We start from the raw sequence: 111,345 nt of genomic DNA on the forward strand, positions 1-111,345 counted from the left end.
GCTCGGCGCCCCGGTGGTCTTCACCAGCGCGCTCAGCCTGGGCGAACTCTTCGACGCCTCGGTACGGGAGTGCTTCGGCACGCCCGGCTGGACCATGTCGCAGACGCCGCAGGTCTGGCTGGACCACCAGATCACCGAGCGGGAACAGGGCCTCTACCTGCACTGGGACGTGGTCGCCGAGCTCTTCCCGGACGGCCTGGTCGCCGACATGTTCGCCGCCTACCTGCACCTCGTGGACTGGCTGCTGGACCCCGCCACCGACTGGTCCGCCCCGGCGCCGATCGTCCTGCCGGAGCGCACCCGCGCCGTGCGGGCCGCCGCCAACGCCACCACCGGCCCGGTGACCGACCGGCCGCTGCACGCCGACTTCTTCACCCGGGCGGTGGCCGAGCCCGACCGGCCGGCGGTGCGTACCGGCGACCGCACACTCACCTACGGCGAGGTCGCCGGGCGGGCCCAGGCGCTGGCCGACGAGCTGACCGCCGGGGGCCTGCGGCCCGGCGAACCGGTCGTGATCACCCTGCCCAAGGGGCCGGAACAGGTGATCGCCGTGCTCGGCGTGCTGCGCGCCGGCGGCGTCTACGTGCCGGTCGGCGTCGACCAGCCGCCCGCCCGCCGCGACCTGATCCTCGCCGCCGCCGGAGCCCGGCGCACCGTCACGGCGGTGCCGCGGACCCCGGTCGCGCTGCGCGACGACGCGCCCGAGGTGGACCCGGCGCAGCCGGCGTACCTGCTGTTCACCTCCGGCTCCACCGGCGTGCCCAAGGGCGTCCGGGTGCCCCACCGCGCCGCCCGCAACACCCTCGACGACCTGGTCGAACGCTTCGGGATCGGCCCCGGCGACGGGGTGCTGGCGGTCTCCGCGCTCGACTTCGACCTGTCGGTGTTCGACATCTTCGCCCTGCTCTCCTCGGGCGGGTTCGTCGTCACCATCACCGAGGACACCCGCCGCGACCCCGCCGCCTGGGCCGACCTGGTCCGCCGCTGCGACGTCACCGTCTGGCAGTCCGTACCCGCGCTGCTGGACCGGCTGCTCACCGCGGCCGACGGTCCGCTGCCGCTGCGCATCGCGCTGCTCGGCGGCGACTGGGTGGGCCTCGACCTGGCCGGCCGGCTCGCCACCGCGGCACCCGGCAGCCGGCTCGTCGCGCTCGGCGGCACCACCGAGACGTCCATCCACTCCACCGTCGTGGAGGTGCCGGTGCCGCCGCCCGCGCACTGGCGGTCCGTGCCGTACGGGGTGCCGCTGCGCAACCAGCGGATGCGGGTGACCGACGAGCAGGGCCGGGACCGGCCCGACTGGGTGCCCGGCGAACTGTGGATCGGCGGCCGCTCGGTGGCCGACGGCTACCACGGCGACCCCGAGCGCACCGCCCGGCACTTCGTCGAGCACGACGGCGTGCGCTGGTACCGCACCGGCGACCTGGCCCGGTACTGGCCGGACGGCACCGTGGAGTTCCTCGGCCGCCGCGACTTCCAGGTGAAGGTCAACGGCCACCGGATCGAGCTGGGGGAGATCGAGGCGGCGCTGGAGAGCGACCCCCGGGTCACCCGCGCGGTCGCCACCGCCCTGCCCACCCCGGCGGGCACCGTGCTCGGCGCGGCGGTCACCTGCACCGGCACCCCGCCCGACGCCGCGGACCTGCGCCGGGCCCTCGCCGAGCGGCTACCCACCTACATGGTCCCGCCGGTGCTGGTGGTGCTGGACGACCTCCCGCTGTCGGCGAACGGCAAGATCGACCGGCGGCGGCTGCCCGAGCTGATGACCGCGGCCACGCCCGACGCGACGGAGGAGCCGGCGGGCGAGATCGAGACCACGGTCGCGGCGCTCTGGGCCCGGCTGCTGAACGTGTCGACCGTCGGGCGCGGCGACAACTTCTTCTCCCTCGGCGGCGACAGCCTGACCGCCACCCGCCTGCTCGCCGCGCTCGACGCCGCGGGACTCGCCGGCGCCCAGCTGCGGCACCTGTTCAGCGCCCCCACCCTGAGCGGCTTCGCCGCCCGGCTGACCCGGGTCGCCGCGCCACCGGCCACCACGCTGGTCGCCGACCCGGCGCACCGGCACGACGAGTTCCCGCCCACCGACGTGCAACGGGCGTACTGGCTGGGCCGCACCGACGACTTCGCGCTCGGCGGCGTCGGCTCGCACTGGTACTGGGAGTTCGACGGCACCGACGTCGACCTGCCCCGGCTGGAGCAGGCGGTCAACACCCTCGTCGGCCGGCACGAGATGCTGCGCGCGGTGTTCACCGCCGACGGCAACCAGCGGATCCTGCCGTCCGTGCCGCCGATGCGGATCACCGTCCACGACGGCGCCCACGAGCTGGCGCCGATGCGCGACCGGCTCTCCCACCGGGTGCCGGCCCCCGACCGGTGGCCGCTGGTCGAGATCGAGGCGGTACGCCACGGCGACGGCCAGGTCCGGCTGGCGTTCAGCTTCGACTACATCGTGCTCGACGCGCTGAGCATCGTGATCTTCTTCAGCGAACTGTCCACCCTGTACCGCGAGCCGACCGCCGCGCTGCCCCCGCTCGGCGTGTCGTTCCGCGACTACGTGCTCACCGCCGGCCCGAGCGAGACCGAGCAGGAGAAGGCCGCCGCCTACTGGCACGGCCGCCTGGACGACCTGGCCCCGGCCGCGCAGCTGCCGCTGGCCGTCGACCCCGCCACCGTGGTGTCGCCGACCTTCCGCCGCCGCGAGCGCCACCTGTCCCCGGACCGGTGGGCGGCGATCACCGCCACCGCCCGGGCCCACCGGCTCACCCCGGCGGCGGTGCTGGCCACCGCGTACGCGGAGGTGCTGTCGGCGTACAGCGGGCAGGACCGGCTCACCCTGAACCTGACCATGTTCCAGCGCCGGGACGTCCACCCGGACATCACCGCGATCCTCGGCGACTTCACCTCGCTGCTGCTCACCGGATACCGGGCCGCCGACGGCTGGCTGGAAACCGTACGGGCCCTGCAGCAGGACCTGTGGGACGGCCTGGAGCACAACGCGGTCTCCGCGCTCTGGGTGCTGCGGGAACTGGCCCGCCGGCGCGCCGACGGCGCGGTCACCATGCCGATCGTGTTCACCAGCGCGCTCGGGGTGGCCGCCGAGCTCACCGACATGCGGTTCCCGTTCGGGGAACTGACCTGGGGAGTCTCCCAGACGCCGCAGGTCTGGCTGGACAACCAGGTGATGGAACGCGACGGCGGCCTGGCCTACAACTGGGACAGCGTCGACGAGCTGTTCCCGGCCGGGCTGGTCGACGACATGTTCGACGCGTACACCACCATGCTGGACTGGCTCGCCGAGGGCGCCTGGGACCGGCCGCTGCCGGACCTGCTGCCGGCCGCGCAGCGCGGTCCGGGCGGCGGTCAACGACACCGCGGGCCCGCTGCCGGCGCACACCCTGCACGCGCCGTTCTTCGCCCGGGCCGCCGCGGAGCCCGACCGGCTCGCGGTGGCCGGCGACGGCACCTCGGTGAGCTACGGGGAACTGGCCGACCGGGCGCTGCGGATCGCCGGCGCGCTGCGCCGACACGGGGTGACGCCCGGCGACGCGGTCGCCGTCACCGTGCCGCGCGGGGTGACCCAGATCGCCGCGGTGCTCGGGGTTCTGGCGGCCGGCGCGTCGTACGTACCGGTCAGCGTGGACCAACCCGCCGCCCGCCGGGACCGGATCCACGGCATCGCGGGCGTCACGGCCGTGGTGGGCGTCGGCGGCATCGACCCGGACGGGGACGCGGAGCCGCTGGACGCGCCCGTGCCGGTCGACCCGGACAGCCTCGCCTACACCATCTTCACCTCCGGCTCCACGGGCGAGCCGAAGGGCGTGGAGCTCACCCACCGGGCCGCGGTGAACACCGTCACCGACATCAACGACCGCTACCGGATCGGGCCGGACGACCGCGTCCTGGCCGTCTCCGCGCTCGACTTCGACCTCTCCGTGTACGACATCTTCGGCCTGCTCGCCGTGGGCGGCGCGGTGGTGGTGCTGGCCGACGAGGACCGCCGCGAGGCCCGGCACTGGGCGCGCCTGGTCGCCGACCGGCAGGTGACCGTGTGGAACTCCGTGCCGGCGCTGCTGGACATGCTGCTGGTCGCGGCCGGCGACGCGCCGCCGCGCAGCCTGCGGCTGGTGCTGGTCTCCGGCGACTGGGTCGGCCTCGACCTGCCCGGCCGGCTGGCCGACGTGGCCCCCTCGGCCCGGTTCGTCGCGCTCGGCGGCGCCACCGAGGCGGCGATCTGGTCGAACGCCCACGAGGTCGGTGCCGTCCCGCCGCACTGGCGTTCCGTCCCGTACGGCACGCCGCTGCGCAACCAGCGCTACCGGGTCACCGACGGGCGCGGCCGGGACTGCCCCGACTGGGTGCCCGGCGAGCTGCGGATCGGCGGGGCCGGCCTGGCCCGTGGCTATCGCGGGGCGCCGGAGGAGACCGCCCGGCGGTTCGTCACCGACGAGCACGGCGACCGCTGGTACCGCACCGGCGACCTGGGCCGCTACTGGCCGGACGGCACGCTGGAGTTCCTCGGCCGGACCGACTTCCAGGTCAAGGTGCGCGGCCACCGGATCGAGCTGGGCGAGATCGAGGCCGCCGCGCTGGCCGACCCGGGCGTCACCGCCGCCGTCGCGGCGGTGGTCGGCGAGGGACCGGCCCGGCGCATCGCGCTCGCCGTGCTCGGCACGGCGCCCACGGACCTCGCCGACCGGCTGCCCGGCTACATGGTGCCCGAGCACGTGGTGGAGCTGGAACAGCTGCCGCTGAGCGCCAACGGCAAGGTCGACCGCCGCGAGGTCGGCCGGCTGCTCGCCGCGACCGGACCGGTCGACCCGGCGGCGGACGAACCACCCCGGGGACCGACCGAGGAGACCATCGCCGCGCTCTGGGCGCAACTGCTCGGCTGCCCGGTGACGCACCGCCGGCACAGCTTCTTCGCCCTGGGCGGCGACAGCCTGCTCGCCACCCGCCTGCTGGAGCTGCTGCGGCAGCGGCTCGGGGTGGAACTGACCCTGCGGCAGTTGTTCGCCGCGCCGGCCCTGGCCCAACTCGGCGCGGTCGTGGACGAGCAGACCGAGGACGCGGCCACCGTGAACGTCGAGGAGGGTGTCATATGACCGAGCACGCCAACGCCTCGGCCGGGCAACTGGTCGCCGACCTGGAACGGGCCGGCATCCGGGTCTGGGCCGAGGACGGACAGTTGCGGTTCCGGGCACCCGCCGGCCTGATGACCGAGGAACGCCGGGACCTGCTGCGGTCCCGCAAGGCGGAACTCCTCGACCACTTCGCCGACGCCGCGGCGCCCGTGCTGACCGCCGACCCCGAACACCGCCACGACCCGTTCCCCATCACCGACGTGCAGTCGGCCTACCTGCTGGGCCGGGGCCGCACCTTCGCGTACGGCGGGGTGGCCTGCCACGGCTACGGCGAACTGCACTACCCGAGTCTCGACCCGGACCGGATGACCGCCGCCTGGCGGGCGTTGATCGCCCGGCACGACATGCTGCGCGCGGTGGTCGAGGTGGACGGGTCGCAGCGGGTGCTGCCCGCCGTCGACGACTACGTGGTCGAGGTCTCCGACGCCCGGGGCCGGGGACCGGCGGACTTCCGCACCGCCGTGGAACGGGTCCGCTCCACCATGGACCACCGGGTCTTCGACGCGAGTGTGTGGCCGCTGTTCGAGGCCCGGATCACCCGGGGCGACGACGAGACCGTGCTGCACGTGTCGGTGGACTTCCTGATCGCCGACTTCGTCAGCATCCAGATCCTGCTGAACGAGCTGCACCACCTCTACCACCGCCCGGACGAGCCGCTACCGCCCCTGGACGTGACGTTCCGCGACTACCTGCTGGCCGAGCGCCGTTACGTCGGCACCCGCCGGGACGCCGACCGCGACTACTGGCTGAGCCGGATCGACACCCTGCCCGCCGGCCCCGACCTGCCGGTGACCAGCACCGCCGCGACCAGCTCCGGCCGCTTCCGGCGGCTCGCCACCGAACTCGACGCCGAGACCTGGGCACGGCTGCGCAAGCTCGCCGGACAGTACGACGTGAGCCCCTCCGGCGCGGTGCTGGCCGCGTACGCGCACACCGTCGCCGCCTGGACCCGCCGGCCCGCCTTCACCCTCAACGTCACGCTGCTCAACCGGCTCCCGCTGCACCCGCAGGTGCCGGCGGTGATCGGCGACTTCACCGGGGTGGAACTGCTCGAGGTGAACGCCGGCCGGGACGACTCGTTCGCCGCGTTCGCCCGGGGTGTGCAGGCGCAGCTGTGGCAGGACATGGACCACCGCACCTTCTCCGGCGTCGAGGTGATGCGCGAGATCACCCGCCGCCGGGGCGCCGAGGCGGCCCTGTTCCCGGTGGTCTTCACCAGCGCCATCGGCCTGGCCGGCACCGACCGCGACGCCGCGCCGGCCGGCACCTTCGGCTACGGCATCAGCCAGACCCCGCAGGTCATCGTCGACTGCCAGAACGCCGAACGCGACGGCGGCCTGGCCACCAACTGGGACATCCGGGAGGACGTGCTGCCCGCCGGGGTGGCCGAGGACATGTTCGCCGCGTTCGAGGCGCTGCTGCACCGGCTGGCCGCCGACGAGCGGGTGTGGCAGGACGCGCCGCCGTCCGTCCTGCCCGCCGCCCAGCGGGAACGCCGGGACCGGGCCAACGCGACCGGGCGCCCCGGCCGGCCGGGCGGCTGCACGACGCCTTCTTCGCCCAGGCCGGCAGCCGGCCGGCGGCCCGGCCGTGCTGCACGGCGACCGCGCGATCTCCTACGGCGACCTGGCCGCCCGCCGCCACCGGCGTCGCCGACCGGCTGCGCCAGCACGGCTGCGCCACCGGCGAGCTGGTCGGCATCACCCTGGACCGGGGGATCGACCAGGTGGCGGCGGTGCTCGGCACCCTGCTGGCCGGCGCGGCGTACGTGCCGGTCGACACCGGGCAACCGGCCGCCCGCCGGTCCGAGATCCTGACCAACGCCGGGGTCCGGCTGGTGCTCACCTCCGCCGCGCTGACCGAGGGGGAGTGGCCGGCCGGCGTGACCACGATCGCCGCCGACCGGGTGCCACCGGCGACCCCCGCCGCCGAGGTGACCGGGGCGGACCCCGGGGACCTCGCGTACGTCATCCACACGTCCGGCTCCACCGGCGTGCCCAAGGGGGTGATGATCACCCACGAGGCGGCGCTGAACACCGTGCACGACATCAACGCCCGGTTCGCCGTCACCCCGACGGACCGGATGATCGGCCTGTCCCAGCTCGGCTTCGACCTGTCCGTCTACGACATCTTCGGCCCGCTCTCGGTCGGCGGCGCGCTCGTGGTGCCCGAGCCGGAGCAGCGCGCCGACCCGTCGCACTGGGCCGCCCTGGTGGCCCGGCACGGCGTCACCGTGTGGAACTCGGTGCCCGCCCAGCTGCAGATGCTCGCCGGCTACCTGGCCCTGCCCGACGCGCCGACGCTGACCGGGCTGCGGCTGGCGATGCTGTCGGGCGACTGGATCCCGGTGACCCTGCCGGACCGGATCCGGGCGCAGGTGCCGGGGCTGCGGGTGGTCAGCCTGGGCGGCGCCACCGAGGCGTCGATCTGGTCCATCCACTACCCGATCGGCGAGGTCGACCCGACCTGGGCCAGCATCCCGTACGGCCGGCCGCTGGCGAACCAGACCTTCCACGTGCTCGACCCGCAGCTGCGGGACTGCCCCGACTGGGTCACCGGCGAGCTGTACATCGGCGGTGCCGGGGTGGCCGCCGGATACCTCAACGACCCGGCCCGCACGGCCGAGCGCTTCGTCACCCACCCGGTCACCGGCGAGCGGCTCTACCGCACCGGCGACCTGGGTCGCTACCGCGACGACGGGGACATCGAGTTCCTCGGCCGGGAGGACCAGCAGGTGAAGATCCGGGGCTACCGGATCGAGCTGGCCGAGGTCGAGACCGCGCTGCAGGCGCACCCCGGGGTGGCGGCGGCCGCGGTGCTGGCCGACGGCGACCAGCCGCTGGAGCGCCGCCTCGTCGGCTTCGCGCAGCCCGCCCCGACCGACGCCCCCGACGACACCCGCCTGGTAGCGGCCCTCACCACCGCCGCCGTCGACGCCGGCGACGCCACCACCGCCGGCGTGGACCAGCAGGGCTACCTGACGTACGCGCACCTGCTGGACCGGGTCGCGCTGCCCGCGATGCTGGACACGCTGCGCGGGGCCGGGCTCTTCACCGACGTCGACGCGGCGCACACCTGGGCGGAGATCGCCGCCGCGACCGGCGCCGCGTCCCGCCACCACCGGCTGCTGCGCCGCTGGCTCGGCGCCCTGGTGACCGAGGGCGTGCTGAGCGCCGACGGGGACGCGTACCGGCTCGCCGGACCGCCCGCGCCGGACGCCACGGCGGCGGCCTGGGCCGCGGTGGAGGCGGCGGCCCCGCCCGGCGAGGCCGGACTGCTGGAGTACTTCCGGCGCAGCATCGCCAACCTGCCCGCCCTGCTGCGCGGCGAGGACGACCCGCTGGAGCTGCTCTTCCCGGACGGTCGGCTGGACGTCTCCCGGCAACTGTACGAGGACGCGCTGTTCAACCGGTGGGCGAACGCGGCGGCCGGCGCCGTCGCCGCCCGGCTCGCCGCCGAGCTGCCCGCCGACCGCCCACTACGGATCCTCGAGGTCGGCGCGGGTGGCGGCGGCACCACCGCGGCGATCCTGGGGGCGCTGGCCGGCCGGTCCCTGGACTACCTGTGCACCGACCTGTCGCCCTACTTCACCGGCCAGGCCCAGCGCCGGTTCGACGGCGTGCCGGGACTGCGGTTCCAGGTGTACGACCTCGACGCGCCCGCCGCCGACCAGGGTCTGCTGCCGAACTCGTACGACCTGGTGATCGCCGGGGACGTGCTGCACGCCACCGGTGACGTGGACCGGGTGCTGGCCGAGCTGCGCGGCCTGACCGCCCCGGGTGGCTGGCTGATCGCGCTGGAGATGACCCGCGACCACTACCAGATCATGACTTCGCTGGAGCTGCTGGTCCGGCTGGACGCCGCCACCGGCGACTTCGCCGACGAGCGGCGCGGCACCGACCTGGTCTTCCTCGGCCGGGACCGGTGGGCGGCGGCGCTGCACCGGGCCGGCGCGGCCACCAGCGTCTGCCTGCCCGAGCCGGACACCTTCATCGGGTCGATGGGCATGTGCGTGCTCGCCGCCCGGGTCAAGGCCGACCGCGCCGCCCTGCACCCGGCGGACCTCACCGCGCACCTGCGCGGCCGGCTGCCGGAGTACATGGTCCCGACGGTGCTGCGGATCCTCGACGAGATCCCGGTGACCGACAACGCCAAGGTGGACCGCCGGGCGCTGGCGGCCGGGCTGGCCCGGCAGACCAGCACCGCGCCCGCGTCGGGCGCGGCACCGGAGACCGACCTGGAACGGCGGCTGGCCGCCATGTGGACCGAGGCGCTGGGCGTGCCGGTGGGCCGCGACGGCAACCTGTTCCAGCTGGGCGGCGACTCCCTGGTCGCGGCGCAACTCGCCGGCCGGATGATCGAACAGCTGCCCGAGGCGTCGGCGCTCTTCTTCGACGAGGTGCTGCGCAACCTGCTGGAACGCGCGACCGTGGGTGGGCTGGCGGAGTGGCTCGTCGTCGCCGCGGCCGAGGCCGGCACCGGCCCGGAACGCCCCGACGACGCCCCGACCGAGCTGCTGGTGCCGCTACGCGCCGACGGGCCCGGCGTACCCGGGTGTTCCTGCCGGACGCGGCGGGCGGGCTCGACGCGGCCGGCGCGCTGGCCGGTGCGCTGCCGCCGGCGCCGGCCTGGGGCCTGAGCGGCGCGGACCTCGCGTCGTCGTCGCGGGCCGCGGCCGCCTACGCCCAGGCGGTGCTGGACGCCGACCTGGCCCAGGTCGAGGTGTACGGGGCCGGGACCAACGCCGCGCTGGCGGTGGAGGTGGCCCGCGTCCTCGTCGAACGGGGTGTCCTGGTGGACACGGTGGTGCTGGTGGCCGGCGTGCGCCCGCCGACCGGCGACGGACATCTACGCCGGGGACATCGTGGTGGTCCGGCCCACCGACGCGCAGCCGGCGGACCTGGAGCTGTGGGAGGACATCTGCCTCGGCGACCTGACCGTGGTCGACGTCGACGCCACCACCGCCGAGCTGTCCCCGGACGCGGTGGCGGCCGCGCTGCGCCGATGATCGGCCTGCTCGGCCCCACCGGGGCGGTCGGCACCGCGGCCGCCGCCCACCTGGCCGGCTGGACCACCTCGCCGGTCCGGCTCGGCGCGCGCCGGCCACGAGCCGGGATGGTGCCGGTCGACGTGGACGACCCGGCCGCGCTGGCCGCGTTCTGCCGGGGCTGCACGGTGGTGCTGAACTGCGCCGGACCGGCGTTCCGGATCGAGCGCCCAGGTGGCCGAGGCCGCCTTCGCCGCAGGCGCGGACTACGTGGACGCGGCCGGCGACGACGACCTGGCCGCGCAGCTGGCCGGAGCTGGCGCCGGACCGGGTCATGGTGATCTCGGCGGGCCTGATGCAGGGGCTCAGCGCTGCTGCCCGGCTGCTGGCGGCGGCCGGCCCGGTCCGCCGGCTCGCCGGACACGTCGGCGGTCGGGACCGCTTCACCACCACCGCCGCCGAGGACTACCTGCGCAGCGGCTTCGGTCAGGCCGGTGTCGCGCTGGCCGGTGGGGTGGTCGTCGACCGTCCGGTGCGGACCGACGCCGAGCTGCCGTTCTGCCCGGAGCCGGGCACCGCGGTGCCTACCTGAGCACCGAACTGCGCCGGGTCGCGGACACCCTCGGCGCGCCCGACGTGGATGGTGCTCGCTGTTCACCAGGCCCGCACCTGGGGGCGGCGCTGCGCCAGCCGTCGGACGCGGCGGCCCTGGTACGGGCGGCCGACCTCGACATGTTCGGCCACCAGCCGTACCAGATGATCGTCGTCGAGGCCGACGGCGCGCGCCGCGCTGCTGCGCGGGTGCGGCGCCAGCGACTGACCGGCGCGTTCGCGGCGCTGACCGCGACCGCGGTGGCCGTGGCGAGGTGCCGACCGGCGTGCACCACGCCGGCGAGGTGCTGGACCCCGTGGCGTCCGCCCGCCGGCTGGCCGAGGCCCCGGCGGTGACCGAACTGACCGTGCTGAACGCTGGTGCGTACGCGTCCGGCGGTTACCTGGAGGAGACGCTGTGACCGCACGTCCGAAGGTCGTGGTCTGTGGCACCCGGTTCGGCCAGGTGTACCTCGAGGCCTTCCGCAACCCCGAACTGCCGTTCGAGCTGGCGGGGGTGCTCGCCCAGGGCAGCGAGAGGTCCCGGGCCTGCGCCCGCCGCTACGACGCCCCGCTGTACACCGACCCGGCGCAGCTGCCCGACGACATCGAGCTGGCCTGCGTGGTGATCCGCGGCGGCCTGCTCGGCGGGCACGGCTCGGCGCTGGCCCGGACGCTGATGGGTCGGGGCATCCACGTGCTGCAGGAACACCCGGTGCACCACGACGAGCTGGCCGAGAACCTGCGGACCGCCCGGCGGGCCAAGGTCGTCTACCAGCTGAACCCGTTCTACACCAACACCGCGCCGGTCCGCCGGTTCGTCGCCGCCGCCCAGGAGCTGCTGCGCCGGCAGAAGCCGCTCTACATCGACGCGGCCTGCGGGTTCCAGCTCGCGTACTCACTGCTGGACATCCTCGGCCAGGCGCTCGGCGGGGTCCGGCCCTGGAGCTTCGGGGAACTGCCCCCACTCGCCCCCGAGGTGCGCGACGGCACCGAACTGGACTTCCCGTTCCGCAGCCTGGACGGCACCCTGGCGGGCGTGCCGATCACGCTGCGGGTGCAGAACCAGATGGACCCGGCCGACCCGGACAACTACGCACACCTGATGCACCGGATCAGCATCGGCACCGAGGCCGGCAACCTCACCCTGGTCAGCACGCACGGGCCGACGGTCTGGTCGGCGCGGCCGGACTTCCCGCGCGAGGTGGCCGACCCGGCGGCCAGCCCGCACTACGCCTGCGCCGTGGACGACGCCGACGCGCCCAGCGCGGTGGTCCTCGGCCCGGCGGAGGTGCCCTCCTACCGGCACGTGTTCCGCAGCATCTGGCCGGCCGGCATCGCGTACGCGGTGGCCGGCCTGCACCGGGCGGCGCAGGAGGGGCAGGACCCGCTGCGCCGCGGGCAGTACCATCTGTCCCTGTGCAAGCTGTGGCAGGACCTGACCCTGCGGCTGGGCCCACCGGAGCTGCTCACCTCGCAGCCGCCGCAGGCGTTCACCGGCGCGGACCTGAAGGCGCTGGCGGCGGCGGGGGACGAGGCGGCGGACCGGTGAGCGTCACCAGCGTCACCGGGGACAGCTGGTTGCGCCGCTACCGGCCGCGCCCGTCGGCCCGGCGGCGGCTCTTCTGCTTCCCGTACGCCAGCGGGAACGCCACCTTCTACCGGGACTGGGCGCTCACCCTGCCGGCCGACGTCGAGGTGGTCGCGGTGCAGTACCCGGGCCGGCTGGACCGGATCGGGGAGCCGTGCGTGCGGGACATGGACACCATGGTGGACGGTGTGGTGGCGGCGCTGCGCCCGCTGCTGGGCACCGACTTCGCCCTGTTCGGGCACAGCATGGGCGCCGCCGTGGCCCACGAGGTGACGTCCCGCCTGGAGCACGGCCACGGGGTGCGTCCGCGGCGGCTGTTCGTCTCCGGCCGCCCGGCGCCCCGGCACCACCGGCCCGGACAGACGAAGCACCGGCTGCCGGACGACGCGCTCTGGGACGAGCTGCGCCGCCTCGGCGGCACCACCGACGCCGCCCTGGACCACCCCGAGCTGCGCGCCGCCGTGCTGCCGACGCTGCGCGCCGACTACCAGCTCGTCGAGTCGTACCGGCCGACCGGCGGGCCGCCGCTGGCCACGCCGATCACCGCGCTCACCGGTGACGTCGACCCGGAGGCGCCGGTCAGGCAGGTGGCGGACTGGGCGGCGTACACGACCGGTGGGTTCGCGCTGCGGGTGCTGCCCGGACACCACTTCTATCTCATCGACCAGCAGGCCCGGGTGCTGGACGAGCTGCGGGCGGGACTGGCGCTGTGACGTGGGTGGCCCACATCTGCCGGCGGCGCGGCTTGCCGCTGCTGGTGCGGGGGATCGCACCGGCCGGCACCACCACGCTGCGGACCGGCACACCCTCGGCGACCTCGCGCGCCGCCGCCTCGGCCAGCGCCGGCCACTCCGGCCGCGGGTGGGCCAGGACCAGCACCACCTGCGGCTCGTCGCCGACCTGACCGAGCAGGGCGGCGATCCGCCCGGCCGGGGCGGCGCAGGCGGCGTGCACGGCGGTCTCCACGTCCTCGGCGAACACGGTCCGGCCGCGCACCTTCACGCTGTCGCCCCAACGGCCCAGCACGAACAGCTCGCCGTCGCGGAGGAACCCGGCGTCCCCGGTGTGCAGTTCCCCGTCGCGGAACGTCTCCCGGCCGGCCGGCCCGGCGTACCCGGCGGCCACCGACGTGCCACCCACCACGATCTCGCCCACCTGACCGTCAGGCACCGGTCCGCCCGCCTCGTCCACCACGCGGACCCGGACGCCGCTCAGCGGCCGGCCACAGCCCACCACGGGGAGGCCGGCATGTTCCACCGCCCGCCAGCCGGTGCCCAGCGGCAGACCGGTGACCGACAGCGTGTTCTCCGCCAGCCCGTACGCCGGCAGCAGCGCCTCGCGGCGTAACCCGGCCGGTCCGCACAGCCGCAGGAAGGCGTCCAGGGCCGGCACCGGGATCCGTTCCGCCCCCAGGATCAGCGCCCGCCACGCCGAGAAGTCCAGCCCCCCGAGCCGGTCCGCCGGCACCCGCCGGACGATGTGGTCCAGGCCGAACGCCGGCATCGCGCTGAGCCGCGCGCCGTCGCGGCCGAAGCACTCGAGGTAGCGCAGCGGTCGCCGGACGAAGTCGCCGGGCGACATCAGCCACAGGTCGGAGCCGGTCGCCACCGGGGCGAGCAGGCACCCGATGAGGCCCATGTCGTGGTGCACCGGCAACCAGGACGCGGTGGCGTCGTCCGGGGTCATCCGCAGCCACTTCGCGATCGCGGCGACGTTCGCGGCGAGCGTGGCGGGCGGCACCCGCACCCCGCGTACCCGGCCGCTGGTGCCGGAGGTGAACTGCAGCAGCGCGATCCCGCCGGGCTCCGCCGGGCCGGTGCCGGACGCCGGATCCAGCAACGCCCGGCTGTCCACCGCGTCGACCCCGGCGGCCCGGCAGCGCTCGCCCACCTCCGGCAGGGCGGCGTCGTGCACCACCAGCCGGGGCGCGGCGGTGGCCAGCACGCCGCGCAGGTGCTCGTCGTAGCGGTCCCGGTCACCGAAGGCGGGTGGCGGCGCCAGCGGGGACGCCGCCGCGCCGGCCAGCATGCTGCCGAAGAGCAGGCCGACGAAGCGCGGACCGGTCGGCTCGACGATGGTCACCACGTCGCCGGGGCGTACCCCGGCGTCGCGGAGTGCGGCGGCGCTGCGCCGGACCAGGTCCGCCAGCCGGGGGTACGTCCACCGGTCCCACCCGCCGTCCGGCGTGGCGAACCGGATCCCGTGCCCGCCGTCCGGCCGGTCCAGCCAGCCCAGCAGGTCGGTCACGCGGGCTGCGCCTCGATGATCGGGAACATCGGGGTGGAGACGCTGCGCACCAGTCGCAGCCCGGCCCGCTCCAGCAGGGCGCTCTGCTCGGCCAGGGTGCGGGCCCCGCCGGCGGTCAGCGTGTGCATCAGCAGGTCCATCCGGCGGGCCAGCACGGGCGGTTCGTCACCGTGCCGGCCGGCCTCCATGATGAACAGCCGGCTCTGCGGGTGCATGGCGGTCCGGACCCGGGTGAGGATGTCGACCACCTCGTCGTCGGTCCAGCTGTAGAGGATCCGCTTGAGCACGTACGCGTCGGCGCCGGCCGGGATCGGTCCGGCCAGGAAGCTGCCCGGTACCACCTCGGCCCGGTCGCTCACGCCCGCGGCGGCGAACTGCTCCGGCGCGTGCGCCACCACGCCGGGCAGGTCGAACAGCACGCCGCGGGCGTGCTTGACCCGCCGGAGCAGGCTGGCCAGGAAGCCGCCGTTGCCGCCGCCGACGTCGACGATGCTGCCGAAGCGCTGCCAGTCGCAGGCGCGCAGGATCGCCACCAGTTCCATCCCGGTCACGCCGCTCATCACCCGGTCGAAGGCCACGCCGTCGTCGGGGTGGTCGCTCAGGTGGTCCCACATGGACTTCCCGTGCACCACGTCGAAGGCCGGCCCGCCGGTGCGGATCGCCTCGTCCAGGCCCTCCATCGCGCGGGTGCAGGCCACCGGGGACAGGAAGATGTCCCGGGCCGAGTAGGGGTGGTCGGCCCGCAGCAGGTCCGACAGCGGGGTCAGCGCGACCGCGCCGTCCGCGTCGACGGTGAACAGCTCCCGGGTGGCGAGGTATTCCACCGCCTTGCGCAGGGTCGGCTCGTGGCTGCCGGTCGCCTCGGCCAGGGCGGCCATCGGCAGCGGCCCGGCGGCCAGCGCGTCCGCCACCCCGAGCAGGCAGACCGCCCGGATGGTGTACGGCAGCAGGTAGTCGCCGAGCTCCAGCAGCTTGAAGATCGAACCGGCGTCGATCGTGGCGCGTCTCGTGGTCACGGTCACCGTGGTGCCTCCCTGTCGAACTCGGCCTGCAGTTTGCGGGAGGCGAGCCGGCGCCACGCCTCGGTGATCAGTTCGCGCAGCTGGTCCGGGTCGACCGTCGCCAACCGCACGAAGGTCCAGCCGTTCTGCCCGTACCTGTTCTCCGGCCGGGAGAACGTCTCCGGGTCCTCGTCGAGCAGGGCGGCCTGCTCGTCCACGCCGATCCGCATGCCCATCACGCCCGGCTTGGGCAGGGTGCAGAAGATCTTGTTGCCGACCCGGAAGTCGGTGACGTCGAAGTGCGCCGAGCGGGTCGCGCCGGGCAGCGCCAGGGCGATCTCGGCGACGGTCTCAGGGCTGGGCATGGTGGCCTCCTCGCGACGGTACGTTCGGGGAGACCGTAGCGGCCGGCTCGGCCAGCAGCCGGTTCGCCACGGTGGCGTACGGGTCCGGATCCAGTCCCGCGAAGGCCTCCGACCACAGCGCCCGGCGCAGCCAGCGGTGCAGCGGGTACTCCCAGGTGACGCCGGTGCCGCCGAGGGTCTGCACGGCCGCCTCGCAGGAGTGCACGGCGGCGTGACGGGCGGCGATGACCGCCTCCGCCACCGCCGAGGCCGCCTCGTCCTTGCGGGCCACCAGGCACGCCGCCCGGTAGGTCAGCGACCGCGCCGGTTCGATGGCGGCGTACACGTCGGCCAGTTGGTGCGCCACCGCCTGGAACCCGCCGATCGGCCGGCCGAACTGTTCCCTGGTCCGGGCGTGCCCGACGGCCAGGTCCAGCGCCCGGGTGGCCACCCCGACGGCCTCGGCGGCCAGCAGCGTCCCGCCGACGTCCCGGGCGGCGGCGGTCGCCTCGGCGGCCTGGTCCCCCGACCAGCAGCCAGGCCGGCACGCCGGCGAACGACACCGGGCCATCGGCCGCAGCGTGTCCAGGGTGTCCGGGGTGGTCACGGTCAGCCCGGGCGCGTCGGACGGCACGGTGAACACCGCCGGCCCCTCCGGGGTGTCCGCCCGGACCACCACCTGCCGGGCCGGGCCGGCGTCCGGCACCGCGGGCGCGACACCGTAGAGCAGCCAACCGGCCCGGCTGCGGTCGGCGCGCACGTCACCGGCCGCGTACGTGGCCGGCACGGTCACCGCCTCGCCCTGCCCGCGCAGGTACGGCGCCGCCAGCGCGACCGTGCTCCACCACGGCGCCGGGTGCAGGGCGTACCCGCTCTCCTCGGCGAGCAGGGCGAGCTCCACCGTGGTCAGGTCCGCATCCAGCCAGCCCTGCCGGATCAGCTCCGGCCAGGTCGACGCCTCACTGCCGTGCGGGCCGTCGGCCAGCGCGCCGATGCGCTGCGCCGGGTACCGCCCGGCCAGGTACCGCCGGGCCGTCGCCCGCAGGTCCTGCTGCTCGTCGGTGAGCGCGAAGTCCATGGCTACCTCCTTGTCGTGCCGGTCACCGGGACCGGGGCAGGCCCAGGACCCGCTCGGCGACGATGCCGCGGAGGATCTCCGACGTGCCGCCCTCGATGGTGTTGGCCCGGCTGCGCAGGCGCTGGTGCTGCCAGTAGCCGTCCAGCACGGCGTCACCGCCCTGCACCCGCACGGCCAGCGCGCACACCCGCTGGTGCACCAGCGACCATTCGAGCTTGAGCAGCGACGACTCCGGACCGGGTTCGCCGGAGCGGCGCTGGGCGGCGAGCGAGCGGTAGCCGGTGTAGCGCAGCCCCTGCAGCCGGGTGTGCAGCTCGGCCACCTCCCGCCGCACCAGCGGGTCGTGCTGGGCGCCGTACTGGCGCACGGTCCGCAGCAGGCGGGCGAACTGGACGGTGAGCCGGGCGGTCAGGGTGATGCCGAAGGTGCCGCGTTCGTGCGCGAGGGTGGACAGCGCCACCGACCAGCCCTGACCCGGTTCGCCGACCACGTCCTCGTCGCGCACCCGCGCGCCGGTCAGCACGATCTGGTTGAAGTCGCTGTCGCCGTTGAGCTGGCGCAGCGGGGAGACGGCCACGCCGGGCGCGCGCATGTCCAGCAGGAAGCAGGTGAGGCCCTGGTGCTTGGAACCCGTCGGGTCGGTCCGCGCCAGCAGCAGGCAGTGATCGGCCAGGTGCGCGTACGACGACCAGACCTTCTCGCCGTGCAGCTCGTACCCGCCGTCCACCCGCACCGCCCGGGTCCGCACCGCGGCCAGGTCGGACCCGGCGTCGGGTTCGGAGAAGCCCTGGCAGAACAGGATCTCCCCAGACAGGATGCCCGGCAGGTAGCGGGCCTGCTGGGCGGTCGACCCGCGGGAGATCAGGGTGGGGCCGACCATGTTCATGCCGATAACGTTCAGGTGGTCGGGGGCGCCGGCCAGGGCGCTCTCCTCGGCGAAGATGGCCTGGTGACCGGCGGGCAGGCCCCGCCCGCCGTGCGCGGCCGGCCAGGTCAGGCCGGCGTACCCGGCCCGGTGCAGGTCGCGGCTCCACTGCCGCAGCTCGTCGCCGCTCCACTGGCGTGGCTCGGCGGGCAGCCGCTCGCGCAGCCAGTCGCGCAGCCCGGCGCGGAACGCCGCCTCGTCCGGCGCGTCGTGCAGGTCCATCTGACCCTCCTCAGGCCGGCCGTACGTGCAGCGGGACGCGGTCGTAGGTGCGGAAGTTGAAGCGCGGCCGGCGGACCGGCTCGCCCGCGAACCCGATGTCGCGGGTGGTGGCCAGCAGCCGGTCGAACACCGCCACCCCCTCCGCCCGCGCGAGGGCCGCGCCCACGCACCGGTAGACGCCGGCGCCGAAGCTCAGGTGCGGGTTGGGCGTACGTCCGATGTCGAACCGGTCCGGGTCGGTGAACTGCTCCGGGTCGCGGTTGGCCGACCCGACGAGCAGGTAGAGCACCCGGCCGGGGCGGATGTTCCGCCCGCCCACCTGGATCGGCTCCAGCGGGCTGCGCATGGTGACCTGGATCGGCGCCTCGTAGCGCAGCATCTCCTCGACGGCCGGGGCGGTGAGGTCCGGCCGCTCCCGCAGCCGGGCCAGCTGGTCCGGGTTGCGCAGCAGCGCCACCATGCCGTTGGAGATCATTCCCATGGACGTCTCGAAGCCCGCGTAGAAGACCGTGATCGCGTTGTCGACGATCTCCTGCGGGGTGAGGCGTTCCCCGCCCGCCTCGGTCGCCGCCATCCGGGTGAGCAGGTCGTCGCCGCCGGTGCCGCGACGCAGCAGGTCGGTCAGGTAGCCGCGCAGCCAGCGCAGCGCGGCGACCGCCTCGCCCACGTCCTGGTCGGACAGGAACGCGATGTCGCTGAACGCCCGGACCAGCTGCGCCGCGTACGGCCACAGCTCGGCGCGCTCCGCCGGCGGCACGCCGAGCAGTTCACAGATCACCGCGAGGGGGAACGGCAGGGCCACGTCCGCCACCAGGTCGAGTTCGCCGCCGGCCAGCGCCGGGGCGAGCAGGTCGTCCACCTGTTGCCGCATCGTCGCGTCCAGGCGGCGCACCAGCGCCGGGCTGAACGCGCCGGCGAGCACCTTGGCGGCGAGCGCGTTGCGCCGGCCCAGGTTCTGCCCGGACAGGAACCCGCTCAGCTCGGGATCGCCGACGGTGTACCGGTAGTAGGCCTCCGGCAGGGTCTTGGTGAGCCGCTGGTCCTTGAGCAGCTCGGCCACCTCGCGGTACCGGGGCACCACCCACTGGCCGGGCCCGTTGGGCAGCACCGCGCCGGCGGCGCGGAGGCGGGCGTACGCCGGCACCGGGTCGTCGAGCACCTCCGGTGCCCGTACGTCGAACTGCGGCGTCCGCACGGTGGTCACGCCAGCTATTGTTCGAAGCCTTCCCGCGTGTGTCAAGGAGTCTCCGTCTGATACGCGTAAACGCTAGGAAAGGCTTGTTCGGGGCGGTAGCGTCGCGGCATGAACGAGCTTCCGGCATCGGTGGGGCAGCGGTTGCTGTGGTTGATGGACCACTACCGCGGTCACCGCAACTCCCTCAACGAACAGGTGGTCTGGCACCTGCGCGGACCGCTGGACCGCGCCGCGCTGGACACCGCCGTACGGCGGCTGCACGAACGGCACGACGCGCTGCGCACCACCTTCGTCAGTCGCCGACGGCAGTTCCTCCAGATCGTCAACGACCCCCGGCCCGTGCCGGTCACCGAGCACGACGTCTCCGGCCACGAACAGCCTCGGCTGGCCGCCCGCGACCTGGTCACCGCCGAACTCACCACACCGATCGACGTGTCGGTCTGGCCCACCCGCGTCACGCTGGTCCGGCTGGCCCCCGAGCACCACGTGGTCGTGCTGACCATGCACCACTACGTCAGCGACGACTGGTCCAACGCGCTGCTGTCCCGCGACATCCGGGCCCTGTACGCCGGCGAGCCGCTGCCCGAGGTGCAGTGGCAGTACCCGCGCTGGGCGGCCTGGCACCGGGACCAGGTCGAGGGGGAGCGCGGCCCGGTCCTGGTCGACTACTGGCGTCGGCAGCTGGACGGCGCGCGGCTGCTCGCGCTGCCGGAGGCGGCCGAGGTCCCCCGGGGGGCGGACGAGCCCGCCTCGGTCTGCGTCGAGCTGACCCTGGGCCCGCAGGTGACCGCCGGCCTGCGGGCGCTGGCCCGCAAGCACCGCACCACGCTCTTCCCGGTGATGCTGTCGCTGTTCTACCTGGCGCTGCGGCGCGCCACGGGCCAGTCGGACCTCACGGTGGCGACGCTGTTGGCCAACCGGGCCCGACCCGAGGTCGCCGAGACCGTCGGCTTCTTCGTCACGATGGCGCTGCTGCGCGGCCGGGTGGAGCCGGGCGAACCGTTCGGTGAGCTGGTGCGCCGGACCCGGTCGGTGGTGATGGACGGCCTGCGGCACCAGGAGCTGCCGTCGCAGCTGCTGCCGCCGGGCACGGTGGCCGGCGCGGGCCGTACCGACGACGTGATGTTCCACCTGCTCGGCTCGATGATGTCCCGCGCGGACATGGCCGGCGACGAGCTCGACGACCTGGAGGCGCAACTGGACCGGAGCCGGTTCGCGCTGGAGTTCGTGGTGGTGCCGCGCGACGACGACCTGACCGCGCTGGTGCTGTGCGACCGCGACCGGTTCGTGCCGGACTGGGCGCAGGCGCTGGTGAAGGACTATGTCGAGCTGGCCGCCGCAGTGGTCGCCGACCCGTCCGGCGCGACGGCCTGAACCCCCGCCGGGGCCCACCAGGGCCCCGGCGGGAGGTCACGCGGACGGCAGCTGGCGCAGCCCGAAGGCCACTCCCTGGCTGTCCCGGCACTCGGCGAAGGCACCGTACTGCGGGCTCGGCGGGCGCAGCGGACCCACTTCACCACCCAGCTCACGGACCTTCTCGACCGCTGCGGCGAGGTCGTCGACCTGGAAGTACACGATGATGCTCGGCGGGTCGGTGTCCGGGTGGGATCCGGCCTCGACGTCACCCGGGATGTCGATGTACGAGCCGTGGGTGAGCATCTGGAACTTCCACCCGAACAGCTTCTCGTAGAAGTCCCTGGTCGCTCCCGGGTCCGGTACCGCGAACTCGATGAAGGACGGTTGCCCGGCCATGACACCTCGCTTCCGTTGATGCTGGATGTACGACGAAGAATACGAGAAGATACGCACACATACGAGCCCAAGGAGTACTGACGTGACTGCCACCGCCGATCAGCCCACCGGTCTCCGACAGGCGCAGGAGATCGCCGACCAGGTGTTCTTCCCGGCCGCCGCGACGGTGGACGCGAGTGACCACCTGCCTGTCTCGCATCTCGACCTGTTGGCGGAGCAAGGCTTCTACGGGCTCGCCGCGCCGCCGCACCTGAGCACGCTGGAGCTGCCGGACTTCCCCGCCGTGTGCCGGGTGATCGAGACCCTCGCCAGCGGGTGCCTGACCACCACCTTCGTCTGGGCGCAGCACCACAACGCCGTGATGGCGGCGGCGAACACCCAGAACGAGCAACTCAAGCAGGAGTTCCTGGAGCCGCTCGCCACCGGCCGCCGCCGGTCCGGGCTGGCCATCGGCGCCGCGGTCCGGCCGGGCCCGGCGGCGGTGACCGCGACCGCCGTCGACGGCGGCTGGCTGCTGACCGGTGACGCCCCCTGGGTCAGCGGCTGGGGCCTGGTGGACACTCTCTACGTCGCCGGCCGCGACGGCGACGACACGCTGGTCTGGGCGCTGGTGGACGCCGTCGAGTCCGACTCGTTGACGGTGGAACCGCTGGCGATGACCGCGGTGAACGCGAGCAGCACGGTGACCGTACGGTTCCGCGAGCACTTCGTCCCGGCGGCGCGGATCAGCGGCCTGATGCCGCTGGAGGCGTGGCGTCAGCGCGACCCGGCCACGCTGCGGTTCAACGGTTCCCTCGCGCTCGGCGTGGCGGCGCGGGCCATCGCCCTGGCCGACTCCGAGGACCTGGCCAAGCAGCTCGACAGCACCCGCGACACCCTCGACATGTCCGGCCCGGACACCATGCCGCAGGCCCGCGCGGCGGCCTCCCACCTGGCCCTGCGGGCCTGCGCGACGCTGGCCGTGGCCGAGGGCAGCCGAGCGGTGCTGCGCGACCAGCACGCGCAGCGGCTCATGCGGGAGGCCACGTTCCTGCTGGTGTTCGGCTCCCGGCCGGGCATCCGCAGCGCCCTGACGACGGCCCTGGCGGGCTGACCCACGGCACGAGGGCCGGTCGCGTCGCGGCCGGCCCTCGTTCTGTTCGCTGTCAGTCGTCGACCAGCTGCGCGACCGTGTCGGCGTTCTCCCCGGCGACCATCGCGAAGTGGTCACCGTCGAGGGTGTGGAAGCGCGCCCCGGGCAGGGTGGGCGCGGCCTGCCGCCAGGGGACCAGATAGCCCCCGGCCGGCCCCAGCGTGGTGCAGGACGCCTCCACCACGGTCACCGGCATCCCGTCCTCCGGCGTCACGGTGTATCTCAGCAGCGCCCGCGTGTTCGCCTCGAACGCGCTGAACATGTCCTGCAGCTCGGCGAAGCCGATGGACCGCAGCACGGACAGCTCCGGCGGCGGCGCCGACCAGGTCCGCCGCAGCGCCTCCGTGGTGTCGGCGGGCAGCTCCGGCACCTGCACCGCGGTGCCGGCGAGATTGTGCAGGAAGGCCCGGACCAGGGTGACGCCGTCCGGGGTCGGGTTCGCCGGGTCCCGCAGCCACGGGTCGAGCAGCACGACCCGGCAGTCCCGGCCGTCCCGACGCAGGCGACGCCCCATCTCGTACGCCACCGTCCCGCCGAACGACCAGCCGGCCAGCCGGACCGGACCGTCGTCGAGGACCGGGGTCAGTTCGGCGAGGTAGCCCGCCGCCATCTCCTCGACGGCCCGGTGCCGCCGGGCACCGGCCGAGGTCAGGCCGTACACCCGGTAGCGGGCCCGCAGCCGGTCCACCAGCGGCCGGTAGCAGAGCAGGTCCCCGCCGACCGGGTGCACCAGGACGATCGGCGGCCCGTCCTGCTCGGCCAGCCGCACCAGCGCGGACTCGGCGGCGGTCACGCCCGTCTCGTCCAGCTGCGCGGCGAGGCGCTCCAGCGTGCCGGAGGTGTACAGGGTGGCCAGCGGCAGTCGGCGGCCCAGCCGCTGCTCGATCCGGTTCATCAGCTGCGCCGCCTGCAGCGAGCTGCCGCCCCGGGCGAAGAAGTCGTCCGTGTACGCCACCGAGGTCAGCCCGAGCAGCTCCGACCACAGCTGCGCCAGGACCTGCTCGGTCGGTGTGCGCGGCGTGGCGTCGACGGCCACCGGCGCCACCGTCGCCGACCGGGCCCGTTCGCCCAGCCGCCGGCGGTCCACCTTGCCGTTGCCGGTCAACGGGAGCCGGTCCAGCACCTCGATCACGTGCGGCGTCATGTACGCCGGCAGGGTCGCGCCGAGGTGTTCCTTGAGCTGCGCGACGAGGTGTTCGGCCGCGGCGGTGGCGGCCACGAAGGCGACCAGCGTCACCCCGCGCCCGTCGTTGCGGGCGACCACCGCCGCGTCGGTGACCCTCGGGTGGCTCAGCAGGGCGGCCTCGACTTCGCCCAGCTCGACCCGGAAGCCGTTCACCTTGACCTGCGGGTCCTCCCGACCGAGGAACTCCAGCGTGCCGTCCGGCCAGTAGCGCGCCCAGTCCCCGCTGCGGTAGATCCGCTCCGCGCTGCGGGGATGGGTGAGGAAGGTGGCCGCGGTCAGCTCCGCGTCCCCCAGGTATCCCTCGGCCAGCCCGTGCCCGGCGATGAACAGCTCACCGGGCACCCAGTCGGGACGGTCCGACATCCGACCGTCGAGGACCTGGAAGCGCTGGTTGCGCAGCGGGTATCCGTAGGGGATGGAGACCCAGTGCTCGGGCACCTCGACGGGCACCGGGAAGTAGTTCGACCAGATCGACGCCTCGGTGGCGCCGCCCAGGCTCACGCAGGCGACGTTCGGCGCGATCGCGGACACCTCCGACCCGAGGTGGACCGGCACCCAGTCGCCGCTGACCATGGCCAGTCGCAGCTCGGGCAGGGGCGGCCGGTCACCGGCGCGGACGAAGTCCGTGAACATCAGCAGGTACGCCGGCACGCTGTTCCAGACCGTGACCCCGTACGTCTGGCACAGGTCGTACAGGTGGGTGACCTCCCGTTCGTGTCCGGCGTCGGGGATCACCAGGGTGCCGCCCGCGGCGAAGGTGCCGAAGGTGTCCCACACCGACAGGTCGAAGGTGAAGTCGGAGACCGCCAGCACCCGGTCCCGGGTGCCGACGCCGAACCGCTCGTTGACGTCCACGATGGTGTTGGCCGCGCTGTCGTGGGCGATCATCACGCCCTTCGGCGTGCCGGTGGTCCCGGAGGTGAAGATGACGTACGCCAGCGCCCGGCTGGGCACCGGCACGGTGACCCGGTCCGCGCCGTCGTGCCGGGCCATCGCGGTGGCGATGTCCACGACGTGCACCCCGTCGGCCTCGGGCTCGGCCTCGTTGGTGCGGTCGGACAGCAGCAGGCGCAGGCCGGCGACGTCGGCCACCTGTTCCCGCCGGTGCCGGGGCCACTCCGGGGAGATCGGCACGTACGCCGCCCCGGCCATCAGCACCCCGAGCAGGGCGGCGGTCTGCCGGGGGCCGCGCACCGCCCGCACGCCGACGAGGTCGCCGGGGCGTACCCCCTCGGCGATCAGGTCGGCCGCGATCGCGTTGGCCTGGTCCTGCAGCCGGCCGTAGCTGATCTCGTCGCCGCCGGCGATCACCGCGGTCCGCTCCGGGTTCCGCTCGGCCTGCTTGCGGAACAGGTCGTGCAGGGTCACCATCGGCACCGGTGCGGCGGTGTCGTTGACGGTGCGGCGGATGGTCAGCTGGCGGGCCGGGGTCAGGTCGAAGACCGTCTCCTGCCAGGCGTCGTCGTCGGTGGCCAGCCGGGTGAGCAGCATCCGGTACGCGGCGAACATCTCGTCGATCATGCCGGCCGGGTAGAGGTCGTCGGCGCTGTCCCAGGTGGTCACCAGGGCGTTGTCCGCCACGTACACCTGGTGGTCCAGGGCCACCTGCGGGGTGCGGACCCGGCCCTCCAGGCGTTGCCATCCGAGGTGTTCGAGGAACACGCCCTCACCGGCGTCGCCGACGCCGAGCATGCTGGTGAACACCACGGGCATCGACGCGTGACGCGAGTTGCCGTGCAGTTGGTTCAGCTCACGGATCACCGACACACCGCTGAACGCGGAGTGTTCCAGGTCCCGCAGCAACTGACGACGCCACGCCTTGGCGCGGGCGACGAAGGTGGACTCGGCTGCGCCGGCTGCGCATTCGACCAGCACCGTGCTGCTGAAATTCCCGATGATCTTGTCGGCGTCGGGATGGAAGGGAGATCGTTCGCCGTACATCATGTTTATCGTGAAATCGGGATTCTTCGACCAGTGCCGCAGCACCTCGCAGAACGCGGTACCGAGCACCATGGTGCCGGTCATCCGGTTCTTCTTGATCCGTTCGGCGAGGCCGCTCCACTCGTTCGCCGGCATCCGGAAGACGCGCCGCACGAGCCGCGGGTCGGGGTTCCCGCTGAGTCGTCGGCGCGGCAGCTCCGGCGCCGCCGGCAACGTCTCGAGCCGGTCCATCCAGTATTTGCGGGCGACCGCGTAACTCTCCTCGTCCTTGCGCCGCTCGAAGTCCCGCCGGTACTGCGGGAAGCTGTAGCGCAGCGGTGGCAGTGTCTCCCCGTCCAGCAGGGCGCGGAGCTCCTGGGCGAAGATCTCACCGGAGAATCCGTCCATGGCCAACAGTCGTCCGCACACCTGCACCACGAAGTGGTTGTCCAGCGCGTAGACCGCGACGTCGAACGGGGCGCGGCGGCCCAGGGGCGGGCCGGACCGGCAGATCCGGTCCCGACCGTCGGTGATCACCCGTCGGCAGGTGGCCTCCGGCAGTCCCCGCAGGATGCGGTAGGTCAGGGGGACCGGGAGGTTGTCCTGGATGTGCAGCAGGCCGGCCTCGTCGAAGGTCGCCCGGAGCATCTCGTGGCGTTGCATCAACTGGTAGAGGGCATTGCTGAAGGCTTGCAGGTCCAGCCCGTGGCACGCGTACTCCTCGTAGAAAAGCGCGGGTCCGCCGAGCTGGAAGTCGCCGATCTCGCCGAGCAGATACGCGTACTGGAGTTCGCTGAGGGGTGCAGTGATGGGGGGCGGCTCGTGTTCTTGCAGATCGGAAAGCAAATCCATCTGTCTGGCTCCCAGTGTTCGTGCCAACGGGCTGGACGCAGCAGGACATATCCGAGCAGGACGGCACGGGCCCTCGTGACCGGAACGGGGTTGTCGCGGGGTGCGACGTCACGCTCACACAGCGGGTGAGGTAGGTCAATCAACCCTTTGGGCGAGGAAGGCAGGGAGGTTAGTGGCTCCAATGTCTACTTGGCCGGGGCGGATCGAACCGTATCGACATAAGCCGTTAGTTCGGCGGGAGTCGGTTGATCGAAGACCTCGACCATCGGAATCTGCACACCGAAGACGATTTTTACCCAATGGACGATGGCGGCGGCCGCCATCGAATCACCTTCAAGGTCGTCGAAGAAGTCCGATTCGGACGTAACGGTGGTTTTGAAAATGTTCTGCCAGATGTCCAGCATTCGTTGCTGGTCGTCCATGGCGCCCCCTCGGTCGACGTCAGAAGCATGCTGTCAAACACTCGCATACACGAGCTACGCTAGCGCAGACACGAGACTTGGCAAGGCATGGTCGGGGAGTCGACGCCCGGCCGAGCCGCACGGAGTTGCGGAGCTGACGATGAGGTATCCCCGTAGTGTCTACCGCCTGTACGACCGGCTGCGCGCCGAGAGACGAGGAGAACGCAGCTGGCCGGCCAGCTTCGCCGACCGGCTCACCCATCCGGTGCCCGGCTCCCGCGCGGTGCGCCGGCTGATGCTCTCCGGCGGCATGCGTCCCGACCTCACCGACGCCGCCCGCATCCCGGTGCGACCGCACGCCGGGTTGCCCGCCGTGCCGCCCACCGAGGTCGACGTCACCTGGGCCGGCCACGCGTCCTGCGTGCTGCGCATCGGCGGTCTGGTGGTGCTCACCGACCCGGTGTGGTCCACCCGGATCCCCGGCGTCCGACCCCGGCTCACCCCTCCCGGCGTGCCGTGGGAGGCCCTGCCGCGCGTCGACGTGGTGGTGATCAGCCACAACCACTTCGACCACCTCGACGCCCCCACCGTACGCCGGTTGCCCCGCGACACCCGGATGCTCGTCCCCGGCGGCCTGGGCTGGTGGTTCCGCCGCCTCGGCTTCAGTCGGGTGTCCGAACTGGACTGGTGGGAGACCGCCGAGGTCGGACAGGTGCGTTTCACGTTCACCCCGTCGCACCACTGGAGCCGCCGGACGCTGTTCGACGGCTGTCGCAGCCTCTGGGGCGGCTGGGTGATGACCGCGCGGCCGGACACTCCCGCGGCCACCACCGTCTACTTCGCCGGCGACTCCGCCTACGGGGGGTACTTCGCCGAGATCGGCGCCCGCTGCCCCGGCATCGACCTGGCGATCATGCCGGTGGGCGCGTACCTGCCCCGGTGGTTCATGAAGCCGCTGCACATGAGCCCGGCCGAGGCGGTCCGGGCCTGCGGCGACCTGGGGGCCCCGCGCATGATGACCATGCACTGGGGCACCTTCGTGCTCTCCGCCGAGACGCCGATGGCCCCCGTCGAGCAGGCGCGGATCGCCTGGCGGGAGGCCGGCCGCGACGAGCACGACCTCTGGGACCTGGCGGTGGGCGAGTCGCGGACCCTGCTGCCGGCGAACACGACCGGCTGAAAGCCCAGGGTGCCCCGGACCTCGGTCCGGGGCACCCTGGGCGCGGCTGGGCGTCAGCGCTAGCGGCTGCCCGGTGCCGGGCGGCGCGCGAAGAACCGCTTCGGCGCCAGCGCCGCCTGGTAGGGCAGCATCAGCGGCAACCGGTCACCGACCCGCTGCCGCCAGATGAAGAACTCCCCGCCCTTGTTGCCGAAGCCGCCGGGCAGGAACTTCGGCTGGTTGACCGTCACGAAGGCGAGGTCGGTGAACTCGGTCTGCCGGCGCAGGACCAGGTCCCGCAGGATCTTGCCGCCGGTGTGGCTGGCCGCGATGCCGCTGCCGGTGTACCCGTGGCCGTACACCATGTCCGACGGGGTGCGACCGAACTGCGGGATGAACGTGTGGCTCCAGCTGATCAGGCCGCCGTTGGCGTGGCTGAACCGCACGTCCCGCCACTGCGGGAAGAACGTCCGGAAGGACTGCTCCAGCTTGGCGTACGCGTCGTCGTTGTGCCGGTGCCGGGGATCGGTGTCACGGTCGCCGAACATGTACCAGAGGCCACCGGCCCAGAGCACCCGGTTGTCCGGGGTGAGCCGCGCCGCGGTGGAGAACGACAGCGAGTTCGCCACCCCCTCGCCACCCGGCCAGGCCACCCGGGCGAGCTGGGCGTCGGTCAGCGGCTCGGTCACCATCAGGTAGTTCCACACCGGCATCTGCCGGGGGTACAGCTCGGGGAACTGCCCCTGCAGCGCGTTGGTGGCCATCACCACCTGGTCGGCGACGATCGTGCCCTTCGGCGTGGTCACCCGCCACTTGCCGTCGACCTTCTCCACCGTCTCGGCCGGGGTGTGCTCGTAGATCGGCACCTGCTGCTCCCGCACCACCCGGGCCAGCCCGAGGACCAGCCGGTACGGGTTGAGCAGCGCGCCGCTCACCTTGAGCGCGCCGAGCACCGTGGGGGAGCCGATCCGCTCCTGCGCCTCCTGGGCGTCCAGCAGCCGGAAGGACGCCACCCCCGCCTTGCGGGCCCGCTTGATCTGCAACTCCAGCCGGGCCAGCTGCTTGGTGTCGGTGGCCACCTGCAGGATGCCGCTGTTCTGGTACTGCGCGTCGATGCCGTTCTGCCGGCAGAACCGGCCGATCTCCAGCACCGACCGGGCCACCGACTTGTAGACCCCGCCGGCCTTCTCCTTGCCGTAGTACCAGAGCAGTCGGCGCAGCACCTTGCCCGCGGTCATCTGCACGAAGCCCGCGTTCATGCCGGAGGCACCGCCGCCGACCGCGCCGGCCTCCACCACCGCGACCGACATGCCGGGCTCGGCCTGCTTGAGGAAGTGCGCGGCCCAGAGGCCGGTGTAGCCGGCGCCGACGATGCAGACGTCGCAGCTGAGGTCACCGTCCAGCGGTTCGCCGGGTTCCGCCGTCGCGGTCTCGTGCCAGTAGATGTCGGTGGACAGCCGGTCCATGGAGTGTCTCCTTCAGCGCAGGTGCGGCATGGGGTCAGGCGGGCCGGAGGACCAGCGGAAGATGCTCGAACGACCGCAGGCTCCCGTGCCGGCGCCGGCGGGCGCCGTGGTCGCGGCCGAGGTCGCGGAACCGGGTGGCCAGCGCGGTGAAGACCAGCTCACCCATCAGCCGGGCGAGCGCGGTGCCGAGGCAGCGGTGCAGGCCACCGCCGAAGCCCAGGTGCGGGTTCGGGGTCCGGCCGATGTCCAGCCGGTCGGGCTCGTGGAACGCCGCCGGGTCGCGGTTCGCCGCGCCCAGCAGCAGCATCACCGACCGGCCGGCCCGGATCTTGTGGCCGTCCTGGACGATCGGTTCGCGGCACACCCGGATCGCGTTCTGGATCGGGGAGTCGAAGCGCAGGAACTCGTCGATCGCGGTGCTCACCAGGCCGGGCTCGGCCCGCAGCCGGTCCAGCTGGTCCGGCTGGTCGAGCAGCGCCGCGCAGCCGTTGGAGAGCAGTCCCATCGTGGTCTCGAACCCGGCGTGGAAGAGGAACAGCAGGTTGTCCACGATCGGTCCCACGCCCACCCGCCGGGCCGCCGGGTCGTCCGCGTACAGGGCGGCGAGGCCGGAGTCGCCGTCGCGCAGCAACGCGGCCACGTACTCCCGCAGCCAGGTCACCGCCACGTCGACCTCGCCGCGCTCCGCCAGGGTCAGGTTCGCCGCGTCGAACACCTTGGCCAGGTCCACCACCCGGGGCAGCACCGCGTCCCGGTCGGCGTCCGGGATGCCGATCAGCCGGCAGATCACCGTCACCGGCAGCGGTACGGCGAGCCCGGTGACCAGGTCCATCCGGCCGGTGTCCAGGGCGGGCACCAGCAACTGGTCGACCAACGCGCGGACGTCGTCGGTCATCGCCCGGACGGCGGCGACGGAGAACGCCCGACCGAGGAACCGGCGCAGCTCGGTGTGCTCCGGCGGGTCCTGGGTGAGCACGATCCGCCCGGGAAAGGCGGCGGCCGGCCCCTCGCCCAGGGTGAGCCGGATGAAGTCCGGCGGGAAGTGGCTGGCCAGGCGGGCGTCCCGCAGCAGCGCGCTGGCCGCGGCGTGCCGCACCACCAGGGACTGGCCGAACTCGCCACGCACCACGGCACCCTGCTCCCGCAACCGCGCGTACTCGGGGTACGGGTCGTCCGAGGAGGCCAGGTCGACCGCCTGGATGCGGGGCCGGGCGTCGGTCACGACGACGCCCGCGCGGCGCGCTTGGCCCGGTGGTGCTCCCGCATCCGGCGCATGAAGTAGTCCGCGTTGAGCCAGTACAGCTCGAGCCAGATGTTGTCCGGGTCGCGCAGCCACACGCCGTACCCGGCCTCCAGGAACAACTCCTGCACCCCGCCGTGCGGGGTCCCGGTGCGGTCCAGATGCGCCACCCACTCCAGCAGCGTCTCCCGCTCGGGTACGTGGAAGGCCAGGTGGTGCAGGCCGACCCGGTGCTCGTCGAACGGCTCGGTGCTGGGCTCGTCGGCCTGGCCGAGCACGATCGAGGTGAGCGCCCGGGAGTGCAGCAGGGTGCGGAAGTGGAAGCCGGACTCCACCGGCCGGGCGTCGCGCACCACCGTGAAGCCGAGCGCCCGGCAGTACCACTCGGTGCTGCGCTCCAGGTCGCGGACGGTGAGGTTGATGTGGGTGCCGCCGTTCAGCGCCGGTACCGCGTCGCCGGTCATCTCGGTTCCTCTCGCAGGTGTCACAGGACGGTCCGCATCACCACGCCGGCCAGCGGCGCGGGGCGGCCGGTACGGTCCTCGTAGCGGTCGGCCAGGGTGGCCAGGGCGCTGACCCCTCGGACGCCGAGGAAGCGCAGCGGTTCGGGCTCCCAGCGGCGGGCCCGGTGCCCGGTCCAGCACAGCCGCGCCTCCGGGCGGTTGACCCCGGCGACCAGACCGGCCAGGGTGCGCCCGGCGAGGTTGCTCAACGCGATGCCCTCGCCGCTGTAGCCGCCGGCGTGGCCGAGCCCGGACGCCGGGTCGTAGACGACGGCCGGCTCGCTGTCCCGGTGCAGGCCGTACGCGCCGGCCCAGCGGTCGGTGATCGGGTGCCCGGCCAGCGCCGGAACATCTCGGCCGCGGCGGCACGGAGCCGGGCGAACGTGCGGTCGCCGTACCGGCCGGCGGCCGAGGTGCCGGAGCCCGCCCGGTGTTGGCGCCCTGCCCGCCGACGACCAGCCGGTCCTCGGCCGTGCGGTGGAAGTAGGCGAACTGGTAGCGGAGTCGGCGACGGTGACCCGGCCGCGCCAGCCGACCTGCGCCCACGCCTCGCCGGCAGCGGTGCGGTGGCGATCGCCCGGGAGATGACCGGCAGCACCCGGCGGGCGTGCCCGGTCAGGCCACCCGTGTACGCCTCGGTGGCGGTCAAAACCGCCGGCGCCCGGATCACCGCGTCCGGGGTGACCACGGTGCCCGGGGTGACCCGCACGGCGCGGGTGTGCTCGGCGATCGTGACCCCGCGCCGCTCCACCGCGACGGCCAGCCCGGCGGCGAGCGCGGCCGGCTGCACCGCCGCGCAGTGCGGCGTGAAGCCGGCGAGCCGGACCCCGTCGACCCGCACGTACGCGTCGGCCTCGGCCGGTCCGAGCAGGGTCAGGTCCCGGATGCCGAGCTTCAGTCGCATGTCCTGCCAGGCGCGCAGCCGGTCCTCCTGCGGCCGGGTACGCGCCACGTAGAGCGAACCGTCCCGGGTGAAGCCCGCGTCGACGGACTCCGCGTCGAGCACCCGTTCGATCTCGTCGAGGGTCTTGCGGGCGGTGCGGAAGAAGCGCATCGCGTCCATCGGCCCGTACCGGCGCACCAGGGACGCCAGCAGCGCCGGCATCTCGGCCGTGCACCAGCCCCCGTTGCGCCCGGACGCGCCGTAGCCCACCGACTCGGCCTCGATCACCAGCACCCGGCGGTCCGGCGCGAGGACGCTGAGGTAGTACGCGGTCCACAGCCCGGTGAACCCGGCGCCGATGATCACCACGTCGGCGGTCACCTCGCCGTGCAGCGCCGGCCGGTCCGGCCGCGGCGGCAGCTCCCGCTGCCAGAGGCTGCCGGGCTCGCGGGTCGCGGCGGTGCTCACGACGACGCCAGGACGGTGTCGCCACCCCGCGCCGCCGGGACGTCCGGTCGCCGACGTACGCCGTCCGCCGCCCGCTGCGCGGCCAGCGCCCGACGGTCCACCTTGCCCACCGAGGTCTGCGGCAGCGCGTCGACCACGTCGAGGCGGTCCGGCAGCTTGTAGTCGGCCAGCCCCCGGTCGCGCAGCAGCGCGCGCACCTCGGCGAGGGTGGGTGCCGCGCCGTCGACGACCACCACCGCGCAGACCTTCTCCCCGAGGCCGGCGTCCGGCACCGGCACCACGGCGGCGGCGCGGATCCGGTCGTGGGCGAGCAGGTGGGACTCCACCTCGTCGGCCACCACCTTCTCGCCGCCCCGGTTGATCACGTCCTTGATCCGGCCGGTGATGACCAGCTCGCCGGTCGGGGTGAGGCGGGCCAGGTCGCCGGTGCGCAGGAAGCCGTCGGCGGTGAACACCGTGCGGTTGTGCTCCGGCACCGCGTAGTAGCCGCGCAGCACGCACGGCCCGCGTACCAGCAGCTCGCCGATCTCACCGGCGGGCACCGGCCGGTCGTCGGCGTCCACCACCACCAGCTCGTCGTCCGGGCACATCGGCGTGCCCTGGGTGGTCGCCGCGAGCTCGTCGCCGTCGCCGGGCCGGGTGAAGCAGAGCAGTCCCTCGGCCATGCCGAACCACTGGGTCAGGGTCGCGCCCAGCACCGGCCGGACCGCCCGTCCGGTCTCCGGGTGCAGGACCGCGCCGCCCACCTCGATGGTCACGCCGGTCAGGTCCGCGCCGAACAGCGGCCCGGTCTCCAGCCAGAGCGACAGCACCGCGGGCATCACCGTGGTGAGCCGGACGCGTTCCTGTCTGATCAGCGGGAACACCTCGTCCGGGCTGGGACTGGCGGCCAGCACGGCCCGACCACCGGCGCGGAGCGCACCCAGCACGCCGGGGCAGCCGAGGGCGGCGTTGTGCGCGACCGGCACGGCGGCCAGGTACGCGTCGTCCGCCCCGAAGCCCATCTCGGCCGCGGTGGCCCGCAGTTGGAACGCGTAGTCGTCGTGGGTGCGGGGGATCAGCTTGGGCAGGCCGGTGGTGCCCCCGGACAGCAGGAAGAACGCCACGTCGGACGGCTGCGGTCCGGCCAGCGGCCGGGGTGTCCCGCGCACCTGCGACCAGGCGGTGAACTCGCCCGGGTCACCGACGACCAGGACGTGCCGCAGCCCGGGGTGCGCGGCGCGTACCTGGGCGGCGAGGTCCCGGTAGTCGACGCCGACCCCGCGGTCCGTGGTGATCAGGGCGACCGCCTCGGCGTAGCCGGCGAGGTAGTCCAGTTCGGCCCGGCGGTGCGCGGGCAGGGCGAGGACCGGCAGCGCGCCGAGTCGGAACAGCGCCACGCAGGTGGTGACGAACTCGGGGCTGTTCGGCAGCTGCACGATCACCCGGTCGCCCCGGGCAATGCCGAGGTCGGCCAGGCCGGCGGCCAGCTCGTCGGCGCGGGTGTCGAGTTCGGCGTAGCTGTGCCGGCCGGTCCTGGTCACCACGGCGGTGCGTTGCGGGTCCCGCGCCTGCGGGCTCCAGTCGGGCCAGGGCCGCAGCAGGTCACCCAGCACCTCGCCGCGCCAGTAACCCTTGGCCCGGTAGCGGGCCGCGAATTCCGGCGGCCAAGCAGTGAAGCCTTCCACACGAACCTCCCGCGGAGCCGGATGTCGGCGCAAACGCTAGACGAGGGTCTGTTCAAGATACAAGACTCTCTTGGCACATACGAGTCTCGTGTTTTCCAGATACGAGTGTTTGACTACGGGACGGATGGAGGGGATCGACGTGCGGGTACGAATCGACTACGACAGCTGCGACAGCAACGGACTCTGCGCCCAGGCGGCGCCGGAGGTGTTCGAGGTCCGCGACGACGACCTGCTGTACGTGCTGCAGGAGCGTCCACCCGAGCCGCTGTGGGACGCCGTGCAGGAGGCGGAACGGGCCTGCCCCAAGTTCGCGATCCGGCTGGAGCGCGAGTGACCGCCGCCCGGGAGCCGGTGGTGGTCGCCGCCCTGCGCACCCCGATCGGCCGGCGCGGCGGCGCGCTGAGCGGACTCAAGGCCGTCGAGTTGCTGCGGCACGTGCTGGCCGGAGTGATCGCCGAGGCGGGGATCGAACCCGGCCAGGTCGACCAGGTGGTCGGCGGCTGCGTGACCCAGGCGGGGGAGCAGAGCCTCAACGTGACCCGCAACGCCTGGCTGAACGCCGGCTGGGATCCCGCGGTGGGCTGCACCACGGTGGACGCCTCGTGCGGGTCGGCGCAGCAGGCCAACCACCTGGTCGCCGCCCTGATCGGCAGCGGGGCGATCGACGTGGGCATCGCCTGCGGGGTCGAGTCGATGAGCCGGGTGCCGATCGGGGTCAACCTCTACCAGGGGCCGGGCCACTACAAGACCGCCGACTACCCCTGGGACGACCCACCGAAGTCCCAGTTCGGCGGGGCGGAACGGATCGCCGCCCGGGAGGGGTTCACCCGCGCCGACGTCGACGCCTACGGCGTGGCATCGCAGCACCGGGCCCGGCAGGCGTGGGACGCCGGCCACTTCACCGCCGAGGTGCTGCCGATCGCCGGCCTGGCCCGGGACGAGGGCCTGCGCGAGACCACCTGCGCGGGCCTGGCCGGGCTGCGCCCGAACGTGCCCGGTGCGGTGCACACCGCCGGCACCACCTCGCAGATCTCCGACGGCGCGGCGGCGCTGCTGTGGATGTCCCGGGACCGCGCCGAGGCGCTGGGACTGCGACCCCGGGCCCGGCTGCTGGGGCAGACGGTCACCGGCGCCGACCCGTACTTCCTGCTGGACGGCCCGGTCGCCGCGACCGCCCGGGTGCTGACGCGCACCGGCATGAAGATCGGCGACCTGGACACCTACGAGGTGAACGAGGCCTTCGCCGCCGTGGTGCTCAACTGGGCCCGCCGGTACGACGTCGACCCGGCCCGGGTGAACACCGGCGGCGGCGCCATCGCGCTCGGCCACCCGCTGGGCTGCAGCGGCAGCCGGCTGCTGGTCACCGCCCTGCACGAGCTGGAACGCCGGGACGCCGAGACCGCCCTGGTGACGATGTGCTGCGGCGGGTCGCTCGGCACCGCGACGATCCTGCAGCGGGTGTGAGCGTGGACCGCGAGGAGTTCTACCGCGCGGCCCGTACCGACGTCACCGGGCCGTTGCACGGGCTGGTCGTGATCGAGGTGGCCAAGGTGTGGTCCGGGCCGCTGGCCACCTGCGTGCTGGCGGACATGGGCGCCGACGTGATCCGGGTCGAGCTGCCGTACGGCCGCGACGGCGACGTGCCCCCGGCGATCCCCGGCACCGGCCTGTCCTGGTTCCGGGAGACGGTCAACCGCAACAAACGCAGCGTGGGGCTGGACCTGCGTACCGATGAGGGGCGCACGGCGTTCCTCGACCTGGTGCGCCGGGCGGACCTGGTGGTGGAGAACTACCGGCCGGGCACCCTCGCCGGCTGGGGCGTCGGCTACGACGACTGCCGCGCGGTCCGCCCGGACCTGGTGATGGTCTCGATCACCGGGTGGGGCCAGTACGGCACGGACATCGACCGGCCCGCCTACGACCCGGTGATCCAGGCCGCGAGCGGCTGGATGGCGCTCAACGGCGAGCCGGGCGGCGGCCCGGTACGCGCGCCCACCTTCCTCGCCGACGAGCTGGCGGGCCTGCACGCGGCGATCGGCGCCCTCGCGGCGCTGGCCCACCGCGACCGCACCGGCGAGGGCCAGCACGTCGACGTGTCCATGCTGGACAGCCTGCTGGCCAGCAGCTGCGGCCTGCTCACCCTGGCCGCGGCCGGCGCCGCCCCGGACCGGTGGGGCAACGCGACCGACTTCGCGGTGCCATCCAACGTCTACCCCTGTGCCGACGGTGCCGCGGTCTACCTGTCGGTGGCGCTGGACAAGCACTGGCGGGCGCTGACCGGCATCCTGGGCTGCCCGGAACTGGCCCGCGCGCCCGGTTACGAGCGGCTGGCCGGGCGGCGGGAGAACCGCGCGGAGATCGACGCCCGGGTGGCGGCGTGGTGCCGCGCCAGACCGGCGGACGAGGTGCTGCGGGAGCTGGGCGCCGCCGGCCTGGTCGCCGAACGGGTCCGGAACCTGACCGAGGTGGCCGCCGACCCGCACGTCCGGGTCCGGGAGATGCTGCAGGACACCACCCTGCACAACGGGACCACGGCCCCGCTGACCGGCCCGGCGGTGAAGTTCTCCCGGACGCCCACCCGGATCCGGCACGCCGCACCGGCCCCCGGCGCGGACACCGGATCCATCGTGTCATGACGAGTGTTGAACTCGCCTCTTCGCTTCTCTCTTGCCTTCCTCGCTCGAATGTTCCACGATGAGAGCCAACATACGAGCTTGTATGTCGAAGTGTTTTCCGCATCCGAGGAGGGCCCCATGGGGGAGTATCCACCGGCGCTCGTGACGGGCGCGTCCCGGGGGATCGGCCGCGCGGTGGCCCTGCGCCTGGCCCGCCAGGGACAGCCCGTGGCCGGCTGCTTCAGCACCCCGGGCGAGGCCGCCGAGAAGACCGCGGCCGAGGTCGCGGAGCTCGGCGCGCCGGCGTACTTCGCGCCCTGCGACGTCACCGACCCCGACGCGGTGGAGGCGTTCGTCGCCGCCGCCGAACGCGAGCTGGGGCCGATCGGCTGCCTGGTGAACAACGCCGGGATCACCCGGGACAGCCCGATGGTGCTGGCCAAGCGGGCGGACTTCACCGCCGTGATGGAGACCAACCTCGGTGGGACGTGGAGCTTCTGCCGGGCCATGGCGTTCCGCTTCATGAAGCGCCGGGCCGGAGTGGTGGTCAACCTCTCCTCGGTGGCCGGCATCTACGGCAACCACGCCCAGACCGCGTACGCCGCGAGCAAAGCGGGGATCATCGGGTTGAGCCGTTCGCTGGCCAAGGAACTCGCCCCGTACGGCGTCCGGGTCAACGTGGTGGCCCCCGGCTTCATCGACACCGACATGACCGGCGCCCTCACCGACAAGACCCGCGACAAGGCGCGCGCCATGATCGGACTGGGCCGTTTCGGACAGCCCGACGACGTCGCCGAGATGGTGGAGTTCCTGCTCTCCGAGCGCGCCTCGTACGTCACCGGTCAGGTGTTCCAGGTCGACGGCGGGATCACCCTGTGACCGTCACCGAGGCAGCGCCCTGGACCACCCATCCGGCCACCGGCCGCGCCGCCCCGCTCGTCGCGCTCAACCGGTGGCGTACCGAGCCGACCGACGCCGGTCTGCGGGTGACCGCCCGGATGCCGGTCGACCCGACCGACCCCAACCTGGCCGGCCACTTCCCGGGCCTGCCGATCTATCCCGGGATCTTCGTCATCGAGACGCTCTGCCAGGCCATGGCCGCAGCGTTCGGCGCGGGCACCCGGCTGGTCACCGTCACCTCGGTGCGGTTCACCGCCGCCCTGCTCGGCGGCGACGAGCTGGAACTCACCGCGGACGTCGGCACCGACGCCGACCGGCTCACCGTGAAGGCGGTCGGCCGCCGCCGGGACGGCACGGTGACCACCGTGCTGCGGGCGACCTTCCGCACCGACGACGGGACCGGCCGATGAACATCGCGCAGATCCGCGCCGTGCTGCCGCAACGGCACCCCCTCCTGCTGGTCGACCGGGTGCTGTCCCGCGGCGACGACCGCATCGAGACGATCAAGGCGATCACCGCCACCGAACCCTGCTACGCCCGGCTCGGCGACGACGCGACCGTCGAGGACCACGCCTATCCGGTGTCCCTGCTGATCGAGTCGTTCGGGCAGAGCGCCGCCCTGCTCTGGCTGCACGACGCGGTCGCCGGCGCCGGGCACGTGCTGCTCTTCGTCGGCGCCCGGGACTACACCGTCGAGGGTCACGCCTACCCCGGCGACACCGTGCGGCACGTCGTACACCTGGAACGCGTCGTCGCGGACACCGCCTTCGCCACCGGCGAGAGCTGGGTCGGCGACCGGCGCATCGCGGTGATCGGCTCGCTGATGGCGGCCCGCCGCCCGGCGGACACGCTCGCCGTGCCCGCCTGACCGTCCCCGCGCGGCCCGCGCCGCCCGGGGTGCACCACCGACTACGAGGAGGTTCGCCCATGTCCGGCTACGAACAGCGGTACGAGCAGCTGCGCGAGATCATCGCCGAGGTCCTGGAGATCGAGCCCGAGGAGCTCACCGACACCGGCGACTTCGCCGAGGAGTACGACGCGGACTCGCTGCGGGCGATCGAGATCGTGGCCCGCATCGACAAGCAGTTCAAGGTGGAGATCCCGCAGTCCGAGCTGCCGGAGCTGCGCAACCTCAAGACCACCTACGACGCCGTCGCGCGGCACGCCGGTTGGCAGGAGTGACATGACGCACCGCGTGGTCGTGACCGGCCTCGGGCCCGTGTCCAGCATCGGCACGGGCGCCGCGGACTTCGCCGCCGCGCTGCGGGCGGGCCGGTCCGGCATCTCCCGGATCACCGGGTTCGACCCGACCGGCTTCCCGCACCAGCACGGCGGCGAGGTCCGCGGCTTCGACCCGGCGGCATGGCTGCAGCGGATCGACATCACCCGGTGGGGGCGGTCGAGCCAGTTCGCCGCGGCGGCCGGCCGCCTCGCCGCCGAGGACGCCAAGCTCGACCTGGACCGGGTCGACCGGGCCCGGGCGCACGCGGTCATGGGCACCACCAGCGGCGAGTCCGTCGTGGTGGAGGCGCTGACCGCACAGATCGTCGCGCGCGGCTTCGACACCATGTCGCCGGAGCTGCTGGCCCAGCTGCCCGCCGGCCGGCTCGCCCACGCGGTCAGCGAGGAACTGGGCCTGCACGGCGAGTCGGTCACCCTGGCGACCGCCTGCTCGGCCAGCAACTACGCCATCGGGTACGCGTACGACCTGCTGGCCACCGGGGACGCCGACGTGGTGTTCGCCGGTGGCGCCGACTCGGTCTGCCGGTGGGCGCACGCGGGCTTCTACCGGCTCGGCGCGCTCACCGCCACCGCCTGTTCGCCGTTCGACCGGGACCGCTCGGGCATCCTCACCGGCGAGGGCGGCGCCGTGCTGGTCCTGGAGACGCTCGAGCACGCCACCGCCCGCGGCGCGTACGCCTACGCCGAGGTGCTCGGGTACGGCGTGAACTGCGACGCCAACCACCCGGTCGCCCCGGACCGCGCCTCGATCGCCGAGTGCATGCGGATCGCGCACCGCAACGCCCGCGTCGACCCGTCCGAGGTGGACTACATCTGCGCGCACGGCACCGGCACCCCGGCCAACGACCTGGTCGAGGCGCAGGCGGTGATGGAGGTGTTCGGCGAGCGGCTGCCCCCGGTCAGCTCGATCAAGTCGATGATCGGGCACACCATGGGCGCGGCCAGCGGGTTCGGGGCGATCGCCTCGGTCCTCGCCATCGAGCAGGGCTTCCTGCCGCCGACCATCAACTGGAGCAACCCGGACCCGCAGATCCCGCAGCTCGACCCGGTGCCCAACCAGGCCCGCCCGGCCACGGTCCGGGTGGTGCAGAACAACGGATTCGCCTTCGGTGGCAACAACGCCATCGTCCTGCTCGGGAGGCCGCGATGAGCCTGCGCATTGTCGGCCACGCCGCCCTCAGCTCGGCCGGGGACCGGCGCGGCGCGCTGGCCGAGCGGCTCGCGGTCACCGGCTCCGGCCGGCATCCCGGTGTCCCCGCCGGCCCGGTCGCCACCGAACCGCTGCCCGACCGGGGTACGCACGCCGTACCGGACTTCGACATCCGGCAGCGGCTGGGCCGGCGCGGCACCAGCTTCTACGACCGGGCCACCGGGCTGGCCGTGGTGGCCTGCGGGGACGCCCTGGCCGACGCGGACCTGACCGTCGACGACACCAACCGGCACCGGATCGGGGTGGCGCTCGCGACCACCCTGGGCAGCTTCAAGTCCACCAGCGACTACACCCGGGACACCCTGGTCAACGAGAAGCCGTATCTGGTCAACCCGGTGCTGTTCCCGAACACGGTGATGAACTGCGCCGCCGGGCAGTCGGCCATCCGGCATCGGCTCAAGGGCGTCAACGCCACCCTCACCGGTGGGCCGCTGGCCTTCTTCAACGCCGTCCGCTACGCCGACAACGCGATCCGCCGGGGCTACGTCGACACCATGCTGGTCGGCGCGGTCGAGGAGTTCTCCGCGCACCGGGCCTGGGCCACCGCCATCGAGACGCCCGACGACCGGATCGGCACCGGCGACGGCGTCGCGGTCTTCGTGCTCACCGGCGGCGACGGCGACCCCGCGATCCGGGCCGTGGCCACGGTACGAGCCGGCCGGCCGCCGACGCGGCGCTGGCCGGCTGCGTACGCCGGGTGCTGGCCGCGGCCGGCGTCCCCGGCACGGCGGTCACCCTGCTCGCCACCACCGAACTGGGCCGCGAGGGCACCGAACGCGACCCGGCCGTGGCGGCGCTCGGTCACCGCCCGGACGAGATCACGATCACCCGGGCCCTCGGCGACTGCGGTGCGGCCACACCGGCGCTGGCCCTGGCCACCGTGCTGGAGCTGCGGCCCGACGGGCTCGTCCTGCTCACCGCCCGCGACGCCGACGGCGGCGTGGGTGCGGCCCTGGTGCAGGGGTGACGGCGTGGCGCTGATCGCGGCGAGCAGCATCCGGTCCTGTCTCGGCGACGGGCCGCGGACCTTCGCCGCGCTGCTGGCCGGCCGCACCGGGGTCGGTCCGCTGCGTCACCCGCTGCCCGGACCGGTCAACGTCACCGCCGGGTACCACGTCGAGGAACCCCCGCCGGGCACGCCGCTGCGGGCGAGCACCTGGCTCGCGGCGTGCGTGGCCGAGGTGCTGGCCACCTCGGGCCTCGACCCGGCGCACCACCGGGTCGCGGTGATCGTCGGCACCGGCCTGCGGGAACTCGGCGCGGTGGAGACCGGGGACCTCACCGATCCCGACCGGCTGCACTTCGGCCCGGCCGTCCGCGCCGTCGCGCCTGAGGTCACCCAGGTGCTCACCGTGGCGAACGCGTGCAGCGCGGGCGGCCACGCGCTGGCCCTCGCCCAGGACCTGGTCGAGGCCGGCGACGCGGACGCCGTGATCGCCGCCGCGGCCGACACGATGACCACCTCGATGCTGGCGATGATCGGGCGGGTGGCCGACCGGCCCACCGAGCGGGTACGCCCGTTCGACGCGGCCCGGACCGGCGTCCTGCTCGGCGAGGGCGCCGGCGCGGTGCTGGTCACCGGCGACGACTGGACCGGCCCGGTCGCCGGGCGGCTGCTCGGCACCGGCCTGTCCTGCGACGCCAGCCACGAGACCGCGCCCGACCCGGACGGGATCGCCCGGGCGATGGCGGACGCCTACAAACGCACCGGCCGGGACCCGGGCGAGGTCGACCTGGTGGCCGCGCACGGCACCGGGACGGCCCTCAACGACCCGGCTGAGTCGGCGGCGCTGCGCCGCTTCCTGCCGGCCGGCGGACCGCCGGTCACCGCGCTCAAGGGGGCGCTGGGGCACATGTCCGGCGCGGCGGCCCTGGCCGGCGTGGACGTGGCCCTGCGCAGCCTGGCGGCGGGCGTGGTCCCGCCGATCGCCGGTCTGCGCACGCCGCTGCCCGAGGGCGACGGGCTCCGCTTCGTCCGGGACGCCCCGCTGTCCACCCCGCTGGCCGTGGCCCAGGTGAACGCCTTCGGGTTCGGTGGCGTGAACGCGGTGACCCTGGTGGCGGCCCGATGAGCCGGCCGGTGGCGGTGACCGGGTGGGCCGTACACCTCGACGCGGCGGACGCGCCGGCAGTGCTCGGCCGCAAGGGCCTGCTCTACAAGGAACCGGCGACCCGGCTCGCGCTCTGCGCGGTGCACCGGGCGCTGGGACTGCCCGACGGTGCCCGCCCGGGCACCGCCCTGGACCCGGACACCGCCGTCGTGGCCAGCAGCAACCTCGGCAACATCGGCACGGTGGTCGACGTCGCGCGGACGGTGGCCCGCGAGGGCGGTCGGGGAGTCAGCCTGATGGCCGCGCCCAACGCGTCCAGCAACGTGGTGGCCGGCACGGTGGCGCTGTGGTTCCGGTTCGGCGGACCGAACCTGATGCTCTGCAACGGCGAGACCTCCGGCTCGACGCCGTGGCCACCGGCGCGCTCCTGATCCGCGCCGGCCGGGCCGCACGGGTCGTCGTGGTCGGCACCGAACCGGCCGACGAGGACGCCGCGGCGATCCGCCCCGGGATCCGCGCGGGCGCGGCCTGCGTGATCCTGGAACCCGCCGGCCCGGCGGCGGCCCGCTGCTGGTGACCGCCGGAGCCGACGTCGCACCGACCGGGGACTGGACCGGGCACTACGGGGCGCGGGGCGTCCTGCAGGTCGCCGAGGCCGCGCGCCGGGTGGCGGCCGGGGCGGCGGTCGTCGGGGTCCGCTGCGGCGACGCCCGGGCGCTGGTCACCGGGAGCGCACCGAGCGTCCGGGAGCTGGTGCCCGGGGCCGCGGACGCGCCGCTGGTGGCGTTCGCGCACGGGCTGGAGGACTCCTGGGAGAGCTGGCTCCCGCTCGCGGCGCACCTGCGCCCCGACTGCCGCGCGGTGGCGTTCGACCTGCCCTGGCGGCCGGGGAACGACTACCGGTGGCGGCGCCGCCCGTCGGCCGCCTGGCTGGGCGACGACCTCGACCGGCTGGAACGCCGGCCCGACCTGCTGGTCGCCCACTCGTACGGCGCGAACGCCCTGCTCGAACTGCTCTGCGCCGGCTACCCGGGGCTGCCGGACCGGGTGGTGCTGATCTGCCCGCTGTACCGCCCACCGGACGTCGGCATCACCTGGCGCGTCTTCGAGCGGGCCCGCAGCGCGTTCGAGCGGCACATCTACGACTCGCTGCGCAGCCGCCTCGGGCCCCGGCTGGCCGTGCTGGACCCCGAAGTGGTCGACCTGATGATCGCCAAGGCGGTGGACCGGATCGGGCCGTCCGGGTTCCTCGCGGTCTTCGACCAGTTCAGTAGCAGCGCCACGCTGGCCCTGTCGCGCATCCGCGCGGAGGTGCTCGTGCTGGCCGGCGGCGCCGACCCGACGCTCTCCCCGGCCGCCGCGAGCACCCTGGTCGCCGGCATCGCCGGCGCCCGGCTGACCGTCGACGACGACTTCGACCACTTCTGTTATGTGCGGCGTCCCGCGGAGGTGGCGGCCACCCTGCACGCCTTCACGGACACCGCTTTCGTCCTCACCCCGTACGCAGAAGGAGCGGCATGACGACCACGCTCGCGGCACCGGCGACCGCCACCCAGGTCGCCCGACCTCGGTACGAGGGCGCCAACATCCGCACCTGGATCGGCTTCAAACACTTCATGTACCTGGTGGAGGAGGCCGTGCTGGACTGGCTGCGCGAGCAGGGCCACGGCGCGCGGGAGCTGTTCCACTCCCACGGGCTGGGCGTGGAGATCGTGGACTGCTCGGTGCAGCTGCCGGCCGTCCTCGAGGTCGACGACGAGGTGCGGGCCCAGGTCACGCACGTGACGGGCCGGCGGTTCACCGTGCAGCTCGTCGTACGGCGCGACGACCGCGACGTGGTCGTGCTGCGCGGCAAGGTGACCGTGGCCCTGCTCGTCGAGGCCGACGCGCCCCACCGCGCGGACGCGCCGGAACGCCTGGCCGGGCTGGCCGCGGCGGACCTGACCGAGGTGACCGGCCCGGTCGAGCCCCGGACCGAGCTGCCGACCGGACCGGCGAGCCTGCTCTGGTCCTGGCGGGCACCGTACTTCTACTGCCACTTCTCCGACCGGGTGCAGCACTCCGGCTTCGTGCGCTGCCTCGAGGAGGTCGTCGACCGGTTCCTCGCCGACCGCGACATCTCCGTCGGCCGGATGCTGCGCGAACGCTCGTGGATCCCGGTGGTCTCCCGGGCCCGCGTACGGCTGCTCGCCCCGGCGCACATGGAGGAGACCGTGCACACCGTCTTCACCGTCACCGACGTCCTGCGCGGCACCATGTTCGACGGCCGGATGGACTGCTTCGTCGAACGCGACGGCGCCTTCTGGCCGGTGGCCACCGCCACCATCCTGCACGGATACGCGATCAGCCGCGGCCCGCAGGCCGGCTCGCTGGCCGAACTCGACCCGGAGGTCTGCGCCATCCTGCTGGGAGCCGACCGATGAGGCGTACCCCCGCCCCACCCAAGCTGTACTTCTCCTTCCGCAGCCCGTACAGCTGGCTGACCGTCCGGCGGCTGCGCCAGGCGGTGCCGGACGCGTTCGAGGCGCTGCAGTGGCTGCCGTACTGGGACCCGGACGAGCGGACCTCAGCCGCCCTGCAGGCGCGGGGCGCGGAGTTCCACTACGTGCAGATGAGCCGCGCGAAGCATCTCTACCTGCTGATGGACACCAAACGGCTGGCCGAGCGGGAGGGCGTGTCGATGGCCTGGCCGATCGACGTCGACCCGCACTGGGAACTGCCGCACCTGGGCTGGCTGGCCGCCCGCCGGGCCGGCCGCGCCGAACAGTTCTACGACGAGGTCACCGCGGCGCGCTGGGAACGCGGCGAGAACATCTGCGACCCGGCGGTGCTCGCCACCTGCGCGGACCGGGCCGGCCTGGACCCGAAGACCGTCGTCGGCGCGGTCGACGACGAGGCCCTGCGCGACGAGGGGACCGGCTGCCTGGAGCGCGCCTACCTCGACGACGTCTTCGGCATCCCCTACCTGAAGTGGGGTGTGCAGCGGTTCTGGGGCCTGGACCGTCTCGACGCCTTCCTGCGGGTGTGGCGGCCGGACGCGACCGCCCCGACGGAAGCGGTGCCGGTCGCGGCGGTGCCCGGCCCGTACGACACGGACACCACGGGAGGCTGCGGATGATCTTCGCACCGGACACCCAGGACCTGCGGCTGCGCCGGCTGCGGCGGCTCGCGGCCACCCTGCGGCTCTTCGCCGAACTCGGTTACGACGAGGGAGCCGGCGGGCACGTCACCGTCCGGGACCCGGAACGACCGGACTGCTTCTGGATCAACCCCTTCGGCATGTACTTCGGCCACGTACGGGTCAGTGACCTGCTGCTGGTGGACGGCGGCGGCACGGTGCTGGCCGGCACGGGCCGGATCAACCCCGCCGGCTTCGTCATCCACTCCGCGGTCCACGCCGCGCGCCCGGACGTCGTCGCCGTGGCGCACACCCACTCGGTGCACGGTCGGGCCTGGTCCACGCTGGGCCGGCCGCTGGACCCGATCACCCAGGACGCCTGCGCGTTCCACGACGACCACGCCGTCTTCGACGACTACACCGGGGTGGTGCTGGACCGCGAGGAGGGCGACCGGATCGCCGCGACCCTGGCAGGTCACAAGGCGGCGATCCTGCGCAACCACGGGCTGCTCACCGTCGGCGGCACCGTCGAGGAGGCGGCCTGGTGGTTCATCGCGATGGACCGCTGCTGCCAGGTGCAACTGCTGGCCGAGGCGGCGGGCGAGCCGGTGCGGATCGACCCGAAGGAGGCCGCCCGGACGCGGGAGGTGATCGGCTCGCCGAGCATCGGCCGGTTCAACTTCAAGCCGATGTACGAAGGCGTCGTCCGCCGCCAGCCGGACCTGCTGGACTGACCGTGGACGACAGCGAGATCCCGGCGATGCTGGCCCGCCAGGTGGCGGCCGTGCCGGACGCGACGGCCATCAGCGACGGCGCGGTGACGCGTACCTGGCGGGAACTGGCCGAACGGGTGGCCCGCTGGGTGGCCGTGTTGCGCGCGGGCGGCATCCAGCCCGGCGACGCCGCGGCGCTGCTGCTGGGCAACCGGGTGGAGACCTTCGAGGCGCTGCTGGCCTGCCTGCACCGGGGGGTCACCGCCGTACCGGTCAACTGGCACCTCACCGCCACCGAGGCGGCGTACCAGCTCACCGACGCCGACTGCCGGGTGCTCGTCGTGGACGAGCAGCGGGCCGCGGTGGGCGCCGAGGCGGCCACCGCCCGCGTCTCGCTGCGGCTGGTCACCGGCGACCGGCCGTACCCGGGCTTCACCCCGGTCGAACCCGCGCTCGCCGGGGTCGACCCGGCGCTGCCACCCGTGCTGCAGGACTGCGGCCAGCTGATGATCTACACGTCCGGCACCACCGGCCGGCCCAAGGGAGTGCTGAACGGCCTCTTCGCCGGGGGCGCCCCCTTCCGGCGGGTCGACGCCCTGCTGCGGTACGCCTCGCAGACCCTGGGCGTGCCGGCCGACGGACGGGTGCTGCTGGTCGGCCCCTGGTACCACTCGGCGCAGCTCTTCTTCGCCCTGCTGCCCCTGCTCAACGGCGCCGGCCTGGTGATCCACCCGCGCTTCGACGCGGAAGCCGTGCTGGCCACCCTTCAGGAGAGCCGGATCACCGAGTGCCACCTGGTGCCGACCCAGCTGGTCCGGCTGCTGCGCCTCGACCCCGCGGTCCGCGCCCGGTTCACCGGCGGCAGCCTCCGGCGGGTCTGGCACGGCGGCGCGGCCTGCCCCGTGGACGTCAAGCGGGCGATGCTCGACTGGTGGGGGCCGGTCCTGGTGGAGTACTACGCCGCCACCGAGGGCGGGGTGGTCACCCTGATCGAGGCGGACGAGTGGCTGGCCCGGCCGGGCAGCGTGGGCCGGGCCGTCGCACCGAACCGGGTGCTGATCGTCGACGAGCACGGCACCGAGCTGGGCCCCGGCCGCACCGGCCGGGTGTACGTCCAACGCCCCGGACGCAGCTTCACCTACCACCGCGCCGAGGCCAAGACCCGCGACGCGCACCTGCGGCCGGGGGTGTTCACCTACGGCGAGGTCGGCCACCTGGACGCGGACGGCTACCTGTTCCTCACCGGCCGGGCCCAGCAGATGGTGGTCACCGGCGGGGTCAACGTCTACCCGGCCGAGGTGGAGGCCGTCCTGGCGACGCACCCGCTGGTGCGCGACGCCGCCGTGCTGGGCCTGCCCGACGCGGAGTTCGGCGAACGGGTGGCCGCCGTGGTGGAGCTGGCCCCGGACGCCGGCGACGACCCGTGGCCGCTGCTGGACGAGCACTGCCGGCGTTCGCTGGCCGGGTTCAAGGTGCCCCGCCAGTACCGGGCGGTGGCGCGGATGCCGCGCGACGAGACCGGGAAGATCCGCGCCGAGATCCTGCGCGGCCTCTGGGAGAGCCATGCCGTCAGCTGAGCCGGCCGACGTCGCGCACCCGGCGACGTACGGCGTCGCGGTGCCGCACGCCGAGTTCACCCGCCGCCGCCGCGCCGAACCGGTCGGCTGGGTCGAGGAGCCGGCGTTGTGGCGACACAGCGCCGCCGGCCGGATCCAGCAGCGGGGCACCGGCTTCTGGGCGGTGACCACTCACGACGCGGTCGTCGAGGCGTCCCGGCAGCCGGAGGTGTTCTCGTCCGGGCAGCGGGGCGCGTTCCTCAACGACCCGCGCACCCCGGCGGACCTGGAGCTGATGCGCCAGCTGCTGGTGAACATGGACGATCCGCAGCACACCCGGATCCGGCGGGTGGCCACGTCGGTGTTCACCCCGCGGGCGATCCGCTCGCTCGCCGACGGCGTGCAGACGCACGTACGGGACCTGGTGGCGGCGGTCCGCGCCCGGGAGTCCTTCGACGTGGTCACCGACCTGGCGGCGGAGCTGCCGCTGCTGGTCCTGTCGGACCTGCTCGGCCTGCCCCGCGCCGACCGGCACCTGCTGTACGGCTGGAGCAACAACCTGGTCGGCTTCGACGACCCGGAGTACGGCGGCGGTGACCTCGACGCGTACCGCCGCACCTTCGTCGAGGCGTTCCAGTACGCGCTCGCCGTGGCCGACGAGCGCCGCGCCGACCCGCGCGACGACCTGATCAGCCTGCTGGCCAACGCCGAGGTGGACGGCCGCCGGCTGCGCGACCGGGAGTTCTGCCAGTTCTGGCTGCTGCTGGTGGTCGCCGGCAACGAGACCACCCGGCATCTGCTGTCCGGAGCGCTGCACCTGCTGCTGCACGATCCGGCGGTGGCGCAACAGTTCGCCACCGCGCCGGCCGAGACCGCGGTGGACGAGTTCCTCCGCGTGATCACCCCGATCATGCAGTTCCGCCGCACCGCCACCCGGGACGTCCACCTGGCCGGCGCCGACATCCGGGCGGGCGACAAGGTGGTGCTCTTCTACGTCTCCGCGAACCGCGACGAGCGGGTCTTCGCCGAGCCGCAGCGGGTCGACCTGTTCCGCAGGCCGAACCCGCACCTGAGCTTCGGCATCGGCCCGCACTTCTGCCTCGGCTCGCACCTGGCCCGGATGGAGGCGGCGGCGCTGCTGTCCGCGCTACGACCGCACCTGCCCGCCCTGCGACCCGACGGGGAGGTGGTGCGGCTGGAGTCGAACTTCGTCAACGGGATGAAGTCCATGCCGGTGCGCTGGCGATGACGCCCGCACCACCTTTTCTGGGGAGAACTCTGCCGTATGAAGCTCAACGACCGTCTGCGTGAGTACCGGGCCCGCCAGGAAGCCGGCGACGTGCCCCCGATCACCGCCGACCACCTGGAGGTGATCTACCGCCACGCCCACCGGCTCGCCGACTCCGGCGCCGCCGACCGGGTGCTCCGCGTCGGGGACACCTTCCCGGAGTTCGCGCTGGCGAACGAGGACGGCGTCACGGTCACCTCCGCCGAGCTGCTCGCGCGTGGCCCCCTGGCGGTGGTCTTCTACCGCGGCGCCTGGTGCGACTACTGCAACTTCGAACTCGAAGCCCTGGAGGAGCTCTACCCGCGCATCCGCGAGTTGGGCGCCGAACTGGTGGCCGTCTCACCGGTCACCATGCCGCACCTGCGGGCGGCGATCCGGCACAACCAGATCTCGTACCCCATCCTCAGCGACCCGGGGAACGCGTACGCCGCGCGGTTCGGTCTGCGCTATGTCATGGATCCCGAGCTGCTCGGGATCTGGGCCCAGTTCGGCATGGACTTCACCCGGATCAACGGCGACGACAGCAACACCATGCCGATGCCCGGGGTGTTCCTCACCGGCACCGACCGGCGGCTGCGGTTCGCCGAGGCGCACCCCCGGCACTGGGAGCGGTCCGAACCGGCCGATCTCGTCGCGGCCATCGAGGCACTGCGGGAGGAAGCATGCACCTGAACGTGTTCACCGAATGCTCGCCGTCACCCCAGTTCGTGGGCATGTGGCGGATGCCGGGCGACACCACCGGCACCGGGTACCGCTCGCTGGAGCACTGGGCGGCGGTCGCCCGCAAGCTCGAGGACGCCTGCATCGACGCGCTCTTCTTCGCCGACATCCACGGCACCTACGACGTCTACCGGGGCTCCTGGGAGACCGCGGTACGCCAGGGTGTGCAGATCCCGTCGATCGACCCGATGCCGGTGGTGGCGGCGCTGGCCATGGTCACCCGGAACCTCGGTTTCGCGGTCACCTACTCGACCACCTACCACCAGCCGTACGAGTGCGCCCGGCTCTTCTCCTCGCTGGACCACCTGACCCGGGGCCGGATCGGCTGGAACATCGTCACCTCCTATCTCCGCTCGGCCAGCGACAACGGGCTGGGGGAGTACCTCGACCACGACCTGCGCTACGACCGCGCGGACGAGTACCTGACGGTGGTCCGCCGGCTGTGGGAGGAGAGCTGGGACGACGACGCGGTGCGCCGGGACGCGGCGGCGGACGTCTTCGCCGACCCGTCCGCCGTGCGGCAGATCGACCACGCCGGGACCTGGTTCACCGTCCGCGGGCCGCACCAGTGCGAGCCGTCGCCGCAGCGCACCCCGGTGCTCTACCAGGCCGGCGCCTCCGGCCGGGGCCTGGCGTTCGCGGCCCGGCACGCCGAGGTGGTCTTCCTGACCCTGGCGGACCCGGAGAGCGGCGCGGGTGCCGTCCGCAAGCTGCGTGACCAGGTCGCCGCCGCCGGCCGGGACCCGGCCGGGGTGAAGGCGCTGCAGGGCAGCATGGTGCTCATCGGACGGGACCGGGCGGAGGCCAAGGCGAAGGCCGACCTCTACCACCGGCTGTGGAGCACCGAGGGGCAGCTCGCCAAGTGGTGCGGCTGGATGGACGTGGACCTGGCGGCCTTTCCCGACGAGACGCCGGTCGACGAGGTGAAGAACCAGGGCAGCCAGTCCTTCCTGGGGTTCCTGCGCGGGCTCACGCCCGACCGGGAGTGGACCGTCGGCGACGTGAAGTATCTGATCTCCCGCCCCCGCCGGGCCCGCCGCAACGCGCCGGTCACCCTCTTCGGCACCGCCGAGGAGGTCGCCGATCGGATGGAGCAGTGGCGCGACGTGGCGGGCGTGGACGGGTTCAACCTGATCCCGTGCCCGCCGACCGGCGGCGTCGACGACATCTGCGACCTGCTCGTCCCGGAGTTGCAGCGGCGGGGGATGTTCCGTACCGCGTACCGGCCCGGCGAGACGCTGCGGGAGCGTTACTTCGCGGCGTAGGCGCGTACCTGTTCGACCAGCCGGACCCGGTCGGCGTGCGTGCGGGCGATCGGCGTCACGTGCAGGGTCGTGACGCCGGCCGCCGCGCACGCCGCCACCCGGTCGGCCACCCAGCCGGCCGGACCGATCAGGCAGGTGGCGGCCACCAGTTCCTCCGGGACCGCCGCGGCCGCCTCGTCCCGGCGGCCGGCCAGGTAGAGCTCCTGCACGGTGGCCGCCGCCTCGGCGAAGCCGTACCGGACGGCCAGCCGGTTGTAGAAGTTGCGGTTCCGCGCCCCCATCCCGCCCAGGTAGAGGGCCAGCTCCCGGCGGGCGATCCGGCGCAGGTGCCGCACGTCGTCGCCGATCGCGAGCGGCATCCGCACCGCGACGTCCAGCGGCGGCAGCGCCGGGTCCCGGCGGGCCAGGCCGGCGGCCAGCGGCCCGCCCCAGACGGCGTCGGCCTGCTCCGGTACGAAGAAGGCCGGCTGCCAACCCTCCGCCGCCTCGGCGGCCAGCTCCACGTTGCGCGGGCCGATCGCGGCGAGGCTGATCGGGATCCGCTCCCGCACCGGCTTGTTGATCAGCTTCAGCGGCCGGGCCAGGCCGCTGCCCTGCCCCTCGGGCAGCGGGATCTGGTAGTGGCGGCCCCGGTAAACCACCGGTTCCCGGCGCCACACCATCCGGCAGATGTCGATGACCTCCCGGGTGCGCTCCACCGGCGCGTCGTACGGCACCCCGTGGAACCCCTCGATCACCTGTGGCCCGGAGGCGCCCAGCCCGAGTTCGAAGCGCCCGTCGGAGACGAAGTCCAGTCCGGCGGCGGTGGTGGCGATCAGCGTCGGGGTACGGGTGTAGAGCTGCATCACCGCCGAGGCGATGGTCAGCGTCCTGGTCCGGGCCGCGAGGTAGCCGAGCTGGCTGACCGCGTCGAAGGTGTACAGCTCGGCCACGGTCACCATGTCCAGCCCGGCCGCCTCGTAGTCGGCCAGCTCGTCGACCGACTCGCGGAAACCCTTCGTGTAGCTCAGCGCCATCCCGACCCGCACGACTATCTCCTCGTCTTCACTGGTCTTTACTTGCCTTCGCTAGTATCCCTGACGATGATGTGATTTCCTCCACGTGTGTCGTGGCGGGCGGAAGGTGGGCCGACGTGACACAAGCCGAGCCGCTGTCGAGGACCCGCGTCGCGGACCTCACGGCGCTGGCCGGGCGGCTGCCCGGCACCTCGCTGATCGAGCTGTCCCGCAACGACCACGTCTATCGCGGCGGATCGCCCGACCCGCACGTCTACGTGGTCGAGCGGGGCCAGGTGAAGACCCAGCTGGTCGCCGCGAGCGGCAAACGCTGCCTGCTCTCGGTGCACGTCACCGGTGACCTGTTCGGCGAGACGGCGCTGCTCGGGCTGGAGCGCCTGGAGACCGCCATCGCGTTGACCCGTACGGTGCTGCGGCGCATCCCGGCGGCCTCGGCCGCCGCCGTGCTGGCCGCCGACGGCTCCCCGGACGCCCTGGCGCGTCACCTCAGCATCCGCCTGCAGCACCAGCAGAAGGTGGTGGCGGACATGGTGACGATGGCCAGCGAGCTGCGCCTGGCCGTACGTCTGCAGGACCTGGCCCGGCGCTTCGGCCGGCCCGGCCCGGCCGGCACCCGGGTGGACATCGCCTTCACCCAGGAGGACCTGTCCGAGATGGTCGGCACCACCCGGACCCGAATCGGCCAGTTCCTCAAGAGATTCCGCGAACTGGAAATGGTGGAATTCGCCCCTCGCTCGCATGTGACGGTGCACGAAGAGCGACTTTCCGCATGGATCGAAACCGCAACGCTTTGACTGCTCATTAGTGAGCAGACCGCCGGGCGTCCGACGGTGGAGGATGTGTCCAACGAACTCACCCCGTTGGGAGGGAAACCATGAAGAAGCTCGTTGTGCGCAAGCTGGAGGACATCAAGACCAGCGCGAACGCGGACTGCGTTCCGTCGGCCGCCTGACACAGGGCCGGATGATCGGCGGGAACCGGCGCGAGTCGTCGGTTCCCGCCGAGCGTCGTATGCACCCGAAAAAAAATGGAAGGAATCGCGCCATGGCCGCTAATACGGCTGAGTCCGTCGTCACCGTCCGCCCGTTCGTGTCGACCGTGGACGGCGCGGAGGTCATCATCGGCGACACCGACCGCAAGGTCTTTCTCGCCATTCCGGCCGAAGGGCTGGACATTCTGCACGCGCTCGCCGAGGGGCGGACCATCGGCGAGACGGCCGAACTCTTTGAACGCAAGCACGGGGAGAGCGCCGACGTCGAGGACTTCGTCGCGGTGCTGGCCGCCGAGGGCTTCGTCACCAGCGGCGACGAGCCTGCCGCCGCCGAACCGGCCCACGAACACTCGCATGCCGCGATCAAGCGGTGGAGCTTCGACTGGATCGCGCCGGAGACGGCCCGCCGGCTCACCGGCCCGGCCGTGATCCTGCCGGGCCTGGTGGTCATCCTGGCCGGGCTGGTGCTCGCGATCAGCGACCCGGGGATGCTGCCCGGTGCCCGGGCCCTGCTGTTCGAGGGCGGCAACTTCGCGGTGCTCACCGTCGTGAGCGTCACGATCGCCATGATCGGGCTGTCGCTGCACGAGTTCGCCCACGCCCTGGCAGCGCGCTCGGTGGGCGTCTCGGCGACCCTGGGCATCAGCAACCTGATGTACATCCTGGTGGCCCAGACCGACATCAGCGGCATCTGGCTGGCCTCCAAGCGCGCCCGCTACAAGGCATTCCTCGCCGGGTTCTTCGTGGACGCGTTCTTCGCCTCCCTTCTGATCAGTTTTCTCTACGCCAACCGGCACGGTGTCCTGCACTCGCCCAATTGGGCGATGCTGCTGGGCAGTGCCGCGCTGCTCACCTTCCTGGTCCGCATCGGATTCCAGTTCTTCTTCTATCTGCGTACCGATGTCTACTACGTGATCGCGGCGGCGCTGAACTGCCGCAACCTGATGTCCGACACCGAGCGTTTCCTGACCAACGGGATCAAGCGGTTGACCTTCCGCCGCGACAAGGTGGTCTCGCAGGCCGGCATTCCGCGCAAGGAGATGCGCAAGGTGCGGGTGTACGCCGGGTTCTGGGTGGTGGGCCGCATCTTCTCGCTGTTCGCCCTGGTGTTCACCATCCTGCCGGTGCTGTGGGTCTACGTCGAACAGTTCGTGCTGCTGGCGATGGACAAGCCGACCCGCTTCTCCTCGGCCGACTTCGCCACGGTGGCGGTGCTGGCGGCGCTGCTCAACGGCGGCGGCCTGGTGATGTGGGGTCGTAACCTCTGGCGCGGCTGGCAGCGCCGGCGGGCCGAGGACGCCAAGGCGCTCGCGCTGGGCACCGCGGCCGGCTGACCGACCGACCGTCCACTGATGCCGGGCCCCCGCGCGGGGGCCCGGCATCAGTGCGGTTCAGGACTCCTCGACCCGGACCCGGTCGTCGTAGAAGGCGATCAGCCCGGCGATCGCCGTCATTCCCGGCAACGGCTCCGGGTACGACCAGGCCACCTCGCTGCCCTCGTGGGCGAAGTACGAGGCCACCCCCTTGTACGGGCACCGGGTGCGGCTGTCCGTCGGGGTCAGCGCCGCCATGCGCACGTCGGCCGCCGGCAGGTAGTACCGGGTGGGCAGGCCGGTCTCGAACACCAGGACCGGTCGGGTCGAGTCGGCCAGCACGGTGTCCCCGGCGGAGACCACCACGTGCCGCGTGCTGGGCAGCGCGTCCACCCGGCTGAACGGGTCGCGCGGGTGGACGAACACCTGCTCGGACTCCTCGTACCACTCGTCCATGCCCCGGCCGTGCCACTCCTGCCAACCGAAACACACCAGGTCCGCGAGTACCTCGCCCGGATAGCTCCATGCCGCGTTCGGCACGGTCACCCCGTCGACGTGCAGGTCGTGGAAGGAACTGCCGGCACGGTTGCTGCCCCGGGGCGGCGCCACCGCCGGGCTCAGCGTCGCCCCCCGTACGTCCCGCCGGGGCACGGCGTAGAACGGCACCGGCATCCCGGGCTCCCAGACCAGCACCGCGTCGCGGGTGTCCACGACGGTACGGCCCGCCACGACCCCGCGGATCCACCGGGCGCTGGGCTCGTACGTCAGGACGTTCTCCGGTGGGGTGAAGCGGCGTACGGGCTCGAGCATGGCATCCCCTGTCACTCGTATGTACTAGTGTCCTCTGTTGTTTGCAGGACGTCTCCGATAGTGTCTGCCATACACATGCTCCGTCGGAAGGGAAGTGCTCGAGATGGGTGCTGGAGAGCCGGGACAACGGCCGCGCATGACCGCGGAGATCGAGGGTGACTTCGCCGTCTTCATCACCGGCATGCGGATCAACCGGTACTGGAAGATCCACAAGTGGTACCCGAACTTCCGCGACATGCGGAAGATCCTGATGGCGTTGTTCAGCAACCAGGAGGAGTACGGCGCGCTGTGCGCGCACCACGCGTGGACGAAGCGCGGGCCGATCCTGATCGGGTACTTCCGCAGCGTGGAGCAGCTGGAGAAGTTCGCCAACGACCCGAACCAGCCGCACGCCGAGGTGTGGGCCCGGTACTTCAAGCGGATGAAGGGCAATGGCGACGTGGGCGTCTGGCACGAGACGTTCGTCGTCCGCTCCGGTGAGTACGAGTCGGTGTACGTCTACATGCCGCCCACCGGCCTGGCGATGGGCACCAGCCACGTACCGGTCGAACGCCGCGGCGACCTGGCCGCCGACCGACGCGCCACCGGCGCTCGCGCCGCCGCCGCTGCCGCCGCGAAGGCGGAGGTCGTGCAGGGGGATTGATCCGACCGCACCCCCCCGCCGACGAACTGCCGGGGCGGACCCCCGCGCCCATCGCCGGTCCGGGTCGGACGCCGCAGCTGCGTGGGGGTCCGGTGGAACACCCGGGTCGTCCAAGCCGGATCGCGTATCCGACTGATCCCTGCCCGTGGCCCTGCGATGACGGCACGGCCTTCATGGAACCGACCGGGTAGACTCCGAAGTGCGGACACCTGTCCCGTTGCGTTAGCCGGACCGAGTCGCGGCAGCCGGACCGACCTGTCCGGTGGCGGCCCCGGCCCAACGGATCAAGCGACAGAAGCAGGAACGTGCCTCGGATGAACGTGCGCCGGCTGGCGGCGGTCGACATGTACGGGACGGTGGGTGCCCGCTGGCGGCGCCGGATCGTCGTCGCGGAATTCATCGTCGGGGCCGTCGGTGGTGTCGGGCCGGGGCTGTGGATCATGCTCAGCTCACGCAGCCTCGGCTGGCAGGTCTCCGGCGCCTGGTTGGTCGGCATGGGCGTGAACTACCTACTGCTGGCGGGGCACGCGGTGTCACTGTCGCGACCCGGCGCCCTGAATACGGAACTGGCCGGCGTCGATGTCCGTGCGGAACTGCGGTACTACGGACTGGCGCAGCTGTGGTTAGCGATCCCGCTCGCGGTGGCCCTGCTCGCGCTGCTCCAGCTCCGGCGGCCACCCCGGCGAGTCGAGCCCGGCACTGTTCCTCGAGAGCGCCACGACTGACGCGTCGACGGGGTGATGGTGGCCGTGCTGCGCCGGCCGAACGGTGGTCCGGTGGTCCCTGGTTCACCCGAGGCCGTTCTGGTGGGCGAGGATGACGGCTTGCACGCGGTCGCGTAGGCCGAGCTTGTTGAGTATCCGGCTGACGTGGGTCTTCACGGTTGCTTCGCTGATGACCAACGTGGTGGCGATTTCGGCGTTGGACAGCCCGGTGGCGAGCAGGCGGAGGATGCCCGTCTCGCGGGGGGTGAGCGCGTCGAATCGCGGTATGACGGTGGGCCGGGCCAGGCTGGGCAGCGCCCGTCGGATCAACTGCCGGGTGACGGCCGGGTCCAGCAGTGCCTCACCGCCCGCCACGACGCGTACGGCGTGCACCAGTTGTTCGGGGGTTGTGTCCTTGAGCAGGAAGCCGCTCGCGCCTGCGGTCAGCGCGGCCGCCACGTGGTCGTCGCTGCCGAACGTGGTCAGGATCAGCACCTTCGTCGCGGGCAATTCACGGGTCGCGGCGATGCCGTCGAGCACCGGCATCTGAATGTCCATCAGGACGACGTCCGGGCGCAGCGCGGCCACCTGGCGGATCGCCGCCGTGCCGGTGTCGGCCTCGCCGACCACCTCGATGTCCGGCTGGGCGGACAGGATCATGCGGAACCCCTGCCGCATCAACGGCTGGTCGTCGACGATCAGGACCCGGATCACGAGTGACCGTCCACGGTGAGCGTGGCCCGGACCGCGTACCCGCCGTCGGGGGCGGGCCCGGCGACGAAGCGGCCGCCGAACAATGCCACCCGCTGGCGCATACCAGCGTGCCCATGACCACCCGCCAGCTGGTGCGGTGTTGGCCGATGGGACTGCCCGGCGGCATTCGTGACGCGGATGTCGAGCACCCTTCCGCTGCGGGCCACCCGTACCTGGGTGGGAACCAGCCCGGCGTGCTTCACCACGTTGGTCAGCGCCTCCCGGATGATGCGGTACGCGGTCACCGACGCGGTGCGCGGCACCCCGATACCCGGGGACAGGTCCAGCTGGACCGGCAACCCGGATCGGCGTAGCTGTTCACACAGGGCCGGCGTCTCCTCCAGCGCCGGTGGCCGGCCGAACTGGTCGGTCGTGGACTCCTCGGCGACCGGTCGCAGCACGTCCACCATGCGGCGCATTTCGGTCATTGCTTCTTTTCCGCCCGCGACCATGCTGTCGAGCACGGGTCGGGTGAGGTGATCCTCAGGGAGCGACGAACGTACCGCGCCGGCCTGGACGACCAGCAGGCTGACATGATGGCCGATGGAGTCATGCAACTCCCGGGCGATCCAGATCCGCTCGGCGAGGACAGCCTCGCGCGCCACCAGTGTCTGCTCCCGTTCCAGTTGGGCGGCCCGGGTCCGCAGGGCGCGGGCCACCTGCGCCCGGCCGTTGACATACAGACCGATCACGGCGGCGACGCCCAGGACGATGGCGGACTGCGTTACCGCACCCTCAGGTGATCCGCCACGGATGACTGCCGCCGTGGCCAGCAGGACCAGCGCCGTGGCGCCGGCGGCGACGACGCGCCGCCATCCGCCTCGGGTGGCGAGGGTGTAGACGGAGACCGCCGGGGCGATCGGGCCGGCGGCAGGATACTTCGCGGCGACGGTGACCAGGGCCGCGCAGACCGCTGTACCGAACACGACGACCAGCGGGATCCGGCGCCGTACCAGTAGCAGCGCGGCCGCGCCGAGGCCCGCACCCGCGATGACGGCAACACGGGGGAGCGGCGTACTGTGCCCCGCTTCGTCCCATGCCGTCGCCACGGCGACGGCACCCGCCGCGGCGGCGACCACGAGGTCGGCGCCACGGTCCGCTCGCCAGAAAGGTTCAGGCATCGTAGGTCGCCGTTCTCCAGATTTCCTGCTGATGATCAGTACGGCCCAGCGGGTCAGGCCCGACCCCGCGGTCAGCGCGGACATCGGTACGACCCGGTCGCCGGGCTGCGCGAACCCACGCTCGCCGCCGGTGCGACGACCGCCACGCGATGCCCCGGAACGCTTGCGGAGTCCGACGATCCGGATCACCTCATCCGTCATACCCGTGACGCTATGGGCGGTAGCACTGCCCGCCATCAGACCCAGGACGGTGCCGTCGGGTCAACCGTCCGGGTTACGGCGGATCCCGGCGTACATCCTTCGAATGATTGCCGATCGGGTCGGGCGGCCCGCCGGTGGCGCCGGCGACGGCACCGGGAACCCGGTGCCCGGGCACAACGCGGTTGAAGGTGGTGGAGCACGTCCGGTAGGAAGTGCGGATGCTGCGGGGTGAGAGGGTCGGGCTGCGGGCCCGGCACGAGACCGACGTTCCTGTTCTTCATGCGGAGCTCTACGACGACGTCGCCACCCGAGCGAGGGCCGACTCCCGCCCGTGGCGCCCGATCGCACCTGATTCGCCCGCGTCGCCGTACGTGATCAGCGATCCCGTCGACGAGGCGGCCTGCTTCTCGGTGGTGCGCCTCGCCGATGGCGGGCTGGCCGGTGAGGCGCTGTTGTGGGGCATGGACCTGCACAACAGGACGGCTCACGTGGGCATCTCGCTGCGGCCCGCCTTCCGTGGCCAGCAACTGGGAACTGACGCTGTCCGGGTGCTGTGCCACTACGGCTTCGTGGTCCGTGGCCTGCACCGGCTGCAGGTGGAGACACTGGCCGAGAATGTCGCCATGAGACGAGCGGCCGAACGGGCCGGATTCGTCGCCGAAGGCACGTTGCGCCTTTCGGCGTGGGCACACGGCACCTACGCCGACGAGGTCATTCTGGGATTGCTCGCCACGGAGTGGAACACGGACTGACCGCTCGGGCCGGCTGCCCCCTGCGCGATCCTCGCGGGTCTCGAGGCCGATACCGAACCGGGACCTGGGAGGCCTTCCCTAGATTGCTTTTTAATGGTATATTGACATTGATTGCTGCCCTTTTCGATTAAGCTTCGTCTGCATGAGCGACGAATGCCTTCCCTTCACACCGCTGGCACGGCAAGCGGCCGACGCGACGATCGCGACCCGCACCCTGCATTACCGTGACCGGGACACCCCGCTGACCGGCATTGTGTACCGGGACGGGACGCGGCCGGATGCCGGGCCCGGAGTCCTGCTCATTCATGGCGGCGCCGGCCTCGACGCACACGCGCGGGATCAGGCACGCCGCTACGCGGAACTGGGCTACACGGTGCTCGCCTGCGACATGTACGGCGACGGTGTGGCGGCCGACCGTCAGCGCATCATGGAGTGCGTGACCAGCCTGCGCGATGATCCGGAACTCCTGGTCCGGCGTGGCCGGGCCGGATTGCGGGCGCTGTCCGAATGCCCGGAGGTCACCGGCCCGATCGCGGCCATCGGTTTCTGTTTCGGTGGCATGGCCGCCCTCGCGCTGGCCCGGTCCGGCACCGACATCGCCGGCGTCGTCAGCATCCACGGCACCCTCACCACCAGCATGCCTCCTGCCGCGCCAGGAACAGTCAGGGCGCGGATACTCGTCTGCCACGGCGCGTCGGATCCGCACGTCCCCATGGACAGCGTGGTCGCGTTCACCGACGAGATGAACCGGGCCGGGGCCGACTGGCAAGTGATCATCTACGGTCGGGCCATGCATGGTTTCACGCACCGGGACACTGTGCCGGGCGCCTCCGGCGTCGCCTACGACCCGGCCGCCGACGAGCGCTCGTTCGACGCCGTACGGACGTTCCTGGCCGGAGCGCTCGCGGCGCGTTGACGCCGCCCGACAAGGCAGAGGCGGGTCGACGATGTATCCACTGGATCGGCACCCTGTTCCAGGTGGGCGAGCAGCGGTGAGCAGCCGGACGGTCGCAGTGCCGGCGGTGCTGGGGATGGTGATGGCCGGCGTGTTGGCCTGCTCAGCGACACCGCCTGCCCCACCGGTCGCCGGCGGTGCACCCGGCACCGCGACACCGAGCCCCGGTATCCCGGCGCCGGGAACGACCGGAGGCGGCTCTGCTGCGCCCCGCGGCTGCGGGCGTCCGGCGCGTGCCGGCGGGGACGTGACGGTCAGTTTTCCGGTGGATCCGTCCGAGGCGGAGGGCCGCTCCAGCCGTACCGCGCTGGTACATGTGCCGGCCGGCTACCGGTTGGGTAGGCAGTATCCGGTATTGCTGGTCTATCACGGTCATGGTGGCGACGCGGCTGGCATGGCCACCGCCACCGGATTCAGCGCGCTGGCCGACCGGGCAGGTTTCCTTTCGGTGTACCCGCAGGGGTTGCCGGACGGGCCGGGTGGGCCGCCGATGTGGGCCAGCGCAGGACCGGTCGATCACGGCATCGAGGAGCTGCCCGCGACGGTGTCGCTGCTGAACGTGCTCGGCGGCGGATATTGCCTCGATCTGTCCCGGGTGTACGCCACGGGCGTGTCCAACGGTGGTGGCATGGTCAACTACCTTGCCTGCCGCCTCGCCGACCGGGTCGCCGCCGTGGCGCCCGTGGTCGGGAACATGTACGTCCCGAAGGACGGCGGCTGCCGGCCAGTGCGGCCGGTGTCCGTCATGGACGTGCACGCGGTGGACGACCCGGTGGTTGCCTACCAGGGCGACCGCGACGACCCCGCATGGGTGTTGCCGCCCGTGGCGCAGTGGCTGTCCGGCTGGGCCGTGCGGGACCGCTGTCCCGGGCCGTCCACCGAGTCTGCTGCCGGTGCCCGGGAGGTGGTACGCCGGTGGACCGGATGCGCAGCGGGTACCACTGTCGTCGGCTACCGCGTCACCGGCGGGCATCGTTGGCCGCCGGCGTTGGCCGGCACCTCCACCGCCGCCGCGATCTGGGACTTCGTGTCGCGCTACCGCACGCCGGCGGCCGGCTGACGGCCGGTACACGGGGGATCGGTCGGGCGTGCAGGTGCACCCTCATCCGGGCTGGTGACCTTGAGCAGGCTCGGGCCTCGGCCGCCACCCGCCCGGTGGTCGGCTACGGCGGCGGCGTGGAGATCGGGCCGCCGTCGCGCATCGACGAGGTGAGCCGGAGAGCGGCCCGGTGACCCTCACACCGCGCATGATTCAGTCCTCGAACAGCACCTCCGGGTAGTCCGGATCCGGACTGTCCAGCAGCGGCGTCGACCCGTGGCGAAGGAACCGGTCGAAATACGCCGTGAGATACGTCTGTTCGATCTGGACGGCCCGGTCACCGTCGATGGTGCCCACCATCTCCGGCGGGAACATACCGGTCAGGTGTAGCGGCCCGACCAACGCCGCGATGTCGCAGTAGCTCAGGTGTCCAGATCCGGCCAGTTTGAGGTCGCGGTGCCATCCGCTCAGGTGGGACCAGAACTCCGCCCAGGTGCCGTCGTCGGACCTGTCATGGGTGGCGCTGCTCATCAGCAGGAACGGGCGGGACAGCCCGGTGTCGACGACGGGGCCGTAGAGGGTGCCGTCCAGGTCGACGCCGGCAGCAAGGCGTGGATCGGTGTGCATCGCTGCCGCGGTGGTGGCACCGCCCATTGAATGGCCGAACATCCCCACCCGGTGCAGATTCATGGTTCCACGTAGCTGCCCGTCGAGCATCGGTAGCTCGCTCAGCACGAAGGAAGTGTCCTCGGCTCGTACCGCAACGGCCACCGCGTTGCTCTCTGGACCGTCCGGTGGCTGGTCGCGCAGCACCAGCCGCCCTCCGGGGAACTCCACCGCGTCGGCGTCATAGGGGTGGTCCATGGCCACGATGATGAATCCCTGGCTGGCCAGGTCCTCCAACATCGTGGTGTAGAGGCTGCGGCTGCTGCCCGAGCCGGGCGAGAAAAGCACGACGGGCCAGCCGCCGAACGTCCGGCGCGGTAACGCATCCACATGGGCATGCGTACCGATCGCACCGAGCGTTCCGGCCGGCAGACCGCTGGCGTTTTCCTCGAACGCGGCCAGCGCCGGAGTCATGTAGGGAGCCGGAGGTGATCCGTCCACGGCGGTGGCCGGGTACCACAGCTGGACCATGACCGACCGGTCCTGGGGTGCCGGCGCGAACGGATCGGTGCGGTGGTGGTCCGTCAGTTCCCGAGTCAGCGTGCCCACCTCGTACCGGCCGGGCAGCGCCGGCAGCTCGACCTGGTCGGCATCCGACGCCCGCAGGTTCGAGGCAGCCCGCGACGACGCGTGAACAGGTGTCGGGACGAGCACGGCGGGAGAGAACGCAACGGCGAGGGACGCGGCGGCGAGGCCGAGGCGTCTGGCGTTGTTCGTCATCGTTCGATCACACCCGGTCGACCCCCGCGCCGTCGTCCGCCGAGAGGTCGATCAGGCTGTCCGCCGGAGGTTGTACGCCGGTCTTCGTCCGGCCGGCTGCGCGGTACCTCGGCCTGCGCCCGATGGTCAGCGAATGGGCGGCCCCGGACAGCCTGGCACCGGCGCTCGACTGGTTCCTGCGGACCCGACGCGCGCTCAGCCCGCACGAGGCGGCCGGCAGGCCGTCCCCGGGCCGGTGGGTCAGGCGCCGCGGGTGTGCGGGCGCCCGCTGGAGCGGCGGGACAGGGAGCTGGGCGCGTTGACGTCCGCCCCGTCGCTCACGCTGACCCCGAGCCGCTCGACCAGTTCGCCGCCGAGCCACCCGGTGCCCCCGGCGAGCAGGACGCCGACGAAGCTGCAGACCAGGGCGAGCGCGTTCGGGTCCCAGTTGGTGGCGGAGCGGCGCAGCAGCCAGCTCACCGCGAACAGCAGCAGGACCACCACGTTGCCCAGGCCGTGCACGGCCCCGACGCGCTTGGCGCGGGTGCCGGCCGGGATGGCACTCCAGTCGATCAGGCCGAACACCGCGGCGACCAGGCCGCCGACGATGCCGGCGGCGATCGTGTACGCGGCCGAGATCTGGAATCCGGTCCGGTCGGTGATCAGATAGAGGATGTCGAAGATCACCGAGGTGGCGAGCAGCCCCAACGGGAAGACGATCAGGATGGGATGGATCCCGTGGCCCATCGCCTTGGCGCGACTCTCCATGGCAAGCTCTCCCGTCTCTCCCCAGGCGCGGCCGGGTTCCCCGCCACGGCGGCGTTACACCTGCGAGGGCGCCGTCACCGCACTCACCACCCTTTTCCGGGGGGCCGTACCCGGGACAGCGGTCGGGTCAGGTGGCCCGCCACCGGACGAGCAGTTCGACGGTGAGCGCGATCGCCACCGCCTCGACCGCCAGCAGGGTCAGCAGGATCAGCAGCTGGGTGGCGCCGGCCTGGACCGGACCGGCCCCGCCGAGCAGCACACCCACGAACGCCCCGGGCAGGGTGACCAGTCCGACCGTGCGGGTCTGGTCCAGCGCCGGGATCAGCGCCTGACCGGCGGCGGGCCGGCAGATCTCCAGCGCCGCGTCCCGGGGCAGCAGGCCGAGCGCGAGCCCCGCCTCGTACTCGCCGTGGCGGGAGCGCAGCTCGTCGAGCGTCCGCCGGCCGGCCAGGCTCGTCGCGGTCATCGCCCCGCCGATCAGGATGCCGGCCGTCGGCAGCACCACCAGCGGCGTCACGGGCAACGCCCGCCCGGCCAGGAGTACGCCGAGGGCGGGCACCACCCCGGCCGCGATCGCCAGCGCGGTGACCGGCACCGGGCAACCCGGTCCGATCCGGCGGCGGGCGGTGACGGTGGCGACGGCGTACATGAGCAGGACGAACGCGCCGGTGCTCCACCAGGCGCGCAGCACGGCCACGATCACCAGCGACACGACGCCGAGCTGGACGGTGGCCCGGACGGCGGCGCCGAGGATCGCCCGGGCCCGGCCCAGGCCGCTGAGCCGCAGCACGGCGGCCCCGGCCAGGGTGAGCCCGGAGAGGGTGGCGACGAGCGCCGGTCCGATCGGGACGGACGGCGCGCTCATCGGACGCGGCGGCGGGTCGGCCCCATGTCGCCTCCTCGATCGTGGCCCGCGCATCCTCGCAGATCGAGGGGTGGCCGACGAGGGGGCGGGCCCCGGCCGGGTGCGGTGGGGGTGGCGCCGTTGACACCCCCACCGCTTCCCCGCCGGTGCGCGGTCAGTCCTGACGGAAGGACTGGCGCACCACACCACCCACCAGAGCACACCAGGTGGTGGTGCTGACCTTGCCGTTGGCGGGCAGGCCGTGCAGTCGCTGCAGGTCCTGCACCGCCTTCTTGGTGACGTGGTCGTACTCGCCGGTGACGGTGACCTCGGCGTACCCCTTGTAGTTCAGCATGAACTGCACGGCGCTGACCGGGATGCCGGTGGCGTCCTTGTCGAGTTCCGGGGCGAGGGTCTCCCAGGTCGGCGCGGTGAGGGTGGCGTCGACGTCGACCGGGATGCTGTTGCGGGCCTGCCAGTCCTGCACGGCCGCCACGGTGGTGGTGTCGAAGACACCGGTGACCGGGACGGTGTAGCCGCGGAAGGTGAGCAGGTACTGCGCGACCTGCACGGCCGGGCCGCCGACGAAGCGCCAGACGTCCGGCCAGCGGCGGGCGGGCACGTCGGCCAGGTCGGTGCCCAGCGCACGGAAGACCTGCCGGCGCAGGGTGGGGAACTCGCGGTAGAACATCGCGCCCGGGCACTGGGTGGCCCGGAAGTCCCAGTGGCCGAAGATGTCGTGCGCGTGCAGGCCGTACTGCCGGCAGATGGTGGTGCAGAGCTTGACCAGCGCGCCGAGCAGTTCCTGCGGCGGGGTCTCGGTGACGTAGGTGCCCTCGTTCTCGATGCCGATGGCCCGGCCGTTCTCGCCGGGGCAGTGCGCCGAGATCATCTGCCGGTCACCGGCCTCGAGGCGTTCGAGGCTGCCGTGCCGGCCCTCGAGGACGTGACCGCCCCGGCTCACCGTGAAGTGCTGCCCGGTGTCGGACCAGTGGTTGACGTCCAGGTGCAGGTCCTGGCAGTCGCGGGCGAGCTGCTTGGCGTGTTCCTCGGAGTAGTCGGTGCTGTTCGGGAACGCCATGTGGTGCACGATGATCTTGTTGGTGGCGATCGCGCTGATCGACAGCGGGTCCGCCGGGGGACGGGCGCCCCACTCGTCGCAGCTGATGATCCAGTCCAGGTCCGCGCCCGGCGCCGCCTGCGCGGCGACGGGGAGGGCGAGTTCGCTCCCGACGACCGCGACCGCCGCGGCACCGAGTCCGGCCCGCAGCAGAGTACGACGGTCCAGCTCGGGGTGGTCGAAGTGCATGGCATCTCCTCTGTGGCCGGCGAGGCCGGGTGCATGAAAAGGAGCTCCAACAAGGGCGCGCGAGTTGGAGGATATTGCCATCGCGGGGCGGAGCGCTAGTGCCTGGGCGGTCAGTTGCGCGGTGCGGGGTGTCCGGGAGGCATTGATCGCCGGCTCGACCGGCACCGCACCCGCACCGGAATGCCGGTGCGGGTGCGGATGACCAGGACCTGGGTCAGCAGCCGCGACGGAACCGCGGCTGCTCGACTAGCGCTTCCAGAAGTTCCGCCGGGCGGCACTGCGCGGCGGGTCGACCGGGCGCCCGGCCGCGTACTCGTCGAGGGTCCGCAGGCAGTGCTCCCACAGCTCGGTCAGCTCCCGCCGGGCGACCTCGGTCGGGGTGAGCGCCTCGGCCAGCGCGCGCAGCGGTCCCTCGCCGAGCACCGCCAGCCGGCTGCCCAGATCCTCCAGCAGCTCTTGCCGCTCGTGGTCGGGCCGGTCCTGCGCCTCGCGCAGGCGCCGGGCCTCGGTGGCCGCGAGCGCGCGCAGGTCACCGGCCGGTTCGGGCGCGCGGGGCGCGGGGGCGACCGGCATCGACCCGTACCCGGTGGCAGCCCCGCCGGCGGCGCGGGCCGCGCCGAACGGTCCGGACCGGACGGTCCGCCCGCCGGGGCGAAGCCGCCGTGCAGGGCCGCGCCGGCGCGCCGGCCCGCCGCCTGGCCACCCCCGGCGGTACGGGCATCGACGCCGACATCGCCGCGAACCCGTTGCTGGAGAAGTCTGCCGAGAACGCCGGCGGGGCAGCCGGCGGTGCCCAGCCGGACGGCAGTTCCACCGGCTGGATGACGCGCTGGGCGGTCCGCCGTCGGTCACCACCCGGCTGTCCACGGCCACGTACGCGGTGTACCGGCACAGCACGCCGAACCGGAGCGAGGTGGCGGTGATCCGCTGCTCCAGCGGTACGGCCGGGCCGCCGGCCGCCGCCGCGTCCTCCAGGTCGCGCAGGTGGGCCCGGGCCCAGATCGCCGTCACCGCCGGCGCCTCCCGCCGCTCGGCGGTCGCCGACGCGGCGAACTCCCGGCCGTCCCGGGTGGTGCCGTGCAGGGTCAGCGTGCCCTGGCCGGCACCCCGGTACCGACCGCTGACGACGAACGGCACACCCGGGAACACGTCCGGCAGCCGGGCCGGCGTCACCGTCTCCGCCACGACGGACAGTCCCTGGTCCGCCAGCCGTACCGCGGTGACGGCCGGCGCGCCGATCCGCCGGTGGATGTGGTCCATCGCCTCGTCCAGCCGGTCCTCGCTCTCCACCAGTTCGCAGCGGCCGCCGCCGACCACCGCCAGCCGGCCGAGGAAGCCCGCGTTGACGGCCCGGTCGATGCCGACGGTGTGCACGCGTACCCCGCGCAGGCCGCCGCTGACCTCGCGCAGCAGCTGGTCCTCGTTGCCCACCTGACCGTCGGTCACCAGCACCAGCACCCGGTCGGTGGCGTCGCCGGTAGCCAACAGGGCGAGCGCGTCGTGCAGTGGCTGCAGCAGCTCGGTGCCACCCCGGGCCTCCGTCCGGGCCAGGTGTTCGATCGCCCGGTACCGGTTGCGGTCGGTCGCCGGCACCAGGCCGGACGGCAGGTGCGGTGGCGTCTCCACCTCGTGGTCGAAGGCGAGTACCGCGAACCGGTCGCCCGGCACGAGGGTGTCCACGATGCGGGCGGCGGCGCGTCGGGCGGCGACCATCTTCCAGCCGCCCATGCTCCCCGAACGGTCCAACAGCAGCACCACGTCCCGCGGCCGGGGGCGCTGCGGCGACTCCGGGGGCAGCACGGTCAGCCGGAAGGTGCCCTCGTCGCCGTCCGGATCCGGGCTGACCACCAACGATGTCGACGACTGGTCGGCGCGGTACGGCAGCCGCAGCACGAAGTCCCGATCGACCCGCTCGCCGGGCCGGACCCGCAGCCGCCCGTCCACCGTCTCGACCGCGTGCAGGCTGGAGCGCACCTCGTCCAGCGACAGTCCGGCCGCGTCGACGCCGACGTCGATGCTCAGCCGCACCGGGTCGGGGAAGCCGGGCAGCAGCACCGGCGGGGTGATCCGGGACGCGTCCGGCACCGCGTCGGTGTCCTGCGCGTGCCCGTCGCCCACCGGGTCGTCCCGCAAGGTGCGGCCCGGCACGTAGCGCGGCGCGACCACCAGCGGGAAGCGGAAGGTCGCCTCACCGTCCGCCCAGGCCAGCGGCCCGGTCAGGGTCACCGTGACGCTGACCCGCTCACCGGGCCGGATGTTGCCGACCCGCATGGTGAACACGTCCGGCCGCTCCTCCTCGGCGATGGACGCACGCTGACCGGCAGCGATCGCCTCGTCATAGGTCTGCCGGGCCTCGGCACGCTCGCGCAGCTCGGCCTGCACCACGCGGCCGTCGGCGGTCATCCGCATCGCGGTCACCGCGGCCCGGTCCGGCAGGGGGAAGACGTACGTCGCCTCCAGCGGACGGTCGTGCACGTTACGGAAGTCCTGACTCAGCTCCACCCGGGACACCAGCCCGGTGATGTCCACCCGCACGTCCAGCCGCTCCAGCGGCAGGTTGCCGTGTTCGGTGCGCAGGGCACCGAGGCCGGCCTCGTCCGCCGCGCCGGCCGGCCCGGCCGGTTCCGCCTCGGGCATGGTGACGATCCTCATCGGTCGTACTCCCTCTCAGGTGTCGGCAGCAGCCCGCGAGCGGCGAGCAGGTCGAGCAGGGGTCGAGCGGCCTCGGTGATGGCCGCGGCGTCGTCGGGGTCGGGCGCCGCGGTCAGCAGCAGCACCGCGCCCTCGTCCAGGGGTACGCCGAACAGCAGCGCCGCCGGCTGCCGGCCGCGCCGCAGCGCGTCACCACCGCCCGCCGGCTCGGCTCGTGGCGTGCTGTCCGGGCGGGGCGACCCGGCACCGGGGGCCGTCGCGTCGGTCCGTGGCGTGCCGTCCCGGCGGGACGCGGCGGCGGCCACCGGCGCGGCCGGGGTGTGGCGGTCGGCGGGGGAGCGGACCAGAACGCGCCGGCCGGCCGGGTGGGCGCCGCCGCGTCGGCCGGCCGTCGGGCGTCCTGCGCTGCGGCCCGGTCACCGCTGCGCGGGGCGCGGGCCGGGCCCGCCGGGGTGTCCGTCGGCCGGCCGGGGTCCAGCAGCTCGGCGGGCACCTCGGCGATCTCGGCGAGCACCCGGTCGGGTGCCCCGGCCAGCTCCGCCTGGATCTCCGCGATGGTGCGTCCCGCCGCCTGGCGGCGTTTGACCGCCACCAGTTGCAGCAGGTGCCGAACGCCGTAGTACGCGGTGCGGCCGCGCATCGCGGCGGGCCGGTCGAGCAGCCCGATGGTCGCGTACCACCGGATGGTGCGGGTGGTGGGACGGTCCCGCACGCGACCGCTCGGGATGCCCTGGTACGCCCCGCCGGCCAGGGCGGCATCCACCCGGCCGGTGAGCTCCTCGATGGTCCACGGGGCGTCGGTCACCGGCAGATCCTGACACTGTCATATGACAGTGTCAACTACCATCGTCCGGGTGGGTGGGACGCGGGACGGGCCACGCCACCGCCTGTGGCACCCTTGACCAGTGCAGGAGACCTCCGTGACCGGCGTCGTCGCGGTCCTCGTCGTGCTCGCGCTGGCGAGCGCGTTCGGCTGGTGGCGCCGGCACCGGGACGGCCGGCTCCGGCCGGTCGACACCGCGCCGGGCGAGTCGCCGACCCCGACCCTCCCGGCGGCGCTCACCGCCCTCGGCGTACGGGCCGGAACGGTCACCCTCGTGCAGTTCTCCTCCCCGGTCTGCGCCCCCTGCCGGGCCACCCGGCGGGTCCTCGACCAGGTCCGCGCGGACGTCGACGGCGTACACCTGATCGAGGTCGGCGTCGACGAGCACCTCGACCTGGCGCGGGAGCTGGACATCTGGCGTACCCCGACGGTGCTGGTGGTGGACCCGGCCGGGCGGATCGCGCGGCGCGCCTCCGGCGTGCCCGCCCGGGACGACCTCGTCGCGGCCGTGACGCCGCTGCTGGCCGGGGCGCGGGGATGACCGGGGTGGCGCTGACCCGGCGGCGGGTGGTCGACCACGGGCGGCTGGCGGCGAGCCTCTGTGCGCCGGCCCGCCCCGCCTGACCCGCCCCAGCGCCCGAACGGAACCCCATGTTGCTCGACCCTCGCGGGCCGCGGTTCGCCGCCGCCCTCACCACCGTCGTCCTCGCCGTCGCCCTGGTCACCGGCTCCGGCTGGCTCGTGCTCGCCCAGGCCGCCGTCTTCGCCCTCACCGCCGCCAACCCGCGCCTCGGCCCGTACGGCCTGCTCTTCCGTCTCCTGGTGGCACCCCCGCCTGCGGCCGCCCGCCGAGCTGGAGCCCGTCGCGCCGGTCCGGTTCGCCCAGCTCGTCGGCCTGGTCTTCGCCAGTGTCGGAGCGTTCGGCTACCTGGCCGGCGTGCCCGCGCTCGGGCTCGGCGCCACCGCCGCGGCGCTCGCCGCCGCGTTCCTCAACGCCGCCTTCGACGTCTGCCTCGGCTGCGAGGGCTACCTGGCGTTCCGCCGGCTCACCGGCCGACCCGTCGCCGCCCGGGTGCCCGCCCGCACCACCTGACCCCCCATCCGCCCTCCACCGCTCCGCCGCCGGATGGGCACCATCGACCGATCACCGGCCGGCCCGGGACTCCGTACCCTGGCTCCGGTGACGGCGGACAGCGGCACGCGCGACGACGGCCCGGCTCAACCGGCGGCGTCTGCTCGCCGCCGCCGGCGGCCTCGCCGTCGCCGGTGTCGGCGTGCCCGTGGCGCTCGCCGCCACCGCCGACCCGCCGCCGCCCGCACCGGCCCGGGGCCGCCGCCCGATCAGCATGGCCCTGCACATCCACGCCTCGTTCAGCGAGGGCACCGCCAGCTACGCCGCCCACCTCGACCAGGCGCACCGCAACGGCGTCGACGTGATCTGGTGGACCGACCACGACTTCCGCGTCGCCGCCCACGACCACCGCCGCGCCGTCCACTTCGACGGCGCGGAGGAGTTGGAGGGCGCCCTGGCCTGGACCTGGACGGCGTCCACCGAGGGGCGGCTGACCGCGTCGGCCGCCGACTTCGTCGACACCCCGCACGCCACCGACGACCCGGGCCGGGCACTGCGGCTCGCGGCCACCGGCGACGGCATCCTCTGGTACGCCGGCAAGGCGTGGAACTGGACGCACACCGGCAACATCTCCGACACCACCCTCCACCTGGACGTGCTGCCCGAGGTGGCCGGACCGGACGCCACACTGATCGTCGAGATCGCCCTGTCCCACCACCCGGCCCAGGCCGGCCGCCCCGCCGGCCAGTACGTGCTGCGCTACCGGCTCGGCGCGGCCCGGACCGCCGGCCACTCCACCGACGGCCTGCGCGGCACCGTCGACCTGCCCGCGCCGGTGGGGGAGTGGCGCCGGCACACCCTGCCGCTGGTGGCGGACGTGCGGCGGCTCTGGCCCGACCTGGTCGCCGGGGACAACTCGCTGCGCGGGCTGCGCCTCGGCGTCGACGTACGCGGGTCGGCGCGCGGCAGCTTCGTGCTGGACCGGCTGGTCTTCGACCGGGCCCGCCGCGCCGGGCAGGCCGGCGAGGAACTCCGCGCCGAGGTGCTGCGCGGCTATGACGGGCGGTTCCCCGGGGTCACCCACCACCGGGCGTACGAGGTGTCGATGGTGCGGCACCTCAACTGGTTCGGCGGGGACCAGACCCTGCCCGAGTTCCCGTCACCGCCGTACCGGGACAACGACGTGGACCGCACCGAGCGGATGGTCGAGTTCCTGCACGCGCACGGCGGCGTGGTCTGCTGGAACCACCCGCTCGACGTGGCGGACCGGGAGTCCCTGGCCCGGTTGATGGTGCAGCGCAACAACCTCGGCGCCGACCTGATCGAGATCGGTCGCACCCCGCTCGACGACCACCTCTGGGCGTACGACGTGGCCGCCCGCAACGCCGTCTTCGCCACCGCCGTCGGGGTCACCGACGACCACGACGGCACCGACTGGCGGGGCGGCGCCGACCGGCACGTCACGTACGTCTGGGCACCCTCCACCGGCCGCGACGACCTGGTCGCGGCGCTGCGCGCCGGGCAGGCCTGGTTCACCGACCTGGCCCGCTTTCGGGGCGCACTCGACATCGAGGTCGACGGGCGCAGCGCGATGGGCGGCGTCCTGCTCACCCCGGCCGCCGAGGTGACCGTCCGCCTGCACGCCACCGACCTGCCCGGCGGCGCGTCCCTGGAGGTGGTCACCGGGACGGTCGACCTCGCCGGCGTCGCCGACCTCACGCCCGCCACCACGACCACCCGCGTCGCCGCCCGGCAACTCCGGCCGGGCTGGTACGACCTGCGCCTGCCACCGGGCGCCGGTGCCTACGTCCGCACCCAGGTCCGGGCGACCGACGGCGCGATGCTCGGCGCGAGCAACCCGACCTGGCTGCTGCGCTCCGCACCCCCACGCGGCATCCCACCCGCCCGCCGCCGCTGACCGCCTTCGCCGTCACCGGTCTGGGGCAGTCAGCACGCGAAGATCGCGCCGGGCGGGAAGTCACCGGTCGACCGCCGTTCCTTGACGATCTTCGCAGCGATCGCACCAGCCGGGGAATTCAAGTTGCCATCCTCCACGGATGCCTGGAGGGTGTGCTTGTCGATGACCAGGACCCGGTCGAAGTCGTCATCGAAGCCGAAGGCGTAGCGAACAACATCGTCCTGCTCGCCGATCCGTCGAGCGGTCACCATCATTCCCACCACCCACCACCAATGTCGCCCAGTCGTCGTCGGCGGCGGGCGGGTGTTGGCCGCTCTTGCTGCCGGCCTGCTCCTGTTCGCATCGTCTGCCGTCAGCGCGACTGGATGGCGCGTCCGTACCGCTGCCACGCGTCGCGCTGATCGGCGTCGGGTGACGTTCGGGGTGGAAACCAGGTCAGGCCCATCGACGGGTCCCAGGCCGCTACCAGAACGTCGAGACCGGCGACCAATGCCGCGGGCCACAGGGCGGCCGACGCCAATTCGGTGAAGAGCAGCCGCGCCTCGGCCAGCTGAACAGTGCGTTCACGGCCTGTGTATCCCAGATCCCAGATGATCTCGTAGTCGTCCAGGAGCGAGGCTTCATCGCCGGTGGCTGCCGGGTCGGCGAGGTAGTTTTCGGCGACCTCTCCACCGATCTGCTTGTTCTGGTCAGCATGAGCGGGCCGACTGAGGAAGATTGCTGCGGCCTTCCCCCGCGAAAAATCCATGGCCAGGACGCTCGCTATCTGCCTCGCGGCTTCCTCGGGCGATAGGTCGGTACGAATGAAGATGTGCTCTTGTACTGACATCTCTGACCGCCCTGCTCAGTCGGGGAGGGTGATGATCCGGTCATCACCGAGGATGATTCGGACCCGCTCGGGTAGTGGCGTGGCCTGTTGCCGGTGCTGTCCGACGGCTCGCCCATAGCCACGGCGGGCATCTTCCTCGGTCAAACCGACGCCACGTCCGTCCATGACCAGTTCCCCTCCACCTTCCTGGGCGACCTGTCTACCTGCCGCCAGGATGTTGCGTCGGACAGCGGTGCTGCCATCACTGTCCAACGTCTTGAACTCGGTGACGATACCCGGATCGTCGGGCCGAGACCGGACCATCGAGTCGGGATTCTTGAGATCCTGGACGTTGTCGATACGTGGTCGTGGGTGGACCATTTCGCCCTCTTGGGCCAAGCGGTCGGCGATGGCACGTTCCTTTGGCTCGAACAGGTCCGCCGGGTCCACTACTCCTGGACTGAACTTATCGCCGAGCGGGCCACGCTGCTTACCCGGATCGAAGTTCGGGTCGTGTACGTGCGAACTGCCGCTCCTGTCCGGTTCCGGAGAGGGACGATGAGACGGGCTCCCCCCGGTCGTGCCGCGAAGCCGGTTCAGGAGTTGCTTGAGCTTGGTGATGAGGTCGGCGAGCTGGTGGACCTTCGGGGCGAGGCGTCGCAGGCTGGCCAGCAGCCCGCGCAGCCACTGCGCGATCTTCGCCGCCCACGCCGCCACCGTCGTGGTGACCTGCTCGACCACCAAAGGAGTGGCGAAGCCGAGGGTGGCGGCTTCTTCGGCCGCGTACCCGATCAGGCGGGAGACGCAGGTGGCGATGGCGTCGCGGACCATGAGCCGGACGGCGGCGATGAGCATGCCGGCGGCCTCGGTGATCAGCGCCATGGTGTCCGCGGCCTGGCCGAGCCCGGCGATCGCCTGCTGTTGTTCGCCGGCCCAGGTGCGGTAGGCCCGGCCGGCGTCGCCACCCCAGCCCGCCACGTCCATCCGCACCGCGCGGCCGAGGCTCTCGGCCTCGTCGCGCAGCGAGCCGGCGACGTTGCGCCAGGTCTGGGCGTGCGCGGCGATCTGCGCGGGGTCGCCGGCCAGCCAGTCCAGGGCCTCGGTGAGCGGCCGGACGTGCTCGATGATCCACGCGACGCCGTACTGGAGGAGGGAGCCGAGCGGGTCGGAGACGAACGCGAGACCGTCCAGGCCGGCGCCCACCACGCCGAGAGTGCCGTCGATCCAGCTGCCGTCGCGGACGCCCGCCCCGATCAGCTGGATGTCCTCGACGATCCAGATTCCGGTCCACGGGTCGGGCGGGCCGTCGGCGGGGGCGGCGACCAGCGGGTTGCTGGTCACGGTCGCTGTCGGAGCCGGTCGAGCGCCGCCTCCGCCCGCGCGTCGGACGCCCGGTAGTGGTCGGCGGCGGTGCGCAGCCGGTCGGCGGTGTCGCCCACCGAACCGGCAGCCGTGCCGACGCCGTCGAGCAGGATCCGGTGGAGCTGGCCGAGCAGCACCGGCACCATGGTGCAGAGCTGGCCGTACGCGTCCGCGCCGAGCCGGGTCGTCTCACCGGCCTGACGGGCCAGGGTCACCGCGTCGGCGATCCGGTCGAGCTGGCCGGCGTGCGCGACCAGGTCCGCCGGGAAGACCTCGATGCCGTCAGCGGGCGGCACCGTCACCGCCGAGCCGCCGGCCGTAGGACTCGACGATGGCCGTGGCCGCCGGGTCGTCCGGGCCCAGGATCTCCCGGGTCGCCGAGGTGACCTGGCGCAGCAGGTCGGCGTACGCGGCGTGGGTGGTGGCGAGCACCTGCTCGGCGGTCCGGGCGGCGGAGGTGGCCCGGACCCGCTCCTCCAGCCGCAGGGCGACCAGTTTCCCGGCCGCGTCCACGGTCGCCTCGACGGTGCGGTCGGGGCTGGTGGCGGTGCCGGTCAGCCGGGCCAGCCGGTCGGCCAGGGCGGCGCTGCGGGTGGCCCGCTCGGACAGCGAGGACTCCCAGTCGTCGACGCGCCGACGCCAGCTCAGCCTCGTCCGTCCACATGTCAACCCTCCCCAGGGGACACCGCCCGCGACACGTTACCAACCGCACCCGGCGCGTCGCTGCCCGTACGGCTCCCGATCAACTCTTGCAGTGTGCAAGGAATTCTCCGGCGCGACGGTTTCCCACCCGGCGGCCCGGGTAGCGACCTTGACGGCGGAGCAGTCGCCCACCGAGGAGGCACCCATGGCACGACCGCACATCGTCATCGTCGGCGCGGGCTTCGCCGGGTTCCACGCCGCGCGCCGGCTGTCCCGGACCGCCCGGGGCCGCGCCGACATCACCCTGGTCAACCCCACCGACTACTTCCTCTACCTGCCGCTGCTGCCCGAGGTGGCCGGCGGCGTCCTCGACCCCCGGCACGTCGCGGTGCCGCTGGCCGGCGCGCTGCCCGGCGTACGGCTGGTCCTCGGCGAGGTGACCGACCTCGACGTGGACGGCCGCCGGATCGGCTACGACGACCCGACCGGCGGGCACGGCACGCTGCGCTACGACCGGCTGGTGCTCGCCGCCGGCAGCGTCAACAAGCTGCTGCCGATCCCGGGTGTCACCGACCACGCGCACGGCTTCCGGGGCATCCCCGAGGCGCTGCACCTGCGTGACCACCTGATCCGGCAGCTCGAACTCGCCGACGCCGCCGACGACCCGGCCGAACGGGCCGCCCGCTGCACCTTCGTGGTGGTCGGGGCCGGCTACACCGGCACCGAGGTCGTCGCCCAGGGACAGCTGTTCACCCGCGAGCTGGCCCGCCGGCATCCCCGGCTGGCCGGCGTGCCGATCCGGTGGCTGCTGCTCGACACGGCCGACCACGTCCTGCCCGGCATGCAGGCCCGGCTCTCCGCCACCGCGGAACGGGTGCTGCGCGAGCGCGACGTCGAGGTGAACCTCGGCGTGTCGGTGCGGGAGGCGACCGCCACCGGAGTGGAACTCACCGACGGGCGGCAGGTGCCGACGCACTCGCTGATCTGGTGCGTGGGCGTGCGACCCGATCCGCTGGCCGAGGCGACCGGCCTGCCGCTGGACCACGGCCGGCTGGTGGTCGACGAATACCTCGCCGTCCCCGGCCACCCGGAGATCCTGGCCTGCGGCGACGCCGCCGCCGTGCCCGACCCGCAGCATCCGGGCCGGGCCACCCCGATGACCGCGCAGCACGCCGTACGCCAGGGCAAGCTGGCGGCCGACAACATCGCCGCCGGGTACGGCACCGGCCGCCGCCGCCCCTACCGGCACCGCGACCTGGGTTTCGTGGTCGACCTCGGGGGCTGGCAGGCCGCCGCCGCGCCGCTGCACGTGCCGCTCGCCGGCCCCCTGGCCCGGGCGGTGACCCGCGGCTACCACCTGGTCGCCCTGCCGGCCGGGCGGGCCCGGGTGGCCGCCGACTGGCTGCTCACCGCGTTCGGCTCCCGGCCGGCGGTCGGGCTGGGCCTGGTGCCCGGCACGGCCGTCCCGCTGGAGACGGCCGCCCCGGAGACCGTCCACCACTGACCGAGGAGAACTGATGCGTGCTCTGACCGTCGTCCCGCAGAAGGCGGACACCGCCGCCCTCACCGAGCTGCCCGATCCGGTCCCCGCCGACGGGGAACTGCTGGTCGAGGGGATCGCCCTGGGCATCTGCGGCACCGACAAGGAGATCGTCGAGGGCCGGTACGGCTGGGCGCCGCCGGGCCGGGACCGGCTGGTGCTCGGCCACGAGTCGCTGGGCCGGGTCCGCCAGGCTCCGGCCGGGGCCGACTTCGCCGAGGGCGACCTGGTCGTCGGGGTGGTCCGCCGCCCCGACCCGGAGCCGTGCGGGGCCTGCGCCCGCGGCGAGTTCGACATGTGCCGCAACGGCCGGTACACCGAGCGCGGCATCAAGGAACGCGACGGCTACGGCAGCGAACTGTGGACCGTCGAGACCGACTACGCGGTGAAGCTCGACCGCCGGCTCGAGCGGGTCGGCATGCTGATGGAACCGACCACGGTGGTGGCCAAGGCGTGGGAGCAGGTCGACCGGGTCGGCGCCCGCTCCTGGTACGCGCCGCGCACCGCGCTGGTCACCGGCGCCGGACCGATCGGCCTGCTCGCCGCCCTGCTCGGCGTGCAGCGCGGCCTCGACGTGCACGTGCTGGACCTGGCCACCGACGGGCCGAAGCCGGCGGCGGTGGCCGCGCTCGGCGGGACGTACCACAGCGAGCCCGTCGCCGACGTCGCCGCGACGCTGCGGCCGGACATCGTCATCGAGGCCACCGGCGTCGGGCAGGTCGTCTTCGACGCGATGGCCGGCACCGCCGCGTACGGGATCGTCTGCCTCACCGGGGTCTCCTCCGGCGGCCGGAAGATCCCGGTGGACGCGGGCGCGACCAACCGCGACCTGGTGCTGGAGAACGACGTGGTGATCGGCTCGGTCAACGCCAACCTGCGGCACTACGCCGCCGCCGCGGACGCCCTCGCCGCGGCCGACCTGGACTGGCTGGAGCGGCTGGTCACCCGCCGGGTGCCGCTGAGCCGCCACGCCGAGGCGCTGACCCCGCGACCGGACGACATCAAGGTCGTTCTCACCCTCGACTGAGGAGGTTCCCGTGCCCCGTCCGATCGAGGACTACGCGCTGATCGGTGACCTGCACACCGCCGCACTGGTCGCCCGGGACGGCTCGATCGACTGGCTCTGCCTGCCCCGTTTCGACTCGCCCGCCTGCTTCGCCGCGTTGCTGGACGACGAGCGGGCCGGCCACTGGCGGATCGCCCCGGCCGGCGGCGGCGCGGCCACCCGCCGCCGCTACCGGGACGACACGCTGCTGCTGGAGACCGAGTGGGACACCCCGCAGGGGAGCGTCCGGGTGATCGACTGCATGCCGCCCCGGGGTGAGGCGGCTGACGTGGTCCGGGTCGTGGAGGGGCTCTCCGGGCGGGTGCCGATGCGGATGGACCTGCGGCTGCGCTTCGACTACGGCCACATCGTGCCCTGGGTACGGCACCACGGCCGGGACCTCGGCGCGGTCGCCGGACCCGACGCGGTGTGGCTGCGGACCGACGTGCCCCTGCACGGCAGCGACGGCGCCACGGTGGCCGAGTTCGAGGTGTCCGCCGGGCAGCGGGTGCCGTTCGTGCTCACCTGGCAGTCCTCGCACCTGTCCCGCCCCACCCCGGTCGACGCCGACACCGCGCTGGCCGGCGCCGAACGGTACTGGCGGGAGTGGATCGGCCGCTGCGCGTACGACGGGCGCTGGTCCGGCCCGGTGCGCCGGGCCCTGATCACCCTGAAGGCCCTCACCTACGCCCCCACCGGCGGCATCGTCGCCGCCGCCACCACCTCGCTGCCCGAGCAGCTCGGCGGCCCGCGCAACTGGGACTACCGCTACTGCTGGCTGCGCGACGCCACCTTCACCCTCCAGGCGCTGCTCGGCACCGGTTACGTCGCCGAGGCCAAGGCGTGGCGGGAGTGGCTGCTGCGCGCGGTCGCCGGCGACCCCGCCGACCTGCAGATCATGTATGCCCTCGACGGCACCCGCCGGATCCCCGAGCAGACCCTGGACTGGCTGGGCGGATACGCCGGCTCCCGGCCGGTGCGTACCGGCAACGCCGCCGCCGAGCAGTTGCAGCTCGACGTGTGGGGGGAGGTGCTGGACGGGCTGCACCTCAGCCGCGAGGCCGGGATCGCCGCCACCGAGGCGGCCTGGGACGTGCAGCGGGCGCTGCTGGACTTCCTGGAGGGCAACTGGCGCCAGCCCGACAACGGCCTGTGGGAGGTGCGCGGCCCGCGCCGCCAGTTCGTGCACTCCAAGGTGATGGCCTGGGCGGGCTTCGACCGGGCGGTGGCCGCGGTGGAGCAGCACGGCCTCGACGGGCCGGTCGACCGCTGGCGGGGGATCAGGGACGCCGTCCACGCGGAGGTCTGCGACCGCGGGTTCGACCCGGCCCGCAACACCTTCACCCAGTTCTACGGCTCGGACGGCCTGGACGCCGCGCTGCTGCTGCTGCCCCGGGTGGGCTTCCTGCCCTGGCACGACCCGCGCGTGGTGGGCACCGTCGAGGCGGTGCGGCGCGAGCTGTGCACCGACGGGTTCCTGCTGCGTTACCAGCCGCAGCACGACCAGAACGTCGACGGGCTGCCCGGCGGCGAGGGTGCCTTCCTGGCCTGCACGTTCTGGCTGGTCGACGCGTTGCACAACACCGGCCGCACCGCCGAGGCGGAGGAGACCTTCGCGCGGCTGCTCGACCTGCGCAACGACGTCGGCCTGCTCAGCGAGGAGTACGACCCGGCCGCCCGCCGGCAGCTGGGCAACACCCCGCAGGCGTTCAGCCTGGTCGGGCTGGTCAACTCGGCCCGTCAGCTCAGCGGCACCAGCACCCGCACCTCCGCCTCGGCGGCCGAGCAGCACACCGCGGCCTGACCGGCCCGATCAGCTCCTGGTGGTCGGCGGTCGCCGGGTGAGCCCTTCGGCGATGCCCTCGATGGTCTGGGCCAGGTAGTCGAAGTCCGGCACGGCGACCCGTTCGGCCCGGTCGTGCAGGTTCTCCGCGGTGACCGTGTCGTCGATCCGGGCCACCTCGTGGCGTCCGTCGCGGTCCATGGTGCGCCTCCCGTCGTCGCGGTGACCGGCGCCGATGCGCCGTCAGCCTTTTTCGTGCACAAGGCCATCATTGCACTGTGCAAGCATTACGGCCAGGGCGACTGACGGGCCGGCTCGCTCAGACCTCCGGGTCCGGCTGGTCCGACGTGGCGAAACCCAGCCACCACTCCTGCTCCGGCAGCTCCCCCGCGGCGGCGGCGAAGGCGGTCAGCGCCTCGGTGACCGCCGGCTGCCAGTACGCCGCGGTGGCCGCGACGATCGCCGACAGCTCGTCGCGCCGCCGGCGGATCACCTCCCGCACCAGGTCCCGGCCGGCCGGCGTCAGCCGCAGGCGGACGACCCGGCGGTCGGTGGTCGACCGGGAGCGGCGTACCAGGCCCTTGCGGATCAGCCGGTCGCACATCCGGGTGCCGGTCGACGGGGCCACCTGGAGCTCGGCGGAGATGTCGACGGAACGCTGCGGGCCCCGGGTCGCGAGCACCACCATCGCCCGGAACTGCGGCAGGGTGACGTCGGCGTCGAGGTCGGCCAGCGAGCGGGCGGCCAGACCGACGAAGGCACGGCTCGCCGCCATCAGCGCCTCCACGGCGGCGGTCTCCGAGCCCCGGGCGGGTGGTTGCATGCGGCCATCATCGCAGCCGGCCCGGGATTCCCGCCGGTCCGCCGCCGGCCGTGGCCGGACCGGGCGAATGGACGCCGCCGCAGCGGGTACGCGCGGCGCCGGGAGGCGGACGCCTCCGGGATCGAGGGGGACAATGGGAGCCGCCGCCGGCGTCGGCCTGGCCGTCGTGATCGTGATCGTGGTGCTCGTGGTGGCGCTGAGCGTACGGCTCGTGCAGCAGTACCAGCGCGGCGTCGTGTTCCGCTTCGGCCGGGTCCTCGACCGCATCCGGCAACCCGGCTTCCACCTGATCATCCCGGTGGCCGACCGGATGGTCCGGGTCAGCATGCAGACCACCGTGATCGGCGTGCCCGCCCAGGGCGTCATCACCCGGGACAACGTCACGCTCACCGTCGACGCGGTCGTCTACTACCGGGTGGTCGACCCGGTGAAGGCGCTGGTCAACGTGCGGGACTACCCGTCGGCGGTGCTCCAGGTCGCGCAGACCGCGCTCCGGTCGGTGATCGGCAAGGCCGACCTCGACACCCTGCTGCGGGACCGGGACCGGATCAACGCCGAGCTGAAGTCGGTCATCGACGCACCCACCGAGAAGCCGTGGGGGCTGCTCATCGAACGGGTCGAGGTCAAGGACGTGGCGCTGCCCGAGGGGATGAAGCGGTCGATGTCCCGCCAGGCCGAGGCCGAGCGGGAGCGGCGGGCACGGGTCATCGCCGCGGACGGCGAGTTCCAGGCGTCCCGCCGGCTCGCCGACGCGTCCCGGGCCATGGCCGACACGCCGGGGGCGTACCAGCTGCGGCTGCTGCAGACGGTGGTGGACGTGGCGGCGGAGAAGAACAGCACCCTGGTCATGCCGTTCCCGGTGGAGCTGCTGCGGTTCTTCGACGAGGTGGCCCGCGGGTCGCGGGAGCAGGCGCCCGGCGGGCAGCCGTCGGCGGCGACCGCCGGATCGGGCCCGCGCGGCTGGGCCACGCCGGTCGGGCCGGTGCTCGGGCCGGTCACCGAGAACGTCGCCGCCGCGGCGGCGAGGGCGACGGCCACCGCGGCCGGTCCGGCACCTGACGCTCAGGCCGGCACCGCCGGCTCCCGCTCGCCCGCCTGCTCCGGTACGACCACCGCCGCCGGTGTCGGCAGGGTGAACACGAACCGGGCCCCGCCCGCGTAATCGTCGTCCAGTCGCAGCGTGCCGCCGTGGTACTCGACGATCTTCTTGCAGATCGCCAGCCCGATGCCGGTGCCGTCATAGGTGCCCCGGGCGTGCAGGCGCTGGAAGATCAGGAAGATCTTGTCGGCGTACCGGGGGTCTATGCCGATGCCGTTGTCCGACACGGCGAACGACCACCCGCTCTCGTCCTGCGCCGCCTCCACCCGGATCCGGGGCGCCCGGTCCGGGCTGCGGAACTTCACCGCGTTGCCGAGCAGGTTCTGCCAGAGCATGGTCAGCAGCGTCGGGTCGCCGTGCACCACCGGCAGCGGATCCGCGTCGATCTCGGCACCCGCCTGCGCGATCGGCCCGGACAGGTTCGACTCGGCCTGCGCGAAGACCTCCCCGAGGTCGACCTCCCGGTCGTCGCCGTAGACCCGCCCGATCCGGGAGAACGCCAGCAGGTCGTTGATCAGGTCCTGCATCCGGGTCGCCCCGTCGACCGCGTACCCGATGTACTGCCGGGCGCGCTCGTCGAGCTGCTCGCCGTAGCGGCGCTGGAGCAGCTGGCAGAACGACGCCACCTTCCGCAGCGGCTCCTGCAGGTCGTGCGAGGCCACGTAGGCGAACTGCTCCAGGTCCTCGTTGGAGCGACGCAGCTCGGCCGCCTGCTGCTCCACCGCGTCCCGGTCCCGCCGGCTGGCCATCAACGCGTCGACCACCCGCTGCCGCATCGACTCCACGTCGTCGGTGAGCCGGGCGATGTCCGCCGGTCCCTCCGGGCGCAGCCGGTGGTCGAAGTCGCCGCCGGCCACCTGCCGTACCGACGCGCCGAGCCGGCCGAGCGGGCGCAGCACCGTGGTCCGCACCAGCACCGAGATCACGATGCTGGAGACCAGCAGCGTCGCCAGGACCGCCGCGAGGAGCAGGTTCCGCACCGTCCGCGCCCGGTCCAGGTCCGCCCGCCCGGCCGCCTGCGCCCGCTCCAGCCGGCCCTCCAGGTCGGTCATCGCGGTACGGGCGGCGTCGAAGGCGCGCCGGTCGGGCTCCATCGACGGCATCAGATCCGCCGTGGCCGTCCCGGCGCGTCGGGCGGCGATCAGCAGGTCCGCGTATTCCGCCCGCCACCGGTCCGCCAGCACCAGGGCCGCGTCCAGGTCGCGCCGCGACCCCGGGTCGTCGGCGAGCAGGCCACGCAGCCGGGCCACCGTCGCGCGTTCGGTCGCCACCCCCAGGAAGTACGGCTCCAGCAGCTCCCGGTTGCCGGTGATGACATACCCGCGCACGGCCGCCACCTGCTGCAACAGATTGCTCTCCAGCCGGCCGACCTCGTCGCGGGCCGGGCAGACCCGGTCCGCCAGCCGGTTCGCCGCCGCCGTCGTACGGGACAGGGCCACCGCGCCGACCGCGCCACCGGCGAGCACCAGCACCGTCATCGTCAGCATCATGACAGTCAGCCACCGGTCGGTGGTCATCCGCGCCCGCCGCCCGACACCGGCTTCCGATGCGCTGGCCGCTCCATAGCTGGTCACGCGCGCACACTAACCGAGAACGGGGATGCCGTCGCGCCGGAGGACCGGTTGCCGCGGTCTGCTACCCGTGACAGGTGTGTCCGTAACTGACCACACGCACCCCCGGCCCGCCGCGCCGCCGCGAAGGCCCCGGCCCGACCTGTCCCCGGCGGACGTCCGGGCAGCGGAAGCACCCGTTGCGCCGATGGACGGCAGCTTCGGCAGGGCCAGAATGATCAGTGTGGTGGCGACGAGCAGCCGCCCGTGGATCGTCGTGGAGAACGTCGCATGAGCGGCTGGCAGTTGTCCGGCTACACCCCGGTCCGTCGACTCGGCGCGGGCGCGTCGGGCAGCGTCGTCCTCGCCACCCACGACGACACCGGCACCCCGGTCGCCATCAAGTACCTCATCCGGAGCATCGGCGAGGACCCGTCGTTCCGTACCGCGTTCCGCGCCGAGGCGCGGCTGCTCGGCGAGATCGACGACCCGCACGTCTCCCGGCTCTACGAGTACGTCGAGTCGGCCGAGGGCGCGGCCATCGTGATGGAACTGGTCAACGGCGTGTCGCTGCGGCAGATGCTGCGCGAGCACGGCGCGACCACCCCGGAGGCGGCGCTCTGCGTCCTCAAGGGGTCGCTGGCCGGACTGGCCGCCGCGCACACCCACGGGGTGGTGCACCGCGACTACAAACCCGAGAACGTCCTGGTCACCGGTGCCGGGCTGAGCAAGCTCGCCGACTTCGGCATCGCCATGCCCATCGGCGAGGGCTCCGACACCACCGTCTCCGGCACGCCCCGCTACATGGCGCCGGAACAGTGGACCGGCGCCCCGGCCAGCCCCGCCTGCGACATCTACGCCGCCACCGCCACCTTCTTCGAGTGCCTCACCGGCCGCCCCCCGTACGACGGGCGGGACCTGCTCACCCTGCGCCGGCAGCACGCCACCGCGCCGATCCCCACCGACCCGGCACCCGGTCCGGTGCACGAGCTGCTGCGCCACGGGATGGCCAAGCAGCCCACCGAACGGCCCCAGCCCGCCGGAGTCTTCATCGAACTGCTGGAACGGGTGGCCGCCGGGGCGTACGGCGAGGACTGGGAGGAGCGCGGGGTCCGCGAGCTGGCCCGCCGTGCCGCCCTGCTCGCGGCCCTGTTCCCCTTCCCCGACGGCACGGGCGGGGCCACCAGCCTGGCCAGCACCGTGGTCGGCGAGACCGGCGGCGGCATGCGCCGGTCGGCGTTCCGGCAGGGTCGCCGCCGGACCGCCGTCGTCGCCGGCGCGGCGGTGGTCGCGGCGATGCTGGTGGGCGGCGCGAGCTACAGCTACGCCTCCCGCAGCGAGCCGTCCGCCGCCGGCGGGCGCCCGGACCGGTGGGCAGCGCGCCGACCGCCGCCGGCACGCCGATCGCCGCCCCCGGCGGTCACCGAGCCGCCGACCCCGTCACCGAGTGCCACCCCGTCCGTGCCGCCGACCCCGTCGCCCACCGGGGCGACCCCCGGCGGCACCCCCGACCCCACCCGCACGGTCCGGCCGTCCCGGACCCCGGTCCGCACCCGCACACCGTTACCGACCCCGACGACCAGCACCTCCCCGCCACCGCCGCCGGACGTCACCGCGCCGTCGGTGGCCGGGGTCAGCGCCAACCCGGGGGAGCTGGAACCGCGCGGCTGCCCGTACGGCTACAAGTCCGCCACCGTCACCGCCACCGTCACCGACGACCGCGCCGCCGGGTTGACGGTCAGCTTCCGTTACACCCTGGAGGGGGTCACCGGCACGGTCCGGATGAGCTCCGCCGGGCGCGGCGTCTTCTCCGGCACGCTCGGGCCGCTGTCCACGCCGAAGCAGAGCAGCCGCATCCCGATCCACGTCACCGCCGTCGACGCCGCCGGCAACTCGACCACCTCGGCGTCGCCGGTGTACGTGACGCTCTACAACTACTGCACCCCCGGCTAGGAGTTCGACCGTGTCATCGTTCGACAGTTCCACCACCACCCGGGTACGGCTGCGGTGACCCCGCCGGAGGAGCCCACCGAGGCGCTGCCGACCCGCGCCGTGCCACTGCCGGCCGCCCCCACCGACCCGGACCGCACCCACGCGCTCGGCGCACCCGACGCCACGGTGCACCTCGCCGGCGTCGACCAGACGGTGCAGCTCGGCGGCGTCGACGAGACGGTGCACCTGGCGGCACCCGACGCCACCGCCTACCTGGGATCGCCGGACGCCACCGACTACCTGGGGTCGCCGGACGCCACCGGGCACCTCGCCCCGACCGACGGCACGGTGCGGCTGACCGGCGACGACGCCACGGCGTACCCGGCATCGTCCGAACCGACGATGTACCGGGGGAGCGGGGAGAGCACCGTCCACCTCGCGGGGCCCGACGCGACCGTGCACCTGGGCCGCGCGCCGACCGGCGGCATCGGGCCGACCACGCACGTCCCGGGCCGGCACGCACCTCGCCACCGGTGGCCCGACGGGACCGGCCGCCACCGGGCAGGCCACCTCGGCGTACCGGTCGGCGGGCGTCCCCTCGGCGTACCCCAGTGGGCCGGCCGGCGCGCGGACCACGCCCGGCGACGTGCGGCCGGCACCCGGCGGTGAGGTGCGCTTCGTCCGGTGCCCGCCACCCGCCGGCCGCGCCGGCCTGGCCCACGCCGGCGCGGCGCCGCCGCCCGCTGGCGGCGGGTCGTCTCGGTGCTGTCCACCCTGCTCACCGTGGCGCTGCTGGTCGCGGTGGGGTTCTATCTGTGGCAGCGGATCAGCCCGCTGGAGGTCGAGGGGGTGACGGTGGCCGTGCCGCAGCCGGCCGGCGACCGGTGCGACGTCACCGTCGACGTCGTGGCGACGGTACGCACCAACGGCCGCGGCGGGGTCCTGCGCTACCAGTGGTTCCGCTCCGACGCCGCGCCGGGCAGCCTGCTCAGCGAGCGGGTCGGTCGAGGTCAGCGGACGGTCACGCTCACTCTCAAGTGGACCTTCAGCGGGGTCGGCGCGACCCGGGAGACGGCCACCGTCAACATCATCGAGCCGTCGCCGGTGCAGGCCGGCACCGCCGTGGACTACCGCTGCCGACGGAGGTGAGGGCGTTTCCCCAGCAAGCGGTTCGGGTAGGGGGCGGTCGACAGACCTGGACACCCGCATGCGTGGAGGACCCTAGATGAAAGACAACTTCGGGGACGCGGTGGGCGACGCGTTCCGCTCGGTGATGCTCTTCCTGCCCAAGGCGGTTGCCTTCATCGCGATCCTGGTGGCCGGCTGGCTCATCGCCAAGGCCGTCCTGAAGATCGTCGACAAGGTCCTGGAACGGGTGCACTTCGACCGCGCGGTGGAGCGCGGCGGGATCAAGACCGCCCTGGCCCGCTCGAAGTACGACGCCAGCGACATCGTCGCCAAGCTGGCCTACTACGCGGTGCTGCTGGTGACGCTGCAGCTCGCCTTCGGCATCTGGGGACCCAACCCGATCTCCGACCTGATCGCCGGCGTCGTCGCCTGGCTGCCGCGCGCGTTCGTGGCGATCGTCATCGTGGTGGTGGCCGCCGCGATCGCCAAGGCGGTCAAGGACATCATCTCCAGCGCCCTCGGTGGCCTCTCCTACGGCCGGGTGCTGGCGAACATCGCCTCGGTCTTCATCCTGGGTCTGGGCATCATCGCCGCGCTGAACCAGATCGGCGTGGCCACCGCGGTGACCACCCCGGTGCTGATCGCGGTGCTCGCCACGGTCGGCGGCATCCTCGTGGTCGGTGTCGGTGGCGGCCTGGTCCGCCCGATGCAGAGCCGCTGGGAGAACTGGCTCACCCGCGCCGAGCAGGAGTCGCAGACCATCGCCACCCACGCCCGCGCCTACCAGGCCGGCCGGCGGGACGTCGAGGCGCGGCTCGCCCCGCCGGTGAGCCCGTACGCGGAGGCCGAGCTGACCCAGCCCGTCACCGGGGACACCGACGCGGACCGCACCCAGGTGGTCCCGCCGTACACCCCGGTCGACCCGGACCGCACCCAGCCGACCGCGCCCCGGCAGACCACCGCCGAGCAGGCGGTGGACAACGAGTCCACGATGGTCATCCCGCAGGCGGACGCGGAGCGGTTCCGCCGCTGACCGTCCGCACGCGCACACCGGGGCGGGACCCAGCACGGGTCCCGCCCGGCGCGCGTTCCGGGACCACACCGCAGGCCGTGCGGCGCTAGCATCGGCCCATGACCTGGCGATGTTGATCCTGCCCTGAGAGCCGCTGCCGCGGGCCGCCGCGGGCGCCGTACGTCCGGTGTCCGTTCCGTCCCCGTGGGAAGGCCTCATGACCGTCACCTCCGCACGCCCCTCCGGCGTCCGCCGCCTGGCCGTCACCCTGTACGGCTACGCGTTCCTCAGCGACTTCGTCCTGCTCTACCCGTTCTACGTGCTGCTGTTCACCGACACCGGCCTCTCCGTCGGGCAGGTCTCCTCGCTCTTCGTGATCTGGTCGGTGACCGGCCTGGTCCTGGAGGTGCCCTCCGGGGCGTGGGCCGACGCGGTGTCCCGGCGACTGCTGCTCGTGCTGGCGCCGCTGCTGCCCGCCGCCGCCTTCGCGCTCTGGCTGCTCGTGCCCTCCTACCCGGCCTTCGCCGTCGGCTTCGTGCTCTGGGGTGCCGGCGGGGCGCTGCGCTCCGGAGCTCTCGAGGCGCTGGTCTTCACCGCGCTCGACCGGCTCGGCGCCACCGGCCGGTACGCCCGGCTGACCGGTCGGGCCCGTACCGCCGAGGTGCTCGCCGCGGCGGCCTCCGGCGCCCTGGCCGGTCCGGTCTTCGCCGCCGGCGGCTACCCGGCCGTCGGCTTCGCCAACGTCGTGACCTGCCTGCTCGCGGGCGGCCCTCGCCGCCCGGTTCCCCGACCCCGGGCCACCGGAGCGTGCGCTGTCCGGGCCGGCTGACGACCGGTCGAGCCCGGCGGACGGCGACGACGAGGCGGGGTGGCTGGCCAGCCTCCGCGCCGGCCTCGCCGAGGCGCGCACCGACCGGGTGGTACGGGCGGCACTGCTGCTGGTCCCGGCGGTGACCGCGATCTCGGGCGCGCTCGACGAGTACACCGCGCTGCTGGCCCGGGACACCGGCGTGACCGAGGCGACCGTGCCGCTGCTGCTCCTGCTGCTCTGGGCCGGGATGACCGTCGGCGGGCTCCTCGCCCCGGTGGGGGAGCGGCTCACCGACCGCGGGTACGCCGCCCTGCTGGCCGGCGCCGCGGCGGCCCTCGCGGCGGGCGCGCTGGTCGGCCGCCCGGTGGGGTTCCTGCTGCTCGCGGTCGCCTTCGCCGCGTTCCAGCTCGCCACCGTGCTGGCCGACGTCCGGTTGCAGGCGAGGATCACCGGCGCGAGCCGCGCGACGGTCACCTCGGCGGCCGGCATGCTGACCGATCTGACCATCGTCGGCGTGTACGGCGGCTACGCCGTCGTCGCCGGTGCGGCCGGCAACCGGGTGGCGTTCGCGGTGGCCGCCCTGCCCTACCTGGCGGTGGCGGGTTGGCTGCTCCGCTCCCGGCCGGAGCGGGCTCGGCGGCGATCGTCCGACAAATCGGTGGTAACCGGATGAGAACGTGCTTTTCTGGCTACGGTGGAGGCGGAAACGGCCTCACCGGAGGCCGGACGGCCGGGGCGTGCGGCCGGGCCGACACGCCGTTCGCGGGAGGCGACGCCGGTGACCATGGAAGCAGAGCGCACCCTGCGCCAGGAGGACCTCACCGAACTGGCGGAACTCGCCGCCCAGCTCCGGGTGGACGCGATCCGCTGCAGCACCAGGGCCGGTTCCGGGCACCCGACCTCCAGCCTCTCCGCCGCCGATCTGCTCGCGGTGCTGATCTCGCGGCACCTGCGCTACACCTGGTCGGCTCCGCGCGACCGCGCCAACGACCACCTGATCTTCTCCAAGGGCCACGCGTCGCCCCTGCTGTACGCCGTCTTCAAGGCCGTCGGGGCGATCAGCGACCAGGAACTTGTCGACACCTACCGCCAGTACGGGTCGCGCCTGCAGGGCCACCCGACGCCGGTGCTGCCCTGGGTCGACGTCGCCACCGGCTCGCTCGGGCAGGGGCTGCCCGTGGGCGTCGGGATCGCCCTCGCCGGCCGCTACCTCGACCGGCTGCCGTACCACGTCTGGGTGCTGTGCGGCGACAGCGAGATGGCCGAGGGGTCCATCTGGGAGGCGCTGGACAAGGCCGGCCACTACGGCCTGCACAACCTCACCGCGATCGTCGACGTCAACCGGTTCGGGCAGCGCGGCCCGACCGAACTGGAGTGGGACCTGGACACCTACCGGCGACGCGTCGAGGCGTTCGGCTGCCGGGCGCTGGTCGTCGACGGGCACGACCTGGCCGCCGTGGACGAGGCGTTGGGGCGGGCCCGGCAGGCCACCGGCCCGACCGTGGTCCTCGCCCGGACGGTCAAGGGCAAGGGGGTGCCCGAGGTCGAGAACAAGCCCGGCTGGCACGGCAAGCCACTGAAGCCGGAGCTGGCCGACCGCGCCGTCGCGGCCCTCGGCGGGGTCCGCCGGATCCGCGTCACGGGCCCCCGGCCGGAACCCGCCCCGCCCGCCGCCGCCCCCGCCGGCCCGCCACCCACCCTGCCGAGGTACGACAAGGGGGCGAAGGTGCCCACCCGCGACGCGTACGGCGACGCGCTGCGCGCGGTGGGCTCCCGCCCGGACGTGATCGCCCTGGACGGCGAGGTCAGCGACTCCACCCGCGCCGACCGGTTCGGCGAGGCGTACCCGGACCGGTTCTTCGAACTGTTCATCTCCGAACAGCAGCTGGTCGCCGCCGCCGTCGGCCTGCAGGTACGCGGCTACCGTCCCTTCGCCGCGACCTTCGCGGCGTTCCTGTCCCGCGCCTACGACTTCGTCCGGATGGCCGCCGTCTCCCGGGCCGACATCGCCCTGGCCGGCTCCCACGCCGGAGTGGAGATCGGCGCGGACGGTCCCTCCCAGATGGGGTTGGAGGACCTGGCGGCGCTGCGCGCGGTGCCGGGGTCGACGGTGGTGTACCCCAGCGACGCCGTGTCGTGCGCCGCCCTCGTCGCGCAGCTGGTCGACCGCCCGGGCGTCACCTACCTGCGCACCACCCGGGGCGGCTACCCCGTGCTCTACGACAACGACGACAGCTTCCCGATCGGCGGCAGCAAGGTGCTCCGCGAGGGCGGCGACATCGCCCTGATCGGCGCCGGGGTGACGGTGCACAACTGCCTCGCCGCCGCCGACGAGTTGGCCCGGGAGGGGATCGACGCCCGGGTCGTCGACCTGTACTCGGTCAAGCCGCTGGACGCCGACGGGCTGGCCGCCGCCGTCCGGGCCTGCGGCGGCCGGCTGCTGGTGGTCGAGGACCACTATCCGGAGGGTGGCCTGGGGTCGGCCGTCCTGGAGTGCCTGGCCGACCTCGCCGAGCCGGTGCGGGTCACCCATCTGGCGGTACGCGGGCTGCCCACGTCCGGCACCCCGACCCAGCTGATGGCACAGGCCGGGATCGGGGTGGGCGACATCGTCGCGGCGGCCCGCGCGGCGCCGGCGCCGAGCCGCTGACGGGTCACCCGTCCGGTAGGGCGTCCAGGTAGACCCAGTGGCCGTCCTCGCGGACGAACCGGCTGTGCTCGTCGAGCGTGCCGGCCCGGCCGGCCTCCCGGTAGTGCGCCCGGAACCGCACCGTACCGGCCGCGTCGAACAGGCCGCCCCGGTCGGTGCCGAGGATCTCCAGCCGGGTCCAGCGCTGGTCCGCGTCCAGCCGCAGCCGGTCCGGCCGGGTCGAGGAGTGCCAGCTGCGCCGCAGGTAGTCGGCGTCACCGACGGCGAAGGCGGCGAACCGGGAGCGCATCAACGCCTCGGCCGTCGCCGCCGTCGACTCACCCCGGTGCAGCGGCCCGCAACAGTCGGCGTACGGCATCCCGGAGCCGCACGGGCACGCCCCGGCCGGTCGTTCCGCCGCGCTCCGCGCGGCCCCACGCTTCGCCACGTCCGTCATCCTGCCGCAGCCGCGCCGGCGCGCTGCCGTCCGGGTGGGCCGACATCAGGCGTACGTCAGCGCTGCCCGGACCGGGTGCGCTCAGCGGGAGGGCGTTCCCGCGAGGTCGGCCGCGTCGAGGTCCAGCGTGGCGAGCAGGCCCGAGTGCTGGCCGGCCTCGATCTCGTCGGGCAGTTCCCGGCGGATCCAGTCGGCGCGGGCGTCCTGGCCGCGCGCCCGCAGCGCGTCGACGATCCGGTTCCTGGCGATCTTCATGGGTCGCTCCCTGTGAGGTTGGTGCGGCAGGTCACCGGCCGCCGAACGGCGACGGGCGTGGGTGCGGGAGTCACGGCGGGCGTCGGGTGCCGACCGGCACGTGGCCAGGTCGGCTGACGTGTCCGGCGGCCACCGGCCTCTCCTTCCTGGGCCGGGGCAGCCGACGCGCCACCGGCGGTGACGGACCGCCCCGCGCACTGGTACCCCGGCCCGGCCGGGCTCACTCCCGCCCGACCGGACCGGCCGGTGGGCCCTTCGCCGCCCGGGGTGCCGGCAGCGCCGTTCAGAGCCAGCCGGAGCGGCGGAACAGCCGGTGCAGGGTCAACCCGGCCACGGCCATCAGCAGCAGGGCCCCCGCGTAGCCGTACCGCCAGCCCAGCTCGGGCATGTACGTGAAGTTCATCCCGTAGACACCCGCCACGGCGGTCTGGGTGGCGGCGATGGCCGCCCACGAGGCGATCTTGCGCATGTCGTTGTTCTGGTCCACGGCGAGCTGCGCGAGCCGGGACTGCAGGATCGAGTTGAGCAGCTCGTCGTACGAGGCGATCCGGTCGCACGCGCGGGTCAGCCGCCCCTCCACGTCGACGAACCGGCGCTGCAGCGCGGGCGGCGGCCCACCGGCGCGCTGCTCGATGAGCGCGCGCAACGGGGTCTGGAACGGCCACACCGCCCGCTTGAACTCCACCACCTCCCGCTTGAGCTGATAGATGTGCTGGATGTCGGCGCTGCGGTCGCGGGCGAAGACGGTCTCCTCGATCCGCTCCAGGTCCTTCTCCAGGTGCCCGGCCACCTCGAGATAGAGCTCCACCATCCGGGCGCAGACCGCGTACGCGACCGCCCACGGTCCCTCGGCGAGGATGCCGGGCTGGTTCTCGATCTCCTGCCGGACGGGGGCGAGCGCGCCGGACGCGCCGTGCCGGACGGTGACCACGAACCGGTCCCCGAGGAAGACCATCACGTCACCGGTGTCGATCACCTCGGAGGTGTCGGTCAGCTCGGCGTGCTCGACATAGCCGGCGGTGCGCAGCACCAGCAGGGTCACCTCCCCGTGCTGCTGGACGGTGGGCCGGTGACCGTCGGCCAGGGCCCGCTCGACGCTCAACTCGTCCAGGCCGAAGGTCCGGCCGACCGCCGCCATCACCGCCGGCCCGGGATCGTGCAGCCCCAGCCAGACGAAGGCCCGCCGGTGCCGGCGGCCGGCGGCGACCGCGTCGGCGTAGTGCGGCCGTCCCGGTTCCCGCCGACCGTTGACGTAGACCGCGCAGTCCACCACCGCGTCCGGGTTGGACCGTCGGCCGGCGCGCGGCGGTGCCTGCTCGGCGCTCCGGCCGAGCAACCGCCCGAGCAGGGCCGGGAGCCGCCGGCCCTGCCGGATCCGTACCGCCGACTGCACCATCGCGCACCTCCGCCCGCCGGGACCGACGGGGGTACGGTACGGCGCGTGGGCAAGCGGCCCGGGCCCGCCCCGCTCAGCGCGCCGCGGTGGCGAAGACGACGATGTTGTCGGGGTAGTTGCCGGTCCGCGTGTCGAACCGGCCGCCGCAGGTGATCAGGCGCAGCCGGGCCTCGGTGCCGCCGCCGTACACCCGCTCGGTGGGGAAGCGGTCCTTCGGGTACGCCCCGACGCCGGTCACCGTGAAGGCGGCCACCCGGCCGTCGGCCCGGGTGACCCGGATCGGGTCGCCGGGCCGGAGCCGGCCCAGGTCGAAGAAGACCGCCGGTCCGTCCTGGGTGTCCACGTGCCCGACCAGCACCGCGTTCCCGGCCTCCCCGGGCGTCGGGCCGCGCCGGTACCAGCCGGCCAGTTCCGGCCGGTCCAGGGGCGGCACCTCCAGTACGCCGTCGCGGTCGGCCACCGGCACGATGTGGGCGCGTACCCCGATGGTGGGGATGGCGACCTGGACCGGCTCGGAGCGGGACAGGACGGGCCCGGATGAGCCGGGCGGCTCGCCGGTCGGCGCGGCCGACGCGCCGAGCTGCGGCGGCCGAACAGGAGGTGCTGCCGAGGCCGACGGCGACCAGCCCGGTCCGGCGAGCCCAGAGGGTGACCACGCGGCGACCACCGCGGCGGTGCGGACCCGCGCCGGCGGGCCTCGGGGCAGTTGCGTGGGGTCAGCGTGCCACCTCCGTCCGACGGGACAGGGGCGCCCGCACCGGTCAGGCCGGGACGAGCACCCCCGCTGCTGGGGATGGTGGGTCGGCGCAGCCTCCAGGCCTCGCTGATGCCGCGCCGACGGCGGCGACCAGCACCGCTCCGCCGGTGAGCGCCACGGCGGCCAGCGCGCCGCCCGCGACGAGCACGCCGGTGTCCCCGTGCCGGCCGCCGGCGCCGGCCTGGGCGCCGCCGATGGGCGTGACGGTGAACTGCGCCGTGCCGCCGTTGCTGCCGTCGCCGCAGGTGGTGGTGACCGTGTAGGTGCCGAGGGTGAAGCCGGCGGTGAAGAGTTCGGCGCTCAGGCCGCCGCCCGCCGCGGCGGTGGTGGAGCGGACGTTCTGGTCGCGGTCGGGTCCGGTGACGCGGAAGAGCGCGTCACCCGACTTGGGGTTACACGTCGTCGTGGTCAGCACGACGGTGCCCCCGACCGGGGTGGTGGCTGGTGAGACGGTGGTGTCGGCGAACGCCGCGAGCGGGAGCAGGAGTGTGCCGAGGCCCACGCCGACCGCCGCCGAGCCGAGAACTTTCTGTGCCTTCATGCGCGTCTTCCCTCACTTTTCGTCCGCTGACTGCGTGGGACGTCGTTCGGGTGGCCAACTCCGTGACTAGCACCGGTGTGGCCAACACTAGGAGGGTTGGGGCCGCGATCCGATGAAAATGAGAAATCCTCGTTGCCGTCACGTGTTCTCCCTCGCGCCCGGGGAGCTGCGGAAATGCCCGCCCAGGAGGACCCGTGACGCCCCGCGCCGGACGCCGTTTCGTCCGGTTCCGGACGTCGACGTACGCCCCAGGGCGTCCGGGCCGGTACGGGCCGGTCCGGGTCATCCCGTGCCGAGGCGCGGGCCCGCCGGCGCGGGCGCGCGGCGTAGCCGGTAGGCCAGCACCGCGGCGGCCAGCAGCGGCCCCCAGACCGGGAACGGGAAGAAGAACAGCGCCACGGCCACGCCGCGCACGCCGTCGCCGAAGCCCTCCGTCTCCAGGGTGTGCAGCAGCACCCCCGGCGCGGCCACGCACGCGGCCGCGGCGACGAGTCCACCCGGGACGACGGCCAGCGCGGACGGCACCGCCCGCCCGCCGAACACCGGGACCCACCGGGGGACCACCTCACCCCACCTGCTGACCAGCCCGAGGGTCAGCACCGCGCCGGTCAGCGCGGCGCAGCCCAGCGCGGCACCCTGGATCCGTACCGCCGGGTCGTCGACGGGCAGGCCGATCGCCCACGGTGTGAGCCAACTCAGCCGCACCGTGGCGTACGGCAGCGGGCAGAGCGCGGCACCGACGGTGGCCACCCGGCCCCAGCGCCGGGCCCGCTCCGGTGCCGCCCACCCCGGCCGCCGGTCGGGGGAGTCCCGCCGCCACAGCCGGTACGTCACCCAGCCCCACCCGGTGGCGACGACCGCCATGGACAGTCCCCAGGCCAGCCGGGTGCCGTAGTCGGCGAAGGCGCCCAGCACGTTGCCGGCGAAGCGGCTCAGCGTCGCCGGGTCGAGCAGCCCGACGGCGACCCCGACGCCGACCACCGGTACGAGCGCGGCGGCGGTGACCCAGCCGGCCCGCCGTCCCCGCGCGCAGGCCACCACGAGGGCGGTCAGCAGGGCCACCGGCCCGCCCAGCGCGAGGGCGTAGCCGAGCAGGCTGATCAGCGACGTGTCCGCCATGACCAGGGCGAAGAACGCGGCGAGCAGCCCGGCGGCGGCGATCCGGGCCCGGTCGGCGCTCCGCCCGCCGGTGCCGGCCACGGCCAGTCCGACCAGGGCCGCGCCGACCAGCAGCGCACCGGCCACGGTGGACGGTATGTCGTGGGTGACGGACATGGTGACCCGGTCACCCGGGCCGAACGGATAGGTGGACGGGCGGATCAGCCACGCGCTGCCGATGCCGGCGCCGACCAGCGAGAGAAGGACTGCCACGAGGGTCGGACGGTCGACGCCGCCGCGCCCGGCAAATGAGGTGCGGAACATGCCACCGACGCTAGATATCCGCCTGCCCCACGCCCTCCCTCCCGGGCGGGAGCCACGTCCCCGTCCAGCGGGGCCGCACAGATCTAGCCTCCTAGGATGCCTTAGCCGGTGTGACCGGGTCGACCGACCGACACAACAGGCATGACAGCGGGGGAGCGGAAAGGAGACGATGTCGTGGTGCGACACGACGAACCTCTCGCCGTCGAGTTCGCCGCCGCGATCATCGGCGGCGACGTCGAACGGTTGACCACTCTGCTGCGTACCGAGCCCTGGCTGGCCACCGAGCCGCTGACCGATCTCGCCGGCGCCCGGCGCTCACCGCTGCACCTGGTGGCCGACTCGCCCGGGCACCGGCCACGAGCCGCCGAGACGGTCCGCGCCCTCGTGGCCGCGGGCGCGGACGTCGACGCTCCCGCCATCGGCATGTCGCACTCCGAGCGACCGCTGCACTGGGCCGCCAGTAATGACGACGTGACCCTGGCCGACGCGCTGCTCGACGCCGGGGCCGACATCGAGGCCGCCGGCTCGTCCATCGACGGTGGCCCGCCGCTGTCCAGCGCCGTCGGCTACGGGCAGTGGAGCGTGGCGCGCCGGCTGGTCGACCGGGGCGCCCGGACCGAGCTGTGGCACGCCGCCGCGCTGGGCCTGCTGCCGGTCGTCGACCGCCTCGCCGTCGGGACGACCGACCTGGACGCTCCGCTGTGGAACGCCTGCCGGGCCGGCCACCTCGACGCCGCGAAGCTGTTGGTCGCCCGCGGGGCCTCGCCGCGCTGGCCGGCGCCCTGGTCGGGGGAGACCGCCGTCGACGTGGCCCGGAGCAGCGGAAACGACGAACTGGTCAGCTGGTTGGTGGCGTTCCCGAGCTGACGGCGACGGTCACTCCCCGGTACGGCCGTCGATCAACTCCCGGACCACGTCCAGGTGGCCGGCGTGGCGGGCGTACTCCTGCAGCACGTGGAAGCAGATCGCGGCCAGGGTGGGCCGGGTCGCCGCATCGGTGAACCGGCCGCCCAGCGCGGCGGGCGTGTCCAGCGGGGTGGACCCCACGATGGCGCGGGTCCGCCGGCCGCCCGCGTGCAGCGAGGCGATCAGGTCGGCCACGGTCTCACCCGGCTCGACGTGCCAGCGATCGTCCCGGTGGTCGCCCCACGGGTCCGGCACCTGCTCGCCGAGGAAGCCCCAGACCAGCCAGCGCCGCTCCATGAAGGTGAGGTGCTTGACCAGCTCGACCGGCGTCCAACCGGACGGCACCCGGACCGTGCGGGCCTGCGCCTCGGTCAGCCCGGCGAGCCGGTCGGCGACCGTCTCCCGGTAGAAGTCGAGGTAGGTGAGGAAGAGGGTGGGCACGTCCGCGGACGGACCGGGTTCGGGGAAGACGACGGTCATGGACCGCAGTATGCCGAGCCGCACCGACACCGTCCGGTGGGCACCGAGGTCACGCCTCGACGGTCAGCACCTCGCCACGGGCCGCCGAGCGGTGGGCCAGTTCGATGAGCGCCACCGTGTCGACCGCGTCGCGCGGGTCCACCGGCATCGGCCTGCCGTCCCGCAGGGCCGCCGCGACGTGGGCGTAGAAGTCCTGGTAGCGGCCGGGTTCGGTGGGCACCGGGCGCAGCTCGCCGTCGACGCCGAGCTGTCCGTACCGGTCGGCGGGCACCTCGCCCCAGCCCGGGGTGTCGGGCCGGCCACCGTCGCGCAGCGCCGCCTCCTGCGGGTCCAGGCCGTAGCTGGTCCAGCCGGCCCGGTCGCCGAGGATCCGCATCCGTGGCCCGAGCTGCGGCGCGACCGCGCTCATCCACAGGTGCGAGTGGACGCCCCCGGTGTGGGTCAGCGCCACGAAGGCGTCGTCGTCGACCTGCGCACCGGCCCGCCGTCGGTCCACCTCGGCGTACACCCGGGCCACCGGGCCGAAGAGCTGCACCGCCTGGTCGACCAGGTGGGCGCCGAGGTCGTAGAGCACGCCACCGGCGTCGTCGGTGGTGCCGCTCTCCCGCCAGCCCGGCTTGATCGCCGGCCGCCACCGCTCGAACCGGGACTCGAAGCGCCGCACCCGACCCAGCTCACCGGCCTCGACGAGCCGGCGGGCGGTCAGGAAGTCGCCGTCCCAGCGGCGGTTCTGGAACACCGTCAGCGGCACGCCGAGCCGGTCGGCCTCGGCGAGCAGCGCGCGGCCGTGGGCGGCGGTGGCGGCGGGCGGCTTGTCCACCACCACCGGCAGGCCGGCCGCGAGGGCCGCGCGGGCGGCCGGCACGTGCTGCCGGTTCGGGGTGGCCACCACCACCAGATCGAGGGTGTCCGCCGCGTGCCAGAGTTGGTCGGCGTCGTCGACGAGCCGGGCGTCGGGGTGCTCGCGCCGGGCCTGCTCACGCCGTTCGGGGTGGCGCGTGACGACGGCGTCCAGCCGCAGCCCCGGCGTGGCGGCGATCAGCGGGGCGTGGAACACCCGCCCGGCGACGCCGTACCCCAGCAGACCGACCCGCAGTGCCGCCTCCGCCATGCCGCCCCCTTGATCATGTCCGGTCTCCGGGTCGAATCTACGCCCTGCCCCGGGCAGTTCCGGCGGGCCGGGACGTCCCGGCGGACGACGGTGGACCGCGATGTGACAGCGTGACCGGGTGAACCCGATCCCGGTGGACGTGGACCTCGCGCTGGTGGGCGGCGGCGGCGCCGCGTCCCTGGTCCTGGCCGCGCTGGGCCGGCACGGTCCGTCGGGCCTGCGGGTCGCCGTGGTCGACCCGGTCCGCAAGCGCGGCCAGGACCGGACGTGGGCGTTCTGGGGGACGCCCGGCACGGACCTGGATCCGCTGCTCAGCGCGAGCTGGTCGCAGGTCGAGGTGGTCACGCCGGGCGGGCGCCGCGTCCTGCCGCTCACCCCCCTGCGGTACGCCATGCTCCGCTCCGCCCCGGTCTACGACCGGGCTGCCGAGGCGGAGGCACGCCTCGGGGCGGTCCGGATCGGTGCGGCGGCCGGCGCCCTGGACGACGACGGGGAGCGGGTGCTGGTCCGGGACGTCGACGGCACGGTGCTGGTACGGGCCGGCTGGGTGCTGGACTCCCGTCCCCGCCCACCGGAGCGGCCGGGGCGGACGAACTGGTTGCAGCACTTCCGTGGTTGGTGGGTGGAGACCGACGCGTCGACGTTCGACCCGGCCCGGGCGGTGCTGATGGACTTCCGCACCCCGCAGCCGGCGCGGGGTGTGTCGTTCGGCTACGTGCTCCCGGTCAGCGACCGGTACGCGCTGGTCGAGTACACGGAGTTCTCCCCGGCGCTGCTCACCGACGAGGCGTACGACACGGCGCTGCGCGGCTACGTGGACCTGCTCGGGCTGGACCCGGCGGCGCTGCGGGTGCGGGAGGTGGAGAACGGGGTGATCCCGATGACCGACGGCCCGTTCGTCGCGCGCCCGTCGCCGCGGGTGGTCCGCCTCGGCACGGCGGGAGGCGCCACCCGTCCCTCGACGGGGTTCACCTTCTCGGCGATGCACCGGCAGGCCGAGCAGGTCGCCCGGGCGCTCGCGGCGGGCCGCCCGCCCGTGCCGGGGGCCGCCTATCCGGGGCGGCACCGGTGGATGGACGCGGTGGCGCTGCGGGCCCTGGACCGGGGGCGGGTCGGCGGGATCGAGTTCTTCGAGCGGCTGTTCGACCGTAACCCGGCCGAGCGGGTGCTGCGGTTCCTGGACGGTGCCACCACCGTCGCGGAGGATCTGGCGGTGATGCGCTCCAGTCCGCTGCTGCCGATGACCGGCGCGGTCGCCGGTGATCTGGTGGGTCGGCTGCGGGACCGGCTGCGCCGCGTGCCGGCCCCCGCCCCCGTGTCGGGGGCCGGCACGCCGCGGCGGTGAGCCGTCAGGCCGGCCGGTAGGTCGCCACCAGCACCCCGGTGGTGCTGACGGCGCTGTCGACCAGGCGCAGTGGCGCGGGGCCGTCCGCGTCGGGGAAGAGCCGTCGGCCGCCGCCGAGCACCAGCGGGTGGATCAGCAGGACGTACTCGTCGATCAGCCCCTGCCGGCCCAGTGCCCGGACCAGCTCGCCGCTGCCGAGCACGGCGATGTCGCCGCCCGGCTGGGCCTTGAGTTCCTTGACGGCGGCGACGACGTCGCCGGTGAGCAGGTGGGAGTTCGCCCAGGGGAGCGGCGCGGTGAGGGTGCCGGAGGCGACGTACTTGGGCAGCGCGTCGAGGACCGGCGTGAACGGGTTGTCGCGCTGCTGCGGCCAGTAGCCGGCGAAGTCGGTGTAGGTGCGGCGGCCCAGCAGCAGGGCATCGGTGGTGGCCATGCCCTCGCCCATCTTCCGGCCGATCACCGGGTCGGTGTAGGGCACGGCCCACCCGCCGGCGGTGAAGCCGTCCCGGGTGTCCTCGTCGGACCGTCCGGGTGCCTGCATCACCCCGTCCAGGCTGACGTTCTCGGTGACCACGATCCTGCGCATGTCGCTCCTCGGCGGGTCGCGGCCGGCGCGGTGCCGGCCGTCCACCCACCACACGAACGGCGGGCCGCGGAATCGACAGGTCGGCGCGGTCGTTTTCCCGGGTGGCCGGTGCTCAGTCGGTCAGCAGCCGGGCCCGCAGCGCGGCGACCAGGTCGTCGTCGACGCCGAGGCGGTCGGCGGCGTAGCCGCGTACCGAGCCGTGCGCGGTGGTGAGGTCGGCGAGGACGTGGCGGATGATCTCGGCGGGAGCGCGGCCGTATCCGGGCCAGCGCAGGGTGCGGCCGGGGTGGGCGGCGTGCCAGTCGGCGATCAGCCGGTCGGTGGCCAGTTCGGTCAGGGCGAAGTCGGCGGCGATCTGGTCGTCGGAGACGCCGAGCAGGGCCAGCACCAGGGCGGCGAGCAGGCCGGTGCGGTCCTTGCCGGAGGCGCAGTGGAAGACCAGCGGATGGTCGCCGTCGGCGATGACGGTGAGGGCCTGGCGCAGTTCGGTGACCCCGTCGGTGGCGACCTCGGCGTACCGGTCGGCCAGGTGGCGCCAGGGGTCGACGTCGGGGTCGATCTCGGCCTGGTCGTAGCCGCGGTGCTCGATGCTCAGGTTGAGCCAGGTCAGTCCGGGTTCGTCGGGGACCCGGCCGCGGGCGGCGATCTCCGACGGATAGCGCAGGTCGATGACGGTACGCACGCCGAGCGCCCGGAACCGGGTCAGGTCCTCGCCGGCGAGCTTGCCGAGCGAGTCGGACCGGTAGAGCCGTCCCCAGCGCAGGGTACGGCCGTCGTCGGTGCGGTAGCCGCCGAGGTCGCGGAAGTTGTGCAGCTGCTGGAAGGGCAGGTGCCTGATCATGGGTCGTACGCTAGCCGTCGCGGGCGGGTCGGGTGGTCCCGTGGCGGGGCGTACCCGGTAGGTTGCCGGCATGGTGGAGGCGGCGGCCGGCAGGGTCGTGGAGATCTGGACCGACGGTGCGTGCAGCGGTAATCCCGGCCCGGGTGGCTGGGGGGTGCTGCTGCGCTGGGGTGACCGGGAGCGGGAGCTGTGCGGCGGGGAGGCCGCCCCGACCACGAACAACCGGATGGAGCTGACCGCCGCGATCCAGGCCCTGGAGAGCCTGACCCGGCCGGTCACGGTGCGGCTGCACACCGACAGCACGTACGTGCGTAACGGCATCACCGGTTGGCTGGCGTCGTGGAAGCGCAACGGGTGGTTGACGGCGGCGAAGCAGCCGGTGAAGAACGCCGACCTGTGGCAGCGGTTGGAGGCGGCCTGCGCCCGGCACGACGTGACCTGGCTGTGGGTGAAGGGGCACAACGGCCACCCGGAGAACGAGCGGGCGGACGCGCTGGCGAACCGGGGGATGACCGAGGCGCGGGCGGGTGCGGGGGTGGCGGCCGGCCGGTGACGGCGGGTTGTGTCGACGCACCTCGATGGGTAACGTAGCGGATCGACGCCGTTACGGACAGTTTCCCTCGGAGGTGTCCCGCGTGACCCCTGCCGCCCTGACCGACCTGCCGCTGTGGCCACCGACCAACCTCGGCCGGGACCCGCTCGTCCCGCTCGACGCGGGGGAGCGGGACCGCTTCGACGCCCCGGTGACGAAGGTCCGACTCCCCACCGACGCGACCGCCTGGCTGGTGACCCGGCACGCCGACGTCCGTCAGCTGCTGCGGCACCCCGGCTTCAGCGCCGACCTGACCCGGCCGGGTTTCCCCCTGCTGCGGGCCCTGCCGCCGGAGTCGCTCAGCGACCGGCGGGGCGGGTTCATCCGGATGGACGGGATCGAGCACTCCCGGCTGCGCCGGATGCTCACCGCCGAATTCATGATCAAGAGCATCCGGCGGATCGAACCGCTGATCCGGCAGACCGTCGAGAGCACCCTGGACGACCTGCGCGACGCCGGTCCGCCCGCCGACCTGGTGGCCACCTTCGCCCTGCCGCTGCCGTCGATGGTGATCTGCCACCTGCTCGGCGTCCCGTACGCCGACCACGACTTCTTCCAGCTGCGCAGCCGCACCCTGCTCGACCGGAGCGCCGCGCCGGAGCTGGTCCGTACGCACGTCGGCGAGCTGCGGGACTATCTGCACGGGCTGGTCGAGGCGAAGTGCGCCGCCGGTGACCGGGGCGACGACCTGCTCAGCCGGCTGGCCCGGGACCGGGTCGACACCGGCGAGCTGGCGGTGGACGAGCTGGTGGGGATGGCGCTGCTGCTGCTCATCGCGGGGCACGAGACGACCGCCAACATGATCGGGTTGAGCACCCTGCTGCTGCTGCGCGAGCCCGACCGGTACGCGGCCCTGCGCGACGACCCCGACCAGGCGGAGACCCTGGTGGAGGAGCTGCTGCGCTATCTGAGCATCGTGCGGACCGGCCTGCCGCGGTTGGCCCTGGAGGACGTCGAGGTCGGCGGGCAGCTGATCCGGGCGGGGGAGGGCGCGATCGCGGTGCTCTCCACCGCCAACCGGGACGCGGCGGTCTTCGACGGGCCGGACGAGTTCGACCCGTACCGGCAGGCGCACCAGCATGTCGCCTTCGGCTTCGGGGTGCACCAGTGCATCGGCCAGCCGTTGGCCCGGGCGGAGCTGCGGATCGCCCTGGTGGAGCTGGCCCGGCGCTTCCCCGGCCTGCGGCTGGCCGCCCCGGACGGGCCGCTGCCCACCCGGGACAACTCGATCGTCTTCGGCCTCGACGCGCTGCCGGTGACCTGGTGACCGGCCGGGTACGCGTCGATCGGGACCGTTGCTGCGGTTCGGGCAACTGCGTGGTGACCGCCCCGGAGGTCTTCGACCAGGACGACGAGGAGGGTCTGGTGCTGCTGCGGTTCACCGCGCCCGCGCCGGAGACCCTGGCCCTGGTGCGGCGGGCCGCCGACCTGTGCCCGGCGGGCGCGATCACCGTGGAGTGAAGCGGCCCGGGTGACCCCGGGGTCGGGGTCCCCGGGCCGGGGTCACTCCTGGGTGGGTGGCTCCTGCACGGCGGGGTCGCCGGTGCCGGAGACCGCGTCGACGTCGTAGCCGGCCCGGCTGACGTCCCGCGCCGAGCGGCGGTCCTCGGCCGGCAGGTCGGCGAAGTCGTCGCCGGTGTCGGCGGTGGTGTGCAGGGACTCGCCCGGTGGCCGCAGCGACGCCTCGTAGGCGGTGGCGCCGTCGGGTTCGTCGGTGGCCGCTCGGCCGAAGTGTTCGTCAGTCATGCCGCACCTCCTGCCCCGCTCGCCCGTCCGCAAACGCGCCGTCAGCTCCGACCCGGCCGCCGCGCGCCGCCGCCCGGTCCACCGCGGGTCACCCGCCCGGTACGCGGCGGGGTGGGTCGGTCAGCGGCGGCGCGGGGCGCGGGACCGGGCCGGTGTCACGGTCAGCGACCAGTGCGCGGGGCGGCGCAGCGCCGCCGGGAGCACGGTGCGGTGGTCGCCGCGGGCGGCGTCGAGCTGCGACTGGTGCAGGAAGAGGCAGCCGCCGAGGTCAGCGCCGCGCAGGTCCGCCCCGCGCAGGTCCGCGCCGGTCACGTCGGCCGCCCCGAGGTCCACCCCGCGCAGGTCCGCGCCGATCAGGCAGGCACCGCGCAGGTTCGCCCCGGACAGGTCGGCCCGGCGCAGGTCGACCCCGATCAGCATCGCGCCGCGCCGGTCCGCACCGGCCCGACCGGCGCGGGCCTGCTCACCGGCCCGGGACAGCAACACGTTGACCCGGTCCCGGTGGGCGTCGACGTCGAGGGCGAGCAGGTCGTCGGGGGTGCCGTCGGTGAGCCGGCCGGTGTCGTCGAGCGCGCGGGCCAGGTCGTCGCGCAGCGGTCCCGGCGGGGTGTGGGCCACCGCCTCGGTCAGATACCAGAGCAGTTCGTGCAGCGGGCGCAGCACGGCGAAGGTGTCGAACATCCGCCGGGCGGTCCGCGGGTCGTCACGCCAGTCCCGGCCACCGAAGGTCCCCTGGGTCAGGTGCTGCCCCGCGCCGAAGCAGTCGAAGACCGTGCAGCCGGGGAAGCCGCGCTGCCGTAGGTCGCGGTGGATGCCGCAGCGGGAGTCCGGCCGCAGGTTCGGGCAGGGCCGGCCGGCCGGTTTGTCGAGGGCGAAGTCGGCCGACGCGGCGAAGGCGGGCGCGACGCAGCAGATCCCGACGCAGCGGGCGCAGTCGGCGCGCAGCTCCCGCCCGCCCGCCGGCGTCGACGTCCGTGGTTCCGTCGTCTCGGACACGCTGACCGGCCTCCCGCCGCTGGACAGTCCCGACGCGCGGCGGTCGCCGCGGCCGGTGCCATTGTCCGTCGTCGGTCGACCGCCGCCCCAGCCGACCCGTGCCCTCACCACCGCGGCGATTCTGGGGGCGGTCGACGCGCTGCTGATCGGGCCGGGCGTCACCCTGCTGACCGGGGTGGTGGGCGCGTCGTCCGTGCTGGCGATCCCGGTGGGGGTGGTGGTCGCGCTGGTGGCCTTCGCCGCCCAGGTCGGCTACATCTTCCGGGCCTCCCTGGGGAAGCAGGCCTGACCGCCGCGCCGGACCGGGGCGCGTGTAATCGACCCGCACCCGGGTAGCCGGGCGGGCATGGAGCTGGTCGAGGAGTCGCCGTACCGGTTCCGGATCGACCGGCGGGACCCGATGCGGGTTCCGGGCGTGATCTTCGCGTCCCGGCCACTGCTGCCCGACGGTGGCGCGGACCGCTCGCTGGAGCAGGTCGCGAACGTGGCGACGCTGCCCGGCATCGTCGACGCCTCGTACGCCATGCCGGACGTGCACTGGGGCTACGGCTTCCCGATCGGCGGCGTGGCCGCCACCGACGTCACGCACGGCGGGGTGGTGTCGCCCGGCGGGGTCGGGTTCGACATCTCCTGCGGGGTGCGCCTGCTCACCGCCGACCTGGACCGGGCGGAGCTGCGGCCCCGGCTGGACGCGCTGATGGACGGCCTGGGCCACGCCACCCCGCGCGGCATGGGTCGGGGCGCGGTGTGGCAGCTGGCCGACCGCGCGGAACTCGACGCGGTGCTGCGCGGCGGCTCCCGCCACGCCGTCGAACGGGGCCACGGCGTCGCGCGGGACCTGGACCGGTGCGAGGACTACGGCGCGGTGGACGACGCGAACCCGGCGCAGGTCAGTGAGCGGGCGGTCGAGCGTGGCGCGGGCCAGGTCGGCAGCCTCGGCTCCGGCAACCACTTCCTGGAGGTGCAGGCCGTCGCGGAGATCTACGACGAGACCGTGGCGACCGCGTTCGGGCTGCGGGCCGGCCAGGTCTGCGTGATGATCCACTGCGGGTCGCGGGGGCTCGGGCACCAGATCTGCACCGACCACGTGCGGGCCATGGAGAAGGTCATGCCCCGGTACGGCATCCACGTGCCCGACCGGCAGCTCGCCTGCGCTCCCGTCTCCTCCCACGAGGGCCGGGCCTATCTCGGGGCGATGGCCGCCGCCGCGAACTACGCCCGGGCCAACCGGCAGCTGCTCGCCCACGCGGCCCGCGAGGTCTTCCGGCGGGTCACCGGCAGTGGGCTCGACCTGGTGTACGACGTCTCGCACAACCTCGCCAAGATCGAGACGCACGACGTGGCCGGGTCACCCCGCCAGCTCTGCGTGCACCGCAAGGGCGCCACCCGGGCGCTGCCGCCGGGCCACCCCGACCTCCCCGACGACCTGCGCCCCGTCGGTCAGCCCGTGCTCATCCCCGGCTCGATGGGCACCGGCTCGTACGTCCTCACCGGCGTCGCCGGGGCACCGGCCTTCGCCTCCACCTGCCACGGCGCGGGCCGGGTGCAGAGCCGCAAACAGGCCACCAGGGCGGTCGGCGGCCACGACCCGCGCCGCGAGCTGGCGGCGCAGGACATCGCCGTACGCGGGGCGTCCCGGCGCGGGCTGGCGGAGGAGATGCCGGCCGCGTACAAGGACGTCACGGCGGTGGTGGCGGCGGCCGAGGGCGCCGGCCTGTGCCGGCGGGTGGCCCGGCTGGTGCCGCTCGGCGTGGTGAAGGGCTGACCCGTCACACGTCCAGCGTCACCGCTGCGGCCCAGCCGCCGTCGGCGGGACCGAACCGCAGCTCCTGCAGGGAGACCGCCTTCGGGACCGCGCCGACCAGCTCCACCGCCGCCGTCGACGCCGTCCGCCAGCGGACCGTGACGCCGTCGTCGGTCGCCCGGACCCGCGTGACGAGCGGCAGCACGCCCGCGGTCTCCAGCCGGAAGATCACCTCGTCGAGCACACCGACCAGCAGGTCCGGGTCGTCCTGCGGCGGCAGGTGGAACTCGGCGTCGGCGTCCGGGGCGGCGCCGGCCGGGTCCACGAAGCTCTCCACCAGCGCGGCGACCGCCTCGGCCAGGCAGCTCTCCCGGTCCGGCGCCCACGCCTCGATCCGTACGTCGGCGGTGTGCGGCACCCTCCGGTGCCCCCGCGCCGCTGCTCGCCCCATGCCCCGATCATGCGTCGCCGCCGCCGCGACCGATCGTGAACCGCCGGAACGGGGCAGCGGCGCCGGCCGGTCACGCAGTACCGTCCGCCCGTGCAGCTCACCAAGTGGACCCATGCCTGCGTCCGGATCGAGCAGGACGACCGGGTGCTGGTGATCGACCCGGGCACCTGGAGCGAGCCGGCGGCCCTGGTCGGGGCGGACGCCGTGCTGATCACCCACGAGCACACCGACCACGTCGACGTGCTGCGCCTGGCCGGGCTGGGCGTGCCGGTCTTCGCGCCGCACGGTGCCCGACTGTCCGGCCCGGTGCCGCTGGCGGTGACCCGGGTCGCGGCCGGTGACCGGTTCACCGCCGCCGGTTTCGCGGTGAGCGCGGTCGGCGGGCGGCACGCCCTCATCCACGCCGGCGAGCCGGACTGCGTGAACCTCGGCTACCTGGTCCAGGACGCCGTCTATCACCCGGGCGACTCGCTGCACCGCCCCGACCAGCCGGTCGACACCCTGCTGCTGACGGCCCAGGCGTCCTGGCTGAAGCTGACCGAGGCGATCGACTTCGCCCTGGCCCTCGACCCGCGCCGGGTCTTCCCGATCCACGACGCCCAGCTCAACGAGCGGGGCCTGGCGTCGGTCAACGGCTGGTACGGCGAGCTGCTCGGCGACCGCTACCGCTACCTCGCCCCGGGCGAGTCCGCCTGAGTCCGCAGCAACGGCAGGACGAACCCACGCGGCGGCGGGTCCGCCGGCGCGAACGACGGCGCCGCGGCGGTGAGGACCGCCGTCCGGGGCCGCGCCGCCCACATGGCGGTCACCGCGTCCGCCAGGGTCGCCAGCATCCGGGGTACGTCGGTGGCGGCGTCCGCGTGCATCGCCTCGATCACCACCAGCACCTCGCGGGTTTCGGGGCGGACCGCCGACCAGCCGCTCTGCCGGTGGGTCCAGCGCCGGGCGTGCGCCCGCCCGGTCGAGTCGACGAAGGTCACCTCGCCCGGCTCCGGCCGCTCGACCTGCCCGTCGAACGTCTCGTAGTGCTCGTCGCCGGTGGCGTGCCGGACCTCCAGGTCGCCGGAGATCCGGTCGACGTCGAGCACGGCGACGGGCACGGCGTACGCGACGGAGACGGCGTTGCCGAGGTCGACCAGCGGGTGCAGCCGGGGCAGCGTCCCGTCCCGCCGCAGCCGGCGCAGCAGCGACTCGGCGGCGCAGCGGTAGCGGGTCGGGGCGAGGCCGGTCGCGGCGAACACCCGCCGCCACGCCTGGATCTCCGGGAAGCCGCTCTCGGATGAGCCCGCCAGCCGGGCCCGCGCCGTCTCGACGTGCGGCGCGGCGAGCGCCGCCACGTCCACGTCGGGGGTGATCCCGTCGGCGTGCAGGACGCCGCAGACCAGCTCCGGGAAGGCCGACCGGACCTGTGGGGAGTGCCGGAATCGCACGGGTTCTCCTATCGGGCGGTGAGGGCGAGGCTCACACCAAGGGCGAGGAAGCTGCCGGCCAAGCCGCGACGCAGCAGCGTGGTGAGGCGGGGCCGGGTCAGCACCCGGTGCCGAACCGCCCCGGCGAGCAGCCCGTACGCGCCGAACACGACCAGGGTGACCAGGACGAACACCCCGCCGCAGGCCAGCATCCGGGGCGCGGCCGGTGCGCCCGGCGGGACGAACTGCGGCAGGAACGCCACGAAGAAGACCGTCACCTTCGGGTTGAGCAGGTTGACCAGCACCCCGTCACGGAGCAGCCGGGCCGGGCCGGGCGGGGGCTGGGCGGCGACGGGCAGCGGATCCCGGTCGCGCAGGGTGGTCCAGCCCGTCCACAGCAGGTACGCCACGCCCGCCCAGGTCAGCACCCGGAACACGGGCGTGCTCGCGGCCACCAGGCCGGCCAGGCCGGTGACCGCCGCCAGCAGGTGCGGCAGGAGGCTCAGCGTGCAGGCGACGGCGGCCACGAGGCCGGACCGGCGTCCCCCGGCCAGGCCGGCGGAGAGGGTGTAGACCACCCCGGTGCCCGGGGTGGCGGCCACGACCAGGGCGGCCAACAGGAAGGTGATGCTCACTCCGTCCACCCTGCTGCCAGAATGGCCCGGTGGACAGGGCCAAAACAGCGACCGGTGAGGGGTCCATAACCGCCGGCTCGGACTTCCTGCACCTCGACGTCGCCGAGGCGCCGGCCGGCGGCCGGGCGGCCTGGCTGGCGGCGCGACTGCGGGCGGCGATCGCCGACGGCCGGGTGCCGGTCGGTTCCCGACTGCCGGCCAGCCGGCTGCTCGCCGCCGAGCTGGGCGTGTCCCGGGGCGTGGTGACCGAGGCGTACCAGCGGCTCACCGAGGACGGGCACGTGGCCGGGCGGGGCCGGGGCGGCACCGTCGTGGTGGCCACGCCGGCCACGGTGGTGGTCAGCCGCCACGCCGCCGGCCGTCGACGTCTTCGCCGACCGGCCCGACACCGACGTCTTCGACGCGCTGCGCACCGCCCCGGCCGAGGTCGATCTCACGCCCGGCGTACCCGATCTGGCGGCCTTTCCCCGCGCGGCCTGGCTGCGCGCCGAACGCGCGGTGCTGCACCGGCTGCGGCCCGCCGAGTTCGGGTACGGCGACCCGACCGGCGTGCCCGCGCTGCGGCTCGCCGTCGCCACCTGGCTGGCCCGCAGCCGCGGCATCCGGGCGGACCCGGCCGAGGTGGTGATCGTGGCCGGGGTGTCCCAGGCGCTCGGCCTGCTCGCCCAGGTCCTGCAGGGCGAGGGCATCCACACCGTGGCGGTCGAGGACCCGGGTTCCCTCGGGGTCCGGCAGCACCTGCACGACTGGCGGCTGGCCACCCCGCCGGTGCCGGTCGACGCGCACGGCCTGCGCGTCGACGAGCTGGACGCGAGCGGCGCGCCGGCGGTGCTGCTCACCCCGGCGCACCAGTTCCCGACCGGGGTGGTGCTCGACGGCGACCGGCGGCGGCAGCTCATCGGCTGGGCCCGCCGGGGCGGCCTGGTCATCGAGGACGACTACGACGCCGAGCACCGCTACGACCGGCCACCCGTGCCGGCGCTGCGCGCCATGCTGCCCGAGGCCGTCTGCTATGCCGGCAGCATCTCCAAGCTGCTCGCCCCGGCCCTGCGGATCGGCTGGGTGCTGGTGCCGCGCCGGCACCACGCCGCCCTGGTCGCCGCCAAGCGGCTGGCCGACCGGGGCACCTCCGCGCTGCCCCAGCTGGTGCTCGCCGAGCTGATCGACTCCGGTGCGCTGGAACGCCACCTGCGGCTGCTGCGCCGCCGGCACGTCCGCCGCCGGGACGCGATGATCCGTGCGGTCCGGGCGCAGCTGCCCGGTGCGGTCGTGCACGGCGCCGCCGCCGGCCTGCATCTGCTGGTCACCCTTCCCGGCACGGTCTCCGACGTGGAACTGGCCGCGGCGTGCCTGCGGCGGGGCGTGAAGGTGCAGCCGCTGTCCTGGCACGGGCAGCGACCCCAGCCGCCCGGCCTGGTCCTCGGCTACGCCGCGAACACCCCGGGCGACCTCGAGCGGGGGCTCGCCGTGGTCGGCGCGGCCCTGCGTCAGGTTCGGTCCGCCGGCCCGGCATAGAGCACGGCCAGGGCGGCGGCCGTGGCGGCCAGCCGGTCCCGCAGCGCGGTGGGGGAGAGGACCTCCACCTCCGCGCCGAGCCGCAGCAGGTCACCGTGCGCGTGGGTCGGCGACTCCACCGGGACGACCGCCCGCACCCACCCTGCCTCGTCGGGCGGCCCGGCGGTGGCGTCCACGGCGGCCACCACGGCGTCGCTGGCGATCTCCCGCAGCCGTTCCCGCCCCCGCGGCGACAGCCGGATCGTCGCCTCGTCCCGCTGCAGCCGGGACCGGAAGTCCACCACGTGCGCGCGCCACCAGGCGGGCAGGTCGAAGTCGGCCGGTCGGTCGAACGACTCGGCCAGCGTGGTCAGGCCGAGGATCTGGTTCACCCGGTAGGTGGCTGGTTCGGCGCGGTCGGGTCGGGCGGCCACCACGTACCACCGGCCGCCCTTGAGCACCAGTCCGTACGGCTCCAAGAGGCGGGTCACCTCCCCGGTCCAACTGCGGTACCGGACCCGGACCCGGCGCTGCCGCCACACCGCGTCGGCGGTGGGCGCCAGGTGCGGGGACGGGTCGCCGTCGGAGTACCAGCCGGGGGTGTCCAGGTGGAAACGCTGCTGAAGTTGGGCGGCCCGGTCGGCGAGCGGGCGGGGCAGCGCGGCGCGCAGCTTGAGCCCGACGCTGGCGACCACCGTGTCGTAGCCGAGCTCGGCGGTCGGACCGGGCAGCCCGGCGAAGAGCAGACGCTCCGCCTCCTCGGCGGTGAGCCCGGTCAGCCGGGTCCGCCAGCCGTCGACGAGCCGGTAGCCGCCGGCATGACCGGCCTCGCCGTACAACGGGATGCCGGCCGCGTGCAGGGAGCCGACGTCGCGGTAGACGGTGCGCTCGGACACCTCCAGCCGCCGGGCCAGCTCGGCCGCGGTCAGCCGACCGTGCTCCTGGAGCAGCAGCAGGATCGACAGGAGACGACTGGCCCGCACTCCGCTGACACTAGCTGTCAGGGAAGCGGCCCTACCGTCCCGGCATGGCATTTCACGACAAGCAGCTGACCGTGCCGGGGACCGTCGAGGTCGCCGGTCGGCACGTCAAGCGTTACCACGTCGACCAGCCCGGACGGCGGCTCGAACCGGCGGTGGTGGCCACCGCGTACGAGTTCCTGCCCCGACTGCTGCCGTCGTCGGACGGTCACACCCCGCCGGCGAGCTGGTCGGTGCTGCACCGGGGCGCGGACAGCGGCGCCTACCTGCTGGCGTACACCTGGTTCTGGGACAACGTGGTGGAGTGCCGGATCGCGGTCGCCGGCCAGCCCGCCCTGGACTGCCCCGACGACGACCCGGCGCACTTCGTGCCGATGACCCGCCCCGGTGTCGGCTGCGTCTGGGAGCTGGGCGTGCTGGAGCACGAGCGCACCGCCTGGATCCGGCACGTGCTCGCCCCCGACCGGCCGGACCTGCCGGGCTATCTGGCCGACACCCGGGCCGAGGGGCCGGTGGGAGCCTGACGGGGACCGCGACGCGGGCGCGGACCGCCTAGGGTGAGCGGCGTGCGGCGATGGAGACGGGTCGATCCGTGGGGGTTCCGGCAGGCGTGGGCCGGATTCATGCTCTGCTGCGGTGGGCTGGTCGCGCTGACGGCGGCGGGCGCGGCGCTGCACAAGGTGCGCACCGAGGGTGTCGAGGCGAGGATGCTCTGGCAGTTGCCCCTGCCGGTCGCCTTCCTGGCCCTGTGGCTGACCATGGTGGCCCGGTTCTACCTGGTGGGCCTCTGGCACAACGAGCGTGGCCTGCTGATCCGGCACATCCACCGTTCCCGGCTGCTGCTCTGGTCGGAGGTGACCGGGTTCGAGGTCCGCGCGGCGCGGCTGCTCGGCGGGGCGACGGTGCGCAACGCGGTCTGGGTGGTCACGCGCGACGGCCCGGTCGAGACGCCGGTGCAGCGCCGGTCGCGGATCGTCGGCTGGCGCAAGAACGTCGGTCCGGTGCTGTCGCCCGCCGACTTCGACCTGACGCTGGCCCGCCTGCGCGAGGCGCGCGGCGACGCTCAGGCCGGGGGCGGCGTGGTGGTCCGGTAGATCGCGGTCAGCCAGACGTCGAGCAGCACGTCGACGACGTCCCGTTCGGCCACCGCGGGGCCGTCGCCGGCGAAGGTGGCGTACCAGACCCGCTCGTTCATCGAGTTCAACGCGATCGCCAGGTCCCGGGCGGGCAGCCCGTCCGGGGCCGCGCCGCGCCGCCGCTCACCCTCGATCGCCTGCTCGACCGCGTGCACCCACGCCTCCAGCACCTCGGCCCAGAGCCGGCGCACCTCGGCGTTGGTGCCGCGCACCTGGGCGCAGG

The 111,345-nt window shown here is 73.9% G+C and carries 110 protein-coding genes and 7 pseudogenes (2 of these 117 cut by a window edge); 66 read left to right on the forward strand and 51 right to left on the reverse strand.

What is annotated here, in order from left to right:
- The 10 genes and pseudogenes from MRQ36_RS29295 to MRQ36_RS29340 all read left to right on the forward strand — a co-directional run.
- Window positions 1-3,229, forward strand: a pseudogene (locus MRQ36_RS29295) (amino acid adenylation domain-containing protein) (its annotated part extends 1,256 nt beyond the left edge of the window); the annotation flags it as partial.
- 238 nt (window positions 3,230-3,467) lie between these two features.
- The gene (locus tag MRQ36_RS29300) at window positions 3,468-5,102 is read left to right on the forward strand and encodes an amino acid adenylation domain-containing protein (RefSeq protein ID WP_242801443.1); all 1,635 of its coding nucleotides are present in this window, start codon (window positions 3,468-3,470) and stop codon (window positions 5,100-5,102) included.
- Between the two features lie 86 nt (window positions 5,103-5,188).
- A pseudogene (locus tag MRQ36_RS29305) lies at window positions 5,189-6,298 on the forward strand (condensation domain-containing protein); the annotation flags it as partial.
- Between the two features lie 290 nt (window positions 6,299-6,588).
- A complete protein-coding gene (locus MRQ36_RS29310; RefSeq protein WP_242799975.1) occupies window positions 6,589-9,780 on the forward strand; it encodes an amino acid adenylation domain-containing protein in 3,192 nt (1,063 codons plus the stop codon).
- Window positions 9,781-9,927: 147 nt separating this feature from the next.
- Entirely contained in the window at window positions 9,928-10,149 is a 222-nt protein-coding gene (locus MRQ36_RS29315; RefSeq protein WP_242799976.1) for a hypothetical protein, read from the forward strand.
- Window positions 10,146-10,469 carry a hypothetical protein gene (locus tag MRQ36_RS29320; protein ID WP_242799977.1) on the forward strand — a complete coding sequence of 108 codons (324 nt, stop codon included), beginning with the start codon at window positions 10,146-10,148 and terminating at the stop codon, window positions 10,467-10,469. The genes MRQ36_RS29315 and MRQ36_RS29320 overlap by 4 nt, the downstream gene beginning before the upstream one ends.
- Window positions 10,463-10,720, forward strand: a complete 258-nt coding sequence (locus tag MRQ36_RS29325) for a hypothetical protein (protein ID WP_242799978.1) — start codon at window positions 10,463-10,465, stop codon at window positions 10,718-10,720. The genes MRQ36_RS29320 and MRQ36_RS29325 overlap by 7 nt, the downstream gene beginning before the upstream one ends.
- A gap of 274 nt (window positions 10,721-10,994) precedes the next feature.
- Window positions 10,995-11,141, forward strand: coding sequence for a hypothetical protein (locus tag MRQ36_RS29330; protein WP_242799979.1), 147 nt, complete (start codon window positions 10,995-10,997; stop codon window positions 11,139-11,141).
- Window positions 11,138-12,271 carry a Gfo/Idh/MocA family oxidoreductase gene (locus MRQ36_RS29335; RefSeq protein WP_242799980.1) on the forward strand — a complete coding sequence of 378 codons (1,134 nt, stop codon included), beginning with the start codon at window positions 11,138-11,140 and terminating at the stop codon, window positions 12,269-12,271. Before MRQ36_RS29330 ends, MRQ36_RS29335 begins: the two co-directional genes overlap by 4 nt.
- Entirely contained in the window at window positions 12,268-13,023 is a 756-nt protein-coding gene (locus tag MRQ36_RS29340; RefSeq protein ID WP_242799981.1) for a thioesterase II family protein, read from the forward strand. The genes MRQ36_RS29335 and MRQ36_RS29340 overlap by 4 nt, the downstream gene beginning before the upstream one ends.
- Here the strand turns inward: MRQ36_RS29340 and MRQ36_RS29345 are convergent.
- Genes MRQ36_RS29345 through MRQ36_RS29370 form a run of 6 tightly spaced genes read right to left on the reverse strand, consistent with a single transcriptional unit; the run spans window position 12,968 to window position 19,331 of the window.
- Window positions 12,968-14,557 (reverse strand): AMP-binding protein, encoded by a 1,590-nt coding sequence (locus MRQ36_RS29345; RefSeq protein ID WP_242799982.1) that lies wholly within the window; start codon window positions 14,555-14,557, stop codon window positions 12,968-12,970. The two genes, MRQ36_RS29340 and MRQ36_RS29345, sit on opposite strands and share 56 nt — an antisense overlap.
- Complete coding sequence (locus MRQ36_RS29350) at window positions 14,554-15,573, reverse strand: methyltransferase (RefSeq protein WP_242799983.1); 1,020 nt, start codon at window positions 15,571-15,573, stop codon at window positions 14,554-14,556. The genes MRQ36_RS29345 and MRQ36_RS29350 overlap by 4 nt, the downstream gene beginning before the upstream one ends.
- 2 nt (window positions 15,574-15,575) lie before the next feature.
- On the reverse strand, window positions 15,576-15,923 hold the full coding sequence (locus MRQ36_RS29355; RefSeq protein WP_242799984.1) for an MmcQ/YjbR family DNA-binding protein: 348 nt from the start codon (window positions 15,921-15,923) through the stop codon (window positions 15,576-15,578).
- Window positions 15,910-16,980: an acyl-CoA dehydrogenase family protein gene (locus MRQ36_RS29360; protein ID WP_242799985.1), complete on the reverse strand. Its 1,071-nt coding sequence runs from the start codon at window positions 16,978-16,980 to the stop codon at window positions 15,910-15,912. The genes MRQ36_RS29355 and MRQ36_RS29360 overlap by 14 nt, the downstream gene beginning before the upstream one ends.
- A 22-nt stretch (window positions 16,981-17,002) precedes the next feature.
- Window positions 17,003-18,127: an acyl-CoA dehydrogenase family protein gene (locus MRQ36_RS29365; RefSeq protein WP_242799986.1), complete on the reverse strand. Its 1,125-nt coding sequence runs from the start codon at window positions 18,125-18,127 to the stop codon at window positions 17,003-17,005.
- A gap of 10 nt (window positions 18,128-18,137) precedes the next feature.
- Window positions 18,138-19,331, reverse strand: coding sequence for a cytochrome P450 (locus tag MRQ36_RS29370; RefSeq protein WP_242799987.1), 1,194 nt, complete (start codon window positions 19,329-19,331; stop codon window positions 18,138-18,140).
- Window positions 19,332-19,430: 99 nt separating this feature from the next.
- Here MRQ36_RS29370 and MRQ36_RS29375 point away from each other — a divergent pair, with 99 nt between their 5' ends.
- On the forward strand, window positions 19,431-20,696 hold the full coding sequence (locus MRQ36_RS29375; protein ID WP_242799988.1) for a condensation domain-containing protein: 1,266 nt from the start codon (window positions 19,431-19,433) through the stop codon (window positions 20,694-20,696).
- Between the two features lie 36 nt (window positions 20,697-20,732).
- On the opposite strand, the gene MRQ36_RS29380 is transcribed toward MRQ36_RS29375, so the two are convergent.
- The gene (locus MRQ36_RS29380; RefSeq protein ID WP_242799989.1) at window positions 20,733-21,074 is read right to left on the reverse strand and encodes a VOC family protein; all 342 of its coding nucleotides are present in this window, start codon (window positions 21,072-21,074) and stop codon (window positions 20,733-20,735) included.
- A gap of 82 nt (window positions 21,075-21,156) precedes the next feature.
- Here MRQ36_RS29380 and MRQ36_RS29385 point away from each other — a divergent pair, with 82 nt between their 5' ends.
- Entirely contained in the window at window positions 21,157-22,167 is a 1,011-nt protein-coding gene (locus MRQ36_RS29385; protein ID WP_242799990.1) for an acyl-CoA dehydrogenase family protein, read from the forward strand.
- Between the two features lie 52 nt (window positions 22,168-22,219).
- Here the strand turns inward: MRQ36_RS29385 and MRQ36_RS29390 are convergent, their stop codons facing one another.
- Together MRQ36_RS29390 and MRQ36_RS29395 are read right to left on the reverse strand one after the other, a co-directional pair.
- Window positions 22,220-26,164: an amino acid adenylation domain-containing protein gene (locus MRQ36_RS29390; protein ID WP_242799991.1), complete on the reverse strand. Its 3,945-nt coding sequence runs from the start codon at window positions 26,162-26,164 to the stop codon at window positions 22,220-22,222.
- 185 nt (window positions 26,165-26,349) lie between these two features.
- Window positions 26,350-26,586, reverse strand: a complete 237-nt coding sequence (locus MRQ36_RS29395; RefSeq protein WP_242799992.1) for an acyl carrier protein — start codon at window positions 26,584-26,586, stop codon at window positions 26,350-26,352.
- A gap of 139 nt (window positions 26,587-26,725) precedes the next feature.
- Here MRQ36_RS29395 and MRQ36_RS29400 point away from each other — a divergent pair, with 139 nt between their 5' ends.
- Window positions 26,726-27,745, forward strand: coding sequence for an MBL fold metallo-hydrolase (locus tag MRQ36_RS29400; protein WP_242799993.1), 1,020 nt, complete (start codon window positions 26,726-26,728; stop codon window positions 27,743-27,745).
- Window positions 27,746-27,804: 59 nt separating this feature from the next.
- Here MRQ36_RS29400 and MRQ36_RS29405 read toward each other — a convergent pair whose 3' ends face one another.
- Genes MRQ36_RS29405 through MRQ36_RS29430 form a run of 6 tightly spaced genes read right to left on the reverse strand, consistent with a single transcriptional unit; the run spans window position 27,805 to window position 33,951 of the window.
- Window positions 27,805-29,190: an FAD-binding oxidoreductase gene (locus MRQ36_RS29405; RefSeq protein ID WP_242799994.1), complete on the reverse strand. Its 1,386-nt coding sequence runs from the start codon at window positions 29,188-29,190 to the stop codon at window positions 27,805-27,807.
- 34 nt (window positions 29,191-29,224) lie between these two features.
- On the reverse strand, window positions 29,225-30,412 hold the full coding sequence (locus MRQ36_RS29410; protein ID WP_242799995.1) for a cytochrome P450: 1,188 nt from the start codon (window positions 30,410-30,412) through the stop codon (window positions 29,225-29,227).
- On the reverse strand, window positions 30,409-30,894 hold the full coding sequence (locus tag MRQ36_RS29415) for a VOC family protein (RefSeq protein WP_242799996.1): 486 nt from the start codon (window positions 30,892-30,894) through the stop codon (window positions 30,409-30,411). Before MRQ36_RS29415 ends, MRQ36_RS29410 begins: the two co-directional genes overlap by 4 nt.
- A 20-nt stretch (window positions 30,895-30,914) precedes the next feature.
- Window positions 30,915-31,142: a hypothetical protein gene (locus MRQ36_RS29420; protein WP_242799997.1), complete on the reverse strand. Its 228-nt coding sequence runs from the start codon at window positions 31,140-31,142 to the stop codon at window positions 30,915-30,917.
- Window positions 31,139-32,284 carry an FAD-binding oxidoreductase gene (locus MRQ36_RS29425; protein ID WP_242799998.1) on the reverse strand — a complete coding sequence of 382 codons (1,146 nt, stop codon included), beginning with the start codon at window positions 32,282-32,284 and terminating at the stop codon, window positions 31,139-31,141. The genes MRQ36_RS29420 and MRQ36_RS29425 overlap by 4 nt, the downstream gene beginning before the upstream one ends.
- On the reverse strand, window positions 32,281-33,951 hold the full coding sequence (locus MRQ36_RS29430) for a (2,3-dihydroxybenzoyl)adenylate synthase (RefSeq protein WP_242799999.1): 1,671 nt from the start codon (window positions 33,949-33,951) through the stop codon (window positions 32,281-32,283). The genes MRQ36_RS29425 and MRQ36_RS29430 overlap by 4 nt, the downstream gene beginning before the upstream one ends.
- 124 nt (window positions 33,952-34,075) lie before the next feature.
- On the opposite strand from MRQ36_RS29430, the gene MRQ36_RS29435 reads away from it, so the two are divergent.
- The 20 genes and pseudogenes from MRQ36_RS29435 to MRQ36_RS29530 all read left to right on the forward strand — a co-directional run bounded on the left by MRQ36_RS29435 (window position 34,076) and on the right by MRQ36_RS29530 (window position 50,629).
- On the forward strand, window positions 34,076-34,285 hold the full coding sequence (locus tag MRQ36_RS29435; RefSeq protein ID WP_242800000.1) for a ferredoxin: 210 nt from the start codon (window positions 34,076-34,078) through the stop codon (window positions 34,283-34,285).
- Window positions 34,282-35,415, forward strand: a complete 1,134-nt coding sequence (locus tag MRQ36_RS29440) for a steroid 3-ketoacyl-CoA thiolase (RefSeq protein WP_242800001.1) — start codon at window positions 34,282-34,284, stop codon at window positions 35,413-35,415. Before MRQ36_RS29435 ends, MRQ36_RS29440 begins: the two co-directional genes overlap by 4 nt.
- A 2-nt stretch (window positions 35,416-35,417) precedes the next feature.
- On the forward strand, window positions 35,418-36,587 hold the full coding sequence (locus MRQ36_RS29445; protein WP_242800002.1) for a CaiB/BaiF CoA-transferase family protein: 1,170 nt from the start codon (window positions 35,418-35,420) through the stop codon (window positions 36,585-36,587).
- A 117-nt stretch (window positions 36,588-36,704) separates the two neighbouring features.
- Window positions 36,705-37,445, forward strand: coding sequence for a 3-oxoacyl-ACP reductase FabG (fabG, locus tag MRQ36_RS29450; protein ID WP_242800003.1), 741 nt, complete (start codon window positions 36,705-36,707; stop codon window positions 37,443-37,445).
- Window positions 37,442-37,876: a 3-hydroxyacyl-ACP dehydratase FabZ family protein gene (locus MRQ36_RS29455; RefSeq protein ID WP_242800004.1), complete on the forward strand. Its 435-nt coding sequence runs from the start codon at window positions 37,442-37,444 to the stop codon at window positions 37,874-37,876. Before fabG ends, MRQ36_RS29455 begins: the two co-directional genes overlap by 4 nt.
- Entirely contained in the window at window positions 37,873-38,334 is a 462-nt protein-coding gene (locus MRQ36_RS29460) for a 3-hydroxyacyl-ACP dehydratase FabZ family protein (protein WP_242800005.1), read from the forward strand. Before MRQ36_RS29455 ends, MRQ36_RS29460 begins: the two co-directional genes overlap by 4 nt.
- 59 nt (window positions 38,335-38,393) lie before the next feature.
- Entirely contained in the window at window positions 38,394-38,648 is a 255-nt protein-coding gene (locus tag MRQ36_RS29465; protein ID WP_242800006.1) for an acyl carrier protein, read from the forward strand.
- Window position 38,649: 1 nt separating this feature from the next.
- The gene (locus MRQ36_RS29470) at window positions 38,650-39,858 is read left to right on the forward strand and encodes a beta-ketoacyl synthase (protein ID WP_242800007.1); all 1,209 of its coding nucleotides are present in this window, start codon (window positions 38,650-38,652) and stop codon (window positions 39,856-39,858) included.
- Window positions 39,855-40,388: pseudogene (locus MRQ36_RS29475) on the forward strand (beta-ketoacyl synthase N-terminal-like domain-containing protein); the annotation flags it as partial. The gene MRQ36_RS29470 and the pseudogene MRQ36_RS29475, both read left to right, overlap by 4 nt.
- A 501-nt stretch (window positions 40,389-40,889) precedes the next feature.
- Window positions 40,890-41,990, forward strand: coding sequence for a beta-ketoacyl synthase N-terminal-like domain-containing protein (locus tag MRQ36_RS29480; protein WP_242801445.1), 1,101 nt, complete (start codon window positions 40,890-40,892; stop codon window positions 41,988-41,990).
- Window positions 41,987-42,400 carry a beta-ketoacyl synthase N-terminal-like domain-containing protein gene (locus MRQ36_RS29485; RefSeq protein WP_242800008.1) on the forward strand — a complete coding sequence of 138 codons (414 nt, stop codon included), beginning with the start codon at window positions 41,987-41,989 and terminating at the stop codon, window positions 42,398-42,400. The genes MRQ36_RS29480 and MRQ36_RS29485 overlap by 4 nt, the downstream gene beginning before the upstream one ends.
- Window positions 42,379-42,546 carry a hypothetical protein gene (locus MRQ36_RS29490; RefSeq protein WP_242800009.1) on the forward strand — a complete coding sequence of 56 codons (168 nt, stop codon included), beginning with the start codon at window positions 42,379-42,381 and terminating at the stop codon, window positions 42,544-42,546. Before MRQ36_RS29485 ends, MRQ36_RS29490 begins: the two co-directional genes overlap by 22 nt.
- A 140-nt stretch (window positions 42,547-42,686) precedes the next feature.
- Entirely contained in the window at window positions 42,687-43,490 is an 804-nt protein-coding gene (locus MRQ36_RS29495; RefSeq protein WP_242801447.1) for an alpha/beta fold hydrolase, read from the forward strand.
- A complete protein-coding gene (locus MRQ36_RS29500; protein ID WP_242800010.1) occupies window positions 43,487-44,392 on the forward strand; it encodes a thioesterase family protein in 906 nt (301 codons plus the stop codon). Before MRQ36_RS29495 ends, MRQ36_RS29500 begins: the two co-directional genes overlap by 4 nt.
- Complete coding sequence (locus MRQ36_RS29505) at window positions 44,389-45,087, forward strand: 2-hydroxychromene-2-carboxylate isomerase (protein WP_242800011.1); 699 nt, start codon at window positions 44,389-44,391, stop codon at window positions 45,085-45,087. Before MRQ36_RS29500 ends, MRQ36_RS29505 begins: the two co-directional genes overlap by 4 nt.
- Complete coding sequence (locus tag MRQ36_RS29510) at window positions 45,084-45,821, forward strand: class II aldolase/adducin family protein (RefSeq protein ID WP_242800012.1); 738 nt, start codon at window positions 45,084-45,086, stop codon at window positions 45,819-45,821. Before MRQ36_RS29505 ends, MRQ36_RS29510 begins: the two co-directional genes overlap by 4 nt.
- A 2-nt stretch (window positions 45,822-45,823) precedes the next feature.
- Window positions 45,824-47,377, forward strand: coding sequence for an AMP-binding protein (locus MRQ36_RS29515; RefSeq protein WP_242800013.1), 1,554 nt, complete (start codon window positions 45,824-45,826; stop codon window positions 47,375-47,377).
- The gene (locus tag MRQ36_RS29520; RefSeq protein WP_242800014.1) at window positions 47,364-48,605 is read left to right on the forward strand and encodes a cytochrome P450; all 1,242 of its coding nucleotides are present in this window, start codon (window positions 47,364-47,366) and stop codon (window positions 48,603-48,605) included. The genes MRQ36_RS29515 and MRQ36_RS29520 overlap by 14 nt, the downstream gene beginning before the upstream one ends.
- Before the next feature lie 36 nt (window positions 48,606-48,641).
- Window positions 48,642-49,316: a peroxiredoxin-like family protein gene (locus MRQ36_RS29525; protein ID WP_242800015.1), complete on the forward strand. Its 675-nt coding sequence runs from the start codon at window positions 48,642-48,644 to the stop codon at window positions 49,314-49,316.
- Window positions 49,307-50,629, forward strand: a complete 1,323-nt coding sequence (locus MRQ36_RS29530) for an LLM class flavin-dependent oxidoreductase (protein WP_242800016.1) — start codon at window positions 49,307-49,309, stop codon at window positions 50,627-50,629. The genes MRQ36_RS29525 and MRQ36_RS29530 overlap by 10 nt, the downstream gene beginning before the upstream one ends.
- Here MRQ36_RS29530 and MRQ36_RS29535 read toward each other — a convergent pair.
- On the reverse strand, window positions 50,614-51,657 hold the full coding sequence (locus MRQ36_RS29535) for an LLM class F420-dependent oxidoreductase (RefSeq protein ID WP_242800017.1): 1,044 nt from the start codon (window positions 51,655-51,657) through the stop codon (window positions 50,614-50,616). The two genes, MRQ36_RS29530 and MRQ36_RS29535, sit on opposite strands and share 16 nt — an antisense overlap.
- Before the next feature lie 104 nt (window positions 51,658-51,761).
- Here MRQ36_RS29535 and MRQ36_RS29540 point away from each other — a divergent pair, with 104 nt between their 5' ends.
- Window positions 51,762-52,439: a Crp/Fnr family transcriptional regulator gene (locus MRQ36_RS29540; protein WP_242800018.1), complete on the forward strand. Its 678-nt coding sequence runs from the start codon at window positions 51,762-51,764 to the stop codon at window positions 52,437-52,439.
- 250 nt (window positions 52,440-52,689) lie between these two features.
- The gene (locus MRQ36_RS29545) at window positions 52,690-53,970 is read left to right on the forward strand and encodes a hypothetical protein (protein WP_242800019.1); all 1,281 of its coding nucleotides are present in this window, start codon (window positions 52,690-52,692) and stop codon (window positions 53,968-53,970) included.
- Between the two features lie 57 nt (window positions 53,971-54,027).
- Here the strand turns inward: MRQ36_RS29545 and MRQ36_RS29550 are convergent, their stop codons facing one another.
- Complete coding sequence (locus tag MRQ36_RS29550; RefSeq protein ID WP_242800020.1) at window positions 54,028-54,759, reverse strand: DUF427 domain-containing protein; 732 nt, start codon at window positions 54,757-54,759, stop codon at window positions 54,028-54,030.
- 136 nt (window positions 54,760-54,895) lie between these two features.
- Between MRQ36_RS29550 and MRQ36_RS29555 the strand changes: the two genes are divergently transcribed.
- Together MRQ36_RS29555 and MRQ36_RS29560 are read left to right on the forward strand one after the other, a co-directional pair.
- A complete protein-coding gene (locus MRQ36_RS29555; protein ID WP_242800021.1) occupies window positions 54,896-55,402 on the forward strand; it encodes a DUF4188 domain-containing protein in 507 nt (168 codons plus the stop codon).
- A gap of 314 nt (window positions 55,403-55,716) precedes the next feature.
- Window positions 55,717-56,127, forward strand: a complete 411-nt coding sequence (locus tag MRQ36_RS29560; protein WP_242800022.1) for a hypothetical protein — start codon at window positions 55,717-55,719, stop codon at window positions 56,125-56,127.
- Between the two features lie 63 nt (window positions 56,128-56,190).
- Here the strand turns inward: MRQ36_RS29560 and MRQ36_RS29565 are convergent, their stop codons facing one another.
- Together MRQ36_RS29565 and MRQ36_RS29570 are read right to left on the reverse strand one after the other, a co-directional pair.
- Window positions 56,191-56,820 (reverse strand): response regulator transcription factor, encoded by a 630-nt coding sequence (locus MRQ36_RS29565; protein ID WP_308194939.1) that lies wholly within the window; start codon window positions 56,818-56,820, stop codon window positions 56,191-56,193.
- Window positions 56,817-57,980 carry a sensor histidine kinase gene (locus MRQ36_RS29570; protein WP_242800023.1) on the reverse strand — a complete coding sequence of 388 codons (1,164 nt, stop codon included), beginning with the start codon at window positions 57,978-57,980 and terminating at the stop codon, window positions 56,817-56,819. The genes MRQ36_RS29565 and MRQ36_RS29570 overlap by 4 nt, the downstream gene beginning before the upstream one ends.
- A gap of 419 nt (window positions 57,981-58,399) precedes the next feature.
- On the opposite strand from MRQ36_RS29570, the gene MRQ36_RS29575 reads away from it, so the two are divergent.
- From MRQ36_RS29575 to MRQ36_RS29585, 3 genes are all read left to right on the forward strand, one after another.
- Window positions 58,400-58,933 (forward strand): GNAT family N-acetyltransferase, encoded by a 534-nt coding sequence (locus MRQ36_RS29575; protein ID WP_242800024.1) that lies wholly within the window; start codon window positions 58,400-58,402, stop codon window positions 58,931-58,933.
- A 142-nt stretch (window positions 58,934-59,075) separates the two neighbouring features.
- Entirely contained in the window at window positions 59,076-59,849 is a 774-nt protein-coding gene (locus tag MRQ36_RS29580; protein WP_242800025.1) for a dienelactone hydrolase family protein, read from the forward strand.
- A gap of 304 nt (window positions 59,850-60,153) precedes the next feature.
- Window positions 60,154-60,948: a PHB depolymerase family esterase gene (locus MRQ36_RS29585; RefSeq protein ID WP_242800026.1), complete on the forward strand. Its 795-nt coding sequence runs from the start codon at window positions 60,154-60,156 to the stop codon at window positions 60,946-60,948.
- Between the two features lie 192 nt (window positions 60,949-61,140).
- On the opposite strand, the gene MRQ36_RS29590 is transcribed toward MRQ36_RS29585, so the two are convergent.
- From MRQ36_RS29590 to MRQ36_RS29615, 7 genes are all read right to left on the reverse strand, one after another.
- Entirely contained in the window at window positions 61,141-62,313 is a 1,173-nt protein-coding gene (locus MRQ36_RS29590; RefSeq protein ID WP_242800027.1) for a hypothetical protein, read from the reverse strand.
- Between the two features lie 240 nt (window positions 62,314-62,553).
- Window positions 62,554-63,060, reverse strand: coding sequence for a DUF2231 domain-containing protein (locus tag MRQ36_RS29595; RefSeq protein ID WP_242800028.1), 507 nt, complete (start codon window positions 63,058-63,060; stop codon window positions 62,554-62,556).
- 127 nt (window positions 63,061-63,187) lie between these two features.
- Window positions 63,188-63,925, reverse strand: a complete 738-nt coding sequence (locus MRQ36_RS29600) for an ABC transporter permease (protein WP_242800029.1) — start codon at window positions 63,923-63,925, stop codon at window positions 63,188-63,190.
- A gap of 154 nt (window positions 63,926-64,079) precedes the next feature.
- Window positions 64,080-65,213 (reverse strand): N-acetylmuramoyl-L-alanine amidase, encoded by a 1,134-nt coding sequence (locus MRQ36_RS29605; protein ID WP_242800030.1) that lies wholly within the window; start codon window positions 65,211-65,213, stop codon window positions 64,080-64,082.
- A gap of 246 nt (window positions 65,214-65,459) precedes the next feature.
- On the reverse strand, window positions 65,460-67,865 hold the full coding sequence (locus MRQ36_RS29610) for a VIT domain-containing protein (RefSeq protein ID WP_242800031.1): 2,406 nt from the start codon (window positions 67,863-67,865) through the stop codon (window positions 65,460-65,462).
- Window positions 67,862-67,990 (reverse strand): hypothetical protein, encoded by a 129-nt coding sequence (locus tag MRQ36_RS33645; protein ID WP_278187629.1) that lies wholly within the window; start codon window positions 67,988-67,990, stop codon window positions 67,862-67,864. Before MRQ36_RS33645 ends, MRQ36_RS29610 begins: the two co-directional genes overlap by 4 nt.
- Window positions 67,978-68,670, reverse strand: a complete 693-nt coding sequence (locus MRQ36_RS29615; RefSeq protein WP_242800032.1) for a MerR family transcriptional regulator — start codon at window positions 68,668-68,670, stop codon at window positions 67,978-67,980. Before MRQ36_RS29615 ends, MRQ36_RS33645 begins: the two co-directional genes overlap by 13 nt.
- Before the next feature lie 100 nt (window positions 68,671-68,770).
- Here MRQ36_RS29615 and MRQ36_RS29620 point away from each other — a divergent pair, with 100 nt between their 5' ends.
- The 4 genes and pseudogenes from MRQ36_RS29620 to MRQ36_RS29630 all read left to right on the forward strand — a co-directional run bounded on the left by MRQ36_RS29620 (window position 68,771) and on the right by MRQ36_RS29630 (window position 71,678).
- Window positions 68,771-69,229: a thioredoxin family protein gene (locus tag MRQ36_RS29620; RefSeq protein WP_242800033.1), complete on the forward strand. Its 459-nt coding sequence runs from the start codon at window positions 68,771-68,773 to the stop codon at window positions 69,227-69,229.
- Window positions 69,230-69,339: 110 nt separating this feature from the next.
- Window positions 69,340-69,435, forward strand: a pseudogene (locus MRQ36_RS34805) (DUF4395 family protein); the annotation flags it as partial.
- A gap of 106 nt (window positions 69,436-69,541) precedes the next feature.
- Window positions 69,542-69,781 carry a DUF4395 family protein gene (locus MRQ36_RS34810; RefSeq protein WP_374251216.1) on the forward strand — a complete coding sequence of 80 codons (240 nt, stop codon included), beginning with the start codon at window positions 69,542-69,544 and terminating at the stop codon, window positions 69,779-69,781.
- Window positions 69,782-69,962: 181 nt separating this feature from the next.
- Window positions 69,963-71,678 carry a hypothetical protein gene (locus MRQ36_RS29630; protein ID WP_242800034.1) on the forward strand — a complete coding sequence of 572 codons (1,716 nt, stop codon included), beginning with the start codon at window positions 69,963-69,965 and terminating at the stop codon, window positions 71,676-71,678.
- Between the two features lie 29 nt (window positions 71,679-71,707).
- On the opposite strand, the gene MRQ36_RS29635 is transcribed toward MRQ36_RS29630, so the two are convergent.
- From MRQ36_RS29635 to MRQ36_RS29655, 5 genes are all read right to left on the reverse strand, one after another.
- Window positions 71,708-71,932 carry a hypothetical protein gene (locus tag MRQ36_RS29635; protein ID WP_242800035.1) on the reverse strand — a complete coding sequence of 75 codons (225 nt, stop codon included), beginning with the start codon at window positions 71,930-71,932 and terminating at the stop codon, window positions 71,708-71,710.
- Window positions 71,933-72,030: 98 nt separating this feature from the next.
- The gene (locus tag MRQ36_RS29640) at window positions 72,031-72,507 is read right to left on the reverse strand and encodes a hypothetical protein (RefSeq protein WP_242800036.1); all 477 of its coding nucleotides are present in this window, start codon (window positions 72,505-72,507) and stop codon (window positions 72,031-72,033) included.
- A 15-nt stretch (window positions 72,508-72,522) separates the two neighbouring features.
- Complete coding sequence (locus tag MRQ36_RS29645; protein WP_242800037.1) at window positions 72,523-73,689, reverse strand: hypothetical protein; 1,167 nt, start codon at window positions 73,687-73,689, stop codon at window positions 72,523-72,525.
- A gap of 134 nt (window positions 73,690-73,823) precedes the next feature.
- A complete protein-coding gene (locus MRQ36_RS29650) occupies window positions 73,824-74,144 on the reverse strand; it encodes a type VII secretion target (RefSeq protein WP_242800038.1) in 321 nt (106 codons plus the stop codon).
- Window positions 74,131-74,517, reverse strand: a complete 387-nt coding sequence (locus MRQ36_RS29655) for a YbaB/EbfC family nucleoid-associated protein (protein WP_242800039.1) — start codon at window positions 74,515-74,517, stop codon at window positions 74,131-74,133. Before MRQ36_RS29655 ends, MRQ36_RS29650 begins: the two co-directional genes overlap by 14 nt.
- Before the next feature lie 178 nt (window positions 74,518-74,695).
- Here MRQ36_RS29655 and MRQ36_RS29660 point away from each other — a divergent pair, with 178 nt between their 5' ends.
- The 3 genes from MRQ36_RS29660 to MRQ36_RS34185 are packed head-to-tail and all read left to right on the forward strand — an operon-like array spanning window position 74,696 to window position 78,879.
- Window positions 74,696-75,994, forward strand: a complete 1,299-nt coding sequence (locus MRQ36_RS29660; protein ID WP_242800040.1) for an NAD(P)/FAD-dependent oxidoreductase — start codon at window positions 74,696-74,698, stop codon at window positions 75,992-75,994.
- 13 nt (window positions 75,995-76,007) lie between these two features.
- Window positions 76,008-77,057 (forward strand): glucose 1-dehydrogenase, encoded by a 1,050-nt coding sequence (locus MRQ36_RS29665; protein ID WP_242800041.1) that lies wholly within the window; start codon window positions 76,008-76,010, stop codon window positions 77,055-77,057.
- Window positions 77,058-77,067: 10 nt separating this feature from the next.
- On the forward strand, window positions 77,068-78,879 hold the full coding sequence (locus tag MRQ36_RS34185) for a glycoside hydrolase family 15 protein (RefSeq protein ID WP_242800042.1): 1,812 nt from the start codon (window positions 77,068-77,070) through the stop codon (window positions 78,877-78,879).
- Window positions 78,880-78,888: 9 nt separating this feature from the next.
- On the opposite strand, the gene MRQ36_RS29675 is transcribed toward MRQ36_RS34185, so the two are convergent.
- Together MRQ36_RS29675 and MRQ36_RS29680 are read right to left on the reverse strand one after the other, a co-directional pair.
- The gene (locus tag MRQ36_RS29675; protein WP_242800043.1) at window positions 78,889-79,059 is read right to left on the reverse strand and encodes a hypothetical protein; all 171 of its coding nucleotides are present in this window, start codon (window positions 79,057-79,059) and stop codon (window positions 78,889-78,891) included.
- A gap of 118 nt (window positions 79,060-79,177) precedes the next feature.
- Window positions 79,178-79,681 (reverse strand): MarR family winged helix-turn-helix transcriptional regulator, encoded by a 504-nt coding sequence (locus MRQ36_RS29680; RefSeq protein WP_242800044.1) that lies wholly within the window; start codon window positions 79,679-79,681, stop codon window positions 79,178-79,180.
- Window positions 79,682-79,814: 133 nt separating this feature from the next.
- Between MRQ36_RS29680 and MRQ36_RS29685 the strand changes: the two are divergent.
- A pseudogene (locus MRQ36_RS29685) lies at window positions 79,815-80,639 on the forward strand (SPFH domain-containing protein); the annotation flags it as partial.
- Window positions 80,640-80,743: 104 nt separating this feature from the next.
- On the opposite strand, the gene MRQ36_RS29690 reads toward MRQ36_RS29685, so the two are convergent.
- Complete coding sequence (locus MRQ36_RS29690) at window positions 80,744-82,354, reverse strand: ATP-binding protein (RefSeq protein WP_242800045.1); 1,611 nt, start codon at window positions 82,352-82,354, stop codon at window positions 80,744-80,746.
- Between the two features lie 267 nt (window positions 82,355-82,621).
- On the opposite strand from MRQ36_RS29690, the gene MRQ36_RS29695 reads away from it, so the two are divergent.
- The 6 genes and pseudogenes from MRQ36_RS29695 to MRQ36_RS29720 all read left to right on the forward strand — a co-directional run bounded on the left by MRQ36_RS29695 (window position 82,622) and on the right by MRQ36_RS29720 (window position 89,863).
- Window positions 82,622-84,283: a serine/threonine-protein kinase gene (locus MRQ36_RS29695; protein WP_242800046.1), complete on the forward strand. Its 1,662-nt coding sequence runs from the start codon at window positions 82,622-82,624 to the stop codon at window positions 84,281-84,283.
- 54 nt (window positions 84,284-84,337) lie between these two features.
- Complete coding sequence (locus MRQ36_RS29700) at window positions 84,338-84,931, forward strand: hypothetical protein (RefSeq protein WP_242800047.1); 594 nt, start codon at window positions 84,338-84,340, stop codon at window positions 84,929-84,931.
- Window positions 84,932-84,946: 15 nt separating this feature from the next.
- The gene (locus MRQ36_RS29705; protein WP_242800048.1) at window positions 84,947-85,411 is read left to right on the forward strand and encodes a hypothetical protein; all 465 of its coding nucleotides are present in this window, start codon (window positions 84,947-84,949) and stop codon (window positions 85,409-85,411) included.
- 76 nt (window positions 85,412-85,487) lie between these two features.
- Entirely contained in the window at window positions 85,488-86,423 is a 936-nt protein-coding gene (locus tag MRQ36_RS29710; protein ID WP_242800049.1) for a hypothetical protein, read from the forward strand.
- Between the two features lie 196 nt (window positions 86,424-86,619).
- Window positions 86,620-87,886, forward strand: a pseudogene (locus MRQ36_RS29715) (MFS transporter).
- 111 nt (window positions 87,887-87,997) lie between these two features.
- Window positions 87,998-89,863 carry a transketolase gene (locus MRQ36_RS29720; protein WP_242801451.1) on the forward strand — a complete coding sequence of 622 codons (1,866 nt, stop codon included), beginning with the start codon at window positions 87,998-88,000 and terminating at the stop codon, window positions 89,861-89,863.
- 4 nt (window positions 89,864-89,867) lie between these two features.
- On the opposite strand, the gene MRQ36_RS29725 is transcribed toward MRQ36_RS29720, so the two are convergent.
- From MRQ36_RS29725 to MRQ36_RS29750, 6 genes are all read right to left on the reverse strand, one after another.
- Complete coding sequence (locus tag MRQ36_RS29725) at window positions 89,868-90,290, reverse strand: YchJ family protein (protein ID WP_242800050.1); 423 nt, start codon at window positions 90,288-90,290, stop codon at window positions 89,868-89,870.
- Between the two features lie 90 nt (window positions 90,291-90,380).
- Entirely contained in the window at window positions 90,381-90,554 is a 174-nt protein-coding gene (locus MRQ36_RS29730) for a hypothetical protein (RefSeq protein ID WP_242800051.1), read from the reverse strand.
- A 283-nt stretch (window positions 90,555-90,837) separates the two neighbouring features.
- Window positions 90,838-91,950, reverse strand: coding sequence for a magnesium and cobalt transport protein CorA (locus MRQ36_RS29735; protein WP_242800052.1), 1,113 nt, complete (start codon window positions 91,948-91,950; stop codon window positions 90,838-90,840).
- Window positions 91,951-92,023: 73 nt separating this feature from the next.
- Window positions 92,024-92,617, reverse strand: a complete 594-nt coding sequence (locus tag MRQ36_RS29740; protein WP_242800053.1) for a class F sortase — start codon at window positions 92,615-92,617, stop codon at window positions 92,024-92,026.
- Between the two features lie 94 nt (window positions 92,618-92,711).
- Window positions 92,712-93,248 carry a hypothetical protein gene (locus MRQ36_RS29745; RefSeq protein ID WP_242800054.1) on the reverse strand — a complete coding sequence of 179 codons (537 nt, stop codon included), beginning with the start codon at window positions 93,246-93,248 and terminating at the stop codon, window positions 92,712-92,714.
- Window positions 93,249-93,530: 282 nt separating this feature from the next.
- Complete coding sequence (locus MRQ36_RS29750) at window positions 93,531-94,619, reverse strand: hypothetical protein (protein ID WP_242800055.1); 1,089 nt, start codon at window positions 94,617-94,619, stop codon at window positions 93,531-93,533.
- 225 nt (window positions 94,620-94,844) lie between these two features.
- Here MRQ36_RS29750 and MRQ36_RS34190 point away from each other — a divergent pair, with 225 nt between their 5' ends.
- Window positions 94,845-95,537 carry an ankyrin repeat domain-containing protein gene (locus MRQ36_RS34190; RefSeq protein WP_242800056.1) on the forward strand — a complete coding sequence of 231 codons (693 nt, stop codon included), beginning with the start codon at window positions 94,845-94,847 and terminating at the stop codon, window positions 95,535-95,537.
- 9 nt (window positions 95,538-95,546) lie between these two features.
- Here MRQ36_RS34190 and MRQ36_RS29760 read toward each other — a convergent pair whose 3' ends face one another.
- Both MRQ36_RS29760 and MRQ36_RS29765 read right to left on the reverse strand, forming a co-directional pair.
- A complete protein-coding gene (locus tag MRQ36_RS29760) occupies window positions 95,547-96,056 on the reverse strand; it encodes a DinB family protein (protein ID WP_242800057.1) in 510 nt (169 codons plus the stop codon).
- A gap of 49 nt (window positions 96,057-96,105) precedes the next feature.
- Window positions 96,106-97,167 (reverse strand): Gfo/Idh/MocA family oxidoreductase, encoded by a 1,062-nt coding sequence (locus MRQ36_RS29765; protein ID WP_242800058.1) that lies wholly within the window; start codon window positions 97,165-97,167, stop codon window positions 96,106-96,108.
- 118 nt (window positions 97,168-97,285) lie between these two features.
- On the opposite strand from MRQ36_RS29765, the gene MRQ36_RS29770 reads away from it, so the two are divergent.
- Complete coding sequence (locus MRQ36_RS29770; protein ID WP_374250918.1) at window positions 97,286-98,512, forward strand: lycopene cyclase family protein; 1,227 nt, start codon at window positions 97,286-97,288, stop codon at window positions 98,510-98,512.
- 4 nt (window positions 98,513-98,516) lie between these two features.
- On the opposite strand, the gene MRQ36_RS29775 is transcribed toward MRQ36_RS29770, so the two are convergent.
- Both MRQ36_RS29775 and MRQ36_RS29780 read right to left on the reverse strand, forming a co-directional pair.
- Window positions 98,517-99,098, reverse strand: a complete 582-nt coding sequence (locus MRQ36_RS29775) for a dihydrofolate reductase family protein (RefSeq protein ID WP_242800059.1) — start codon at window positions 99,096-99,098, stop codon at window positions 98,517-98,519.
- A 112-nt stretch (window positions 99,099-99,210) separates the two neighbouring features.
- The gene (locus MRQ36_RS29780; protein ID WP_242800060.1) at window positions 99,211-99,939 is read right to left on the reverse strand and encodes a tyrosine-protein phosphatase; all 729 of its coding nucleotides are present in this window, start codon (window positions 99,937-99,939) and stop codon (window positions 99,211-99,213) included.
- 70 nt (window positions 99,940-100,009) lie between these two features.
- On the opposite strand from MRQ36_RS29780, the gene rnhA reads away from it, so the two are divergent.
- The 3 genes from rnhA to MRQ36_RS29795 all read left to right on the forward strand — a co-directional run bounded on the left by rnhA (window position 100,010) and on the right by MRQ36_RS29795 (window position 101,992).
- A complete protein-coding gene (gene rnhA, locus MRQ36_RS29785) occupies window positions 100,010-100,492 on the forward strand; it encodes a ribonuclease HI (protein WP_242800061.1) in 483 nt (160 codons plus the stop codon).
- An 82-nt stretch (window positions 100,493-100,574) separates the two neighbouring features.
- On the forward strand, window positions 100,575-101,798 hold the full coding sequence (locus tag MRQ36_RS29790) for a cytochrome P450 (protein WP_242800062.1): 1,224 nt from the start codon (window positions 100,575-100,577) through the stop codon (window positions 101,796-101,798).
- Complete coding sequence (locus MRQ36_RS29795; RefSeq protein WP_374250920.1) at window positions 101,795-101,992, forward strand: ferredoxin; 198 nt, start codon at window positions 101,795-101,797, stop codon at window positions 101,990-101,992. Before MRQ36_RS29790 ends, MRQ36_RS29795 begins: the two co-directional genes overlap by 4 nt.
- Window positions 101,993-102,034: 42 nt before the next feature.
- Here the strand turns inward: MRQ36_RS29795 and MRQ36_RS29800 are convergent, their stop codons facing one another.
- Both MRQ36_RS29800 and MRQ36_RS29805 read right to left on the reverse strand, forming a co-directional pair.
- On the reverse strand, window positions 102,035-102,277 hold the full coding sequence (locus MRQ36_RS29800; protein WP_242800064.1) for a hypothetical protein: 243 nt from the start codon (window positions 102,275-102,277) through the stop codon (window positions 102,035-102,037).
- Window positions 102,278-102,397: 120 nt separating this feature from the next.
- Entirely contained in the window at window positions 102,398-103,273 is an 876-nt protein-coding gene (locus MRQ36_RS29805; protein ID WP_242800065.1) for a pentapeptide repeat-containing protein, read from the reverse strand.
- A gap of 55 nt (window positions 103,274-103,328) precedes the next feature.
- Here MRQ36_RS29805 and MRQ36_RS29810 point away from each other — a divergent pair, with 55 nt between their 5' ends.
- The gene (locus MRQ36_RS29810) at window positions 103,329-103,562 is read left to right on the forward strand and encodes a hypothetical protein (RefSeq protein ID WP_242800066.1); all 234 of its coding nucleotides are present in this window, start codon (window positions 103,329-103,331) and stop codon (window positions 103,560-103,562) included.
- Between the two features lie 57 nt (window positions 103,563-103,619).
- Window positions 103,620-105,038, forward strand: a complete 1,419-nt coding sequence (locus tag MRQ36_RS29815; RefSeq protein WP_242800067.1) for an RtcB family protein — start codon at window positions 103,620-103,622, stop codon at window positions 105,036-105,038.
- 4 nt (window positions 105,039-105,042) lie between these two features.
- Here the strand turns inward: MRQ36_RS29815 and MRQ36_RS29820 are convergent, their stop codons facing one another.
- Window positions 105,043-105,468, reverse strand: coding sequence for an archease (locus MRQ36_RS29820; RefSeq protein WP_242800068.1), 426 nt, complete (start codon window positions 105,466-105,468; stop codon window positions 105,043-105,045).
- 90 nt (window positions 105,469-105,558) lie between these two features.
- On the opposite strand from MRQ36_RS29820, the gene MRQ36_RS29825 reads away from it, so the two are divergent.
- Window positions 105,559-106,164 (forward strand): MBL fold metallo-hydrolase, encoded by a 606-nt coding sequence (locus MRQ36_RS29825; protein ID WP_242800069.1) that lies wholly within the window; start codon window positions 105,559-105,561, stop codon window positions 106,162-106,164.
- Here MRQ36_RS29825 and MRQ36_RS29830 read toward each other — a convergent pair.
- Both MRQ36_RS29830 and MRQ36_RS29835 read right to left on the reverse strand, forming a co-directional pair.
- Window positions 106,137-106,898, reverse strand: coding sequence for a B3/4 domain-containing protein (locus tag MRQ36_RS29830; RefSeq protein ID WP_242800070.1), 762 nt, complete (start codon window positions 106,896-106,898; stop codon window positions 106,137-106,139). The genes MRQ36_RS29825 and MRQ36_RS29830 overlap by 28 nt on opposite strands.
- Window positions 106,899-106,906: 8 nt before the next feature.
- A complete protein-coding gene (locus MRQ36_RS29835) occupies window positions 106,907-107,512 on the reverse strand; it encodes a LysE family translocator (RefSeq protein ID WP_242800071.1) in 606 nt (201 codons plus the stop codon).
- 173 nt (window positions 107,513-107,685) lie between these two features.
- Here MRQ36_RS29835 and MRQ36_RS29840 point away from each other — a divergent pair.
- Window positions 107,686-107,766 (forward strand): annotated as a pseudogene (locus MRQ36_RS29840) (hypothetical protein); the annotation flags it as partial.
- A gap of 244 nt (window positions 107,767-108,010) precedes the next feature.
- Entirely contained in the window at window positions 108,011-109,027 is a 1,017-nt protein-coding gene (locus MRQ36_RS29845) for a PLP-dependent aminotransferase family protein (protein WP_242800072.1), read from the forward strand.
- Here the strand turns inward: MRQ36_RS29845 and MRQ36_RS29850 are convergent.
- Window positions 109,000-109,989, reverse strand: a complete 990-nt coding sequence (locus MRQ36_RS29850; RefSeq protein WP_242800073.1) for a YafY family protein — start codon at window positions 109,987-109,989, stop codon at window positions 109,000-109,002. The two genes, MRQ36_RS29845 and MRQ36_RS29850, sit on opposite strands and share 28 nt — an antisense overlap.
- A gap of 44 nt (window positions 109,990-110,033) precedes the next feature.
- Between MRQ36_RS29850 and MRQ36_RS29855 the strand changes: the two genes are divergently transcribed.
- Window positions 110,034-110,510 (forward strand): hypothetical protein, encoded by a 477-nt coding sequence (locus MRQ36_RS29855; protein WP_242800074.1) that lies wholly within the window; start codon window positions 110,034-110,036, stop codon window positions 110,508-110,510.
- Window positions 110,511-110,552: 42 nt separating this feature from the next.
- Window positions 110,553-111,080, forward strand: coding sequence for a hypothetical protein (locus MRQ36_RS29860; protein ID WP_242800075.1), 528 nt, complete (start codon window positions 110,553-110,555; stop codon window positions 111,078-111,080).
- Here MRQ36_RS29860 and MRQ36_RS29865 read toward each other — a convergent pair.
- A protein-coding gene (locus MRQ36_RS29865) for a TetR/AcrR family transcriptional regulator (protein WP_242800076.1) crosses the window boundary here: on the reverse strand, window positions 111,050-111,345 show its 3' portion. Its footprint extends 367 nt past the window's final position; only the last 296 of its 663 coding nucleotides appear in the window; its start codon lies beyond the right edge, outside the window; the stop codon is at window positions 111,050-111,052. The genes MRQ36_RS29860 and MRQ36_RS29865 overlap by 31 nt on opposite strands.

The sequence above is a fragment of the Micromonospora sp. R77 genome, assembly GCF_022747945.1.
In the GTDB taxonomy this organism is placed as follows: domain Bacteria; phylum Actinomycetota; class Actinomycetes; order Mycobacteriales; family Micromonosporaceae; genus Micromonospora.

Excerpts from the sequence above, each read along its gene's own strand:
- MRQ36_RS29775 (WP_242800059.1), bottom strand. The coding sequence starts at position 99,098 with ATGCGCAGGATCGTGGTCACCGAGAACGTCAGCCTGGACGGGGTGATG.
- MRQ36_RS29575 (WP_242800024.1), top strand. The coding sequence starts at position 58,400 with ATGCTGCGGGGTGAGAGGGTCGGGCTGCGGGCCCGGCACGAGACCGAC.
- MRQ36_RS29695 (WP_242800046.1), top strand. The coding sequence starts at position 82,622 with ATGAGCGGCTGGCAGTTGTCCGGCTACACCCCGGTCCGTCGACTCGGC.
- MRQ36_RS29415 (WP_242799996.1), bottom strand. The coding sequence starts at position 30,894 with ATGACCGGCGACGCGGTACCGGCGCTGAACGGCGGCACCCACATCAAC.
- MRQ36_RS29545 (WP_242800019.1), top strand. The coding sequence starts at position 52,690 with ATGGCCGCTAATACGGCTGAGTCCGTCGTCACCGTCCGCCCGTTCGTG.
- MRQ36_RS29400 (WP_242799993.1), top strand. The coding sequence starts at position 26,726 with ATGAGGTATCCCCGTAGTGTCTACCGCCTGTACGACCGGCTGCGCGCC.
- MRQ36_RS29855 (WP_242800074.1), top strand. The coding sequence starts at position 110,034 with ATGGCATTTCACGACAAGCAGCTGACCGTGCCGGGGACCGTCGAGGTC.
- MRQ36_RS29800 (WP_242800064.1), bottom strand. The coding sequence starts at position 102,277 with ATGACTGACGAACACTTCGGCCGAGCGGCCACCGACGAACCCGACGGC.
- MRQ36_RS29500 (WP_242800010.1), top strand. The coding sequence starts at position 43,487 with ATGACGACCACGCTCGCGGCACCGGCGACCGCCACCCAGGTCGCCCGA.
- MRQ36_RS29560 (WP_242800022.1), top strand. The coding sequence starts at position 55,717 with ATGAACGTGCGCCGGCTGGCGGCGGTCGACATGTACGGGACGGTGGGT.
- MRQ36_RS29380 (WP_242799989.1), bottom strand. The coding sequence starts at position 21,074 with ATGGCCGGGCAACCGTCCTTCATCGAGTTCGCGGTACCGGACCCGGGA.
- MRQ36_RS29530 (WP_242800016.1), top strand. The coding sequence starts at position 49,307 with ATGCACCTGAACGTGTTCACCGAATGCTCGCCGTCACCCCAGTTCGTG.
- MRQ36_RS29600 (WP_242800029.1), bottom strand. The coding sequence starts at position 63,925 with ATGAGCGCGCCGTCCGTCCCGATCGGACCGGCGCTCGTCGCCACCCTC.
- MRQ36_RS29710 (WP_242800049.1), top strand. The coding sequence starts at position 85,488 with ATGAAAGACAACTTCGGGGACGCGGTGGGCGACGCGTTCCGCTCGGTG.
- MRQ36_RS29735 (WP_242800052.1), bottom strand. The coding sequence starts at position 91,950 with ATGGTGCAGTCGGCGGTACGGATCCGGCAGGGCCGGCGGCTCCCGGCC.
- MRQ36_RS29820 (WP_242800068.1), bottom strand. The coding sequence starts at position 105,468 with ATGGGGCGAGCAGCGGCGCGGGGGCACCGGAGGGTGCCGCACACCGCC.
- MRQ36_RS29485 (WP_242800008.1), top strand. The coding sequence starts at position 41,987 with ATGAGCCGGCCGGTGGCGGTGACCGGGTGGGCCGTACACCTCGACGCG.
- MRQ36_RS29520 (WP_242800014.1), top strand. The coding sequence starts at position 47,364 with ATGCCGTCAGCTGAGCCGGCCGACGTCGCGCACCCGGCGACGTACGGC.
- MRQ36_RS29610 (WP_242800031.1), bottom strand. The coding sequence starts at position 67,865 with ATGAGGATCGTCACCATGCCCGAGGCGGAACCGGCCGGGCCGGCCGGC.
- MRQ36_RS29680 (WP_242800044.1), bottom strand. The coding sequence starts at position 79,681 with ATGCAACCACCCGCCCGGGGCTCGGAGACCGCCGCCGTGGAGGCGCTG.
- MRQ36_RS29590 (WP_242800027.1), bottom strand. The coding sequence starts at position 62,313 with ATGACGAACAACGCCAGACGCCTCGGCCTCGCCGCCGCGTCCCTCGCC.
- rnhA (WP_242800061.1), top strand. The coding sequence starts at position 100,010 with ATGGTGGAGGCGGCGGCCGGCAGGGTCGTGGAGATCTGGACCGACGGT.
- MRQ36_RS29375 (WP_242799988.1), top strand. The coding sequence starts at position 19,431 with ATGAACGAGCTTCCGGCATCGGTGGGGCAGCGGTTGCTGTGGTTGATG.
- MRQ36_RS29640 (WP_242800036.1), bottom strand. The coding sequence starts at position 72,507 with ATGTCAGTACAAGAGCACATCTTCATTCGTACCGACCTATCGCCCGAG.
- MRQ36_RS29580 (WP_242800025.1), top strand. The coding sequence starts at position 59,076 with ATGAGCGACGAATGCCTTCCCTTCACACCGCTGGCACGGCAAGCGGCC.
- MRQ36_RS29675 (WP_242800043.1), bottom strand. The coding sequence starts at position 79,059 with ATGGACCGCGACGGACGCCACGAGGTGGCCCGGATCGACGACACGGTC.
- MRQ36_RS29470 (WP_242800007.1), top strand. The coding sequence starts at position 38,650 with ATGACGCACCGCGTGGTCGTGACCGGCCTCGGGCCCGTGTCCAGCATC.
- MRQ36_RS29320 (WP_242799977.1), top strand. The coding sequence starts at position 10,146 with ATGATCGGCCTGCTCGGCCCCACCGGGGCGGTCGGCACCGCGGCCGCC.
- MRQ36_RS29550 (WP_242800020.1), bottom strand. The coding sequence starts at position 54,759 with ATGCTCGAGCCCGTACGCCGCTTCACCCCACCGGAGAACGTCCTGACG.
- MRQ36_RS29390 (WP_242799991.1), bottom strand. The coding sequence starts at position 26,164 with ATGGATTTGCTTTCCGATCTGCAAGAACACGAGCCGCCCCCCATCACT.
- MRQ36_RS29605 (WP_242800030.1), bottom strand. The coding sequence starts at position 65,213 with ATGCACTTCGACCACCCCGAGCTGGACCGTCGTACTCTGCTGCGGGCC.
- MRQ36_RS29435 (WP_242800000.1), top strand. The coding sequence starts at position 34,076 with ATGGAGGGGATCGACGTGCGGGTACGAATCGACTACGACAGCTGCGAC.
- MRQ36_RS29780 (WP_242800060.1), bottom strand. The coding sequence starts at position 99,939 with ATGATCAGGCACCTGCCCTTCCAGCAGCTGCACAACTTCCGCGACCTC.
- fabG (WP_242800003.1), top strand. The coding sequence starts at position 36,705 with ATGGGGGAGTATCCACCGGCGCTCGTGACGGGCGCGTCCCGGGGGATC.
- MRQ36_RS29570 (WP_242800023.1), bottom strand. The coding sequence starts at position 57,980 with ATGCCTGAACCTTTCTGGCGAGCGGACCGTGGCGCCGACCTCGTGGTC.
- MRQ36_RS29660 (WP_242800040.1), top strand. The coding sequence starts at position 74,696 with ATGGCACGACCGCACATCGTCATCGTCGGCGCGGGCTTCGCCGGGTTC.
- MRQ36_RS29730 (WP_242800051.1), bottom strand. The coding sequence starts at position 90,554 with ATGAAGATCGCCAGGAACCGGATCGTCGACGCGCTGCGGGCGCGCGGC.
- MRQ36_RS29505 (WP_242800011.1), top strand. The coding sequence starts at position 44,389 with ATGAGGCGTACCCCCGCCCCACCCAAGCTGTACTTCTCCTTCCGCAGC.
- MRQ36_RS29465 (WP_242800006.1), top strand. The coding sequence starts at position 38,394 with ATGTCCGGCTACGAACAGCGGTACGAGCAGCTGCGCGAGATCATCGCC.
- MRQ36_RS29720 (WP_242801451.1), top strand. The coding sequence starts at position 87,998 with ATGGAAGCAGAGCGCACCCTGCGCCAGGAGGACCTCACCGAACTGGCG.
- MRQ36_RS29525 (WP_242800015.1), top strand. The coding sequence starts at position 48,642 with ATGAAGCTCAACGACCGTCTGCGTGAGTACCGGGCCCGCCAGGAAGCC.
- MRQ36_RS29635 (WP_242800035.1), bottom strand. The coding sequence starts at position 71,932 with ATGATGGTGACCGCTCGACGGATCGGCGAGCAGGACGATGTTGTTCGC.
- MRQ36_RS29460 (WP_242800005.1), top strand. The coding sequence starts at position 37,873 with ATGAACATCGCGCAGATCCGCGCCGTGCTGCCGCAACGGCACCCCCTC.
- MRQ36_RS29765 (WP_242800058.1), bottom strand. The coding sequence starts at position 97,167 with ATGGCGGAGGCGGCACTGCGGGTCGGTCTGCTGGGGTACGGCGTCGCC.
- MRQ36_RS29555 (WP_242800021.1), top strand. The coding sequence starts at position 54,896 with ATGACCGCGGAGATCGAGGGTGACTTCGCCGTCTTCATCACCGGCATG.
- MRQ36_RS29405 (WP_242799994.1), bottom strand. The coding sequence starts at position 29,190 with ATGGACCGGCTGTCCACCGACATCTACTGGCACGAGACCGCGACGGCG.
- MRQ36_RS29355 (WP_242799984.1), bottom strand. The coding sequence starts at position 15,923 with ATGCCCAGCCCTGAGACCGTCGCCGAGATCGCCCTGGCGCTGCCCGGC.
- MRQ36_RS29760 (WP_242800057.1), bottom strand. The coding sequence starts at position 96,056 with ATGACCGTCGTCTTCCCCGAACCCGGTCCGTCCGCGGACGTGCCCACC.
- MRQ36_RS29325 (WP_242799978.1), top strand. The coding sequence starts at position 10,463 with ATGGTGATCTCGGCGGGCCTGATGCAGGGGCTCAGCGCTGCTGCCCGG.
- MRQ36_RS29595 (WP_242800028.1), bottom strand. The coding sequence starts at position 63,060 with ATGGAGAGTCGCGCCAAGGCGATGGGCCACGGGATCCATCCCATCCTG.
- MRQ36_RS29815 (WP_242800067.1), top strand. The coding sequence starts at position 103,620 with ATGGAGCTGGTCGAGGAGTCGCCGTACCGGTTCCGGATCGACCGGCGG.
- MRQ36_RS29510 (WP_242800012.1), top strand. The coding sequence starts at position 45,084 with ATGATCTTCGCACCGGACACCCAGGACCTGCGGCTGCGCCGGCTGCGG.
- MRQ36_RS29745 (WP_242800054.1), bottom strand. The coding sequence starts at position 93,248 with ATGAAGGCACAGAAAGTTCTCGGCTCGGCGGCGGTCGGCGTGGGCCTC.
- MRQ36_RS29395 (WP_242799992.1), bottom strand. The coding sequence starts at position 26,586 with ATGGACGACCAGCAACGAATGCTGGACATCTGGCAGAACATTTTCAAA.
- MRQ36_RS29665 (WP_242800041.1), top strand. The coding sequence starts at position 76,008 with ATGCGTGCTCTGACCGTCGTCCCGCAGAAGGCGGACACCGCCGCCCTC.
- MRQ36_RS29365 (WP_242799986.1), bottom strand. The coding sequence starts at position 18,127 with ATGGACCTGCACGACGCGCCGGACGAGGCGGCGTTCCGCGCCGGGCTG.
- MRQ36_RS29360 (WP_242799985.1), bottom strand. The coding sequence starts at position 16,980 with ATGGACTTCGCGCTCACCGACGAGCAGCAGGACCTGCGGGCGACGGCC.